The following is a 109881-nucleotide window of genomic DNA, read 5'->3' as shown; positions in this document are numbered from 1 at the left end:
GAACCCTCCGAACAGGATGTTCGGAGGGCGCGAGCACCTGGGGTGCCCTTCTCTTTGGTCACTTTCTCTTGGGCAAGCAAGAGAAAGTGACCCGGGCGCCGGCAGGCGCACGGAACCCCCGGCCTGAAAGGCCGGCCAAATCGCGACAAACCTGCAAGCGCACGGGACCCCGGCGCGTAGCGCCGGCCAGTTCGCGAGACACCCACAGACGCACGAAACCCCAACACAACACACCGGCCAGGTCGCGAGAGACCCACAGGCACACGAGCCTGGCGGTGCAACGCGCTTGGGCACCGAAGACGGGGGGATAAGAAGACAGTTGCTCCTACAGACGCTAGTGTTCCGCGCCGGCCTGGACGCGGAGATCCTCGCGCGTCGCCAGCGTCGTGCGCAGGGCGATGCGCAAGGCCTCGCTCGCCATCGCCACCGGCAGGCCGGGTGCGCCGGGGTGGCGTGCGGCCTGTTCCGGCGAATACGGGATGTGGACGAATCCGCCGCGCATCCCGTCATCCAGTGCCTGCATCAGGCCGTAGAAAACGTGGTTGCAGACGTAGGTGCCGGCGCTGTTCGACACCTCGGCCGGGATGCCGGCGTCGGTGAGCGCGGCGAGGATGGCCTTGATCGGCAGCGTGGCGAAATGCGCCGGCGGGCCGTGCGGATCGACCGGGCTGTCGATGGGCTGCCGGCCTTCGTTGTCGGGGATGCGGGCGTCGTCGAGGTTGATCGCCACCCGTTCCAGCGAGATGCGCGGCCGGCCGCCGGCCTGGCCGACGCAGATCGTCAGCGTCGGACGGTGCGCGCGCAGCGCCTCGCGCAACACCTCCAGCGAACGGCCGAAGACGACCGGCAGTCGTACAGCGACGACGCGGTGGCCGACGATGGACTCGCCGTCGAGCACGCGCACCGCCTCCCAGGACGGATTGACCGCCTCGCCGCCGAAGGGCTCGAAACCGGTGAGCAGCAGGGTGGGTTGGGGCATGGTGGGGCTCGTGGTGTCATCGTGTTTGTGTTTGTGCAGGAGTGGCTTCAGCCGCGACCCCAGGAGCGAGAAACGAGTGAAGAGGAGTGAGAAGTGAGAGAAAGCATCGGCTAGCCGAAGTCCCGCTCTTCTCTCATTCCTCACTCCTCTTCACTCGCTCCTCATCACTCGGTCGCGGCTGAAGCCCCTGCCACGGGACGAAAATCAGCCGGCATGGCGGAAGACGATGAAGTACATCAACACGATGTTGCACGCCAGCAGCGGGATGGCCGTGCCGATCTGGGCGCGGATGACGCCGTAGGGGTCTTTCAGTTCCAGCAGCGCCGCCGGCACCAGGTTGAAGTTGGCCGCCATCGGCGTCATCAGGGTGCCGCAATAGCCCGAGAGCATGCCGATCGCGGCCAGCGAGGCGGCGTCGGCGCCATGGCCGTTCACCAGCAGCGGCAGACCGATGCCGGCGGTCATCACCGGGAAGGCGGCGAAGGCGTTGCCCATGATCATGGTGAACACGGCCATGCCCAGCGCGTAGGCGACCACGAGCACCAGCCGGTTCTCCACCGGGATGCCGGCCTTGACCAGTTCGGCCACGGCCTCGCCGACGCCGGTGGCCGAGAACACGCTGCCCAGGGTCGCCAGCAGCAGCGGCAGCAGCGCCGCCCAGCCGATGGCGTCGACCAGCCGGCGCGACTGTTCCACGGCCGCGCCGGCGCTTTGCCGGGTCAGCCGGCAGGCGGCGAAGGTGGCGATCAGGCAGGCCACGCCCAGCGCGACCAGCGTGGTCTGTTCAGCGCCGAACAGGCGCTGTCCGGCGATTTCCGCATCCTTCAGCACCACCGCGCCGAGCAGGGTGACGCCCGGGATCAGCAGCGCCGGCCAGAACAGCCGGTTGCCCAGGCGCGCGGCCTCGGCGCGCTTCTCGTCTACCGTGCTCTGGTCGTAGCGGCCCATGCGGATGCCGCCGAAGCCGGCCAGCACCGCCAGCAGCACCACGATGCCGCCCATCACCGGCGCCGGCAGCCGCTCGCCGACCAGCAGCGCCAGCGCCAGCAGCCCCCAGAACAGGGCCGTGGTGTGGCGGCGCGGGTTGCCGCGGTCGCGCAGCCCGAGCCAGGCCAGCCAGCCGATGTAGCCGCCCGCCAGCCAATAGATCCACTGCAGGGTGATCACGGACGCACCTCCGGTGCCGCCTGCGCGACGATGGCGCGCGCCTCGCGCTCCAGCCGGCGCTCGAAGCGCAGCACGCGGGTGGTGTGGATGGCGAAGGCGCACAGCGCGGTGGGGATGCCCCACAGGGCGATATGCAGCGGTTCGAGCGCGATGCCGTTCTCGGCGAAGAAGCCCTGTATCAGCAGCACCGCGCCGAAGGCGATGAACACGTCCTCGCCGAAGAACAGGCCGACGTTGTCGGTGCCGGCGCACATCGCTCGCAGGCGCTGGCGCTGGTCGTCGTCCAGCGCGCCGATGCACGCTTCCGCCGCGCCCTCGGCCATCGGCGCCAGCAGCGGCCGCACAGTCTGCGGGTGGCCGCCGAGGCTGGTCAGGCCCAAGGTGGCGGCGAGCTGGCGCAGGCCGAGGTAGGCCACCAGCAGGCGGCCGGCGGTGGCGCCGCGCATGCGTGCGATCCACGCCTGTGCATGCTCCTTCAGGCCGTGGCGTTCGAGCAGGCCGATCACCGGCAGCGTCAGCAGGAACAGGGCGAGATAGCGCTGCTTGGTGAAGGCCTCGCCGAACAGGCCCAGCACGGCCAGCAGATCCTTGCCGGCGACCAGGCCGGTGACCAGGCCGGCGCTGACCACCACCAGCGCGGGATTGAGGCGCAGGGCGAAGCCGGCAACGACCCAGGCGACACCGATCAGCGGCCAGTAGGACATGGGGTTTCAGTCCGGTGTGGAGAAGGGCGGGGCGATAGCGATGCCCTCGGCCGCCAGTGCCGCGCGCAGCGCGCGGGCGAAGGCGGCGGCGTCGGGGCGGTCGCCGTGCAGGCAGAGGGTGTCGGCGCGGATCGGCACGCGCTCGCCGGTGCGGGCGACGACGATGCCTTCACGCAGCATGCCGCGCACCTGTGCCAGCGCCTCGTCGAGCGAGTCGATCACCGCGCCTGGCTGATCGCGTGGCGTGAGCGTGCCATCGGCCTCGTAGCGGCGCTCGGCGAAGACCTCGTGCGCCACCCGCAGGCCGACGCGTTCGCCGGCGGCGGTGAGGGCCGAGTGGGCCAGGCCGTACAGGATCAGCCCCGGGTCGAAGTCGCGCACGGCGGCAGCGATGGCCTCGGCGATGGCGGCATCGCGCGCGGCGAGGTTGTAGAGCGCGCCGTGCGGCTTGGCGTGATGCAGCCGGCCGCCGGCGGCGCGGACGAAGGCGGCGAGCGCGCCGAGCTGGTAGAGCGTGTCGGCGTGGACCTGTTCGGGCGTCGTCGCCAGTTCGCGCCGGCCGAAGCCCTCGCGATCCGGGAACGAGGGGTGGGCGCCGACGGCGACGCCGTGGCGCAGGCAGACCGCCACCGCCTCGCGCATCCGCAGCGGGTCGCCGGCGTGGAAACCGCAGGCCAGGCTGGCCGAACTGATGTGTGGCGCGATCGCTGCGTCGTCTCCGCAACCCTCGCCGAGGTCGCAGTTGAAGTCGATGCGCAGCGGGCGGCTCATGGGCGGCGGCTATTTCGAGCCCTTGAACAGCATGCTCAGGCCGACCGCGATCAGGATCGCCGGCCACCAGGTGGCGACCAGCCGGCCGAAGTCGAAGCGGGCGAAACCGAGGTTGTCGAGCAACAGTACGCTGCCGAGGACGATGAGGATGATCGCGGGGAGGCTGAATTTCATGCGGGTTGGCTCGTAGGGGAAGTGCCGGCGGTCAGGTGCGGGCGGCCAGCCGTTGTGCGACCGCCAGGGCGATTCTGGCCAGCCGCGCGCGCTGATCACAAGCCGCGCGCCAGGCGGAGTCGGCATCGGTCGGGCGCAGGTGCAGGGTGTCACCCGGGCGCAATTGCGCCAGCCGTGGCAGGTCGGCGCTGGCGACATGGCCGATGCGCGGGTAGCCGCCGACCGTCTGCGCCTCGCCGAGCAGGATGATCGGCTGGCCGTCCGGCGGCAGCTGGATGGTGCCGACGGCGACCGGTTCGGAGACCCGCTCGCGGCGGTCGGCCGATTGCAAGGGCGGGCCGTCCAGCCGCAGGCCCTGGCGGTTGCTGGCGGCGGAGACTTTCCAGCTCGTCGCGAACAGGGCATCGGCAGGCTCGGTGGCGTCGCGGCCAGGCAGCACATGCGCCAGGGCGTCGCGGTACAGGTCGATGTCGGGGGCCGCTGCGATCCACCACGGCGGGATGCGTGGCGTGTCGACCGCGGGCCCTGCTTCGCGTGCCAGTGGCAGCAGGTCGCCGGCGGCGAGCATGCGTCCGCGCATGCCGCCGAAGCCGCCACGCAGGTCGGTGGACGCGCTGCCGAGCAGGCGCGGCACGCCGAGGCCGCCGTGGATTGCCAGATAGGCGCGGCAACCGCGTCGGCAGGCGCCCAGTCGCAGCTCGCCGCCGGCCGGCAGATCGAGCGGGCGCCAGCCGGGCAGCTCGACATCGTCGTGGCGGGCGTCGATCTGCGCACCGGTCAGGGCGATGCGCAGCGGCCGGTCGAAGCGCAGGCGCGGACCGCTGAGTGTGATTTCCAGCAGCGGCGTGTCCGGCGCATTGCCGACCAGCAGGTTGGCGACGCGCGCGGAGTAGCCGTCGAGCGCGCCGGCGGTGCCGACGCCGTAGCGGCGCAAACCGGTGCGGCCGAGGTCCTGCACGCTGGTCAGCAGCCCGGGGGCCAGCACCTGCAGGCTCATCGGCGCTCCCGTGCGTGCGTGGCGAAGGCCGCGTCGTCGACGGCGACGAAGCGCACGCGGTCGCCGGGGGCGAGCAGGGCGGGCGGGTCGCGCAAGGGGTCGAACAGTACGAGCGGGGTGCGGCCGATGATGCGCCAGCCGCCCGGGCTCTCGCGCGGGTAGATGCCGGTCTGGGCGCCGCCGATGGCGACACTGCCGGCCGGCACGCGCTGCCGTGGCGTCGCCAGGCGCGGCAGCGCCAGCATGGGATCGAGGCCGAGCAGGTAGGGAAAACCGGGTGCGAAACCGAGCAGCGCGACGTGGTAGTCGCCGGCCGTGTGGCGGGCGACGACCTCGTCCGGTGACAGGCCGCTGTCGCGGGCCACAGCGTCCAGATCCGGGCCGTCCTCGCCGCCGTAGCGCACCGGAATCTCGATCGACCGTGCCGACGGCGTTGCCGCCGGGTCGTCCGTGTGGTCGGCGAGCGTCGCCAGCCGCGCGCGCAGCCAGCGCTCGGCGGCCGCCAGCGGCGGCTCGGCGGGGCCGAAGGCGGCGGTGTCCAGGTACAGCGCCAGCGTCGCGTAGGCCGGCACCAGGTCGAGTAGCCAGGGCGGGCGGATGACGTCGAGCGCCGCCGCCAGTACATGCACTCGGCGGTTGAGGTCCGGATCGATGCGCTCGCCCCAGCGCAGCAGCAGGGCGGCGTCGCCGAGCGGTTCGATGGCCGGCGTCGTCACACGCCGAGCGCCCGCTGCAGCCGCGAGACGCACTCGACCAGCGCCTCGGGCGTGTACGGGCGGGCGTTGACCCGGCCCCAGACCGGCGCCGGCCAGGCCGGGTCGTCGGTGTGCCGTGCGATCACGTGCACGTGCAGCTGCGGCACCAGATTGCCGAGCGCGGCGACGTTGAGCTTGTGCGGCCGGAACAGCGCCTGCAGCGCGCGCGAGCAGCGGCTGATCTCCTCCATCAGCGCGCCCTGTGCGGCGGCGTCGAGGTCGACCAGTTCGCGTGCGTCGGGCACGCGCGGCACCAGGATCAGCCAGGGGTAGTTGGCGTCGTCCATCAGCCGCAGTTCGGACAGCCCGAAGGTCGCGACCGGGTGGGTGTCGCCGGCCAGTTGCGGGTGCAGGCTCCAGTGGTTCATGGCCGTTGCCTCGTCATGGCTTGAGTGTGCGCTCGAAGAAGGCCAGGGTGCGCTCCAGTGCCAGCCGCGCGCTGGGCTCGTCGTAATCCTCGCGCGCCTCGCAGTTGAAGCCGTGGCCGGCAGGATAGACGTGGATCTCGGCCTGCGGCTGCAGTTCGCGGTGCAGCTGCACGTGCTCGGGCGGGATGATCGGGTCGCGCTCGCCGAAGTGGAACAGCATCGGCGCGTCGAGCTGCTCGTGCAGGAACGGCACCGTGCGTCCGCCGTAGTAGCTCACCGCCGGAAAGCCGTGGCGGGTGTTGGCCAGGAAGGCCACCGTGCCGCCCCAGCAGTAGCCGACCACGCCGACCTTGCCGAGATGCTGAAATTCGCGGGCGGCCTCGACCACGTCCTCCAGTACCCGCTCGAAGCCGATTTGCGCGACCAGCTCGCGGCCGCGCTCCACCCCCTCGGGCGTGTAGTCGAGCTCGACGCCGATCTCGACGTGGTCGAAGAATGCCGGCGCCACCGCCACGTAGCCGTGTGCGGCGAAACGGTCGACCACGTCGCGGATGTGACGGTTGACGCCGAATATCTCCTGCACGACCACCAGCACGCCTTTCGGCGGGATGGGCGGATCGGCGCGCCAGGCGCGGATGCCTCCGGCCGGCGCGTCCAGCGAGATCCAATGGCCCATGGCGACCCCTCCGCGGTGGAAGGCCCTATGGTAGCGCCGGCGCTATAATCCGCGCCCCCCGTTTCGCGGCGCCGTCATGTCCCGTTCCAACCCCAAGGTCGGCTTCGTCAGCCTCGGCTGCCCCAAGGCGCTGGTCGATTCCGAGCGCATCCTCACCCAGCTGCGGGTCGAGGGCTACGACATCGTGCCCAGCTACGACGACGCCGACGTGGTGGTGGTCAACACCTGTGGCTTCATCGATGCGGCGGTGGCCGAGTCGCTCGACGCCATCGGCGAGGCGCTGGCCGAGAACGGCAAGGTCATCGTCACCGGCTGCCTGGGCAAGCGCCCCGAGCAGATCCGCCAGGCGCACCCGGGCGTGCTCGCCATCACCGGCCCGCAGGACTACGGCAGCGTGATGCAGGCGGTGCACGAGGCGCTGCCGCCGAAGCACGATCCGTTCCTGGACCTGGTGCCGGACTACGGTTTGAAGCTGACGCCCAGGCACTACGCCTACCTGAAGATTTCCGAGGGCTGCAACCACCGCTGCAGCTTCTGCATCATTCCCTCGATGCGCGGCGACCTGGTGTCGCGCCCGGTGGACGAGGTGCTGCGCGAGGCCGAAAAGCTCGCCCGTGGCGGCGTCAGGGAACTGCTGGTGATCTCGCAGGACACCTCGGCCTACGGCGTGGATCTCAGGTATGCCGAGCGCGAATGGCGCGGCCGGCCGTACCAGACCCGCATGAAGGCGCTGTGCGAGGGGCTGGCCGAGCTCGGGGTCTGGGTCCGCCTGCACTACGTCTACCCGTACCCGCACGTCGACGAGATCATCCCGTTGATGGCCGAAGGCAAGCTGCTGCCGTACCTGGACATTCCCTTCCAGCACGCCAGCCCGCGCATCCTCAGGCTGATGAAGCGCCCCGGCGCGGTCGACAGGACGCTCGAGCGCATCGCACGCTGGCGCGCGATCTGCCCGGACATCACCCTGCGTTCGACCTTCATCGTCGGTTTCCCCGGCGAAACCGAGGAAGAGTTCGAGGAGCTGCTGGATTTCCTCGAAGAAGCCCAGCTCGACCGCGTCGGCGCCTTCGCCTACTCACCGGTCGAGGGCGCGGCGGCCAACGCGCTGCCCGACCCGGTGCCCGAAGAGCTCAAGCAGGAGCGGCTGGCGCGCTTCATGCAGCGCCAGGCCGAGATCAGCGCCGGCAAGCTCGAGGCCAAGGTCGGCACGGTGCAGACCGTGCTGGTCGACGCCATCGACGGCGAGCTGGCCATCGCCCGCTCGATGGCCGATGCGCCGGAGATCGACGGCACCGTGCAGATCCAGGACGGCGCCGTCGCCGGCCTCAAGCCCGGCCAGTTCGCCGAGGTGACGATCATGGGCAGCGACGAGCACGACCTGTTCGCGCTGGTCGATCCCGGTCAGGAAACGGACTGACGCCAGCCGGCCCCGTCGCGGAGGCCCTCGCTTCATCCGCGCCGTCGATTCCGGGTGTCGGGCGGCACCGCCGCTCCCTCGCCCGAACTGCATCGACCCGCCGGGTGCCGGGCCGGGTCCGGAGCTGGTTTAGACTCTGGCACGAAATCCCCAGCGGAGGAGTCGCCATGAGTAACGGGAACGGTTCGCGCAAACAGTGGTGGGTGAAGGTGCTGGTCGCCGTCGTGGTCGTGTTCGCCATCGGCTGGTGGACGGGGCGCGCAGGACCACAGACGCGCGTCGGCGAGCTGACCGCGGAACTTGCGGCCGTCCAGGCCCGTGCCGAAACCGCCGAAGCCGCGAACGCCCGCGCGCTGGCCCGGATCGGCCTGCTGCAGACCCAGGTGCAGCTGATGCAGGCCGCCATCGAGCTCGACCAGCGCAACTTCGGCATCGCCAACCGGCAGGTCATCGCGGCCCGCGAGGCGCTGGCCGGCGTCGACATCGACGTGCTCGGGCTGGATGCGGAGAAGGTGCATGCGCTCAAGGCCGCGCTGGGCGAGACCGACCTGACCGTGGCGACCGATCTGGCCGTGCAGCGGCAGGTGCTGGTCGGGCTGATCGCCAGGGTGCAGGCCCTGCTGCCGTCGGACTGAGCGTCCGGCTCAGTCCGTGTCCGGCGGTTCGTAGCTGATCGAAACCACCACGAACTGCGCGACACCGCCGGGCAGCTGCACCTCGAACTCGTCGTCGACGCGTTTTTTCAGTGCCGCGCGCGCGAGCGGCGAATCCACGCTGATCCAGCCGCGCGCGCCGTCGCTCTCGTCCGGGCCGACGATGCGGTAGCGCGCGAGCTCGCCGCTGGCAGCGTTCTCCAGCTCGAACCAGGCGCCGAAGAAGATCGCCGATGTGTCCGCCGGGCGGCCCTCGGCGACCTTGAGCTTCTCCAGCCGCTTGCTCAGGTAACGCACGCGGCGGTCGATCTCGCCGAGCTGCTTCTTGCGGTAGGTGTACTCGGCGTTTTCCGAACGGTCGCCCTCGGCGGCGGCGGCGGCGAGCGCCTTCACCACCTCGGGGCGGCGGACACGCCACAGTTCGTCGAGCTCGGCGCGCAGCCGCTCGAAGCCCTCGCGGGTGATGATCGGGGTGGATGCGGGGGCGGGGGGACGCCAGCGCGACATGCTCGAAATCCCGTGCGGCCGCCCCGCGCGCGGCGGGGCGGCCCTCGCTCATTTCGTTCAGCCGGCCTGCATGGCCTGGATGTACTCCAGCGGCGCGCCCGGGCCGATCGGCAGGTCCAGCGCCAGCCAGATCGAGAACAGCACCGTCCAGCCGATCAGGAACACGATGGAGTAGGGCAGCATCACCGCCACCAGCGTGCCGATGCCGGCCTTGGGCTCGTAGCGCTGGAAGAAGGCGATGATCAGCGCGAAGTAGCTCATCATCGGCGAGATGATGTTGGTCACGCTGTCGCCGATGCGGTAGCCGAGCTGGGTGATCTCGGGCGAGTAGCCCAGCAGCATGAACATCGGCACGAACACCGGCGCCATCAGCGCCCACTTGGCCGAGGCCGAGCCCATGAACAGGTTGGCGGTGGCGGTGAGCAGGATGAAGCCCATGAACAGCGGAATCGCCGGCATGTTCAGCGCCTTGAGGAAGGTCGCGCCCTCCACCGCGAAGATCAGCCCGAGCTGGGTCCAGTTGAAGAACGCCACGAACTGCGCGGCGAAGAACACCAGCACCAGGTAGCCGCCGAGCGTGGCCATGCTCTGGCTCATGCCCTTGATGACGTCCTCGTCGCTCTTCACCGTGCCGGCACCGATGCCGTAGGCGATGCCGGCCACCACGCCGTAGGCGAAGATGATCGCGACGATGCCCTGGAGGAAGGGCGAGTTGAGCAGGTCCCCGGTCTCGCGGTCACGCAGGAAGCCGTCGGCCGGCAGCGTGCCCCACAGGATCAGCGCGGTCAGCGCCAGCGAGGCGACCAGCGCATAGACCAGCCCGCGTTTCTCGGCCGCGCTCATCGGCTCGATCTTCTCGTCGCTGCTGCGGGTGGCGGCGTCCGGGAAACGCTTGGCAACGATGACCTCGGTGACGAACCAGCCCAGCGCGGTCACCACGAAGGTCGACACGAACATGAAGTAGTAGTTGGCCGCCGGGCTGACCGTGTAGTCGTGGTCGAGGATGCGCGCGGCCTCCTGCGACAGGCCGGCCAGCAGCGGGTCGATGGTGCCCAGCAGCAGGTTGGCGGAATAGCCGCCCGACACGCCGGCGAAGGCGGCGGCCATGCCCAGGATCGGGTGGCGGCCGGCGGCCTGGAAGATCAGGCCGGCCAGCGGCACCAGCAGCACGTAGCCGATCTCGCTGGCCATGTTCGACATCACCCCGGCGAACACCAGGATCGGCGTGAGCAGGAAGCGCGGCGCGGCCAGCACCAGTTGCCGCAGCGCCGCGCCGATCAGGCCCGAATGCTCGGCCACGCCGATGCCGATCAGCGACACCAGCACCGTGCCCAGCGGGGCGAAGCCGGTGAAGTTGGTGACCAGGCCGGTGAGGATGCGGTGCAGGCCGTCGATGCTCAGCAGGTTGACCGGACGGATCTCCGCGCCGGTGACCGGGTGGTGCACCATCAGGGTGAACTGCGAGGCGATCCAGGACAGCACGATCACGGTCAGCGCCAGGATCGCGAACAGCGTCGCCGGATGCGGCAGCGCGTTGCCACCCTTCTCGACGATGTTGAGGAAGCGGTCGATCGCGGTGCGCTTGGCGGGCGTGGCGGGCAGGTCGGACATCGGTTCAGGCTCTTGAATGCAGGGCACGCGGGCGGCCCGAGGCGGCCGAATATACCCGAGGGTGGCCGCAGCCGCTTCACGCCACCCATAATCTGCCCACTTCGCTGGCCCGAGGAGCGACTGTGTGATCGCTGCGCTGTGGATGATTCCGGCCGTCCTGTTGGCCTGGGGCGTGCTCACCTACAACCGCCTGGTCCGGTTGCGCAACCAGGTGCGCGCCGGCTGGAGCGACATCGACGTGCAGCTCAGTCGCCGGCACGACCTGGTGCCGTTGCTGGTCGAGGCCGTTCGCGGCTACGCGGGCCACGAGAGAGCGCTGCTGGAAAGCGTGACCACGCTGCGTGCGCAGGCCGTCGCCACCGACCGGCCGGCGCGGCTTGCCGAGCTCGAGGGCGCACTGGAGCAGGCGCTGGGCAGGCTGTTCGCGCTGCGCGAGGCCTACCCCGAGCTCAAGGCCAGCGACAACTTCCTCAGGCTCCAGGCAGACCTGGTCGAGGTCGAGGATCATCTGCAATACGCGCGCCGTTTCTACAACGGCGCGGTGCGCGCCTACAACGACGGCATCCAGCGCTTCCCCGACCTGCTGCTGGCGCGGCCGTTCGGCTTCACGGCGGCCGAGTTCTACCGTGCGGCGGACCAGGCGCGCGCCGCGCCGACGGTGGAGACGGCACGATGAGCCGCTGGCCGATCCTGCTCGCCTTGCTCTGCGCGCTGCCGGTCGCGGCGCAGGAGCGCATCCTGTCCTTCCACAGCGACATCCGCATCCAGCCCGACGGCGCGATGGAAGTGAGCGAAACGATCGTCGTCCGCGCGGAAGGGCGCAGCATCCGGCGCGGCATCTACCGCGACTTCCCGACCCGTTACCGTGACCGCTTCGGCAACCGCGTCGTGGTCGACTTCGAGCCGCTCGAAGTGCTGCGCGACGGCCAGCCCGAGCCGTGGTTCACCGAGCGGCTGGGCAACGGGGTACGGCTGAACACCGGCAGCGACGAGTTTCTGCCGGTGCCGGCCGACATCACCTACACCCTGCGCTACCGGACCACACGCCAGCTTGGTTTCTTCGCCGGGCACGACGAGCTGTACTGGAACGTCAACGGCAACGGCTGGGATTTGGCCATCGAACGGCTCTCCGCCGAAGTGCGCCTGCCGGTGGCGGTGCCGGCCGCGCAGCTCGATGCCGAGGCCTACACCGGCGTTGACCGAGCGCGCGGACGCGACTACGTGGTGGAAGTCGGGGACGGCGTGGCGCGCTGGCGGGCGACGCGGCCGCTGGGCGCGCGCGAGGGACTGACGCTGGTGCTGGCCTTTCCCAAGGGCGTCGTGTCCGCGCCTACCCGCAGCCAGCGCCTGTACTGGCTGCTGTACGACAACCGCGGCGTGCTGGTGGCGCTGGCGGGTTTCGTCCTGCTGCTGGCCTTCTACCTGTGGCGCTGGCATCACCACGGTCGCGATCCGGCGCCCGGGCCGGTGTTTCCGCAGTACGCGCCGCCGGAGGGCAAGACGCCGGGCGGGCTGCGCTTCCTGCGCCGGATGGCCTACGACGACCGCTGCTTCGCCGCCGACCTGGTCGACATGGCGGTGCGTGGCTATCTCCGCATCGAGCGCGACAAGGGGATGCTCACGGACCGCTGGAGGCTCACGCGCCTGCCGGGTGCGGACGCCGCCGTGCTCGGCGACAGCCAGCGCGCGATCGCCGCAAGGCTGTTCCGCAAGGGCGACACCGTGGAGCTGGCGAGCGGCAACGCCAGCGAGATCGGCAGCGCCCGCGGCGAACAGATCAAGGCGCTGATGCGGCACTACAAGCCGCATTACTTCGTCGGCAACGGCGGCACGCTGCTCACCGGTCTGCTGTTCTCGGTGGCGTATGGCATCGCGGCGCTGGCGATCGCGCGTGGCGACGGCATCGCGGCGATCGCCGTGCTGCTCGGCCTGTCGGTGGCGGCGCATGCGGTGTTCACCTGGCTGATGCGCGCGCCCACCGCCGAGGGGCGGCGCCTGCTGGATCGTGTCGAGGGCCTGCGTCTGTACCTTGGCGTGGCCGAGCGCGACGAACTCAAGGCACTGTCCGGTCCCGGCGAGCCGCCGCGGCTGGACGCGGCGCGTTACGAGGCCTTGCTGCCCTACGCGCTGGCGCTGGATGTCGAAGAGGCGTGGACGAGAAAGTTCACGCATGCCGTCGGTGCCGCCGCGGCGGCGACCGCCGCGGCCGGCATCGGCTGGTATCGTGGCCCCGGCGGTCTCGCCGATCTGGGCAGCCTCAGCCGCGATCTCGGTCGTGGCCTCAGTCGGCAGATTTCGTCCTCGGCCACACCGCCAGGCAGCAGCTCGGGCAGCGGTGGCGGCGGTTTTTCCGGCGGCGGCGGTGGAGGCGGCGGTGGTGGCGGGCGCTGACCGGAAACCGCGGCTCAGCGCCTGCGCGAGCCACCGGCCATGCCGCCCAGTACGCCGCGCAGGATCTGCCGGCCGAGCTGGTTGCCGACCGTGCGCATGGCCGACTTGGCGGTGGCCTCGATCGCGCCCTGGCGGCGGCCGGTGCCGAACAGGAAGTCCTTCAGCCAGCCGCCGCGCTGCGCCGTGTTGTCGGCTTCCGGCCTGGCCTTGGCCGCCTCGCGGGTCGCCGCCGCCTGCTCGGCGCGACGAGAGAGGATTTCATAGGCGGACTCGCGGTTGACCTCGTTGTCGTAGCGGCCACCGACCGGGCTGCGGGCACGCACCGCGGCGCGCTCCTCGGGCGTGATCGCGCCCATGCGGCAGCGCGGCGGCGCCATCATCACCTTTTCGACCGGCGTCGGGATGCCCTTGTCCTGCAACGTGGACACCAGCGCCTCGCCGACGCCCAGCGTGGTGATCGCCTCGGCCACCTTGAAGGCCGGGTTGGGCACGAAGGTCTCGGCGGCGACACGCACGGCTTTCTGGTCGCGCGGGGTGAAGGCGCGCAGCGCATGCTGGATGCGGTTGCCGAGCTGGGCCAGCACCTCCGATGGCAGGTCGTCGGGCTGCTGCGAGCAGAAGTACACGCCCACGCCCTTGGAGCGGATCAGCCGCACCACCTGCTCGATGCGCTGCCGCAACGCCGGCGGGCAGTCCTGGAACAGCAGGTGCGCTTCGTCGAAGACGAACACCAGTTTCGGCGCGTCCAGGTCGCCGACCTCCGGGAGCGTTTCGAACAGCTCCGACAGCAGCCAGAGCAGGAAGCCCGAATACAGCCGCGGGCTGAGGATCAGCTTGTCGGCGGCGAGTATGCTGATGACGCCGCGGCCGGACATGTCCTGACGCATCAGGTCGGCCAGCTCCAGCGCCGGTTCGCCGAAGAAACGCTTGCCGCCGGCCTGTTCCAGCCGCAGCAGCGCGCGCTGGATCGCCGCCACCGACTGCCCGGCGATCAGGCCGTAGCGCTGCGAGATGTCCTTGGCGTTCTCCTGGGCGAAGCCGAGCAGCGCGCGCAGGTCGTCCAGGTCGAGCAGCAGCAGGCCCTCGTCGTCAGCGAGCTTGAAGACGATGTCGAGCACGCCGGCCTGGGTGTCGTTGAGTTCGAGCATGCGCGCGAGCAGGGTCGGCCCGACCTGCGAGACGGTGGTGCGCAGCGGGTGGCCGAGTTCGCCGAACAGATCCCAGAAGATCACCGGGCTGGCCTCCGGGCGGAAGTCGCCCAGCCCGAGCTGCGCGGCGCGCTGTTGCAGGCGCTCGCCCGGCGTGCCCGGCATGGCCAGGCCGGCGATGTCGCCCTTCACGTCGGCGATGAAGACCGGCGTGCCGATCCGCGAGAACGCCTCGGCCAGCACCATCAGCGATACCGACTTGCCGGTGCCGGTGGCGCCGGCGACCAGGCCGTGGCGGTTGCCATAGCGCGATTGCAGGGTGACCGGGACGCCGTGGCCGAGGTCGGACTTGCCGAGGAACAGGTCGGTGTTCACGCGCGTCTCCCGGGGTGGTGACCGGATTCTAGAACGTGCCCGCGTCATGCCGTGACGCAGGCCGGTTGTGGCCCGCGGTGACGGTCGCTAGGCTGCCGCTTGCACGCCGTTTCCCAGCCATCCCCCATGTCCCGATACGTGTTGCTTTCCTTGGTCGTCCTAATCGCCGGCTGCGCCGCTTCCGGCGCCCCGCGCACCGCCACCGTGCCCCCGGGGCGGGCCGTGGATGCGCTCTACCAGCGGCTGGATGCCGCCGGCGAGCGCTATCGCAGCGGGCTCGAACAGGTGGCGGCGGGCGAGGTGGAGGCCGGCCGCGAGGCGATGCGCGCGGCAGCCAGCGACATGCAGGAGGCGGCGATCGCCTGCACCAACACCGCCGGCTGCGACAGTGCGCGCTTTTTCGCCGCCTACGATGCCCTGCTGGCCACGCGCGACGAGGCTGGCGACGAGGGGCTGACGGCGGGCGAGGGCGTGCTGCTGCAGGCGGCCGGCGATTCGCCGCTGCTGGCACACCTGCCCGAGGCCGGGCGATCGATCAACCTGCTCAACGGCCGCGAGCTGCGCGACATCATCGAACTCAATGGCCCGGTCAAGGCCGCGCTCACCGAGTGGCTGACCTGGATGCGCCCGCAACTGGTCACCGCCTGGGAAAACTATCAGTACATGCGCCACCTGATGTGGCCCGAGTACGAACAGGCCGGACTGCCCGAGGCGCTGCTGTTCGGCATCCTCGCCAAGGAGTCCGGCGGCCGCGTGCACGCGGTGTCGCGGGCCGGCGCCAGCGGCCCGTTGCAGTTCATGCCGGCGACCGGTCTGCGCTATGGGCTGGGGCGCGTGGACGGCTTCGACACCCGCTTCGATCCGCGGCTGTCGGCGCGCGCCAACGTGCTCTACCTCAACGACCGCTTTGCCGAGTTCAACCACAACCTCGAACTGGCGCTGGCCGCCTACAACGGCGGTGAGGGCCGCATGGGCCGGCTCTACCGGCAGACCGGCGGGCGCGGCTTCTGGGATGCCCGGGTGTATTCGCAGCTGCCGGCCGAGACGCGCGAATACGTGCCCATGGTGCTGGCGGCGGCCTGGCTGTTCCTGCATCCGGAGGACTACGGGCTGGAGTTTCCGGCGGTGGACCCCCGGCCGGCCACGGTGGCGCTGGCGCGCAGCATGTCGATCAACGAGCTGGCGATCTGCATCGGCAACGCGGGCAGCCGCGACGGCTGGTTCCGGGTGCTGCGCAACCTCAATCCACGCTTCCAGGCGAATGCGCCGATTCCGGCCGGCACCGAGCTGGCGATGCCGGCACGGATCGTGCCGGCTTACCAGGTGCATTGCGTGGACGGCGCGCGCGGCCGCTTGGCACAGGAGCTGGCGGCCGCGCGGATGCCGGGCGTCGCGGCGGCTCCGTCGGGCGGCGGGCGCACCTACGTGGTGAAGGCCGGCGACAGCCTGGCGGCGATCGCCCGCCGCCACCAGTGCCCCAGCCCGCAGGCGCTGGCCCGGGCCAACGGCATCAAGGCGCCGGCCTACCTGATCAAACCCGGACAGCGTTTGCGGCTGGAGGGGTGCCGCGCCTGACTCCGGGTCTCGGGGATCGCGCGGGCCGCGGCGTGCCCGGTCGCCGCGTCCGCTATTCCGCCGTTAATGCCGGCGGCACTACCGTGGACGCATCCCCTCCAGGGAGGCTGCCATGAGGCTTCTGCCGACATTCCGCGGGCTGCTGGTGCTGACCGCGCTGGCCTTCGCCGGCGAAGCCGCCGCGATGCGCTGCGGCACCCGGGTGATCACCACCGGCGACTACGACTTCCAGGTGCGCGAGCGCTGCGGCGAGCCGTACTGGATCGCCAGCTACGGCGAGCTGCTGGTGAGCGGCGCCGGCGGGCCGGTCGAACGCCGCACCGAGCGGGTCCACGACGAGTGGTACTACAACTTCGGCCCGAACCGGCTGGTGCACCGGCTGACCTTTCGCGACGGCCGCCTGCTGCGCATCGATACGCTCGGTTACGGCCGCCACAGCATCGGTGGCGACTGCGGCGACATCGCGCTGATGCGCGGCGCGGTGCCGGGCGAGGTGGTGCTGCGCTGCGGCGCGCCCGAGTCGCGTACCGCGCGCTACCGCGACATCCTGATCCGCGACGGCCTCGGCAACGAGGTGATCCGCCCGGTGCGGCATGAGGAATGGGTGTACCGCTTCCCGGGCTCGCGCTTCGCGCGCCTGGCCATCTTCATCGACGGCCGCCTGGAGTGGGTCGAGCGGGTGCCGTTGTAGGTGCGGCAGATACAGTGCGAAGCAAGGAGTGAAGAGGAGTGGGAAACGAGGGAGGGCATCGCTTCGTGGAGGCCCTGCCCGCGCTGTCCGTTTTTCTTCGCCCGCTTCCCGCTTCCCGCTTTCCCGGTCACGGCCCGCGCCACGCCTGCGGAAACTTCCGGTGATGCCTGAGTGGCCGTTTCAACCCGTCAGCGCGTCCCAGCCCGGCCGCGGCAGGAAGCGCTCGCCGTGGCGGACCGAGAGCTGCTCCAGGCGCGCCTTGAGCTTGCCGGGGCCGGTGGCCCTGATGTGGGCGATCGGGCCGCCGCGGAAGGGCGCGAAGCCGGTGCCGAAGATGACGCCGGCATCGAGCAGGTCGGCATCGGCGACCACGCCTTCGTGCAGGCAGGCCACGGCTTCGTTGAGCAGCGGCAGGATCAGACGGTCGGTGAGGTCCTCGGGCGCCTCGTAGCCCTTCGGCAGCGGGGGCTTCACCGCCTTGCCGTTCTCCCACTTGTACAGACCCTCGCCGTCCTTGCGGCCACGCTTGCCGGATTCGAGCTTCGATTCCAGGCCGGGCGGAATCGGCAGCTTGAGGAAGTCGGCGAGGATCCGGCCCACGCTGGCGGCCACGTCCAGACCGACGGTGTCGGCCAGCTCGATCGGCCCCATCGGCATGCCGAACTTCAGCGCGGCCTGGTCGATGGCGGCGCCGGGGATGCCCTCGCTGTAGCAGGTGATCGCCTCCAGCAGGTAAGGCATCAGGATGCGGTTGACCAGGAAGCCGGGCGTGCCGGCAACCGGTACCGGCAGCTTGTCGATGGCGCGGCAGAAGGCGGCCAGGCGCCTCTCGGTGGCCGGATCCATGGCGTCGTGGCGGACGATCTCCACCAGCGGCATCATCGCCACCGGGTTGAAGTAGTGCAGGCCGGCAAAGCGGGCCGGGTGCCTGAGCTCCGCCCGCAGCTCGGCCAGCGGGATCGAACTGGTGTTGGACACCAGCAGCGCCTCGGGCCTGAGCGTCTCTTCCAGCCTGGCGTAGAGCGCGCGCTTGGCGTCGAGGTTCTCGAAGATCGCCTCGATGACCAGATCGGCCTCGGCCACGCCCGCGCCCTCCACGTCGGGCCTGAGCCGCGCGCGGGTCTGTTCGCGTTTGCTCTCGTCCTTGACTTTCTTCTCGAACAGCTTGTCGGCGCGCGCCAGCGCCGGCTGCACGTACTCCATCCCGCGGTCCTGCAGGGTGACCTCGAAGCCCTTGAGCGCGCACCAGGCGGCGATGTCGCCGCCCATCACGCCGGCGCCGACCACGTGCACGCGGGAGATGCCATGCTCCTTGCCGCCCAGGCCCTTGAGCCGCTCCTGCAGGAAGAACACCCGGATCAGGTTGCGCGCGGTCGGGGTCTGCGCCAGCTTCGCCACCGACCTGGCCTCGGCCTTCAGCCGCGCCTCGATCGGACCGCCGCTGCGCCGCCAGGTGTCGATCAGCGCATAGGGTGCGGGGTAGTGCTCCTTGCGCGCCTTGCGGGCGACCTGCCTGACCAGCATCGGCGCGAGGATCTGCCGCACCGGCCACAGGTTGGTGGCCCAGCCCATGAAGCGCTGCCGGAACGGCCGCGTCGTGCCGCGCCTGGCCAGCTCGATGGCGGCGTCGAGCAGCAGCGCCGGTTCGGTCACCCTGTCGACCAGACCGATCGCCTGCGCGGCCTTCGCCGACAGCGCCCGGCCGGTGAGCATCATGTCGAACGCGGCCGGTGCGCCGACCAGCTTCGGCAGACGCACGCTGCCGCCCCAGCCCGGGTAGATGCCGAGCTTGACTTCCGGCAGGCCGATGCGGGTGCTGTCGTGGTTGCTGGCGACGCGGTAGCGGCAGGCCAGCGACAGCTCGGTGCCGCCGCCCATGCAGTGGCCGTGGATGGCGGCGACGGTCGGGCAGGGCAGTTCGGCCAGCTTCTGGAACACCTGCTGGCCACGGCGGATCGCATCCAGCACCGTGCCCTTGCTGTCGAACTCCTGGAACTCCCGGATGTCGGCCCCGGGGATGAAGCCGGCCGCCTTGCCCGAGCGGATCACCACGCCCGCGGGCTTTTCGATGGCGATGCGCTCCACCAGCCGGTCCAGCTCGTCGAGCACCGCCTGCGAGAGGGCGTTGACGTGCTGGTCGGCGCGGTCGAGGGTGAGCACGACGATGCCGTCGGGGCGCAGCTCGGGCTGCCAGTGGGTGAAGCGAAGGCCGTCGAACATGGCGTTCCATCCGTTCAGGTATGGCGAAAGTCCGTATCATCCGGGCTGGACTTCCGGACGGTCAACGCCGTTGGCCGCCGGGATGAACTTTCCTCCGCCCGCGATGTCACTGATGACGGCCCGCGGGCCGAGTCGACAGGAGTGCCGGCCCGGATGGGCGAGAACGAATTGGACCAGGCGCTGGTCAGACGTGTACAGCAAGGCGACAAGGCGGCCTTCGACCTGCTGGTGCGCAAGTACCAGCACCGGATCGGCGCCCTCATCGCCCGCTACATTCCCGACTGGAGCGAGTGCCAGGACGTGGCGCAGGAGACCTTCCTGCGCGCTTACCGCGCGCTCGGGAACTTCCGCGGCGACGCGCAGTTCTACACGTGGCTCTACAAGATCGCCGTGAACACCGCCAAGAACCACCTCGTGGCCTCGAGCCGCCGGCCGCCGACCGACGACATCGATGCGGTGGATGCGGTGCAGTTCGCTTCCGGCGAACGGCTGCGCGACACCGATACGCCCGAGCACGAGCTGCTGCGCGAGGAGATCGAGCGCACCGTGACCGAGACGGTGGCGCAACTGCCCGAGGAGCTGCGCACGGCGATCACCTTGCGCGAAGTCGACGGGCTGAGCTACGAGGAAATCGCCGAGGCGATGGACTGCCCGATCGGTACCGTGCGCTCGCGGATCTTCCGCGCCCGCGAGGCCATCGACGCCAGGCTGCGTCCGCTGCTAGACGGCGCTTCCGCGCGCCGCCCCCAGGAACAGTAGAGGCCGGTCATGACCGACATCACCGACACCATCGAGAACGACCTTTCCGCGCTGCTCGACGGCGAGTTGCCGCCGGACCGGGCCCGTTTCCTGCTCCGGCGTCTCGAGCGTGATCCGGCGCTGCGCGCCACTTGGGAGCGCTGGCAACTGGCCTCGTCCTGCCTGCGTCGCAGCGAGCTGCGGCCTATGCCGGCCGGGTTCGCCGAGCGTGTGGCGGCGACGCTCGATGGCGAGCCGGTGCCGCATGGCCGGCGTCTGCCGAAGCTGCTGCGCTGGGTCGGCGGCGGCGCGATCGCCGCCTCGGTGGCGCTGGCGGCACTGCTCACGGTGTCGCCGCAGCCGGCGCCGACGCCGGCCGAACAGGTCGCCGCGGCGATGCCGGGGCGGCTGAATGCGGCCTCCGATCTGACCGAATACGATCTGCGGCCACGCTTCGCCGCACCGGCGCAGCCGGTGGCGATCAGCCAGCGCGGCCCGGTGCTCGCGACCGAGGCGGTCGTCTTCGAGCAGGGCCTGGACCCCGAATTGCAGGCCTATCTCATCCGCCACCAGTCCCTGCTGCGGCAGAGCGGGCTGGGCGAGCTGGCGCCCTACGTCGATGTGCTTGCGCACCCGCGCGGCCGCGCCGTGCTGCACCGTGCCGGCTGGACGCAGGAAGGGGGTGATCGCTGATGCGCTGGCGTGCCGGCCTGCTGTCCCTGTTCGCGCTGGCGACCCCGGCGCCGGCACAGGATGCCGGGCAGTGGCTGGAACGCATGGCGCAGGCGCTGACCGCCACCGACTATCAGGGCACGCTGGTCTACGTCGAGGGTGGGCACATCGAGACGCTGCGGGTGTTTCATTCCGCGCGCGAGGACCGCGAGCGCATCGTCGCGTTGACCGGTCAGCCGCGCGAGGTGGTCCGCGATGGTGCCACCGTCACCTGCATCGGCACCGCGCCGGCGCCGCTGGTGTTCGACAACGGCAGCCTGTCCGGCCTGCGCCCCGTCGCCGATGCCGCCCGTCAGGGGCGACTGAGTGACTATGCCGTGCGGCTGGGGCCGCGTGACGAACGCATCGCCGGGCGCGAGACCGTGGTGGTGGAGCTGCTGCCGCGCGATGGCTACCGCTATGGCTACCGGCTGTGGCTGGACACCGGCACCGGGCTGCCGCTCCGGGTGTCGCTGCATGGCGGCAACGGCGAGGCGCTGGAGCAGCTGGCTTTCACCGAGATCGAACTCGGCCGCGCGCCGGCCGCCGCCGACCTGCGGCCCAGCGCGGCCGGCCAGACCACGACCATCCGCGCGCCGCAGACGCGCAAGGACGCTGCCGGCGCCTGGCGCGTCGCCGATCCACCGCCCGGCTTCACCCTGCGCCGCCACCAGGTCAGCGCCGAGGGCGAGCACCTGGTGTTCAGCGATGGACTGGCCAGCGTTTCGGTCTATGTCGAGCCACTCGGCAGCGCCCCCGTCCGTGAAGTCTCCACCCGGGCCGGGGCCGTGCATGCGCGGGCGCGGCGGATGGAGGGGCATCGGGTTTTCGTGATCGGCAAGGTGCCGGCGGCGACGATCGAGCGCTTCGCCGACGGCGTGACCGGTTCGGCACCGTCACGGCTTTCCGCTCCCGGTGGCTGAACGCGAGGCCATCGTCGTCGCCTGTGCGGCCGGCGAGCTGCATCTGCAGCCGCTGGCCGGCCCCTGCAGCGGCTGCAGCACCGGCTGTGGCGGTCGTTGTGATCTGTTCCGTGCCGATCTGGCAGGCGAGCTTCGCCTGCCGGAGCCTCCCGGCCTGCGTCTGCGGCCGGGCGACCGGGTGCTGCTGAGCCTCGACGACGACGCGTTGCGCCGCGCCGCCTTCGCCGGCTACGGTCACGCGCTGGCCGGCCTGCTGCTGGGCGCTGTCGCCGGCCATGGCCTGGCCCTGGCGGGCGGCTGGCCGCACGACCCGCTCACGCTGGCCGGCATCGTCGCCGGAACCTGGGTCGCGCTTCGCCGCGCCATGCGTATGGTTCCCGTGCCGCGGCTGCGGCTTGTCTCCGCGGCCGCCGGCCCCACATCCGAGGAAAGGAGTTCCCGTTGAACATGCATTTCCCCCGCATCCCCATGCCTACGATCAAACGCGCGTTCCTCACGCTGTCCCTGTTTGCCGTGGTTGCCGTCGCCCAGGCGGCGAAGCTGCCCGACTTCACTGCGCTGGTCGAGCGCAGCAGCCCGGCGGTGGTCAACATCGAGGCCACCCGTACCGCCGAGGCCGCCCTGCGCCGCGGCCAGAACATTCCGGAGGAAGATATCCCCGAGCTGTTCCGCCGCTTCTTCGGCCAGCCCGGCATGCCGGTGCAGCCGCGCGACCGCACTTCGACCGGCTCGGGCTTCATCATCTCGGCCGATGGCGAGGTGCTCACCAACCATCACGTCGTCGACGGCGCCGACCAGGTGATCGTGCGCCTGCCCGACCGCCGCGAGTTCGAGGCCAAGGTGGTCGGCAGCGATCCGCTGTCCGACGTGGCCCTGCTCAAGATCCAGGCACGCGGCCTGCCGACCCTGCCGATCGGCGACTCCAGCAAGCTCAAGGCCGGTCAGTGGGTGGTCGCGATCGGCTCGCCGTTCGGCTACCTCGACAACACCGTCACCGCCGGCATCGTTTCCGCCACCGGCCGCCGCAGTCTGGACCAGAGCCAGCAGTATGTGCCGTTCATCCAGACCGACGTCGCCATCAACCGCGGCAACTCCGGCGGGCCGCTGCTCAACACCGATGGCGAGGTGGTCGGCATCAACTCGCAGATCTTCTCCAACACCGGCGGCTTCATGGGCGTGAGCTTCGCCATCCCGATCGACGTGGCGATGAACGCCGCCCGCCAGATCAGGGAAAGCGGGCGCGTGCGCCGTGGCCAGCTCGGCGTGCAGATCCAGGATGTCACCCGTGACTTTGCCCGCAGTCTCGGCCTGGAGCGCTCGGCCGGGGCGCTGGTTGCCGACGTGGTGCCCGGCAGCCCGGCGGACAAGGCCGGCATCCGCCGTCAGGACGTCATCCTGGAGTTCAACGGGCAGGAGATCCTGCGCTCCAGCGACCTGCCGCCGCTGGTCGGCGCCACCGCACCGGGTACCCGCGTCAAGCTGCGCCTGCTGCGCGATGGCAAGGAGCGGACGCTGGACGTGGTGCTCGGCGAGCTGAGCGCGCCCGAGTCCACCGCCGGTGCCGGCGGCCCGCCGGCCAGCGCCAGCGGCGGCCTACTCGGGCTGGTGGTGGAGGACCTGACCGCCGAGCAGCGACAGGAGCTCGGCCTGAAGGCCGACGAGGGCGTGCTGGTGTCGCAGGTCACCGGGCTGGCGGCGCGCCGCGCCGGCCTGCAACCGGGCGACGTGATCCTGATGGTCGGCCGCACCGCGGTCGGCAGTGCGGCGGCGTTCGCCAAGGCCACCGAGGGCGTGAAGGCCGGCGACGCGGTGATGCTGCTGGTGCGCCGCGACGGCCAGACCAGCTTCATCGCCGTGACCCCGCGCGGGGACGGCTGAGCGCATCGGCGCGGGGCCGCCACGGCGGCTCCGCGCCTACCCGCCGCGGCAAGCCGGGGTCAGGGCCGGGCTCGGTCCCGGTCCCGGCCGTGCGATAATGCCCCGTTTACCACGACCCTCCAGGCCGGCGGCCGCGCCCTTCGCAATGCAACACATCCGAAACTTTTCGATCATCGCTCACGTGGATCACGGCAAGTCCACGCTGGCCGACCGCATCATCCAGATCTGCGGCGGCCTGGCCGAGCGCGAAATGGAAGCCCAGGTGCTCGACTCCAATCCGATCGAGCGCGAGCGCGGCATCACCATCAAGGCGCAGTCGGTGTCGTTGCCGTACAAGGCACGCGACGGGCAGGTCTACCAGCTCAACTTCATCGACACCCCGGGCCATGTCGACTTCAGCTACGAGGTCAGCCGCTCGCTGGCCGCCTGCGAGGGCGCGCTGCTGGTGGTCGATGCCGCCCAGGGCGTGGAGGCGCAGTCGGTCGCCAACTGCTACACCGCGGTGGAGCAGGGGCTGGAAGTGGTCCCGGTGCTCAACAAGATCGACCTGCCCACCGCCGACATCGACCGCGTGAAGGACGAGATCGAGGCGGTGATCGGCATCGACGCCGCCGACGCGATTCCGATCAGCGCCAAGACCGGCCAGGGCGTCACCGACGTGCTGGAGGCCATCGTCGCCCGCATCCCGCCGCCCAAGCCGCGCGATACCGACCGGCTGCAGGCGCTGATCATCGACTCGTGGTTCGACAACTACCTGGGCGTGGTCTCGCTGGTGCGGGTGATGCAGGGCGAGATCAGGCCCGGCGACAAGATCCTGGTGATGTCCACCGGCCGTACCCACCAGGTCGACAAGGTCGGCGTGTTCACGCCCAAGCGGCTGGTGAAGGATGCGCTGCTGCCGGGTGAGGTGGGCTGGCTCACCGCCTCGATCAAGGACGTGCACGGCGCACCGGTGGGCGACACGCTCACGCTGGCTTCGGCGCCGGCCGACAAGCCGCTGCCCGGTTTCCAGCAGATGCAGCCGCGTGTCTTCGCCGGCCTGTTCCCGGTGGTGGCCGACGACTATCCGGCGCTGCGCGAGGCGCTGGAAAAGCTGCGCCTGAACGATGCCGCGCTGCAGTTCGAGCCGGAAAGCTCCGAGGCGATGGGCTTCGGCTTCCGCTGCGGCTTCCTCGGCATGCTGCACATGGAGATCGTGCAGGAGCGGCTGGAGCGCGAGTACGACCTCGACCTGGTCACCACCGCGCCGACCGTGGTCTACGAGGTGCTGCTGACCGACGGCACCACGATGCCGCTGGACAACCCGGCCAAGCTGCCGCCGGCGAACAGGATCGAGGAGATCCGCGAGCCGATCATCCGCGCCAACATCCTCACGCCGCCCGATTACGTGGGCAACGTGATCACCCTGTGCGAGGAGAAGCGCGGCAGCCAGATCGGCATCAACTACATGGGCAGCCAGGTTCAGATCAGCTACGAGCTGCCGATGGCCGAGGTGGTGCTGGATTTCTTCGACAAGCTCAAGTCGGTGTCGCGCGGCTACGCCTCGCTGGATTACCACTTCCTGCGCTTCCAGGCGGGTCCGTTCGTGCGTGTGGACATCCTGATCAACGGCGACAAGGTCGATGCGCTGTCGATCATCTGCCATCGCGCCAATGCCGACCGCCGCGGCCGCGAGATCGCCGAGAAGATGCGCGAACTGATCCCGCGGCAGATGTTCGACGTGGCCATCCAGGCGGCGATCGGCTCGCAGATCATCGCCCGCACCACGGTCAAGGCGCTGCGCAAGAACGTGCTGGCCAAATGCTATGGTGGCGACATCACCCGCAAGAAGAAGCTCCTCGAAAAGCAGAAGGAAGGCAAGAAGCGGATGAAGCAGGTCGGCCGCGTGGAAATCCCGCAGGAGGCCTTCCTGGCGGTATTGCAGGTGGACAAGTAGCCGGGAGTCGGGAGTGCGGTATCGGAGGCCGGCAGGCATATCGCCACGCATGCGCTGCCGTCGTCGGGCTCTCCGGCTTCCGATTTCCGATTTCCGATTCCCGGTCGCCGGTTTCCGGTTTTTTTTCCGTATTCCATACCCGGCTCCCAAGGAGCACTCGTGAGCGTAGATTTCGCCACCGTCCTGGTACTGCTGTCGGCCCTGACCGGCGGCATCTGGCTGTTCGACCGGTTGCTGTTCGCCAAGCGCCGTGCGGCGCGCATGGCCAGGGGCGAGGCCAGGGAGCCGGTCGTCGTCGAGTACGCCCGCTCGCTGTTCCCGGTCATCTTCATCGTGCTGCTGGTGCGGTCGTTCATCGCCGAGCCGTTCCGCATACCGTCCAGCTCGATGATGCCCACCCTGCTGATCGGCGACTTCATCCTGGTCAACAAGTTCGCCTACGGCCTGCGTCTGCCGGTGACCCACACCAAGATCGTGCCGCTGGGGCAGCCCGAGCGCGGCGACGTGGTGGTGTTCCGCTACCCGGTCAATCCGCGCCAGGACTACATCAAGCGGATCGTCGGCCTGCCGGGCGACCAGATCGCCTATCGCGACAAGACCATCTACATCAACGGCGAACCGGTCGCGACCGAGCCGGTCGGCCGCTACATCGGCGTCGGCAGCGGCCGCGACATGACCGGTGCGCTGCTCCAGCGCGAGCGGCTGGGCGGGCGCGAGCATCAGATCCTGCAGCGCGACAATACCCCGGCCTTCATCCGCGGCGACGGCAGCTGGCGCGTGCCCGAGGGGCATTATTTCGTCATGGGCGACAATCGGGATAATAGCGAGGACAGCCGGTTCTGGGGTTTCGTGCCGGAGGAGAACCTGGTCGGCAAGGCGTTCGTGGTGTGGATGAACTGGGACAGCCGCGCCGGCGGGATCGACTTCTCCCGCATCGGCACGGTCATCCGCTAAGCTCACGCCCAGGTGGCCCAGCCAAGGGGAGCGACATGAAGGGGAACATGCAAACCAAGCAGCGCGGCATCACCCTGATCGGCTTCATCATCGTGATGGCCGTGGTCGGCTTCTTCGCCTACCTGGCGATGCGGCTGGTGCCTGTGTACGTCGAGTACTACAACGTGGTCAGCGCCATGAAGGGCGTCGCCGCCGAGCCGGGCGTCGCCAACATGGAGCCAAACCGGGTGCGCGACCTGCTCGACCGCCGCTTCAACATCGGCTACGTCGAGAGCGTCAAGCGCGAACACATCAAGATCACCCGCGATTCCAGCGGCTATCGGCTCAACGTCAAGTACGAAGTGCGCGGCCCGTTGTTCTACAACCTGGACTTCGTCGCCAGCTTCGACCGGACCGTGGACCTGACGCGCGGTGGCGGCGGCTGACGTCTTCGGCCACCGGTTCGCCGACCCCGGACTGCTGCGGCAGGCGCTGACCCATCGCAGCGCCGGTCCGCAGCACAACGAACGGTTGGAGTTCCTCGGCGATTCGCTGGTCAACCTGATCGTGGCCGAGGCGCTGTACACGCGCTGGACGCGAGCCGACGAGGGCACCCTGACCCGTGCCCGTGCGCACCTGGTCTGCGAGGCCTCGCTGGCCGACATCGCCCGCAGCCTGCGCATCGGCGAGCGCCTTCACCTGGGGCCCGGCGAACTCAAGAGCGGCGGGCACCGGCGCGACTCGATCCTGGCCGATGCGCTGGAGGCGGTCGTCGGCGCCATTTATCTCGATGCCGGATTCGAGGCCTGCAAAGCCGTGGTGCTGCCCTGGTTCGAGCCGGCCATCGCCACGCTCCCGGTCGGCAAGGTCGGCAAGGATGCCAAGACCCGCCTGCAGGAATGGTTGCAGGGACGGCAGTATCCGCTGCCGGTCTACACGCTGATCGAGGCCATCGGTGAGGACCACGACAAGCTGTTCCGCGTCCGCTGCGAACTGAGCAGGCCCGAGTGCGCCTGCGAGGGCGAGGGCAGCTCGCGCCGCGCTGCCGAGCAGGCTGCCGCCGAGCGCGTGCTGGCGCTGCTCGAAGACAGCTGAGCCCACGCATTGCGTGGCCACTCGGCTAGAATCCGCACATGCCCGCTCCCTACCGCGCCGGCCATGTCGCCGTCATCGGCCGACCGAACGTCGGCAAGTCCACCCTGGTCAACGCCCTGGTCGGGGTCAAGGTCAGCATCGTCTCGCCCAAGGCGCAGACCACGCGCCACCGCCTGCTTGGCATCGCCACCTTCGAGCACGGCCAATTGCTCCTGGTCGACACCCCCGGCATCCACGCCAAACAGTCGCGGGCGATGAACCGCTACATGAACCGTGCCGCCCGCGGCGCGCTCACCGACGTGGATGCCGCCGTGCTGGTGATCGAGGCCGGCCGCTGGACGGACGAAGACGGTCTGGCCTACGCCGCCCTGCGCGACGCCGGCGTGCCCTGCGTGCTGGTGATCAACAAGGTCGACCGTCTCAAGGACAAGACCGCGCTGCTGCCGTTCATCGCCGAGCACACCCGCGAGCGCGAGTTCGCCGCCGTGCATCCGCTGTCCGCGCTCAAGGGCAAGGGCCTGCGCGAGCTGGCCGACACGCTGATCGGACTGATGCCCGAGTCGCCGCCGCTGTACGGCGAGGACGAGATCACCGACCGCAGCGAGCGCTTCCTCGCCGCCGAGCTGGTGCGCGAGCAGCTCATGCTGCGGCTGGGCGAGGAGGTGCCGTATTCGACCACGGTCGAGATCGAGTCCTTCGAGGAGGATGGCGAGCTGCTGCGCATCGCCGCGGTGATCTGGGTCGAGCGCGCCGGGCAGAAACCGATCGTGATCGGCGAGGGCGGTCGGCGCCTGAAGGCCATCGGCACCGGCGCCCGCGAAGGCATGCAGAAACTGTTCGGCCGCAAGGTCTTCCTCAAGCTCTGGTGCAAGGTGCGCGAGGGCTGGTCGGACGACGAGTCGGCGCTGCGGCAGTTCGGCTACGCCGAGTAGGCTTGAGGGCAGGGGGCCGAGGGCGGAGACGCCTTGCCGTCATCCCGGCTTTCGCCGGGATGACGATGCCTCGATGTTCTTTCCCGAGTCCCGAGTCCCGAGTCCCGAGAATGCGCATCGCCTCCCAACCCGCCTGGATCCTGCATGTCCGTCCCTGGCGCGAGACCAGTGCGCTGGTGGAGCTGTTCACCCGTGATCATGGCCGTGTCGGTGCGGTGGCGCGCGGCATCCGCGGCCCGCGCCGACAGCCGCTGCGGGCGGCATTGCAGCCGTTCAGCCTGGTCAGCACCGACCTCGATCTGCGCGGCGAGCTGGCGCGGCTGGACCGCGCCGAGGCGCTGATCGCGCCGCTCGGCTTGGCAGGCGATGCGTTGCTGGCCGGCTTCTACCTCAACGAGCTGGCGGTGCGGCTGCTGCCGCGCCACGATCCGTTGCCGGCGCTGTTCGATCGCTACGGGCGCACACTGGCCGCGCTGGGGGATGCGGGGCTGGCATGGACGTTGCGGCGCTTCGAGCGCGACCTGCTCGACGCCCTGGGCGTGCTGCCGCCGCTCGATCACGACAGCCTCGGCGAGCCGCTCGACCCGGCCGCACGTTACCGGCTCGACCCCGAGCACGGCGCGCTGCGCGATCGCCAGCTCGCCGCCGGCAGCGTCAGCGGAGCGGCACTGCTGGCGCTTGCCGCCGACCGCGAGCCGCCACCCGGGCAACTGCGCGAGCTGCGCGAGGCGATGCGCGGGCTGGTGTCCCACCACCTCGGCCCGCGCGGGCTGCGCTCCTGGGGTCTGCTCGCCGAAGTGGCGCAGATGGGGCGCGCGCCCTGAGCCGTGCCGGCGTCGGCGCTATGCTTGCCGGATCGCCGCCGCAGGAGCCTGCCATGAGCCAGACCTACCGCATCGAGCGCGACTCCATGGGGGAGCTGCGCGTGCCCGCCGACGCCCTCTGGGGTGCGCAGACGCAGCGCGCAGTGGAGAACTTTCCGATCTCCGGCCTGCGCATGCCGCGCGCATTCATCCGCGCGCTGGGCCTGATCAAGGCCGCCGCCGCGCAGGCCAACGGCGAGCTCGGCCTGTTGCCCAAGCCGCTCGCCAAGGCCATCGCCAAGGCTGCGCTGGAAGTGGCCGAGGGTCGCCACGATGCGCATTTCCCGGTCGATGTGTTCCAGACCGGCTCGGGCACCTCCTCGAACATGAACGCCAACGAGGTCATCGCCACCCTGGCCGCGCGCGCCGCCCGGCGCAAGGTGCATCCCAATGATCACGTCAACCTCGGGCAGAGCTCGAACGACGTGATCCCGAGCGCGATCCAGGTCGCCGCCATCCTCGCCACGCAGGAGCAGCTGCTGCCGGCGCTGCGGCATCTGCGCAAGACCATCGACCGCCGGGCCCGCCAGCTTGGCAAGGTCGTCAAGACCGGTCGCACCCATCTGATGGACGCGGTGCCGCTGACCTTCGGGCAGGAGCTGTCGGCCTGGTCGGCGCAGATCGGCTCGGCCATCGTGCGCATCGAGGACAGCCTGCAACGTCTGCGCCGGTTGCCGCTGGGCGGTACCGCGGTCGGCACCGGCATCAACACCGACCCCCGCTATGCCAGGCGCGCGGTGGCGGCACTGGGCAGGTTGTCCGGCCATCGGTTCGAGAACGCCGGCAACCTGTTCGAGGGCATCGCTGCGCAGGACGGCGCGGTGGAGCTGTCCGGCCAGCTCAACGTGCTCGCCGTGGCATTGATGAAGATCGCCAACGACCTGCGCTGGATGAATTCCGGCCCGTTGGCTGGCCTGGGCGAGATCGAGCTGCCGGCACTGCAGCCGGGCTCGTCGATCATGCCGGGCAAGGTCAACCCGGTGATCCCCGAGGCGGTGTGCATGGTCTGCGCGCAGGTGATGGGCCAGCACGCGACCATCAGCCTGGCCGGCGCCAGCGGCAACTTCCAGCTCAACGTGATGCTGCCGGTGATCGCCCACAACCTGTTGCAGTCGATCGGGCTGCTCGGCAACGCCGCGCGCCGGCTCGCCGATGCCGCCATCGCCGGCTTCCGGGTGCGGCACGACCGGCTGCGGGACGCGCTGGCGCGCAATCCGATCCTGGTGACCGCGCTCAATCCGGTCATCGGCTACGAAAAGGGCGCGGCCATCGCCAGGAAGGCCTACCTGGAGGGTCGACCGGTACTGGAGGTGGCGAAGGAGATGTCCGGACTGGACGAAAAGAAACTGCGCAGGCTGCTCGACCCGGCAGCCTTGACGCGCGGCGGTATCATCGGCTGAGGGCGCTTTCGCGGCTAATCGCGCGAGGCATCGCCTTGCGGGCGGGGGGCGAAACCCGGCCTGCAGTCCGGCACGACCGCATCCCCGGGGACCAGCCACCAGTCGCGCCGGTTGGAGCGGCCGATGAACTCGGCGCGCTGACGGTCCACGCAGTCGCCCAGTGCCTCGTCGAGCACGAACAGCCAGCGTCGTTGCGGTTGCTCACCCAGCCAGCGGGCGGCATCGTGCCACTGGTCTTCCCAGGGGCGCTCGAAACCGAAATCCCGCGCCGGCCGGTCGGCCTGCAGCAGGTGCTGCTCGCGCCAGGCCAGCAGACCGAGTTCGGCCTCGGGACCGATGCGTTCGCCGACCCGCTGCATCAGTGCGCGGGCCGAACTGCTGGCGTCCAGCGCCGGTGCCAGGCCGAGCCCGTAGACGACCCACAACAGCGCGGTGAACAGCACCAGCGCCGTGCCGGTGCGACGCAGCCGGCTCCAGCCGAGCAGGACCAGGCCGCCGACACCGAGCGCGAGCAGCCAGAGCAGCAGCATCCGCAGCGCTTCGGCGTCGAGCGCGCGTTCCTCCGCCAGCCGTTGCGCCCAGCGCGGATCGGCGAGCAGACCGCTTGCGCCCAGCGCCAGCGCCGTCAGCGACAACAGCAGCGCGTAGCCCGCCAGCGTCAGCCGCACGCCGCGCCGTCGCATCAAGCCCGGCAGCAGTGGCGCGGCAGCCACGCACAGCAGCGGCAGGGCGGGGAAGATGTAGACCTCACGCTTGCCCGGGCTGGCGCTGAAGAAGGCCAGCACCAGCACCGCCCAGCCGAGCAGCACCAGCAGGCGCGCATCGCGTCGGCGCAGCCGCCGCCACCAGGCCGGCAGCAGCCAAGGCAGCAGCAGCGCGCCGGGCAGCCAGAGCGTGAAGATCACCTGCAGGTAGTACCAGGGCGGCTGGATGTGGTGCCAGGCGTTGGCGTAACGCTCGCCGGTCTGGCGGAGCAGGATCTCGCGGGCATAGGCGTGCAGGGCCGGGTCGTCGCTGGTCAGTACCACGGTCAGCATCGGCGCCAGCCAGACGGCGGTGCCGAGCACGAAGGCCAGCGGCAGGCCCCACCAGCGCGCCCCGGACGGCCGCGAGCCCGCGCCGCCATGCCAACCGTCGCGCATGGTCCAGATGGCGGGGATCAGGGCCAGCAGCGGCAGGAAGCCCACGCCCTTGGTGACCGTGCCCAAGCCGGCGGCGAAGCCGCCCAGCCACAAGGCCGGCCAGTCCGGCCCGCGCAGCAGGTGGCGCAGCAGCCCCCACATCGACAGCGTGGTCAGGAACACCAGCACCATGTCGATCTGCGCGCGCTTGGCCTGCAGGCCGAACTGCAGCACCACCAGCAGGCCGAGTGCCGCCCATATCGCCGCCCGCCGTCCGTACAGGCGGCGGGTCAGGTCATGGGTCAGCCACAGCGTGCCCAGCGCGGCCAGCAGCGAGGGCAGCAGGAAAGCGACCCGCCAGTCGTGCACCAGCAGGTAGGCGGCCGCCTGCAGCCACATGAAGGTGGCCGGCTTGTGCGCGTACAGCTCGCTGCCGCGATGGGGGATCACCCATTGCCCGCTTTCCACCATGTGCCTGGCGGCCAGCACGAAGCGCGGCTCGTCGGGTGGCGAAGGGTCGCGCAGGCCAAGCCCCGCTCCGAGCACGAGCAGGGCGAGCAGCAGCAGGCCGGGCAGGCGGATCGGAAGCGGGTGGGACATGGGCGCGCGGGGTGAAAGGCCGGCGGACAGCTTGCCATGGCCGGTGTGGGAATCGTGTCGCATGGCTTACGACAGTGCTCCGACGCCGGCTGCGGCAAACTGGAGAAAATCGCAAGATCGTGCCGATCGCAACGGGAGCCTGCCGGCGTGCGCCTGCTGATCGTCGAGGACAATCGAAGCCTGGTCGCCAACCTGTTCGACTATTTCGAGGCGCGCGGCCATCAGCTCGACGCCGCCCCCGACGGCGTCACCGGGCTGCATCTGGCCGGCAGCCACGACTACGACGCCATCGTGCTGGACTGGATGCTGCCACGGATGGACGGCCGCACGCTGCTGCAGAAGCTGCGCCAGGAGCTGGGCCGCGACACGCCGGTGATCATGCTCACCGCGCGCGACGAGTTGCCGGACAAGATCGCCGGCTTCCGCGCCGGCGCCGACGACTACCTGACCAAACCGTTCGCGCTGCCCGAGCTGGAGGTCCGGCTGGAGGCACTGCTGGCACGGGCCCGTGGCCTGGGCCGCCAGCGCGTGCTGCGGGTGGCCGACCTGACACTGGACCTGGCGACGCTGGAGGTCACGCGCGGCAGCCGTCCGCTGCGCCTGTACCCGGCTTGCCGAAAACTGCTGGAGGCACTGATGCGCGCCTCACCGGCGGTGGTCGCGCGCGAGCGGCTCGAACAGGCGCTGTGGGGGGACAGCCCGCCCGACGGCGACCTGCTGCGCTCGCACATGTACGAGTTGCGCCGCGCGGTCGACGGGCCGTTCGACGTCAAGCTGATCCAGACCATCCCCAAGGCGGGCTACCGCATCGTCGAGCACGCCGAGGTCGCCGAATGAACCGGCGCACGCTGCGCGCCCGCATCGCCACCGGTCTGCTCGGTTACGCCTTGCTGATGGCAGCGGCGATCTTCCTGCACGGCTACATCGTCAACGAAGCGGTCGAGCGCACGGTCTGGCGATCGCTGCTGGAAACGGAGCTGGATTACTTCCAGACACGCCGGGCAGCCGATCCGCGCTTCGAGTGGCCACAGACCGAGACGCTGGCCCTGTACCGCCGTCCCCTCAGTGAAACCGCATCGGCGCATCTTCCGTTGGCGCTGGAACGCCTGCCGCCCGGCCTGCACGACGAAGTCGCGCTCGACGACCACGAAGTGGTCGTGCTGGTCCGCGACATCGGCGACGAGCGGGTGTATCTCACGCTGGACATCAGCGATCTCGAGCGCGAGGAGCGGCGTCTCCTGCTGCTGCTGGTCGGTGGCTCGCTGCTGGCCGCCGGTCTGCTCGCCGTGCTGGCCTGGGTCGTGGCCGGCCGGCAGTTGCGGCCGGTCACCCGGTTGGCCGCGGCGGTCGATGCGCTGCGGCCGGACCAGCGCGGTCAGCGGCTGGAGCTGACCGACGATGCGCCCGCCGAGATCGCCACGATCGCCGGCGCGATGAACCAGTACCTGGAGCGCCACGAGCGCTTCGTCCGCCGCGAGCGCGAATTCGTGGACAGCGTCAGCCATGAGCTGCGCACGCCGATCGCGGTGATCGCCGGCGCCGCCGAGCTGATCGCCGCCCGTCCCGACTTGCCGGCCGCCGCCGTGGCACCGCTGCGCCGCATCCGCCAGACCGCGCGCGGCGTCGAGCAGTTGATCGACATGCTGCTGGTGCTGGCCAAGGAACCCAAGCGGCTCTCCAGCGTCGATCAGCGATTCCGGCTGGAGGAGCTGCTGCCGGAGATCGTGCTCGACCACGAGCATCTCACCCGCGACAAGGCGTTGCGGCTGCAGGCCGGCCCCTTCGCGCCGACGTTGCTGTCGGCGCCGTTGCAGGTGGTGCAGGTGGCGGTCGGCAACCTGCTGCGCAACGCCATCGAGAACAGCGACCACGGCACCATCGAGTTGCGGGTGGAGCTGGCCGGGGTGGTGCGGATCCGCGACCCGGGGCAGGGCATGACGCCGGAGGAGGTCGGCCGCATCTACGCCGCGCTGGCGCGCCGCGGCGAATGGCGGGTCGGCGCCGGGATCGGGCTGGAGCTGATCCGGCGCATCTGCGAGCACCTGGGCTGGCGGCTGGACATCGAGACCGGGCCGGGCCGGGGCACGCTGGCCGTGCTCGACCTGCGCGCCTCGCTGGTTTCCGAAGGCGACGCGGGCGGCGTGGTTTAACCCGCACGCAACTTCGTTCCGACCGGCTTCCGACAGCCCGGAAACGATCCTTCCGGCACCCCTCCCGGCGGCACCGGCCGACCTTTCCTGCGCATGGCACATTCCTTCCGGCCCATCGAGTGCATCGCCCGGTCACGAAGGCCCGCGCCCTCCGGGCGGCAGGCGCTGCTCTGGCTGCTGGCGATGCTGTGTCTGCTCGGTTTCGCCTTCCAGGGCACGCGCCCGCTGTGGGAGTCGGACGAGGGCCGCTACACGGCGGTGGCGCTGCAGATGCTCGACAGCGGCGATTTTCTGGTGCCGCGCCTGAACGACCACCACGAGCATTACACCAAGCCGCCGCTGACTTACTGGATCATCGCCGCCAGCGTGGCGGCGTTCGGTCGAAATGCCTGGGCGGTGCGCCTTCCTTATGCCTTGGCCTTCGTGCTCACCGGCCTGCTGGTGTACGCACTGGGCCGGCACTTCGTGCCCGAGCGGCCGTGGCTGCCGGCGCTGCTGTGGGGCAGCTCGCTGCTGGCCGTGCTGGCGGCCAACGTGGTCAGCACCGACGGGTTCCTGGTGTTGTTCGAGACGCTGGCGGTGCTGGCCTGGCTGCGGTCGCGCGAGGCGGCGCGGCCGTTGCGCTGGCAGCTCCTGATGGGGCTGGCTTTCGGCTTGGCCTTCCTGACCAAGGGACCACCGGGCCTGCTGCCGCTGCTGCCGATGGCGGTCTGGACGCTGGCGGTGGAAGGCCGCCAGGGACTGCGGCACCTGTTCCCTCCCGCGGCTTTGCCGGTGTTCGCCGTGACCGGCCTGGGCTGGTTCGTCTGGATCGTCGTCCAGCGCCCCGTCCTGCTCGGTTACTTTCTCGGTTACGAGCTGTTCGACCGGGTGTTCACGCCGGTGCACGACCGCAACGCGCAGTGGTATGGCGCGGCCAAGGTGTATCTGCCGGTCCTGTTTCTGGCCGTGTTTCCATGGGGACTGGTCGATCTGGGCTGGCTGCGCACGTTGCGCATGGCCTGGCGGCCGTCGGCCTGGCGGCGCTGGCTGGCCGAGGATCGCGACCGTGCCTTCCTGCTGCTGTGGACGCTGCTGCCGCTGTGCGTGTTCTTCGTCGCCCGCTCGCGCCTGTTCCTCTACGTGCTGCCGCTGGCGGTGCCGATCAGCCTGCTGCTCGCGCGCCGCTTCGCGCCCTCGATCGCCCCGGCCCGCGAGCCGTTCTGGCGGATCGCCCTGCCGGTCTGGGTTTTGCTGGTGCTGCTGGTGAAGGCCGCGAGCACGCAGATCCCCAGCCACAAGGACGCCCGCGCCGAGGCCGAGCGCCTGCTCGCCGGGGTGCGTCCGCCGGACCGCATCCTGTTCGTCGGCATGCCGGCGCACTACGGCCTGCGCCTGTATGCCGGCGTCCCGGTCGAGCAGGTCGACCGCCGGCCCACGCCGGGCGCGGCGGGGTTCGATCCACGCGAGGAGCTGTGCCGCGATCTGCGCGCCCATCCCGATGCCCTGCTGGTGGTATCGTCCACGCCGGGAGCGCCGGACCCACAGCGTGCTTGCCCGGACATCGCGCTCGCCGAACATTCGCCCGGCATCTGGCAGCCGGTGCCGGCCGGTGCGGCGACCACTGGCATCGCGTTGCCTGCCGTCGGACACTGACCGGACGAGCGGAGTGCGCCCTTCCAGTCTTCCCTTACCCATGGACCCGACATGGAGCAATGTCCCGTTCTGAGCGTGGTGGTGCCGGTTCACAACGAACAGGCCAACATCGCCCCCCTGATCGATGAAATCCTCGCCGCCCTGCGCGGTCGGCTCGCCTTCGAGATCGTCTACGTCGACGATGCCAGCCATGACGGCACGCTCGCCGAGCTGCGCCGTCTGCAACGCCGGACACCCGAGCTTCGCGTATTGGCCCACCAGACGCAGAGCGGGCAGAGCACGGCCATCCGCAACGGCGTGAAGGCCGCGCGGGCGGCCTGGGTGGTGACACTCGATGGCGACGGCCAGAATGATCCCGCCGACATTCCCAGGCTGCTCGACGCGCGCGCGAATGCGCCCGCCGAGGTCAAACTCTTCGCCGGCTGGCGCGTGCAGCGACGCGACTCGCTGGGCAAACGGCTCGGCTCGCGCATCGCCAACGCCGTGCGTCGCCGGCTGCTGCGCGACGACACGCCGGATACCGGCTGCGGGATCAAGCTGTTCGAGCGCGAGGCCTTCATCGACCTGCCGTATTTCGACCACATGCACCGCTACCTGCCGGCGCTGATGCAGCGTGCCGGCTGGAAGACGGTGAGCGTTCCGGTCAACCACCGTCCACGCACCGCCGGACGCTCGAACTACACCAACCTGGGGCGGTTGTGGGTGGGGCTGGCCGATCTGCGCGGCGTGGGCTGGTTGATCCGGCGCTCCCGGCGCACCGTCGTGCGCGAGTACCCGGCTGCCGAGGAGGCATCGCCATGAAGGACGCCACCGTCTGGATCATGATCGGCTTCCTCGGCCAGGCGCTGTTCTCGGCCCGCTTCATCATCCAGTGGCTGGCCTCGGAGCGGGCGCGCCGCAGCATCGTGCCCAAGGCGTTCTGGTACTTCAGCCTGGCCGGCAGTGCGGTGCTGCTGTCCTATGCCATCCACCGCGCCGATCCGGTGTTCATCGTCGGCCAGGCCTCGGGCCTGTTCATCTACCTGCGCAATCTCTACCTGATCAAGGTCGAGCACCGGGCCTCGCTGGACAACGGGGAGTGACACGCCGCGAGCGCGTCGCCGGCCTCGTCGAGCGCGACCGGCGGCGACCACGGGGCGCCGAGCAGCACCCGCTCGAACAGGGCCTGCCAGGGCGCAAGGTCCAGCCCGTGCGCGGCGATCCAGTCGGGGTTGTAGCAGGTGTCGAGATAACGCTCACCGCCATCGCAGATCAGCGTGACCACCGGCCCGCGTTCGCCGCGTTCGCGCAGCTCCGTCATCAGCCGCAGTGCGCCGACGAAGTTGGTGCCGGTGGAGCCGCCGCAGCGGCGGCCGAGCAGACGCTCGATGGTGCGCAGCGCCGCCAGACTGGCGGCGTCGGGCACGCGGATCATGCGGTCGATCACCTCGGGCACGAAGGATGGCTCGACGATCGGCCGGCCGATGCCCTCGATGCGCGAGGCGGCGTCGATGCGCAGGTCGCGCCGGCCAGTGCGGAAGGCGTCGAAGAACACCGAATGTTCCGGATCGACCACACACAGCCGCGTGCATTCGTTGCGACAGGCGGCATAGCGGATGTAACGGCCGATGGTGGCGGCGGTGCCGCCGGTGCCGGCCGACACCACCAGCCAGCGCGGGCAGGGGTCGGGCTCGGCGCCGAGCTGGTGATACAGCGATTCGGCGATGTTGTTGTTGCCACGCCAGTCGGTGGCGCGCTCGGCGTAGGTGAACTGGTCCATGAAGTGGCCGCCGAGCGCCGCGGCCAGTCGCCGCGCCTCGCTGGCGACACCCGGACCCGGCACGGTGTGGCACTCGCCGCCGTAGAAGGCGATGCGCGCCATCTTCTCGCGCGAGGTGCTCTCCGGCATCACCGCGATGAAGCGCAGGCCGAGCAGGCGGGCGAAGTAGGCCTCGGACACCGCGGTGCTGCCGCTGGAGGCCTCGATGACCGGGCGGTCCTCGCGGATCCAGCCGTTGCACAGGCCGTAGAGGAACAGCGAACGGGCCAGCCGGTGCTTGAGGCTGCCGGTCGGGTGGACGCTCTCGTCCTTGAGGTAGAGCGGGATGCCTGGGAAGGCCGGCAGGTCGAGCCGGATCAGGTGGGTGTCGGCCGAGCGCCGGAAGTCGGCCTCGATGCGGGCGATGGCGTCATGGGTCCAGGCGCGCGACATGCGGGATGCGGGACATGGAAACGGGCCACCCAAGGGTGGCCCGTGACGGCGCGGAACGGCTTGACCTTGGTCAACCGGGAGCCATCCGGCCGCCGTTGCGTCTTCGCGGTCATCCCGGCTTGCGCCGGGACGGCCAGGGTTCGATGCTCTTTCCGGTTTCCGGATCTCACCGCTTGCGCGGCAACAGCGTCTGGCCGCCGATGCCGGCGAGCGAGACGTCGCCGCTGCCCTTGCTGCGCAGCCTGAAGTCCCCGTCCACGTCGCGGGCGGAGATGTCGCCCGAGCCGAGCGAGTCCACGCTCACGCTGCCGCGTACGCCGCGCAGCACCAGATCGCCGGAACCGATCGAGCCGACCTCGACGTTGCCCCCGACCTCGCGCAGGGCCACGTCGCCCGAGCCGATGCTGCCGACGCTGGCGTCGCCGCGGATGCGCTCGACGGTGACGTCGCCCGAGCCGACCGAGCGCAGCCGCAGGCTGCCGACGTCGCGGGCTTCCAGGTCGCCGGAGCCGACCCGCGCCTGCAGCTCGCCGGCGATACGGCGCACCTCGACGTCGCCCGAGCCGATGGTCGTGTCGAGCGCGGCCACGCCTTCGATCCAGGCGTCGCCCGAGCCGACCTGCAACTCGACCGTGAGACGCTCCGGCACCCGCACGTCCATGGTCAGGTACTCGTAATGCTTGCCGAACAGCACGAACACCTTGCGGTCCGGCTTGCGGTGCTCGGCGCGCAGCACGAGGCGGTCGCCCTGGCGCTCCTGCACGATCTGCAGGTCGTCGAGGTAGTCCTGCGCGGAGGCGCAGGCCCGGCCGCGCACCATGCCGTCGCCATCGCCGGCACCGGTCAGCCGGATCTCGTGACGGCCGAGTTCGACGATCAGGGTGGAGACGCCGGCCAGGTCCAGTTGCAGGTCGCGCGGAGCCTCGAAGCGGCAGTCGCGGGCCTGCGCGGCGGTCGCCGTCAGGAGCAGCAGCGGAAGGGCGTAGAGCGTGCGCATGTGTGCGTGTCCTCGTATCCGATGGAAGGGGACGCCGGGGCTCAGCCTTCGTCGCGCCAGCGGCGCAGGCGGATGGCGAGCAGGATCATGCCGGCGCCGATCGCCGCCCAGATCCACAGCGAAGGCTCGAGCATCAGCTGGTAGACGTTGCCCAGCGAGGTCAGTCGCATGAAATCCTCGGGGCCTCGGATGCTGATGTCCTCCAGTTTGCCGAGCGGCAGCCAGCTGCCCGGGATCACGCTCAGCAGCAGGCGGGCGACCACGTCGCGCCAGAACCAGCCGTCCGGCAGGGACAGCGTGCGCATCAGGTCGAACCAGCTCACCAGGATGCCGGCGCCGACCGGGATCGCGATCGCCCACAGGAACGGCTTGGAGCGCGCCCAGACCGAGCACAGCATCAGCCAGCCGACCGTGGGCAGCGCCCACACCGCGTGCAGCGGTACCAGCGCCAGCAGCATCGTCGCCACTTTGAGCGGACTGGCCGCGCCGAACAGCAGGCCGAACACGTTGGCGCCGTGGAAGGCGAGATAGACGCCGAGCAGAAGCAGCATGCCGATGCCGGTGGCGATGCCGGCGGCCACGCCGATCAGCGGAGCGACCAGCAGCGCGCTGACGACCTTCGACAGCACGGTGTCGCGGTCGGAGACCGGCAGCGACTTCCAGAACAGCACGCTGCGGTCGCGGCGCTCGTCGTACAGGCAGGCCAGGCAGTAGAAGAACACCACGATGCCGACCACGATGCCGATCTGCCCGGCGACGGTGAGCAGCGTGACGTCGATGCCGGCGCCGATACGGGCGCGGGCGGCCGGGTCGAGGTTCTGGGTGATTTCGCTCAGCCGCAGCGCGCCGATCTGGATGTTGATCTCGGACATGCCGGCCTGACCGACCAGCATCGCCATCAGCAGGAAGACGAGGAAGATGCCGCCGGCGATCACCGGCGCCCACAGGAAGCCGCCACGATGCTCCCAGTATTCGCGCTTGAGCAGGGTGGGGAAGGTGTTCATGCGTAGGCTCCCTTCATGGTGGCGACGAACAGGTCGGCGATGCCGGGGGTGCGCAGCTCGCCGAGGGCGGACAGCCGCGCGCGCTCGACGCCGTCGAACAGGAAGACCGACTTGCCGAACACCTGGCGCTCGTCGAGCGGTGCCAGCGCGCGGGCGGCCTCGGCCTTGTCGGGCGGCACCATCACCTCGGTGAAGCGTTCGCCGATTTCGTCCATCGTCGCCGACAGCGAGATCCTGCCGTCGCGGATGAACATCAGGTCGGTGAGGATGTGCTCGATCTCCTCGACCTGGTGGGTGGTGACGATGATCGTCTTGTCGTGGTCGAAGTAGTCCTCGAGCAGGTTCTGGTAGAACTGCTTGCGGTAGAGGATGTCCAGCCCCAGCGTGGGCTCGTCGAGCACCAGCAGCCGGGCGTCGATCGCCATCACCAGCGCCAGGTGCAACTGCACGATCATGCCCTTGGACAGCTCCTTTACCCTCAGGTGCGGCTTGACCTGGGTGTGGGAGAGGAAGGCCTCGCACTTGCTGCGGTCGAACTTCGGGTGCACGCCCTCGACGAACTCGATGGCCTGCCACACGCGCATCCAGCGCGGCAGCACGGCGACATCGGCGATGAAGCAGACCTCGCGCATCAGCGCGTCGCGCTGCGTGCGCGGGTCGTAACCGAGCACCTTGAGCTCGCCCTCGAAGGGGATCAGCCCGAGGATCGCCTTGAGCGCGGTGGTCTTGCCGGCGCCGTTGGGGCCGATCAGGCCGAGGATGCGGCCGGGCGCGATGTCGAAATCGACGCGGTCCAGCGCGATCTTGTTCCGGTAGCGCTTGCTCAGGCCGCGGGCGGAGACGACGGCGCTCATCACGCCTTCTCCCCGGCCCGTTCGGCCGCTTGCACCAGCTCGTCCATGCGCAGGCCGAGGCGCCGGATGCGCTCGACCACCATCGGCCATTCCTCGTGCAGGAAGCGTTCGCGCTCGCTGGAGAGCAGTTTCTCGCGTGCGCCGTCGTTGACGTACATGCCCAGTCCCCTTCGTTTCTCGACCAGTGATTCGTCCACCAGCTCCTGATAGGCGCGGGAGACGGTGATCGGGTTCAGCTGGAAATCGGCCGCGACCTGCCGCACCGAGGGCAGGGCATCGCCGGGCTTGAGCACCCCGTCGAGGATCATCGCGACCACGCGCTCCTTCAGTTGCAGGTAGATCGGCGTGGTGTCGTTCCAGGTGACGGTCATGGATCAGGTCTCCTGGCGCGGTTGCCGGCCGCCGAACGAGAAATAGGGCATGGTCAGCTGCAGGCGCAGGCTCTGACGGCCGCGCAGTTCGACCTGCCCGAGCCGCTCGCGGGCAAGCTCCACGGTTTCCAGTACGCTGTCGGAAGGTTCGGTGCCACCGGAGGCGGCGCCGACCACCGGCCGGCCGCCGGTCAGGACGGCAACGACCGCGAAGGCGGCGATGGCGACCAGGGCGGCCAGGATGCTTGTGGGGCGGGTGTGCATGGCTTTCTCCCTCGGGGATACGCCGATCGCTGTCTGTGCGAGCCGGTGTTGTATGTAAGTATAACACCTAAACGGCTTCGGTCAACACCCTCTGCACGTCCAGGCAGGCAAACTGAAGTCATGGCCCGCTTCGCGGATCCCGCATCCCTTCGACCCAGCAGGACACGAAAATGCGCAGCTCATTGAAAAAAATGGTTTTTTCCATGGTGGTCGGGCTGTTGGCCGCCTCCCCGGCGCTCGCTGGCGGGACGCTGCTCGACCTCGAATACCGGCCGCTGGCCGGCCAGGAGCGGGTGAACCTGGCCGAACGCTTCGCCGGCCAGGTGCTGCTGGTGGTCAACACCGCCAGCAAGTGTGGCTTCACGCCGCAGTACGAGGGCCTGGAAGCCCTGCACCAGAAGTACCGCGATCGCGGCTTCTCGGTCGTGGGATTCCCCTCCAACGACTTCATGGGCCAGGAGCCGGGAACCGAAGAGGAAATCCGGGAGTTCTGCACGCTCACCTATGGCGTGAAGTTCCCGATGTTCGAGAAGGTGCATGTCAAAGGCCGCGAGGCCACGGCCCTGTACCGGCGGCTGGCGGCCGAAACCGGTCAGGCGCCGGCCTGGAATTTCCACAAGTACCTGATCGACCGCGAGGGCCGGGTGGTGGGCAGCTTCGGCAGCCGCACCGCGCCCGACGACGCCGGGCTGGTCGGCGAGATCGAGCGCCTGCTGGCGGCGCCGGCCCCCGGGTCCTGAGGCCCGGGGATTCTCCCGGCTCTGTGCGGGCCGCCGGTCGGTGGCCGGTGGCCGATCGCGGGTCGGGCACGCCATGCCCGTCCGCGGGTTTTCGAGTCGTAACCGACCGGCGCCTGAACCCGGCGTGGGCGGCGCGGGACCGGTGCCGCGCGGCGGCGTCCAATCCGTCTGCGTTTGCTCCGGTCGATGCGGACCGCGACAATACATCACGCCCGCGCCGGGCGGATACCGGCGCCCATCCCCAGGAGAATTCCCCACATGAAGTCGTTTCTGCGTCACAGCGCGACGGCGCTGGCCGTGACCGCCGCCCTCGCTGCCGGTACCGCGTTCGCCAAGGACAAGCTGGAAACCGAAAAAGACAAGGTCAGCTACATGGTCGGCATGGATGTCGCCCGCTCGCTGACGCCGATCCGGGACGAGCTGGATCCGGCCGTGCTGGCGCAGGCGATCCAGACCGTGCTCGCCGGCGGCAAGCCGCTGATGACCGATGAGGAAGGCGAGGCCGTGCGCGCCGCCTTCATGCAGAAGCTGCAGCAGAAGCAGGCCGCCGAGCAGCAGGCGCTGGCGGAGAAGAACCTGCGCGAAGGCGAGGCTTTCCTTGCCGCCAACAAGGACAAGCCGGGCGTACAGACCACCGCTTCGGGGCTGCAGTATCAGGTGATCCGCCAAGGCAACGGTCCCAGGCCGACTGCCACCGACACCGTGCGGGTGCACTACGCCGGCACGCTGCTGGACGGCACCAAGTTCGACAGCTCGTACGATCGCGGCCAGCCGGCGCAGTTCGCGCTCAACCAGGTCATCCCGGGCTGGACCGAGGGCGTGCAGTTGATGCCGGTCGGTGCCAAATACAAGTTCTGGATTCCCGGCAACCTGGCCTACGGCGATCGCGGCACGCCGGGCCCGATCGGCCCCAACCAGACGCTGGTGTTCGAGGTCGAGCTGCTGGAAGTGGTCAAGTAATCCGGATGATCCGGACGTGACGCGTTCGATGACGGCCGGCGGGCGACCCGCCGGCCGTTCGTTTTTGTGCGCCCGGCACGGGCGCACTCTTGGAGGTGCAAGTCCTCCCGTGAGCTGGCCACAGTGAGCGAAGCGAAGCGCAACTGCGGAAGGGCGACCGACCGTGGGAGGCAGGCGCGGATCGCCGACGAGCACGCCGGCCCCTGCCCAGCGCCGGTCCCGTGGGCGCTTGAAAGCGCCGGCCGCGCACACCATCTCCGCCGCATCCGCCCATCGACCAGGGATCGAGCGATGACTGCGACCGAAACCCATCATTTCCAGGCCGAGGTGCAGCAGGTGCTGCAGCTCGTCATCCATTCGATGTACTCGAACAAGGACATCTTCCTGCGCGAGCTGGTGTCCAATGCCTCCGACGCCTGCGACAAGCTGCGCTTCGAGGCGCTGCAGGATCCGGGGCTGTACGGCGACGAGCCCGGCCTGAAGATCGAGATCCATGCCGACAAGGCGGCCCGCACCCTGAGCGTGCGCGATACCGGCATCGGCATGAGCAAGCAGGAACTGATCGAGAACCTGGGCACGGTGGCGCGCTCGGGCACGCGCAGGTTTCTGGAGGCCATCGCCGAAGGGCGGAAGGCCGATCTGAGCCTGATCGGCCAGTTCGGTGTCGGCTTCTATTCGGCCTTCATCGTCGCCGACCGGGTGACGGTGACCTCGCGCAAGGCCGGTGCGTCCGAGGCGTTCGTGTGGGAATCGACCGGCGACGGCCAGTTCACCGTCTCCGAAGGCCCGGAAGACGCGCCGCGGGGCACCACCGTCACGCTGCATCTGCGCGAGGGCGAGGACGGCTACCTCGACGAGTGGAAGCTTCGCTCGCTGATCCGGACCTACTCGGACCACATCGGATTCCCGATCCGCATGCGCAAGCCGGACAGCGACGAAATGGAGACGGTCAACCAGGCTTCGGCGCTGTGGATGCGGCCGAAGAACGAGCTGACCGACAGCGACTATCAGAGCTTCTACAAGCACGTGGCGCATGATTTCGGCGAGGCGCTGGCGTGGGCGCATCATCGCGTCGAGGGCAATCAGAACTTCACCTGTCTGCTGTACGTGCCGGCGCGGGCGCCGTTCGACTTCCAGTTCTCCCGCGACGAACGCAAGGGGCTCAAGCTCTACATCAAGCGCGTCTTCATCATGGACGCCAGCGCGCAGATGCTGCCGGCTTATTTGCGCTTCGTGCGCGGCGTGGTCGATTCCGACGATCTGCCGCTCAATGTCAGCCGCGAGATCCTGCAGGAAAGCCGCCAGGTCGAGCGCATCAAGGGCGCGCTGACCCGTCGCGTGCTCGACCTGCTCGACAGGCTGGCCAGGGACGAGCCGGAGAAGTACGCCGGCTTCTGGCGCGAGTTCGGCGCCACGCTGAAGGAGGGCGTGGCCGAGGACGCCGGCAACCGCGAGCGTGTGCTCAAGCTGCTGCGCTTTGCCTCCACCCGCAGCGAAAGCCCCGGGCAGCTGGTGTCGCTGGACGAGTACATCGGCCGCATGGCGGCCGGGCAGGAGGACATCTACTACCTCACCGCCGATGGCTGGAATGCAGCCCGCAACAGCCCTCAGCTGGAGGCGCTCAAGGCGCGCGGCGTCGAGGTGCTGCTGATGCATGAGCGCATCGACGAATGGATTTCGGGTTACCTGCACGAGTACGCCGGCAAGCGCCTGCGCAATGTCGCCAAGGGCGAGCTCGACCTGGACGAGCTTGGCGAGTCCGCCGACCGGGCGGCGCGCGAGCAGGCGGCCAAGGAGGCCGAAGGGGTCGTGGCGCGGCTCAAGGGCATCCTCGGCGACGCGGTGAGGGACGTGCGCGTGTCCGCGCGCCTGACCACCTCGCCGTCCTGCGTCGTGCTCGACGAGCACGACATGGCCCTGCACATGCAGCGGCTGCTCAGGGCCGCCGGCCACGACATCCCGGCCGCCCGGCCGATCCTCGAGATCAACCCGTCACACGCGCTGGTGAAGCGGCTGGCCGGCGAGAGCGACGACGCCCGTGCCGCGGATCTGGGTTGGCTGCTGCTGGAGCAGGCGCAACTGGCCGAGGGCGGGGCGCTCGACGATCCGGCCGCCTTCATCGCCCGCACCAGCCGGCTGATCGCCGGCGAAGGCTGACGGCATCCCGAATGCGAGGCGGCGTCGGCCGACGCCGCCTCGTCGCCGCGAAAGCGCCGGATGGCACGCTTGCGCCGGTCGCCAAGTCATCCGGTTCCCGCTTTCGCGGGAATGACGACGGTGTGATGCTTGTTCCCGGTCCCGGCTCTCAGAACAACTCGATATCGCCGCTGTCGGTGCTCAATGCCTGGCCGCCGCTGCGTTCTTCGATGGTGGTGAAGCGGCGGGTGCGCTCCTCGCGCCAGGCGCGGGCGTCGAACTGCTGTTCGCCCAGGGTGCTGAGCAACCGGCTCAGGCTTTCGAAGTCGGTCTTCAGGTGCGACAGGATCTGGTCGGTGCGGTCCTGGAACTGCAGCTTCAGGATCAGTTGGTCGATCGCCTGCTTGCTCGACTCGGCGAACTGCCGCACGCGGGCGGCGGCGGCCTGCAGCTGCTCGCTGTCGTCGTGCAGTTGCTGGTGGGTTTGGCTGAGATCGGCATCGAGCGCGTCGAGCGCGTGCTGCACGCCGAACACGGTGCGTTCGGCGGTTTCGCACAATCGGCGCGCGGCGGGGAGCACGGCGTCGTCATGGGCGACCAGGCTGTCGAGAAAGTCGGCCAGCTCGGAGCCTTCGGGCGCCTGCGCGCGCAGCGCGCGGGCACGTTCGGTGAGCACGCACTGGCGTTTGGCGTCGGCCTTGCGGGCGGCGACCTCATGCGCCAGCGGTGCCAGCGCGGCGCGCAGGGCAAAGGCGCGGTCGCGCAGCGAGGCCTCGGCCTCGCGGGCCTGGCCGACGGCGTCGATCTGGGCCTCGTTGGCCCGGTTGGCCAGGTTGGCCAGCCCGAACACGGCCGGCAGCAGGCCCTCGACGTTCTCGCGGATCAGGCTGGCCAATGCGGTGATGAGCTGACTCCACTCCTGCAGGATGTCGTGCAGATCCTGCGGGGGGACGGGCGTGACGGGAGTCAGGCGCGGGGCGGCGTTCGACATGGCGGTCCGGCGGGTTGCGTTGTTCCGGTATCGGCACGTCGGGGCAGGACTTGAGACAATCCACGCCCAGCTCCACCAGTCCGTCTCGCCCGGGTTCCGCCGCCGATGAACGATTCCACGTCCGCCGCCGTCCGTCTGGATGTCTGGCTCTGGGCCGCGCGCTTCTTCAAGACCCGGAGCCTCGCCAAGCAGGCCGTCGAGGGTGGCAAGGTCGAGCTCAACGGCGTCGGCGGCAAGCCCGCCAAGCCGGTGCGGGTGGGTGACCGGCTGGTCGTCAATCGCGCCGGCGAGCGCTACGAGATCGAGGTGCTCGGCCTCAGCGAGCAGCGCGGCCCGGCGCCGCTGGCGCAACGGCTCTACAGCGAAAGCGAAGCCTCCCGCGCACGCCGCCAGGCCGAGCGCGAACAGCGCCGGCTGTCGGGCGCCGGGCTGGCCGCGCCGGCCACACGGCCGGACAAGAAGTCGCGCCGGCAAATCCGCGCGCTCAAGGATGGCGGCAAGGGCAAGCTGCCGCCGTGGTTCCCGCAGTGAAGCCGGCGCGGCTCACGCCTCGGCGCGGCGGTACACCGGCAGCTCGGGATTGCGCCGGAATTCGAAGATCAGCCGCGTCTCGATGTGGGCCACTTCGGGGCGTTCGGTGAAGGCGGTCAGGGCGAAGTCGCGCAGATGCTCCGCGTCGCGCACGCCGACATGCACCAGGAAGTCGTCGGCGCCGGCGAGATGGTAGAAGGCCAGCACTTCCGGCAGCCGCAGCAGATGGTCGTGGAAGCCGTCGACCAGCTCGCGCGAATGCCGCGCCAGCCGCACCGCCACCAGCGCCTGCAGGCCGATGCCGACCGCGGCCGGGGCGATTTCGGCGTGGTAGCCCTCGATGGCCCGCGCCTCGCGCAACCGCCGCACCCGTTCCAGCGCCGTGGACGGCGCGATGCCCACCCGTTCGGCCAGCGCCTTGTTCGGCATCCGGGCATTCTTCCGCAGCAGCCGCAGGAGGGCGAAGTCGATTCGGTCCAGGTCCACGGGAACCCTCGATCAGGAAATCTTGTTCGGCATGCAATCTATCATCCGCAGAAGCTTCTAGCATCGGCTGAGTTTCTGGAACGGAGTGCGAAATGCATCGCTTCGACACGCTTGCCGTCCATGCCGGCCGCGAGGACTTCCCGGACCTCGGCGTCCATGCGCCGCCGATCGACCTGTCGACCACCTATCCGGTTGCCGACCTTCAGGTCGGTACCGCCAGCTTCGACGCACTGGTCGCGGGCGAGGCCGCGGCCGCCAACCCGATCTACGCCCGCCTGCACAACCCCACGGTCGCGCGCGTCGAGCAGGCGCTGGCGCGACTGGAAGGGACCGAGGCCTGCGTGGCCTTCGGTTCGGGCATGGCGGCACTGACCGCGATGCTGCTGGCGGCGCGCACGCGCGGCGGTCACGTGTTGGTGGTGCGGCCGCTTTACGGCACCTCCGATCATCTGCTCGCCTGCGGACTGGCCGGTATCCGGGCCGAGTTCGTGCAGCCGGACGAGATCGCCGCGAAGATCCGCCCGGACACCGCGCTGGTGATCATCGAGACGCCGGCCAATCCGACCCTCGATCTGGTCGATGTCCGTGCCGTCGCGACGGCGGCCGGCGAGGTGCCGGTACTGGTCGATTCGACCTTCGCCACGCCGGTGCTGCAGCGGCCGTTCGAACTGGGCGCGACCTACGTGCTGCACAGCGCCACCAAGTTCCTTGGCGGCCACGGCGACGTGATCGCCGGCGTGATCTGCTGCAGCGAGGATCGCGCCCGGCCGCTGCGCCAGGTACGCGCCGCCACCGGCGCGCTGCTGCACCCGCTGGCCGCCTACCTGCTGCACCGCGGTCTGCCTACGCTGGGGCTGCGGGTGGAACGCGCCCAAGCCAATGCGCAGGTGCTGGCCGAGCGTCTGGCTGCGCATCCGGCGGTCGCCCGGGTCTTCTATCCGGGACTGGGCACGGTGAAGAACGCCCACCTCGCGCGCAGCCAGATGCAGGGCCCCGGCGCGCTGATCGCGTTCGAGCTGCGCGCCGGCTACGCCGCTGCCGCTGCGCTGATGCGTGCGGTGCGGTTGGTGACCCCGGCGGTCAGCCTCGGCTCGGTCGACAGCCTGATCCAGCATCCGTCCGGCCTGACCCACCGGGTGGTGGAGGAGGGTGCCAAGGCCGGCTGCGGCATCACGCCCGGGATGCTGCGCTTGAGCGTGGGCATCGAGCACGTCGAGGACCTGTGGGCGGATCTGGCCCAGGCGCTGACAGCGGCGGAGGCCGCCCTGGCGGTGGACAACGCCGCCTGAGCCGGAACCCGGGCCCGGGGGGATCGAGGCCCCGGGCCCGGACTGTGACGGCCCTCAGGCGCGCTTGCGGCGCAGGTCGAAGCGGTCCAGGTTCATCACCTTGTCCCAGGCCGCCACGAAGTCGCGCACGAACTTCTCCCCGGCATCGGCGCAGGCATACACCTCGGCCAGCGCCCGCAGCTCGGAATTGGAGCCGAACGCCAGGTCGACCCGGGTGCCGGTCCACTTCACCTGGCCGCTGCGGCGGTCGCGACCTTCGAAGACCTGTGCCGCCTCCGAGGTCGGCCTCCATTCCAGGTCGTTGTCCAGCAGGTGGACGAAGAAGTCGTTGCTCAGCGTGCCCACGCGCTCGCTGAACACGCCGTGGCGACTGCCGTCGGCATTGGTGCCGAGCACGCGCAGGCCGCCGACCAGCACGGTCATCTCGGGCGCGGTCAGGGTCAGCAGCTGGGCCTTGTCGATCAGCAGGTGCTCGGCCGGTACCGTCACGCCCGCCTTGCAGTAGTTGCGGAAGCCGTCGGCGAGCGGTTCGAGCGGGGCGAACGAGGCGGCATCGGTCTGCGCCTGCGAGGCGTCGGTGCGGCCGGGGGTGAACGGCACGGTGATGGCCACCCCCGCCCGTCGGGCCGCCTCCTCGACGCCGGCGCAGCCGGCCAGCACGATCAGGTCGGCGAGCGAGATCTTCTTGCCGCCCCCGGCTTGGGCGTCGAACTCGGCGCGGATGCCCTCCAGTGTCTGCAGCACCTTGGCCAGCCGGCCCGGCTGGTTGACTTCCCAGTCCTTCTGCGGCGCGAGCCGGATGCGGGCGCCGTTGGCACCGCCGCGCTTGTCCGAGCCGCGGAAGGTCGAGGCCGAGGCCCAGGCGGTGGAGACCAGATCGCTGATCGACAGGCCCGAGGCCAACACCCTTGCCTTGAGCGCAGCGATGTCCTTGGCATCGACCAGCGGATGATCGACGACGGGCACCGGGTCCTGCCAGATGAAGTCTTCCTCCGGCACCTCCGGACCCAGGTAGCGCGACTTCGGGCCCATGTCACGGTGGGTGAGCTTGAACCAGGCGCGGGCAAAGGCCTGGGCGAACTCGTCCGGATGCTCCAGGAAGCGGCGCGAGATCTTCTCGAAGGCCGGATCGAAGCGCAGCGTCAGGTCCGTGGTCAGCATCGTCGGCTTGTGCTTCCTGTTGGGGTCGAAGGCGTCGGGGATGATCTCCGGCGCGTCCTTGGCCACCCACTGGTAGGCGCCGGCCGGGCTCTTGGTCAGCTCCCACTCGTACTTGAACAGGTTCTCGAGGAAGTGGTTGCTCCACTGCGTCGGCGTCTGGCTCCAGGTGACTTCCGGGCCGCCGGTGATGGTGTCGGGGCCCTTGCCGCTGCCGTGCCGGCTGATCCAGCCCAGCCCCTGGGCCTCGATCGGCGCCGCCTCCGGGGCTGGTCCGACCAGCGCCGGATCACCGGCGCCATGTGCCTTGCCGAAGGTGTGGCCACCGGCGATCAGGGCCACGGTCTCCTCGTCGTCCATCGCCATCCGGCCGAAGGTGTCGCGGATGTCCTTGGCGGCCGCGACCGGGTCCGGGTTGCCGTTCGGGCCTTCCGGGTTGACGTAGATCAGGCCCATCTGGACCGCGGCCAGCGGGTTCTCCAGCTCGCGCTCGCCCGAGTAGCGCCTGTCCTCCAGCCAGGCGCCTTCGGCGCCCCAGTACACGTCGCGGTCCGGTTCCCAGGTGTCGGCGCGGCCGCCGCCGAAGCCCAGGGTCTTGAAGCCCATCGACTCCAGGGCCACGTTGCCGGCCAGGATCATCAGGTCGGCCCAGGAGATGCTTGCGCCGTATTTGCGCTTGATCGGCCACAGCAGTCGCCGCGCCTTGTCCAGGTTGGCGTTGTCCGGCCAGCTGTTGAGTGGGGCGAAGCGCTGCTGGCCGCGGCCTCCGCCGCCTCGGCCGTCGCCGATGCGGTAGGTGCCGGCGGCGTGCCAGGCCATGCGGATCATCAGGCCGCCATAGTGGCCGAAGTCGGCCGGCCACCAGTCCTGCGACTGCGTCATCAGCGCGCGCAGGTCCTGCTTCAATGCCTGGTAGTCCAGCCGCTCGAAGGCTTCGGCGTAGTCGAAGTCCGGCCCCATCGGGTCGGACCGGGACGAGTGCTGGTGCAGCAGATCGACCCGCAAACGGTTCGGCCACCAGTCCTCGATCGTCGGGCCGTGGCCGGCGGCATGCCGGAACGGGCATTTGCTCTCAGTAGACATGGCGATCCCTCCTGTGGGTGCGATGGATGATCGCGGTGCGTGCCGCGCCGCCAGTCCACCCTAGTCCGCAGCGGTCGCGAAGTGAAATCGAATGTGTCTACGATTTCGATATCTTCCGGCTATGGAATGCCGGCATGGCCGGTGGCTGCACAGCGCAAGCCTGATGGCGCGATCACCGGTCAGAGCAGGCTGCGCAGGCGGTACAGCGCCTCCAGCGCCTGCCGGGGGGTGAGTTGGTCCGGATCGATGGCGGCCAGCGCTTCCAGCGCCGGCGCCGGACCGGCGAACAGGCCCATCTGTTGCGGCGCGTCGAGCGCCTGCGGCGAGGTGTCCGGCACGCCCGCGCCGCGCTGTTCCAGTTCGGCGAGGTAGCGCCGCGCATCGCTCACCACCGCGCGCGGCAGCCCCGCCAGCGCCGCCACCTGCAGACCGAAGCTGCGATTGGCCGGGCCATCCTTCACCGCGTGCATGAACACCAGCCTGTCGCCGTGCTCGACCGCATCGAGATGGACATTGGCGATGCCGCTGCCGGGCTCGGCCAGCGCGGTCAGCTCGAAGTAGTGGGTGGCGAACAGCGTGTACGCGCGGTTGCCGCGCGCCAGTTGCAGCGCGCAGGCCTTGGCCAGCGCCAGGCCGTCATAGGTGGAGGTGCCGCGGCCGATCTCGTCCATCAGCACCAGCGAGTGTTCGCTGGCGTGGTGGAGGATGTAGGCGGTCTCGCTCATCTCGACCATGAAGGTGGACTGGCCGCGGGCGAGGTCGTCGCCGGCGCCGATGCGGGTGAGGATGCGGTCGATCGGGCCGATCCGTGCGCGCGTCGCCGGCACGAAGCTGCCGATATGCGCGAGCAGCACGATCAGCGCGTTCTGGCGCATGTACGTGCTCTTGCCACCCATGTTCGGGCCGGTGATGACCAGCATGCGGCGCTGTTCGTCGAGGACCAGGTCGTTGGGCTCGAACGGCTCGCTGCGCACCGCCTCGACCACCGGATGGCGGCCGCGTTCGATGTGGATGCCCGGTTCGTCGGACAAGGCCGGACGCGACCAGTCCAGTGCCTGCGCGCGCTCGGCGAAGCCGGCCAGCACGTCCAGCTCGGCCAGCGCGGCGGCACAGCGCTTGAGCGGCGGCAGCACGGCGTTGAGTGCATCGAGCAGCTGCTCCCACAGCAGCCGCTCGCGCGCCAGAGCGCGCTCGCGGGCGCTGAGCACCTTGTCCTCGAAGCCCTTGAGCTCCTCGGTGATGTAGCGCTCGGCGTTGCTCAGCGTCTGCCGGCGCGTGTAGTGTGCCGGGGCGCGCTCGGCCTGGGCCTTGCTGATCTCGATGTAGTAGCCGTGGACGCGGTTGTAGCCGACCTTGAGCGTGGCGATGCCGGTGGCCTCGCGCTCGCGGGCCTCCAGCTCGGTCAGGAACTGGTCGGCGTGCGTGCTCAGCCGGCGCAGTTCGTCCAGTTCGGCGTCATGACCGTCGGCGATCACGCCGCCGTCGCGCAGCAGCACCGGCGGCTGCGGCACGATCGCCGTGGCGAGCAGGGCGGTGGTGTCGGCGTGCTCGCCGAGCTCGCCGGCCAGCGCGTGCAGGCGCGGCGAATCCAGCGGTGTCAGCGTGGCGCGCAGCGCCGGCAGCATCGCCAACGCGTCGCGCAGGGTGGACAGATCGCGCGGCCGCGCCGAGCGCAAGGCGACGCGGCTGAGGATGCGCTCGACGTCGCCCAGCCCGCGAAAGGCTTCGCGCAGGGGTTCGAACGCGCGCGCATCGAGCAGCGTCTCCACTGCCTGGTGCCGCTCGCCGAGGATGCGGCGGTCGCGCAGCGGACGGTGCAGCCAGCGTCGCAGCAGACGGCCGCCCATCGGCGTGACGGTGCTGTCGAGCACCCCGACCAGCGTGTGCTCGCTGCGGCCGTCGATGCGGCTGTCGAGTTCCAGGTGGCGGCGGGTGGCCGCGTTCATCGCGATGGTGTCCTCGGCCGACTCGAGCGCGAGCGAGTTCAGGTGCGGCAGCCGCTGCTTCTGGGTTTCCTCCAGATAGCCGAGCAGCGCGCCAGCAGCGGCGATCGCCAGCGGCCGGTCCTCGACGCCGTAGGCGGTGAGGTCGTGGGTGCCGAAGAAACGGAGCAACTGGCGTCGGCCGCCATCGGCGTCGAAGTGCCACGGCCCGCGCCGGCGCAGGCCATTGCGCGAGGTCAGGAACGCCGGCCAGCCGTCCTCGTCGGGCAGCAGCAGTTCGGCCGGCTCCAGCCGCGCCAGTTCGGCGGCCAGCATGTCCTCGTCGGCGACTTCACTCACCAGGAAGCGCCCGCCGGACAGGTCCGCCCAGGCCAGCCCGTAGCCGGTCCTGCCGCGGGCCACCGCCATCAGCAGCGTGTCGCGGCGCTCCTCCAGCAGCGCCTCGTCGGTGACCGTGCCGGGCGTGACGATGCGCACCACCTTGCGTTCGACCAGTCCCTTGCTGGTGGCGGGGTCGCCGATCTGCTCGCAGATCGCCACCGACTCGCCCAATGCCACCAGCCGGGCCAGATAGCCCTCCACGGCATGCACCGGCACGCCGGCCATCGGGATCGGCTGGCCGGCGGAAACCCCGCGCTGGGTCAGGGTGATGTCGAGCAGCTTCGCCGCACGCCGTGCGTCGTCGTAGAACAGCTCGTAGAAGTCGCCCATGCGGAAGAACAGCAGGATGTCCGGATGCTCCGCCTTGGCGGCGAAGTACTGGCGCATGAGCGGGGTGTGCTGACTGACGTCGGCGGCGGACATCCGCGGGGCATCGGACAGGGGCAGGGCCGGGTATTCTAGCGGCATGGATGCCGCCACCGTTCCCGACGACACCACCCTGCATGCGCTGGCCGAGCGGGTCGGTCGCACGCTCAAGGCGCACCACCTGATGCTGGTCACCGCCGAGAGCTGCACCGGCGGCTGGATCGCCAAGACCATCACCGACATACCCGGCTGTTCGGACTGGTTCGACTGCGGGCTGGCCGCGTACAGCTACGAGGCCAAGCAGGCGCTGCTCGGCGTGCGGCCGGAGACGCTCATGGAGCACGGCGCGGTCAGCCGCGAGACGGTGCTGGAGATGGTGTCCGGGGCCTTGATCCATTCCGGCGCGAGCGTGGCGGTGGCGGTGACCGGGATCGCCGGCCCCGGTGGCGGCACCCCGGACAAGCCGGTCGGCACGGTCTGGATCGGCTGGAAGCGGCGCGGCGGCTATCCGGTCGCCGAACTGTTCCATTTCGATGGCGACCGCGAGGCGGTGCGCCGGCAGACCGTGGCTGCGGCGCTGCGGGGGCTGCTCGACACGGTCGCGTGAGGCGCGGCGGAAGCACCGCCCGGGACATGGCCGGACCTCACCACGAGAGGCGCCGGACTCGGCCGCTTCGCGGCTACGCCTTGGCTACGCTCGGTCCCACCTTGCGGGAATGACGATGCCTCGATGCTCTTTCCCGGCCCCCCATTGCATGGCTCGAATCGAGTTAGTAGTATTGCTACCAACAGCCCCGCCGGAGCCTGCCATGCGGATCACCGACACCCAGCGCGCCATGCTCGCCCTGATCGCCGAGCGCATCGAGGCCGAGGGCATGCCGCCCTCGCAGACCGAGCTGGCGCGGGCGATGGGTTTTTCCAGCGTGCGCGCCGCGCAGTACCACCTCGACGCCCTCGCCCAGGCCGGTGCCATCGAGCGTGTGCCCGGGCGGGCACGCGGCCTGCGCCTGACCGAGGCCGGGCTGGCCGAACTGGGCGTGGATGAATCGCCGGCATCGCACGGTAACGACGCCCCGGCCTCGGCGGTGGCCAGCGGCGAGGCCCTGCATCTGCCGGTACTCGGGCAGGTGGCGGCGGGCCAGCCGATCGGCGCCGACATCGGCCTGGAGCGGATGGTGCTGCTCGACCGCGCGCTGTTCATGCCGTCTCCGGACTACCTGCTGCAGGTCAAGGGCGATTCGATGCGCGACGAGGGCATCCTCGACGGCGACCTGATCGGCGTGCACCGCACCCGCGATGCCCGCTCCGGGCAGATCGTGGTCGCCCGCATCGACGACGAGATCACCGTCAAGCTGCTCAAGATCGGCAAGGACCGCATCCGTCTGCTGCCGCGCAATCCAGACCACGCCCCGATCGAGGTGCTGCCCGGCCAGGACTTCGCCATCGAGGGCCTGTACTGCGGTCTGGTGAGGCCCAGCCGGTGAGCCGTGAGGCGGCCCCACCGGGTGTTTTTCCGACCCGCCAGGCCGGCATCCGCCGATCCCGCGCGGCCGGCGCCGGCGTCAGTCTCGAACCCGCGTCGTGGCGTCTCAGCCGCTGCGACTTTCCGCCCGTAAACTGATCCCGTTCCCCCGCATTCCACCGAGGACACGACCATGGACGAGAACAAGAAGCGCGCGCTTGCCGCCGCCCTGAGCCAGATCGAGAAGCAGTTCGGCAAAGGCGCGGTGATGCGCATGGGCGACCGCACCGCCGAGGCCGCCGAGGTGATCAGCACCGGTTCGCTGATGCTGGATATCGCGCTCGGCATCGGTGGCCTGCCAAAAGGCCGCGTCGTCGAGATCTACGGTCCGGAGTCCTCGGGCAAGACCACGCTCACCCTGCAGGCCATCGCACAGTGCCAGAAGGCCGGTGGCACCGCCGCCTTCGTCGATGCCGAGCACGCACTCGATCCGGTCTACGCGCAGAAGCTCGGCGTCAACGTCGACGACCTGCTGGTTTCGCAGCCGGACACCGGCGAGCAGGCGCTGGAAATCGCCGACATGCTGGTGCGCTCGGGTGCGGTGGACATGGTGGTGGTGGACTCGGTCGCCGCGCTCACGCCCAAGGCCGAGATCGAGGGCGAGATGGGTGACCAGCTTCCCGGCCTGCAGGCGCGCCTGATGAGCCAGGCGCTGCGCAAGCTCACCGGCAACATCAAGCGCTCCAACTGTCTGGTGATCTTCATCAACCAGCTGCGCATGAAGATCGGCGTGATGATGCCGGGCCAGAGCCCGGAGACCACCACCGGCGGCAACGCGCTCAAGTTCTACGCCTCGGTGCGTCTGGACATCCGCCGTATCGGCAGCGTCAAGAAGGGTGACGAGATCATCGGCAACCAGACCAAGATCAAGGTCGTCAAGAACAAGCTGGCACCGCCGTTCAAGCAGATCGTCACCGAGATCCTCTACGGCGAGGGCATCAGCCGCGAAGGCGAGCTGATCGAGATGGGCGTCAATGCCAAGCTGGTGGAAAAGTCCGGCGCCTGGTACGGCTACAACGGCGAGCGCATCGGCCAAGGCAAGGAGAACGCCCGCCAGTGGCTGAAGGACAATCCTGCCGCCGCCGCCGAGCTGGAAGCCAAGCTGCGCGAGATCTTCGTGCCGGACCTGGTGATCGGCGAGGAAGCCGCCGAGGAAGTCGAGGCCTGAGTTGGACCGGGACGACGGTCAGCGCAGCCGTCGCGGCCGACGGCCGCCCCCGAGCGCCTATCAGCGGGCCGCCGGCCTGCTGGTACGGCGTGAGCACTCCCGCCGTGAACTCAAGCGCAAACTGACCGCCCGCGGCGTCGAGGCCGACGAGGCCGAGGCCGCGGTCGAGCGGCTGGCCGGGCAGGGCTGGCAGGACGACGGCCGCTTCGCCGAAAGCCTGGCCCGCAGCCGCGCCGCCGCCGGCCATGGGCCGCTGCGGATCCGCGCCGAGCTGGGCACGCATGGCCTGACGGGAGAGCAGATCGAGGCTGCCCTGGCCGCCTGCGAGGCCGACTGGGCCGAGAACGCCCGCCAGGCCATCGCCCGCCGTTACAGCGCGGCCGAACTGGCCGACCCGGCCAAGCGCCGCAAGGCCGCCGAGTTCCTGTTCCGTCGCGGCTTCGACCACGACAGCGTCCGCGCCGCCATCCGCTTCGATGCCGACACCGATCTGTAGTCGTGCACATGACGGGAGCCGTATCGCCATGTGGCAGCGGCCATGGCCGCGATCCAATGCGCCGCGGCCTGCCCATCGCCGCCATGGCGGCTCCCAGCGCCGAGCAGGAGCTTCTGCGACCGTGCAGTAGCCATAGCCCGGGTGCGGGCGCGCAGCGCCGGAATCCGGGGCGGGTTCGCGGTGTTCGTCCCGGGCTCCGCTTCGCTCCATCCGGGCCACTGGCCGTGTGAGCGGCCATGTGTCCGGGTATGGGAGCGGCCATGACCGCGCCCCCAGCGCGCCGCGCCCTGCTCATCGCCGCCCCGTGGCAGGGCCCATGGCAGCGCCGGCTCCGCGTCCCTGCTACCCTTAACGGCTTTCGCGGTTCGTGGTTGCCTGCCCGGGTTTCCGGCCTCATCTTGAGGGCGGCGGCGGCACCGGCCGCCCCGTATTCCAGACCCAGCCGACCCGCATGAAGACCACCAACGAAATCCGCCGGGATTTCCTCGAGTTTTTCCGTGCCAAGGGCCACGAAGTGGTGCCCTCCAGCCCGCTCGTGCCGGGCAACGACCCGACGCTGCTGTTCACCAACGCCGGCATGGTGCAGTTCAAGGACGTGTTCCTCGGCGCCGAGAAGCGCAGCTACAAGCGCGCCGTGTCCTCGCAGCGCTGCGTGCGCGCCGGCGGCAAGCACAACGACCTAGACCAGGTCGGTTACACCGCGCGTCATCACACCTTCTTCGAGATGCTGGGCAACTTCAGCTTCGGCGATTACTTCAAGCGCGACGCGATCGCCTATGCCTGGGAGCTGCTCACCGGCGTCTGGGGCCTGCCGGCCGAACGCCTGCTGGTCACCGTCTACCACACCGACGACGAGGCCTACGGCATCTGGAAGGACGTGATCGGCGTGCCGGCCGAGCGCATCGTCCGCATCGGCGACAACAAGGGCGCACCCTACGCCTCCGACAATTTCTGGCAGATGGCCGACACCGGCCCCTGCGGTCCGTGCAGCGAGATCTTCTACGACCACGGCGCGCACATCCCGGGCGGCCCGCCGGGCTCGCCGGACGAGGACGGCGACCGCTTCATCGAGATCTGGAACCTGGTGTTCATGCAGTTCGACCGCCAGCCGGACGGCACGTTGGTGCCACTGCCGGCACCGTGCGTCGATACCGGCATGGGCCTGGAGCGCATCGCCGCCGTGCTGCAGCACGTGCATTCCAATTACGAGATCGACCTGTTCCAGGCGTTGATCCGCGCCGCCGCCGAACTCGCCGGCACGCAGGATCTGGACAACAAGTCGCTGCGCGTGATCGCCGACCACATCCGCGCCTGCAGCTTCCTGATCGTCGATGGCGTGCTGCCCAGCAACGAGGGACGCGGCTACGTGCTGCGCCGGATCATTCGACGCGCCGTGCGCCACGTCTGGAAGCTGGGTGCGTTGTCTGCCGATGGCGCCTTCTGGAAGATGGTCGCGCCGCTGGTCGCGCAGATGGGCGAGGCCTATCCCGAGTTGCGCGCGAAGCAGGCGATGGTGGAGCAGGCGCTGCGCGCCGAGGAGGCCGCGTTCGCGCAGACGCTCGATGCCGGCATGCAGCGGCTGGAAGGCTACTTGCAGAAAGGGCAGGGCAGTCTCGACGGCGAGGCGCTGTTCCAGCTCCACGACACCTATGGCTGCCCGCCCGACCTGATCGTCGACATCCTGCGCGAGAAACACGCCGCGCTGGCCGACGGCGCGATGGCGCAGTACGAGGCGTTGATGGAACAGCAGCGCGAGCGTGCCCGCGCCGCCAGCAAGTTCGCCGGCGCCAATGCGTTGCCGGCCGAGTGGGTGGTCCGGCTGGCGCCGACCGAGTTCCTCGGTTACCAGGCGCTGAGCGCGGACGACTGCCGCGTGGTCGCGCTGGTGAAGGACGGCAGGCCGGTCGAGCAGCTCGATGCCGGCGAGGAGGGCGTGGTGATCCTGCACCACACGCCGTTCTACGCCGAGTCCGGCGGTCAGGTCGGCGACACCGGCGTGCTCGAAGCACAGGGCGTGCGCTTCGAGGTCGCCGACACGCAGAAATTCTCGGCGGTATTCCACGGCCATGTCGGCCGCGTCGTCAGCGGCACGATCCGCCTCGGTGATTCGCTGGCCGCGCATGTGGACGGCGACCGCCGCGCCGCCATCGTGCTCAACCACTCGGCCACCCACCTGCTGCACGCCGCGCTGCGCCGGGTGCTCGGCGAGCACGTGCAGCAGAAGGGCTCGCTGGTGGCGCCCGACCGGCTGCGCTTCGACTTCTCGCATTTCCAGGCGGTGTCTCCGGCGCAGCTGGCCGAGATCGAGGCGCTGGTCAATGCGCAGATCCGCCGCAACAGCGAGGCCGAAGTGCACCACATGGGCATGCAGGAGGCGCTGGACTTCGGCGCCATGGCCCTGTTCGGCGAGAAATACGGCGAGCGTGTGCGCGTGCTGCGCATGGGCGAGTTCTCCACCGAGCTGTGCGGCGGCACCCACGTGTCGCGTACCGGCGACATCGGCCTGTTCAAGATCGTCTCCGAAAGCGGCGTCGCCGCCGGCGTGCGCCGCATCGAGGCGGTGACCGGGCAGGGCGCGCTCGACTACATCGCCGAGCAGGAGCGCCGGCTGGACCAGGTGGCGGCCCTGCTGGGCGGCAGCGGCGCCGATGTGGTCGACAAGCTGCGCCAGCTGTTCGAGCGGCAGAAGAAACTCGAGCGCGAGCTGGAGTCGCTCAAGGCCAGGGCGGCTGCCGGCACGACCGCGGACCTCGCCGCCACCGCCGCCGATATCGACGGCGTGAAGGTGGTGGCCGCGCGCCTGGAAGGTCTGGATCCCAAGGCGCTGCGCGAGGCGGTCGACCAGCTCAAGCACAAGCTCGGCGACACGGTGGTCCTGCTGGCGGCCGCCAGCGGAGGCAAGGCCGCGCTGGTGGCGGGCGTGAACGGCGCCGCACTGGGCAAGGTCAAGGCCGGCGAACTCCTGTCCCATGTCGCCGGTCAGATCGGGGGCAAGGGCGGCGGCCGTCCCGACATGGCCCAGGGTGGTGGCGAGGACGGTCCGGCGCTGGTCAAGGCGCTGGAAGGCGTCCGCGACTGGGTGGCCCGGCGGCTGCAGTGATTCGCGACGATTGCGCAGGCGGTGATCGCTTCGTTACCATGCGGTCGCCGCCCGCCGGGCGGGGATGAAGGAGCGCCGCGGGCTGTGCCGCTGTCGCGGTCGGTCGCGGACCCGGCGCACGGAAGTACCGGGCAAGGAGACCACGCAATGCTTATTCTCACCCGCCGGGTAGGCGAAACCCTCATGATCGGCGACTCGGTCACCGTCACGGTGCTCGGCGTCAAGGGCAACCAGGTGCGTATCGGCATCACCGCGCCGAAGGACGTCGCCGTTCATCGCGAAGAGATCTATCAGCGCATCCACCGCGACGAGGAGTCGCAAGGCGGCCAAGGCGGGTCCGGTTTGCCGCCGAAAGGCTGAACCGGTATCCTTTGCGCCCGTCGCGTCGCGGGCGCGACCAGACGATTTCCCGGAGAGATGCCCGAGAGGCCGAAGGGGCTCCCCTGCTAAGGGAGTATAGGGTCAAAAGCTCTATCGAGGGTTCGAATCCCTCTCTCTCCGCCAGACACGACGAAGGCCCCTGATGGGGCCTTCGTCGTGTCTGGCGGAGCTGCGGCGCGCGGCGCGCGATGTCCTCGCGCAGGTCTCCATATTCCCCAGTGCTCCGCCGCGGACTGCCCACCGCGGCTCAGGTGTGCTTGTTTGCGGTATCCGGTATCCGGTTGCAGGCACGATCCGTCGCTTCCGTCGGAGCGGCGGAAGACGCAGTCGGCAGTCGACGCAGCATCTGCGCTGCGGTGCGGGCATGGCATTCCGTTCGCAGCTCGCGTCGCGCTCCTGCGGCGGGCGTCGTGCCGGCTGAGGCGGTCGCCGTGACGGATACGGATGCACTGCGCGCAGCCGCGGAAAATCTCCCATGGGGCGTTGACGGGTTCGGATTCATGCCCCATAATTTCGCTCCTTCGCGCCCGTAGCTCAGCTGGATAGAGCACCAGGCTACGAACTTGGTGGTCGGGAGTTCGAATCTCTCCGGGCGCGCCATTAAGCGAAAAAGGGCCCGCCGGCAACGGCGGGCCCTTTTCCGTTCCCGGTCTGGCATGAGGTCCGGTCGTCCTGCGGGCCACCACTGGCCGCTTCGGGCCGCGTCCAGAGCCGCAACAAGCCCCTCCGGAGAGAAGCTTGTTGCGGCAGTGCCGGCGATGCCGCCGAGGCTTACCAGATCACCACGCGCGCATCGCCCTCGCGCACCATCGGGTCACCGCTTTCGCAGCCGAAGGCTTCGGCGAAGGCCGGCATGTTCGACGGCGCGCCGATGGCGCGGAAGTTCGCCGGGGCGTGCGAGTCGGTGTTCAACCGCACCTTCAGCTCGGCCTCGGTGAAGTTGCGCCGCCACACGGTGGCCCAGTTCATGAAGAAGCGCTGGCTCTGGGTGAAGCCTTCGATCATCGGGTCGACGAAGCCTTCGCCCTGGGCGCGCCGCATCGCGTCGTAGGCGACGGTGAGGCCGCCGAGGTCGGCGATGTTCTCGCCCAGCGTCAGCCGGCCGTTGACGAACAGACCGGGCAGGGCCTCGTAGCCGTTGAACTGCTCGACCAGGATCGCGGTGCGGGACTCGAAGGCGGCGCGGTCCTCGTCGGTCCACCAGTTCTCGAAGTTGCCGGCGGCGTCGAATTTGCTGCCCTGGTCGTCGTAGCCGTGGATCATTTCGTGGCCGATCACCGCGCCGATGCCGCCGTAGTTGAGGGCGTCGTCGGCCTCGGGGTCGAAGAACGGCGGCTGCAGGATCGCGGCCGGGAAGACGATCTCGTTGCGGGTGGAGTTGTAGTAGGCGTTGACCGTCTGCGGCGACATGAACCACTCCTTGCGGTCCACCGGCTTGCCGATCTTGTCGAGCATGTAGCGGTAATTGAAGGCGGCGGCGGCCAGGGCGTTGCCGGCGTAGCTGTCGGCCGACACCTGCAGGCCGCTCCAGTCGCGCCACTGCTCCGGGTAACCGATCTTGGGCGTGAAGGTGCTCCACTTCTCCAGCGCCTTGGCCTTCGTCTCCTCGCCCATCCATTCCAGGTTCTCGAGCCGGTGCCTGAGCGCCTCGCTCAGGTTGCCGACCAGCTTTTCCATCTTCGCCTTGGATTCGGGCGGGAAGGCGACCTGCACGTAGAGCTGGCCGAGCGCCTCGCCCATCGCGCCGTTGAGGCTGTTCAGCACGCGCTTCCAGCGCTCCTGCATCTGCTGCTGGCCGCGCAGGGTCCGGCCGTAGAAGGCGAAGTTCTGCGCCTCCAGCGCGGCGGTGAGATAGGGTGCGGCGGCGTCGATGGTCCTGAAGCGCAGGTAGGCCTGCCAGTCGGCCGCCGGGGTGTCGGCCAGCATGGCGTTGATCTCCTGGAAGAAACCGGGCATGGCCAGCGAGAACATCTCCGGCTGTGCCACACCGATGGCGTCGAAGAAGGCGGTCCAGGAGAAGTTCGGGGTCAGCGCGTCGGCTTCGGCGAGCGAAACCGGGTTGTAGCGCTTGGCCGGATCGCGCAGTTCCACCCGTGGCAGCGAGGCCTGCGCCAGGCGGGTTTCGAAGGCCAGCACCTGTCGTGCCTGGGCGGCGGCGGACTCGGGATCGACGCCGGCCAGTTCCAGCGTCTTCGCCACATGCTCCACGAAAGCCGCGCGGATGCGTTGATAGTCCTCGCGGTCCTCCAGGTAGTAGGCGCGCTCGGGCAGCGACAGCCCGCCCTGGCCGGCATAGGCGATCACCATCTCGGAGTTCTTGAAGTCGGCGTTGGCGCCGAAGCCGAACAACATGCCGCGGCCCTGTGCATAGGCCTGGCGCAGGAAGGCGGCGATGTCCTCGCCCGAGGCCAGCGCATCGATCTGCGCCAGGATCGGCGCGATCGGCGCCACCCCGGCCGCCTCGATCGCCGCCTCGTCCATGCCGGCGGCGAAGAAGTCGCCGACCTTGCGCTCGACCGTGCCGGCCGGGGCATCGCCGGTCATCGCCGCCTTGGCGATCGCGTGCTGGATCTGCAGCGAGCGCTCGCCCAGCAGTTCGAAGCTGCCCCAGGTGGTGCGGTCGGCCGGCACCGGATTGGCGGCCAGCCACTTGCCGTTGACATGGGCGTTGAAGTCGCGGCAGGCCGGCACCGACGGATCCAGGTCGGCTGCCTGCAGCCGGTTCACCGGCGCGGTGATGGCCGACAGGTCGATCCCGGGCGTGGCGCCCGGGGCGGCGGCCTGTTCGCCGGACGAGCAGCCGGCGAGGGCGACGAGGATGGCGACGGAAAGGGCGGCACGCACGCGATGCTTCATTGCAGGTTCTCCTCGGCGCCGGGCGCCGCAGCAAGAGTGATGGAAGGCCCCACACCCTAGGTGCTGTCCGGGGTGGGGATATGTGTCGAAAGTCATGGGGTGCCGGCATGGCCGGGCCGGGCGCGGCCCGAAAAAACGGACGGCCCGGGGGGCGCCCGGGCCGTCGTGTCGCGGGGTCGCGGGGGGCTTACCAGATCACCACGCGCGCATCGCCCTCGCGCACCATCGGGTCGCCGCTTTCACAGCCGAAGGCCGCGGCGAAGGCCGGCATGTTCGACGGCGCGCCGATGGCGCGGAACGGCGCCGGGGCGTGCGGGTCGGTGGTCAGGCGGACCTTGAGTTCCTCGTCCTTGAAGTTGCGGCGCCAGACGGTGGCCCAGTTCATGAAGAAGCGCTGGTCCTGGGTGAAGCCTTCGACCATCGGGTCGTTGAAGCGCTCGCCCTGGGCTCGGCGCATCGCGTCGTAGGCGACCGACAGGCCGCCGAGGTCGGCGATGTTCTCGCCCAGCGTGAGCCGGCCGTTGACGTGGATGCCGTCGATCGACTCGTAGCCGTCGAACTGCTCGATCAGCCGGGCGGTGCGTTCCTCAAAGCCCTGGCGGTCCTTGTCGGTCCACCAGTTGGCGAAGTTGCCCTTGGCGTCGAAGCGGCTACCCTGGTCGTCGTAGCCGTGGATCATCTCGTGGCCGATCACCGCGCCGATGCCGCCGTAGTTGAGGGCGTCGTCGGCCTCGGGGTCGAAGAACGGCGGCTGCAGGATCGCGGCGGGGAAGACGATCTCGTTGCGCAGTGGGTGGTAGTAGGCGTTGACGGTCTGTGGGCTCATCTGCCACTCGCTCGGGTCGACCGGCTGGCCGATCTTGGCGAGCTGGTACTTCCAGTTGAAGGCGTTGGCCGCCATCAGGTTGGTGACGTAGGCCGCGCGCGAGGTTTCAAGACCGGACCAGTCGCGCCAGGTGTCCGGGTAGCCGATCTTGGGCGTGAAACCGGCCCATTTCTCCAGCGCCTTGGCGCGGGTCTCCTCGCCCATCCACTCGAGGTTTTCCAGTCGCGCCTTCAGCGCCTGGCTGAGGTTGTCGACCAACTTCTCCATCTTCGCCTTCGACTCCGGCGGGAAGGCCACCTCGACGTAGAGCTGGCCCAGCGCCTCGCCGGCCTGGGCGTTGATGGCGTTGAGCACGCGTTTCCAGCGCGGCTGCATCTGCTGCTGGCCGCGCAGGGTCTTGCCGTAGAAGTTGAAGTTTTCTTCGGCGAAGGCGTCGGAGAGGAACGGCGCGGCGTTGTCGACGGTGTGGAAGCGCAGGTAGGCCTGCCACACCTCGACCGGCGTGTCGGCGAGCATGGCGCTGACTTCCTTGTGGAAGTCGGGCGTGGCCAGCGAGAACATCGCCGGTGCGGCGATGCCCTGCGCCTGGAAGAACGCCGACCACGGGAAATTCGGGGTCAACGCGTCGGCGTCGGCGAGGCTGACCGGGTTGTAGTAGAGCGAGACGTCGCGGGAGAGCTCCTCGCTCGATTTCGATACCCGGGCCAGTCGGGTCTCGAAAGCCATCACCTGCTGCGCTTGCGCTGCGGCCGCGTCGGCCTCGATGCCGGACAGTTCCAGCACCCTGGCGATATGGGCGAGGTAGGCCTCGCGCGCCTTGATGTAGTCGGCGCGGTCTTCCAGGTAGTAGCCGCGATCGGGCAGGCCCAGGCCGCCCTGGCTGGCGTAGGCGATGGTCATGGTCGGGTTCCTGAAGTCCGACTCCGGGCCGAAGCCGAACAGGAAGCCCTGACCCTGGGCGAAGCCGTCGCGGATGTGGGCGGCGACTTGCTCCGGCGTGGACAGCGCGGCGATGGCGTCGAGCATCGGCTGGATCGGCGCGATGCCGGCAGCGTTGATCGCGGCCTCGTCCATGCCGGTGGCCCACAGGTCGCCGATCATCCGCTCGATGCCGCCTTCGCCGGTGGCGGCGGCGTGCTCGACCAGGGCGCGCTGGATCTCCAGCGAGCGTTCGGCCAGCAACTCGAAGCTGCCCCAGGTGCTGCGGTCGGCCGGCACCGGATTGGCGGCCAGCCACTTGCCGTTGACGTGCGTGTTGAGGTCCTGACAGGCCGGCACGGACGGATCCAGGTCGCTCGCCTTGAGCACGCTGACCGGCGTCTTGAGCGCGGACAGGTCGATGGCCGGTCGGGCAGGCGTCGTAGCCTGCTGGTTGTCGGCGGCGGGGGAGCAGCCGGCCAGGGCGAGGGCGACGGCCAGGGCGAGGGGGCTGAGCGAGCGGATGTTCACGGAGTGATTCCTGTGCCGATGGGTGGGGGCTGTCCGCGCAGTCACGCGGTAACCAGCGATGATGGACCGGTCGGCGGCTGCCGGTAAGTGGCGCAAGTCACGCCAACCAGCCCCGTTCGCGGGGCCGGTCGCGCGCGAATCTTGCCCGGGCTCGCGCGGAGCGGCCGCGATCGCGTTCAGACGGTTTCGTGGGCGCGTCGACGCGCCGTCTCGTCGAGCAATGCGTCGGCCGCGATCACGCAGCGGTCGCGCCCCTGCTGTTTGGCGAGATACATGGCGGCATCGGCCGGGCCAGACAGTCCGCCCACGGCTCGTCGGCCAGCAGGTTGGCACCGCCCATCGATACCGTCACCGGCCCAGCTGCGCAGCGCAGGCTGTCCCGCACGCAGCGCAGCAGCTTCTGTGACGTGGCGCGCAGGCCTTCATTGTCGGTGCCCGGCAACAGCAGCACGAACTCCTCGCCGCCGTAGCGGAACAGCCGGTCGCGTTTGCGCAGCACCGATTGCATCAGCCCGGCGAAGTCCCGCAGCACCTGGTCGCCGGCGTCGTGACCCAGGCGGTCGTTGACGCGCTTGAAGTGGTCCAGGTCGAGCACGAGCAGCGCCGCCGGCCGGGCCTGTGTACGGCGGCGGCGTTGTGCCTCGGCCAGTTCGATCTCCATCAGGCGCCGGTTGGGCAGGCCGGTGAGCGGGTCGTGGGTGGCGAGGGCCTCCAGTTGCCGGCGCTGGCTCTCGGCCCGGTGGGCGAAGATGAAGGCGAACAGGCTCACGAGCGCCGATGTGGTCAGGAACGACCAGCGCTCACCGGCATTGGCGAACAGCTCCCGGTGCAGCAGCAGGGCCGCGATCAGCGTCACGTTGGCGGCGAAAGCCAGCCGCTGGCTGGTCAGCAGGAAGGTGCTGAGCAGCACGGTATAGACCCACATCACGCCGACGTCGTCGAGCAGCTGGGCGATCAGCGCGCCGCCGGCGGTGATGATCACGGCGATCGCGGTGCCGGCCAGGCGGGTGCGGCCGGTCCGCCAGACGAAGATCATCGCGGCGATGATCGTGACGACCAGGGCCGTGTCGATGGCTCCGACAAGCCAGCGCCCCTGCGCAAAGCGGTAGATGCCGAATGGCGTGATGCCGACGATCGCGATCAGTCCGAACAGCGTGATGATCGCCAGATGGAAGTCGCCCCGCAGTCGTTCCAGCATCGATCCGCCCCTGATGGCTCCGCCCTTGGCGCCATGCCGTTCGTTGGCAAGGCCGCGCACGACCGACCTGCCGGCGTGTTGGCGGCATGGTCCGTTGCTGTCCCGCGGCGGGCAATGGGGGGAATCACCCAGGTCGCGGCGCAAGCGGCCATGTGCCGAGTGTGGCGTAGTTGCACGCAGTGCGACAACGGGCCGGGCCGTACAGGGTGAGCGCGCTGACGGCCAGGCTCAGGGGCGGCAGGGCGACCGGCGCGCGCGCCAACGGCTTGCCCGGGGCGCGGGCCAGGGTCACGTGCGGCCGGAAGCGCTGGGTTTCGGCGGGAAAGCCGAGTGCGCGCGCCCCGGCCTCCAGGTCAGCGGCCAGCGCGGCCAGCGCCGGCTCGTCGGCGAAGGCGGCGACGAGCACCCGCGGTGCCGCCGGTGGCCAGTACTCGATACGCTGCAGGGCGGTTCGCATTGCCGCGTGATGCGGGGCGGTGCGCGCGGCGAGCCGTTCGATCTCCCGGCGCTGGGCGTCGGTGGCCTCGCCGAAGAAGCGCAGGGTCAGATGCAGGTCGGCATCGGCCGTCCAGCGCAGTATGGGTGCGGCCGGCAGCGCCGCGCGCAGCGCCTCGCGCAGGGCGACCAGCGCGGCGCGGTCGACAGCGTCGGGGGCGACGGCGAGGAACAGGCGCGGCATGGCGTCACGCTGCACCGGCGCGGTCGCCGTCGCAAGCGGGGCTTGCGCACCGGCCGCGCTCTGCTAACGTGGACGCCGCAAGGATCAGGATTCCCATGCTCGCGAAGCCCCGTCTCCTGACCTGCGGCAGTGCAGCCGGTTGCCGTCTGGTCCCGTTCGTCCCCTCGCGCGTTCTCGTGCGCACGCCGACGCGTGCGTCGCGGGCTTTCTCCTGTTTCCCTGCGTTCCCTTCCCGCCGCGCTCGCGGCGAGGTCCCCGACGCTTCTGGAGAGAGACATGCGCGTGTTGGCCTGCGACGGCATCCATGAGGATGGCCTGACCCTGTTCCGCTCGGCCGGTTGGACGGTCGAGGTATCCGAACCCATCAAGGATCCGGCCGCGCTTGCCAAGGCGTTGGACGGCGTCGACGCGCTGCTGGTGCGCTCGGCGACGAAGGTGCCGGCCGAGGCGCTGGCCGGCGCCGCGCAACTGAAAGTGATCGGCCGTGCCGGCGCCGGCGTCGACACCATCGATGTCGACGCCGCCACCGCGCGCGGCATCGCGGTGATGAACGCGCCGGACGGCAACACGCTGGCCGCCGCCGAACACGCCTTGAGCCTGCTGTTCGCGCTGGCCCGCCACATCCCGCGCGCCGATGCCGGCATGAAGGCCGGGCAGTGGCCGAAGAACGGCCTGACCGGCTTCGAGCTGGAAGGCAAGCGGCTGGGCATCATCGGCCTGGGACGGATCGGCTCCACCGTGGCGCGCAAGGCGCGCGGCATCGGCATGGAGGTCGCCGCCCACGATCCGTTCCTGCCTGCGGCCGCTGCCGGCAAGGGCAGCGTGCCGCTGCTGGATCTCGACGCGCTGCTCGGCTGGGCCGACATCGTCACCCTGCATGTCCCGCGCACGAAGGAGACGACCAATCTCCTCGACGCCGCACGGCTGCGTACGATGAAGCGCGGCGCCTATCTCATCAACGCCGCCCGTGGCGGGCTGGTCGATGAGCAGGCCCTGCTGGAGGTGCTGGACGAAGGCCATCTGGCGGGCGCCGCGCTCGACACCTTCGCCACCGAGCCGCTGCCGGCCGACTCGCCGCTGCGCGGTCACCCCAAGCTGCTGCTCACACCGCATCTGGGCGCCTCCACCGGCGAGGCGCAGCAGGCGGTGAGCACGATCCTGGCGCGGCAGATTCTGGACTTCATCCAGACCGGTGCGGTCGCCGGCTGCGTCAACCTGCCACCGCTGACGCCCGAGGCCGCGCGCGAGATCGGCCCGTGGATGCCACTGATGAGCGCACTCGGGAAACTCGCCGTGCGGCTGGTGCCGGCGCCCACCCGCCTGCATCTGACCTATGCCGGCCGCACCGAAGGGCTCGATCCGCGCCCGCTCACCCGCCTGCTGGTGGCCGCGCTGCTCGGCTCGGCCTCCGGCCGCGTCACCCCGGTCAATGCCCTGCAGGAAGCCGCGCTGCGCGGGCTGGAGGTGGCCGAAACCGTCGGCGGCGACGGCGACGGTTTCGACCGTCTGCTGAAGCTGCGGGTGGAGGGGGGCGAGGGCGTGCGCGAGATCGAGGCCACCTTGCATCGCGGCCCGCGCGTGGTGCGCCTGGACGGCGTGGAGCTCGACTTCGACCCGCGCGCCCATTTGCTGCTGATGCGCAACGAGGATCGCCCCGGTGTGATCGGCCTGGTCGGCTCCCACCTCGGCGCCGCCGGCATCAACATCATCAACTTCTCGCTCGGCGCTACCGGCGACGGCCAGGCGGTCGCCGCCATCACCGTCGACCACGAGGTTCCCGCCGCACAACTGGTCGCCCTGCGCGCCATCCCCGGTATCGTCGAGATGGAGCCGGTCTGATGCGCATCCTGCTCGCACGTCATGGTGAAACCGCCTGGAATGCGGAGGGACGGTACCAGGGACAGCGGGACATTCCGCTGTCGCCGGTGGGCGAGGCCCAGGCGCGGGCCTTGGGCGAACGGCTGGCCGAGGTGCCGATCGCACGGGCGGTGGCTTCACCGCTGAGCCGCGCGCGGCGCACGGCGGAGATCGCGCTGGGCGCACGCGCCGGCCTGCTGGTGCTGGATGCCGGATTCGCCGAGATCGCTCACGGCGACTGGGAGGGCAAGCTGGCCAGTGAGATCCGCGCCGTCGATCCCGAGCGCCTGCGCGCCTGGCGGGAGGATCCCGAGTCGGTGCGGATGCCCGGCGGCGAATCGCTGGCCGAGGTGATGGTGCGCTGCTGGGCGGCCTTCGAGCGGGCCTGCGAGGGCCTGGCGGAGAAGGATGTGCTGCTGGTGGTCGCACACGACGCAGTCAACCGCCTGATCCTCGCCCGCGTGCTCGGCCTGCCGATCGCGCGGCTGTGGTCGTTCCGGCAGGCGCCGACCACGCTCAACCTGCTCGAAGGGCCGCAGGCGGCCGCGCTCGAGGTCGTGCGCCTCAATGATTGTGCGCATCACACGGCATTCTTCGGCGAGGCGGTACACCGGGCGCTGTAGCGATGATCCCGGTCAAACCCGCCCCGATCCGGTCGCGTTACCCTGCCGGCGTGGCTGCCGCGGAGGGTGGCGAATCGAGGTGCTGTCGATGCGAGTGACATTCCACGGGGCCGCCGGCGAGGTGACCGGCTCCTGCCATCTGGTCGAGGCCAACGGCCATCGGATCCTGCTCGATTGCGGGCTGGTGCAGGGGCGCGAGGAGGACGAGGGGCGCAACGCCGAGCCGTTCCCGTTCCGCGTCGAGGACATCGACGCGGTCGTGCTCAGCCACGCCCACATCGACCATGCCGGCCGTCTGCCGCTGCTGGTCAAGCGCGGCTACCGCGGCCCGATCTGGACCCATCCGGCCACCGCCGACCTGCTCCGCATCATGCTGGCCGATTCGGCGGCGCTGGCCGAGGCCGACGCCAACTACGCCAACCGCCACCGCGCGCCCGGCCAGCCCGAGGCCAGGCCGCTGTATACCCAGCGCGACGTCATCGACACGCTCAAGCAGGTGCGCGTGCTGGAGTACGACGTGGTGCGCGAGATCGCCGCCGGCGTGCGCGTGCGCTTGAGCGATGCCGGTCACATCCTCGGCTCGGCCATCGTCGAGCTGTGGGGCAATGGCAGCGAGGCGATGAAGGCGCGCAAGCTGGTGTTCTCCGGCGATCTCGGCCTGCGCGGCATCCCGATCCTGCGCAATCCGACACTGATCCCCGACGCCGACCTGGTGATGATGGAGTCCACCTATGGCGACCGCCCGCACCGCGACCGCGGCGCCACCGTGCAGGAGCTGGGCGAGATCTTCGCCCGCGCGCGGGAAGAGGGCGGCAACGTGCTGATTCCCGCCTTCGCGGTCGGGCGCACGCAGGAGATCCTGTACTGGTTCGCCAAGCACTACGACGACTGGCAGCTCGGGCGCTGGCGGATCTTCCTCGACAGCCCGATGGCGGTGAAGGTGCTGGATGTCTACAACCGCCACACCCGGCTGTTCGATGCCGACGCCAGCCGGGTGTGGGTGAGCCACCCGCATCCGTTCCGGCTGCCCAACCTGCGCCTGACCGCCGAGGTCGCGCAATCGCAGGAGATCAATGCCATCAAGGGCGGCGCGATCATCATCGCCGGCTCGGGCATGTGCACCGGCGGCCGCATCCGCCACCACCTGCGGCAGAACCTCGGCCGCCGCAATGCCCACGTGGTTTTCGTCGGTTACCAGGCCGCCGGCACGCTCGGGCGGCGGCTGGTGGACGGCGCCACGCAGGTGCGGCTGTTCGGCGAGGACATCCGCGTCAACGCGCAGGTGCACACCGTGGGCGGCTTGTCGGCGCACGCCGACCAGCCGGAGCTGCTGCACTGGTACGGCGGCTTCCGCGAGCGTCCGCCGGTGGTGCTGGTGCATGGCGAGGACCGCGCCCGCGAGCCGCTGGCGCGGAAGCTGCGCGAGACGTGCGGCTGCGAGGTGAGCCTGGCGCAACCCGGCGCCAGCGTCGAGGTGTAGAGGCGGTCTGTCGCGATAGCGACCGGCGGGTCCGTGTGGGCGCAGGCGCGGTTTTCCGCCAGGCCGGCCCGGGCATGCACCAGGCGACGTGCGGGAGAGGTCAGGACGAGGCCTTACCGTCGCTTCGGCTCGCTTCCCGTCTGCCGGTTCCGACGGAAAGGCGCCAGGCCGCCTGCAGGCGGCCTGGCGCGGTGCGGCAGATCGTGGTCAGCCGCGCTGCGTTTCGATCCAGCGCTCGATCTTGGCCTCCAGCACGTTCAGCGGCACCGAGCCGTCCTTGAGCACCTCGCGGTGGAAGGCGCGCACGTCGAAGCGCTCGCCGAGCGCAGCTTCGGCGCGATCGCGCAGCTCGCGGATCTTGAGCTGGCCGATCTTGTAGGCCAGCGCCTGGCCCGGGATCGCCATGAAGCGCTCGGCCTCGGAGACGGCACGGGTCGGCTGCACCGGCGAGTTGGCGTACATGTAGTCGAGCACGTCCTGGCGGCTCCAGCCCTTGGCGTGCAGGCCGGTGTCCACCACCAGGCGGATCGAGCGCCACAGCTCGTATTCCAGCGCGCCGAAGTACATCAGCGGGTCGCGGTAGACGCCCAGCTCCTTGCCCAGCGACTCCGCGTACAGGCCCCAGCCTTCGGAGAAGGCGGTCTCGCCCCCGAAGCGGCGGAACGCGGGCAGGTCGGTGAGTTCGCGCTGCAGGGCGATCTGGAAATGGTGGCCGGGCGTGGCTTCGTGCAGATACAGCGCCTCCAGCGAATAGCGCGGGCGGGCCGGGATGTCGTAGGTGTTGACGTAGAAGATGCCTGGGCGGCGGCCGTCCTGCGACGGCGCCTGGTAGGACGCGGCCGAGGCCGAAGGCGCGCGGAAGGCTTCGACCGGGCGGATCTCGAAGTCGGCCCGGGGCATCAGGTCGAACAGGGCCGGCAGCAGCGGATCGACGGTGGCGCGGAAGGCGCGGTACTGGTTCAGCAGGTCGTCCTCGTCGGCGAAGCGCGACTCCGGCAGCGACTGCACGTGGGCGAACAGGGCCGCGAGGTCGCGCTCGACGCCGAGCTGCCCGGCGACGTCCAGCATCTCGGTATGGATGCGGGCGACCTCGTCCAGGCCGATCTGGTGGATCTGTTCCGGAGTCAGCGTGGTGGTGGTGCTCTGTGCCACCCGCCAGGCGTACCAGGCCTCGCCATCGGGCAGGGCGGACAGGCCGACGCTGTCGCGGCAGGCCGGCAGGTATTCGTTGGCGACGTAGTCGCGCAGCCGCCGGTAGGCCGGCATCAGGGTGTCGGCGATGAGTGTGCGATAGGCCTCGGTCAGGCGCGCCCGGTCCGCAGCGGAGAAGTCGGCCGGCAGCTTGGCGATCGGCTGCCAGAACAGGGTCTGGGTCGGGTCGTCGTGGATCAGCGCGTCGAGCTGCGGGATCACCTTCTCGATCAGCACGCGCGGCTGCACGATGCCGCGATGCACGCCCTCGCGCAGGTTGGCGATCATCTGGTCGAACAGGGCGGGGATGTTGCCGGCGCGGGCCAGCCAGTGGTCGTAGTCCTGCACGGTGACGAACGGCTGCGCACTGCTGCCGGAGCCGAGCATGGCGTACTGGCCGGCCAGGTTGTAGAACTGGTTGAGCGGCGCCAGGTGCTGCGGGAAGCGGTAGCCCGCCAGCTCGCCCTCGAGGTTGTGCACGAAGATCTCGTAGCTCAGCCGCGCCTGCCCGTCCAGGCCGTCGCCGCCTATGGCCCTGGCGCGTTCCAGCCAGCGCTGGGCGAGGGCGCGGTTTTCCTCGATGTAGTCCGGGGCGAGGAAGTTCGGCAGGCGGTCGTTGTAGCGGTGGTCGCCGATGAAGGTGGCCTGGACCGGGTTGCGTTGCAGACGCTCCTCCCAGTATTCGGCGTAGAGCTGTTCGAGCTGGGCGGCACGGGCCTCGGCCTGCGCCGCACCGACGGCGGCGGTTTCGACGCCGCGATTGTCGTTGCCGCTGGGGCCGCAGCCGGCGAGCGCGGCACCGAGCGCCAGGGCGAGGACGGAACGGGTCAGCAGCGAACGGGAGGCGGGGGCGTGCGGCATCGAATCACTCCGGGGGCGAGGAAATTCCCAGCCTCGCCGTTGCCATACGGGGCGGCCATATGCCTTTAGTCACGGCACCCGGGAAAGAGCATCAAACCCTGGTCATTCCCGCGCAAGCGGGACCGGGCGCAGCGATGGCGCAGCCGCGAAGCGGCCGAGTCCAGTGTCTCTCGATTCAATACCTTGAAAAGTCGCTGGATGCCCGCCTTCGCGGGCAAGACGGCTCGAGCGTTGCCATTGCCGGCGCGCGCAGAGCCGTCGATTGGGCTTTTGACGAATCCCGAATTCAGCGCTGTGGCTTGAGGTCGGCCGCCTCGGTCGGCGGCTCGCCCTTCTCGGCCGGCGGCGTGAACGGGATATGGTCCGGACTGACCGCGCCGCCGGAGATGATGAAGGCCATGGCCTGGTCGATCGTCCAGTCGGTGGGGGTCACTTTTTCCACCGGCACGATCTCCAGGTAGCCGGAGGTCGGGTTGGGGGTGGTCGGCACGTACACCGCGGCCAGCTCGCGCTGCGATCCCTGCTCGCGGATCACCCGGGTGACGAAGCCGATCACCTTCATGTCCTGGTGCGGGAAGTCGATCAGCACCACGCGCTGGGTGCCCTCGGGCTTCTTCTGCAGCATGCTCAGCAGCTTCTTGGTGCCGCCGTAGATGGTCTGCACCAGCGGAATGCGGCTGATGAAGCTGTCGAAAGTCGCCAGCAGCTGGCGGCCCACCACGCGGTTGGCCAGCCAGCCCAGGCCGTAGAGGAAGGCGATGGTCAGCAGCACCGCCAGCACGAAGCGCAGCCATTCGTGGTCGAGCGCGACGCCGAAGAACGGCAGCAGCCGGCTGAACACGGCGAAGAAGGCATCGACGATCGGCGCGCCCAGCCTCGAGAGCTGGCGCAGCACGAACTCGAACACGATCCAGGTCAGCCACACCGGGAACACGGTCAGCAGGCCGGTGATGAGATAGCGCTGCAGGTGGGGGATGCGGGGCATGGTTGGCGATTCTATGGCGTAAGTGGGGGGCTGGCCGTCGGCAGTTCGTCCGGGCCCAGCTCGCGCACCAGGCGGAAGCCGACATCGTCGTAGCCGCGGCCGCCGGCGACAGCACGCGGAGCGGTGGCCTGCTCGCGCCCGGCCGGATCGCGCCAGGAGGCGCCGGCCGCCAGCCGCTCGCTGCAGTCGCCGGCGCAGTCTGCCAGCCATTCGGCGACGTTGCCGTGCAGGCCGCGCAGACCGTAACGACCGGCGTCGAGCGCGTCTGCCGGGCGGGTACCCTCGCAGCCGCGCCCCTGGCGTTCGCAGTCGCCATCGCCGGCCGCGGGGCCGGCGAAGCGCCGCCACTCGGCGGCGGTGGGCAGACGCAGACGCAGCCCGCTGCGTTCGGCCAGCCATCGCGCGTAGGCCTCGGCATCCTCCGGACTGACGCAGACGACCGGGTGGGTGTCGTCCTGGGCGAAGCCGGGGGCCGACCAGTCGCGGCTCTGGAACAGGCGCAGCAGCGCGAAACGGCCCTGGCAGCGGGCCGGCCCGCGGCCGCTGGCGCGGGCGAACTCGGCATACTCGCCGCGGGTGATTTCGCGCGCCATCACGGCCAGTGCCGGTTGCGTGTCGCTGGCCGGGGCGAAGAACACCCAGGGCAGGGCATGGTCGTCGAGCACATCGCCGGGGCGCGGCAGGCGTGTGCCCCGTTCGAGCCATGGACGCAGGTCGGGATGGTCCGGGTCGAGCGCCTGCGCCAGCTCGACCAGGCGCTGGCCGCGCCTGCCGTCGTGGGCCGCCACCGAGGCGGCGAGTGCGTCGATCAGACTGTCGCGCACCTGTTGCTTGAAGCCGCGCCAGGCGTCCTCGGTGGTCAGGCCGGCGCGCACCGCGAAATCGCGGGCCAGCCCGTGCAGGCGGCGGGCCTCGGCGGTGTCGCCCTCGCGGATGTAGCGGGCGACCTGCTCGCCGAGCCGGGTCAGCGTGGCGCGCAGACCGGCCTGCACTTCGGGGTCGAGCGGCTCGCGCGCGAACGCGGTCAGGAAGGTCTCGATCGCGTTGCCGCCCGGCGGGCGGCTGAGCGAGTTGCGCGCGAGCTGGCGGTGGCCGGCGGCGAGCAGGTCGGCCAGCTCGCCATGGGTCGGCGTGTCGATGAGGGTCGCCTGGTCGACCGGACGCTGCGGCGCGCTGTCGACCGCCGCGGCCGCAGAAGTGTCGAGCCCGGTGGGTGAGGGCGCACGCAGCAGCCACAGGCTGCCGAGGGCCAGCGCCAGGGTGATCGCCGCCGGCACGAACCAGCGCCGTGGGCGGTGGCTTGCCGGAATGTCCTGCGGGTGCGGGGCGTCGGTCATCGCGAGGGTTCGGGGGCTGCGCCGGGTGACGACGGCGCGCATGCAGCATACGTCACCGTGACATCCCGGCGACAGGCGTCGCCGTCGCCGGTGATGCGGTCAGTCCGTGCCCGGGCGGCGGCGCTTGCGGCGCACATACAGTTGCTTGCGCACGCGGGCCACGACCTCGCCGGCGCTGTCCGTCACCTCGGTCTCGAACCAGCGCAGCACCTTGCCGCCGTCGGCCGCGGCCGCGCGCAGCTCGTCGAGCGTTGCCGGCGGCAGGCGGAACTCGGCGCGCACGGTATCGCGGCCGGGTTTGACGAAGGTGATCTCGCCGGCCGCGTCCCACACCACATGGTCGCGGCCGAGCGCATTGATCGCCAGCAGCATCCAGAACGGATCGGTCATCGCGAACAGGCTGCCGCCGAAGTGGGTGCCGACGTAGTTGCGGTTGTACCAGCGCATGTGCAGGGCGACGCGGGCGTAGGAAAAGTCCTCCGCCAGTGCTTCGACCCGGATGCCGGAGAACAGGAACGGCGGCCACCAGTTCATCAGCCACCGCAGGCGCCGGGCCTTGCTCATCGCGCGGGCCGAGGATCAGAACAGCACCGAGGCCATCTTGCGGCGGTAGGCGCCGACCAGGTCCTCGTCCTCGATGACCGCGAAGGCCTCGATCAGCGCCTTGCGCGGCAGGCCGTCGGCATAGTCGCGGTCGGTCCTGAGCATGTGCAGGAAGTGATCGAGGCCGGCCCGGGCGTCGCCGTCGACGATCAGATGCGTGCCGAGCAGGTAGCGGGCTTCCAGGTCGTCGGGGTCGGCCTCGATGCGGCGCTGCAACTCGGCCTGTGTGGGTGCGTCCTTCAGGCGTTGGGCGAAACCCAGCCGCGCGCGCGCCGCCCTGGCGCGGTCGTCGGTGGCGAGATTGGCCGGCAGGGCGTCGAGCAGTGCGGCGGCCTCGTCGGTCTCGCCGGCCCGCAGCAGGGCGAGCGCGAGGTCGAGCCGCAGTTCGGCCTTGTCCGGCTCGGCGGCGAGAGCCTCGCGCAGCGCGGCGATTTCCGCCTGCGGATCGCGCGGCGCCTGGGCGGCGGGTGACTCCGGTTCGGCGGTTCCGGCCGGGACGATGCCGTGATGCTTGAGGAACTCGCGCAGCTGGCCTTCCGGCAGCGCGCCGGGAAAGCCGTCGACCAGTTGGCCGTCCTTGATCAGCATCACGGTCGGCACCGAGCGGATCTGGAAGTACCCTGCCAGCGCCTGCTCGGCATCGACATCGACCTTGGCCAGCACGAAGGCGCCGTTGTACTCGGCGGCCAGCTTCTCCAGCACCGGCTTGAGCTGCTTGCACGGCCCGCACCAGGCCGCCCAGAACTCGACCAGCACCGGCGTCTGCAGGGAGCGCTCGAGCACCTCGGTCTGGAAGCCGGCGGTGGTGGCGTCGAAGGCGAAGGCGGAGTCGGTCATCGTGGCTTTCCGTCGTGGGACTTGGCTCGATCAGATGGTGGCGCGACGGCGCGAATGCAAGCCCGTGCGACCGCGATGCGGTCGTGCCGGCGGCGCGTACCGCGTCAGGGCTGCCGGTACACCACGCCGTCCTTCATCACGAAATCCACCTTGCGCACCAGCGTGATGTCCTCCAGCGGATTGCCGGGCACGGCCACGATGTCGGCCAGTTTGCCCGGCTCCAGCGTGCCCTGCTCGTCCTCGGTGCCGAGCACCTGGGCGGCGTGGATCGTCGCCGTCCTCAGCGCCTCGGCCGGCGCCATGCCGGCCTCGACCATGAAGACGAACTCATCGGCGTTGTCGCCGTGGTAGCTCACGCCGGCGTCGGTGCCGAAGGCGATCTTCACGCCGGCCCGGTGCGCCCTGGCGAAGGTGTCCTGGATCTGCGCGCCGATGCGGGCGGCCTTGGGGCGCACGATCTCGGGGTAGTAGCCGTCGATCTTCGCCTTTTCGGCCACGAAGCGGCCGGCGCTGATGGTCGGCACGTACCAGGTGCCGTGCTGCTTCATCAGCCGGAAGATCTCCTCGTCCATGTAGGTGCCGTGCTCGATCGTGGTCACGCCGGCGAGAATGGCGCGCCGCATGCCCTCCTTGCCGTGGGCATGGGCGGCGACGTGGTAGCCGTAGTCCTTCGCGGTCTCCACCACCGCGCGCACCTCGGCCTCGGTGAACTGGGGGCCGTCGCCCGATCTGGCGTAGCTCAGCACGCCGCCGGTGGCGGTGATCTTGATCAGGTCCGAGCCGTCCTTGTAGCGCTGGCGCACCGCCTGGCGGGCCTGCTCGGCGCCGTTGGCCACGCCCTCGGTCGGCCCCGGCGCGCCGAGCGCCGCCGACAGTTCGCGGTTGTAGCCGTTGGTGGGGTCGGCGTGGCCGCCGGTGGTGGCGATCGACTTGCCGGCGGCGTGGATCCGCGGCCCCTTGATCTGCCCCTGCGCGATCGCGTCGCGCAGGGCCAGGGCGATGGTGCCACCGAGGTCGCGCACGGTGGTGAAGCCGGCCAGCAGCGTCCTCTCGGCGTAGCCGACGGCGCGGAAGGCGAAGTGCTCCGGATTCAGGCGGAAGCCCTCGGCGTAGCGCGCCGGGCTCGACTCCTGGGTGATGTGCACGTGCAGGTCGGTCCAGCCCGGCATGCAGGTATGGCCGGAGAGATCGACGATTCGTGCGCCCTCGACTCCGGTCCGGCCGGGCTGGACCGAGCGGATGCGGTCGCCCTCGATCACCACCGTGCGGTCGGCGACCAGACGGCCGTTGCGGGCGTCGAACAGTTGGCCGCAGTGGACGGCGGTGAGTTCGGCCGCGCCGGCGGCGGGCAAGACGGCGAGCAGGGACAGGGCAAGGACGGGGCGGGTCGGTGGCATGGTCGCGGCTCCTCGGTGGAGCGCCGACTATAGCGCGCGCCCGCGGGCGGCGACCGGACCGAAGGATCGAAGGATCATGGGCGTGGCCACCGTGGGAGGCGGCGGCCTCCCGCCATCACGATACAGCCCAAGCCCATCCGATCCCCTCGGGACGATCTGGCTGCGGGCCGGGGGATGCAGGGGCATGCTGCACAGCCGCGAAGCGGGCGACATCCGGATCCCCGGCAGTCCGCCAGCCCGATTGCCGGGGAATTGCTGGGGATTTGTGCACTGCGGTAGGCTGGCCGCCTTGATTTCTCCGCCCTCCGCCATGCAGCCCAACCACGCATCCGTCCCGGCCGAGCCGGGCGCCTACGATCCGCGCGCCGTCGAGGCCGCCGCCCAGTCCTTCTGGTCCCGCACCCGCGCCTTCGAGGTCGTCGAGGACCCGTCGAAGCCGAAGTTCTACTGCCTGTCGATGCTGCCGTACCCGTCGGGCGCGCTGCACATGGGCCACGTGCGCAACTACACCATCGGCGACGTGATCAGCCGCTACCAGCGCATGCTGGGCAAGAACGTGCTGCAGCCGATGGGCTGGGACGCCTTCGGCCTGCCGGCCGAGAACGCCGCGATCAAGAACCGCACCGCGCCGGCGAAGTGGACCTACGCCAACATCGAGCACATGCGCAGCCAGCTCAAGTCGCTCGGCTACGCCATCGACTGGTCGCGCGAGTTCGCCACCTGCCGGCCGGACTACTACGTGCACGAGCAGCGCATGTTCGTGCGTCTGTTCGAGAAGGGACTGGTGTACCGCAAGAACGCGGTCGTCAACTGGGATCCGGTGGACCAGACCGTGCTGGCCAACGAGCAGGTGGTCGATGGTCGCGGCTGGCGCTCGGGCGCCCTGGTCGAAAAGCGCGAGATCCCGCAGTGGTTCCTCAGGATCACCGCTTACGCCCAGGAGCTGCTGGACGAGCTCGACCGGCTGGATGGCTGGCCGGAGGCGGTCAAGACCATGCAGCGCAACTGGATCGGGCGCAGCGAGGGTCTGGAGATCGACTTCGCGGTCGAGGGTTCGGATGAGACCCTGCGCGTGTTCACCACGCGGCCCGACACCCTCATGGGCGTGACCTACATGGCGGTTGCCGCCGAGCATCCGCTCGCCACGCGTGCGGCTGAAGGCAAGCCAGAACTGGCTGCCTTCATCGCCGAGTGCCGCAAGGGTGGCGTGTCGGAGGCCGAGCTGGAAACGCAGGAGAAGCGCGGCATGCCGACCGGCCTGCACGCGATCCATCCGGTATCCGGCGAGCGCGTGCCGATCTGGGTCGCCAACTTCGTGCTGATGGGCTACGGCACCGGCGCGGTGATGGCGGTGCCCGGCCACGACGCGCGCGACTTCGAGTTCGCCCACAAGTACGGCCTGCCGATCAAACAGGTGATCGCGGTCGAAGGCGAGACCTACGACGACACCCGGTGGCAGGACTGGTACGCCGACAAGACCGACCCGCGGATGCGCGTGGTCAACTCCGGTGTGATCGACGGTCTGGATTACCGCGGCGCCTTCGACAAGATCGCCGAAGTGCTGGGTGACAAGGCCGAGCGTCGGGTCAACTTCCGTCTGCGCGACTGGGGCGTGAGCCGCCAGCGCTACTGGGGCTGCCCGATTCCGATGATCCACTGTCCTGGCTGTGGCGACGTGCCGGTGCCCGAGGACCAGCTGCCGGTGGTGCTGCCCGAGGACGTGGCCTTCTCCGGCGTGGTCAGTCCGATCAAGGCCGACCCCGAGTGGCGCAAGACCACCTGCCCGAAGTGCGGCGGCGCCGCCGAGCGCGAGACCGACACCTTCGACACCTTCATGGAGTCGAGCTGGTACTACGCCCGCTACACCTGCCCGGGCGCGGCCGACATCGTCGACGAGCGCGCCAATTACTGGCTGCCGGTGGACCAGTACATCGGTGGCATCGAGCACGCCATCCTGCACCTGCTGTACTTCCGCTTCTTCCACAAGCTGCTGCGCGACGCCGGCTTCGTCACCAGCGACGAACCGGCCAGCCGCCTGCTCTGCCAGGGCATGGTGGTCGCCGAGACCTTCTACCGCAGTCAGGCCGACGGCTCGAAGATCTGGTTCAACCCCGCCGACGTGGACATCGTCCGCGACGAGCGCGGACGCATCACCGGCGCCACCTTGCGTGCCGATGGCCGGCCGGTGGAGATCGGCGGCGTCGAGAAGATGTCCAAGTCGAAGAACAACGGCGTCGATCCACAGGCGATGGTGGACAAATACGGCGCCGACACCGTGCGCCTGTTCTCGATGTTCGCCGCTCCGCCCGAGCAGAGCCTGGAGTGGAACGAAGCCGGCGTGGAGGGCATGGCGCGCTTCCTGCGCCGGCTGTGGACGCAGGTGCACAAGCACGTCGCCGGCGGTCCCGCTCCGGCGCTGGACAAGGCCGCGCTCGATCCCGCGCAGAAGGCCATGCGCCGCCAGGTGCACGAGACCATCGCCAAGGTCGGTGACGACATCGGCCGCCGCTACACCTTCAACACCGCCATCGCCGCCGTGATGGAGCTGATGAACGCGCTGGCGAAGTTCGACGACGCCAGCGCCCAGGGCCGCGCCGTGCTGCAGGAGGCCTGGGAGGCCGTGGTGCGCCTGCTCAACCCGATCACCCCGCACGCCAGCCATGCCCTGTGGCAGGCGCTCGGCCACCCCGAGACGCTGATCGAGGACCTGAGCTGGCCGGTGGCCGATCCCGACGCGCTGGTGCGTGACACGGTCACCCTGGCGGTGCAGGTCAACGGCAAACTGCGCGGCCAGATCGAAGTGCCGGTGAGCGCCGATCACGCCGCCATCCAGGCCCAGGCCCTCGCCGAGCCCGGCGTGGCCAGGTTCATGGAAGGGCTGAGCGTGCGCAAGGTGATCGTCGTCCCCGGCAAGATCGTCAACATCGTCGCCGGGTGAGCCCGACAGGCAGCGCTCCCTCGGGAGCGGAAAGCAAAGCCCCTCTCCCCGGGAGTGATCGAAGCGGCGCTGTCGAGCCCTCCCCTTCAAGGGGAGGGTTGGGTGGGGATGGCGTGCAGGCTCCCGCACGGTGTCGCGAACACCACTCCCACCCCAGTCCTCCCCCTGATGGGGAGGGAGCAGAAGCCGCGCATCGGGGAGGCAGACGCGCGACGCAGCGGCCCGACGCAGTCGCGGCGGCTTCCCCGACGCCGACGCCCCTGCGATCATGCCCCCATCCCACCGGTTCCCGACCATGCGCCACCACCTCGCCCTTGCAGCCATCGCCCTCCTGCTGACCGCTTGCGGCTTCCAGCCGCGGCGCGCGCTCACCCTGCCGCCCGAGCTGGGCGCCGTGCAGGTCGAGTCCGGCGACCGCTACAGCCGCCTGGCCGACGGTCTGGCACGCGCGCTCGAACGCGCCGGCGCCAACGCCGACAAGGCCGCCGACAGGCAGCGGCGCGCCCGTCTGCGCATCGTGTCCGAGCGCTGGAACGAGGGCCCGCTGTCCACCGACGCCACCGCCCGCATCCGCGAGTACGTCACCCGCTACAGCGTCCAGTTCGAGCTGATCGATGCCGCCGGCGTCACCCGCGTGCCGCGCGAGACGGTCGAACTCAGCCGCGAATACGCCTTCGACGCCACCCGCAGCTTCGGCACTCCCGCCGAGCAGGAAGTCATCCGCGAGGAGCTGCAGCGCGACATGGTGGCCGCCATCCTGCGCCGCATCGACGCCAGCCTGCGCGCGGACGACTGAGCCGATGGAGCTGCGCCCCGACCGCTTCGAGGCCCAGCTCGCCCGCGAGCCGCTGCGCCCGGTGTACCTGATCGCCGGCGGCGAGCCGTTGCTGGTGCAGGAGTGCGCCGACGCCGTTCGCGCCAAGGCCCGCGAAGAGGGCTACGGCGAGCGCGAAGTCTTCGACGCCGAAGGCGGCTTCGACTGGAACACGCTCACCCAAGGGCTGGGTTCGCTCAGCCTGTTCGCCACCCGCCGCCTGTTCGACCTGCGCCTGCCCGGCGGCAAGCCCGGCAAGGAAGGCAGCGAAGTGCTGCGCGAGTACTGCGCCCACCCGCCGCCCGACACCGTCCTGCTGATCACCTGCCAGGACTGGAGCCGCCAGCACGCCGGCAAGTGGAGCGAGGCCATCGCCGCCACCGGCCACTTCGTCCCGGTCTGGCCGCTCAAGCCGCACGAACTGCCCGAGTGGCTGCTGCGCCGGCTGCGCCAGCGTGGCCTGCAGGCCACGCCCGAAGCCATCGACGTGCTGGTCGAGCGCGTCGAGGGCAACCTGCTCGCCGCCGCGCAGGAAATCGACAAGCTCGCCCTGCTGCACCCCGGCGCCAATCTCGACGCCGAAGCCATGGCCCGCGCCGTCGCCGACTCCGCCCGCTTCGACGTCTTCCGCCTGATGGACGCCACCCTCGCCGGCGAGCCCGCCCGTGTCGTGCGCATGCTCCGCATCCTGCGCGCCGAGGGTGAGCAAGTGCCTGCCCTGATGGGCTGGGTGGCCGGCGAACTGCAACGCATCGCCGGCTTCGCCGCCGTGCAGGACGCCGGCGGCAACGTCGCCGCCGCCATGAAGGACGCCCGCCTCTGGGACAGCCGCCAGGCCGCCTACCGCCGCGCCATGCAACGCCACGCCGCCGCCCGCTGGGAACACTTCGTCGCCGAATGCGGCCGCATCGACCGCATGGCCAAGGGCCGCGAAAAGGGCGACCCGTGGCTCGCGCTCGAACGGCTGCTGGTGGCGGTGGCCGAGCCGAAGGCGCGGGGATTGGTGGCATGAGTGTCGGGTCCCGGACGCTTCCGGTTTGCTGCGCAGCCAGTACTCCGGATGATCCGGAGCAGGCTCAGCGCTTGTTGCGGTACATCGCCGCGTCGGCGCGGGCGAGCAGGGCTTCGTAGCTTTCGGGGGCGTCGGTGAGTTCGGCGATGCCGAAGCTGGCGCGGGCGGGGGCGCGGCTGTCCTCGAGGTCGGCTTCGATGCGCTGGATGCGCGCCTGGGCGTCGGCGGTGGTGCTGCGGGGCAGGAACAGGGCGAATTCGTCGCCGCTGAGGCGGCCGAGCACGTCGCCGGTCTTGAGGTGACGCTGGCAGGTGCGGGCCAGGGCCTGCAGGGCGGCATCGCCGGCGGCGTGGCCGTGGCGGTCGTTGATCTTCTTCAGGCCGTCGAGGTCCACCATCGCCAGCACGGCGGGCTCGCCGCGATGGCGGGCGGCGGCCATGCCGGCGCGCACTTTCTCCTCGAAGAAGGCGCGCGAGTGGGCGCCGGTGAGCACGTCGTGAGTCAGCAGGTGGCGCAGGCGGGCGTTGTCCTCGTACAGCGAGGGCACGGCGAGGCCCAGGTGGCTGGTGGCGGCCAGGCCGATCAGCACGAACTGCAACGTCAGCGCCTGCGCGTCGAGGTGCAGGACGGCGGTGGCGGCCACCAGCAGCAGACCGAACAGGGCGATGCCGGCAAGCGCGCACAGCTCGCCCTCGGTGTGGACGATCCACAACTGGATGATGATGGCGACGAACAGCAGGAACGGCAGCGTTTCCTGCTCTGGAAACAGCGCCGCACCGGCCAGCACCAGTGCACTGGTGCCGAGCAGCACGGCGAGCTTGAGCGCGGCGCGCGAGGACATGCCGGGGCCGCGCCGGCCGCGGGCGAAGGACTGGATACCTTCCGGGACGGTGATGCCGGCGCGGCCGGCGAGCTTCACCAGGACGACGGCGCACAGCGAGCCGAGCGTGAGCAGGCCGGTGTAGTCGCCGATCCACCACGGCGCGAGCAGGCCCGGGAATTCGTCCGGGTGGATCATGCCGGTGCGGGTCAGGCCCCAGGCGCCGAGCAGGGCCGCCAGCCCCGAGGCGACGGCGCCGCCGATCAGCATCACGCTGACCTTGCGCAGGGTGGTGCGCGGCGAGGCCTCCCAGGCCAGCCGCCGCAACAGCAGGGCCACGCTGCCGTAGGCGCCGGTGTGGGTGAGGGCGAACACCAGCCCGGACAGGGCGATTTCGTTGCCGCTCAGGCCCTGCGCGTACAGGCGGTCGGTGATCAGCGCCGACAGCAGGCAGGCCAGCCACAGCACGGGCAGCGCCCGCGCGCCCAGCACCAGCAGCGCCGAGAAGGTCACCGCGGCCGGCGGAAACCACAGGCTGGCGTGCGGCGCGTACTCCAGCAGGGTCGAAGCGGCGAACGCCCCCAGCCAGACCGCGAGCAGCGCCGCATGTACGCCTGCCGTGGCCATGGCGGACGAGCGAGAACGCAAGAAATCCCCCTGCACGATGTACCGGATCGGCCTTGCCAATATAGCGGCAAGCGTCGGGCAAACCCGTACCTGGCGCACGGCTTGCCCCCGAACTCCGTGGCCCTGCGATGCCGTAAGCTCGCCGCTTCAGGCCACTGCCTTGCGTCCGCGATGCTCACTTTGCTCTACGGCGGCACGTTCGATCCGGTACATCTGGGCCACCTCGCGGTGGCGCGGGCGGCGCGCGATGCGCTGCGGGCGCGGGTGCGGCTGGTGCCGGCGGCCGATCCGCCGCATCGGGCGCCACCTGGCGCGAACGCGGCGCAGCGGGCGGCGATGCTGGACCTGGCCATCGCCGGCGAGCCGGGCCTGTGCGTGGATCGGCGCGAGCTGGGCCGGGCCGGGCCGTCCTACACCTTCGACACGCTGGCCGAGCTGCGGCGCGAGCTGGGAGCGACGGCGCCGCTGGCCTGGCTGGTCGGCGCCGATGCCTTCCGCGGATTGCCGGGCTGGCATCGCTGGCGCGAGTTGTTCGACCTGGCGCACTGGGTGGTGGCGGTGCGGCCGGGGCACGACCTGGCGGCCTTGGACGAGCCGCTGGCCTCGGCCTGCGCCGGGCGCTGGGTGCGCGAGCCCGACGCACTGACGGCGGCCCCGGCGGGGCGGATTTTCGTGCTGGAGATGCCGCTGCGGCCGGAGTCGGCCAGCGAGCTGCGCCGGCGCATCGCGGCCCGGGAGGACTGGGCGGAGATGCTGCCGGCGGCGGTGGCCGGGTACATCCGCACCGAAGGGCTGTACGGGGCGGTTCCCCGGCGCCCGCGCGGGCGTTGATATACTGGCGCTGCGGCTGCGTGCCGCGTCGATACAGGTAACCGTCACTTGTCCTCGCAAGCCCAGGTCATCAAGACCCGCCTCCCCGATCCCCCGCCGCCGCCCCAGGTCCTGCTCCGGCACGTGCACGACGCGCTCGCCGAGATCAAGGCCAAGGACGTCACCGAAATCGACGTCAAGGGCAAGACCAGCGTCACCGACTTCATGGTGATCGCCTCGGGCACCTCCACCCGCCACGTCAAGTCGATCGCCGATGAAGTGATCAAGTTCGCCAAGAGGGCGGGCGTGCAGCCGCTCGGCGTCGAGGGCGAGCGCGAGGCCGAGTGGGTGCTGGTGGACCTGGGCGACGTGGTCGTCCACGTCATGCTGCCGCGGGTGCGTGACTTCTACGCCCTGGAGCGCCTGTGGACGGTCGGCGACCAGCCGCCGGAAGCCGGATCGCTTCCGGCCTGAGGGTTCGCCTGCGGTCGCGGCGCGCGCCGCGAACCGATGCGCGGCGGGGTCCCGGTCGCGGCTTGCGCGGCGGCGGCAGTGGCTGCTGCGCGGCCACGAGCCTGGTGGGCTTCGGCTGCGCTGTCCATCCCCGATGAAGGCCCGCCTGATCGCCGTCGGCGAACGCGCCCCCGACTGGGTGGCGGCGGGGTATGCCGATTACGTGAAGCGGCTGTCGCACTGGTTGCCGCTGGAGCTGGTGGAAGTGGCGCCCGGCCTGCGCGGCAAGGGCCGCGACCCGCAGCGGGCGATGGCCGAGGAAGGCCGGCGGGTGCTGGCCGCGGTGCCCAAGGGCGGGTGGATCGTCGCGCTCGACGGGCGCGGCCGGGCCTGGTCGTCCGAGCAGCTCGCCGGGCGCCTGGCGCACTGGCGGCAGCAGGGTCGCGACCTGGCCTTTCTCGTCGGCGGCCCGGAGGGTCATGCGCCCGAGGTGCTGGCGGCGGCCGACGAGCGCTGGTCGCTGGGGCCGCTGACCCTGCCGCACATGCTGGTGCGGCTGGTGCTGGCCGAGCAGCTCTACCGCGCGGCGAGCCTGCTCGCCAACCACCCCTATCACCGCGCCTGAGGCGGATTTTCGCGGCCTGAAAACGCTGCGCCCCGCACGGGGCGGGGCGTAGCGGGAAGGCGGCGATGCCTGCGTGCTCCGCCTTACATGTCGACACAAACCGTGTAGGTCTGGCCTTCGTTGTAGGTGCCGGCCGCGCTAGTCGGGGGGGCATTGTCGGCGCCTGCCGTGGCGCGGAGCGTGCCGTTGTTGGGGCGGCCGTCATCCAGGGCCGTGTCCAGCGCCACCGCGGCCTTGCCCGGTACATTCCCGAGGCAGACCTGCAGGCGTGCGGACGGGCGCCCCTGATTGTTTGCGTTCACAATGTTGATCAGGCCGCCCCAAGGGTTTCGGGGGAGGGCAGCAGTGCCGGTCGTGGCTGGATTGCCGGACAGAAAGCCGGCGGCGCGCAGATGCCGGAAGAAGCCAATCTGCTCAGGCTCTGTCATCTGGTCCAGAGCATTCACGGTGCCAGTATCGATCCGGCCGTCACCGTTTCCAGCGGTCATGCCGGTCCAACTGGGGCCGCGGCCGGCCACGGCGCCCGGGTCATCGCCCGGCAATTGCCTGTAGCGGTCGATGTAGCCGGTATAGGCGGCGCGGATGGCGTTGATGTCGTTGGCGGCGCTCTTGATGCGGCTGTTCTCGATCAGCTCCTGGCCCTTCAGGATGCCGCCGAGCAGCAGGCCGATGATGACCAGCACGACGGCGATTTCGACCAGGGTGAAACCGGACTGCGTTTTCATGGGTTGCATCGGGTTACCTCGGGTTGCGCGGGTTGCGGGGGTATGACGCTGCTGCAGCCTACCGATGCCGGGGCGGGGCGGGGAGTCGAAAAAATTTACGGGGCCGGCAGGGTGAGCACGAAGTCGATGCCGGTCTCACGGCAGTGGGCGATGAGATCGCCCCCCAGTCCGCGCGCGGCCAGCCGGGCCTGGTGCAGGCCCAGGCCGGTGCCGTCGGGGCGGCTGCTGGCCAGCGGCTCGAAGAGGCGGGCGGGGGGCAGCGCCGGGGCGGTGTCCTGGCGGAACACGGCGCGCACGCAGCCGGCGTCGCGGACGAGATGCAGGCTCACGGGTGTGCCGCCGTTGCCGGCGAAGTTCGAGAACAGGTTGTCGAGGATCCGCTCCAGCGGCGGTCGTGGCAGCCGCAGCCGGTCCGGCCCGCCCGTCACCTCCAGGGACACGCCGTGGAAGCCGGCGTAGATCCGGGCCTCCTCGGCCAGCGACAGTTCGACCGCGGGCGGATCGACCGGCGCACGCCGGGCCAGGGTCGCCACCAGCCGCTCGGCCTGCCGCCGCACCATCGGCGCATGGCCGCGGAACTGCGCGGCCAGCTCCGGCAGCTCGCGCTCGTCCGCGTGCTCGAACTAGCTGCCGCAGCGACGGACGGGCGAGCGTCTCGGCCAGCTCCGGCTGGCCGAACAGGACGATGTTGAGCAGCTTGTGCCGGCTGGTCTCGAGATTGGAGAGCAGGCGGATCTCCTCCAGCGACTCGGGCGGCATGGCGTGCGCCTCGTCGACCAGCAGCACCACCCGGCGGCCGTCGCCGTAGCGCGCGATCAGCTCACGGTTGAGCGCGTCGAGCTTGGTCGGGGCGCTGGCGGCTCCGGGCGACACCCCCAGGTCGTGGGCGATGGCGTCGAGGATCTCGTCGCGGGAGAAGGAGGGATTGGCCAGGTAGATGGCATCGATCTGCGGCGGCAGGCGCTCCAGCAACATCCGGCAGAGCATGGTCTTGCCGCTGCCGACCTCGCCGATGACCGTGACGATGCCTTCTTCGGACTGCAGCGCGTAGCGCAGCGCCTCCAGCAGGGAGCCGCGGCCGGATCCGGCGAAAAAGAAATGCGGATTGGGGGTGATGGAGAAAGGCGTCTCCGACAGGCCGAAGTGGTCGATGTACAGGGATGTCATCGTGTCCTTGGGTCCGGAGGCGTTCGCCGCAGGTATTGCCGGTGTGTCCAAGAATATCCGAATAGCCGTCGTTATCGAGAACTTCGTCACAGGCGGGATCCGCCAGCCGGACGGGTTATCCTGTGCGGATGATCCATCTGGCTTCGCAATCGCCCCGCCGCCGCGAGCTGCTCGCCCTGCTGGGCGTGGAATTCGGCCTGCTCGACGTCGAAGTGCCCGAGCAGCGCGCCCCCGGCGAGCCGCCCGAGGACTATGTCAGCCGGGTGGCGCGGGAAAAGGCCGGCGCCGGCCTGCTCAAGGTGGTCGGCGCGCCCGGCGCACTGGTGCTCGGCGCCGACACCGAAGTGGTGCTCGACGACGAGGTGTTCGGCAAGCCGGCCGACGCCGACGACGCGGCGCGGATGCTGCGCCGCCTGGCCGGACGCACGCACCGGGTGATCTCGGCGGTGTGGCTGCTCAGCGCCGGTTGCGAGGGCCACGCGGTCAACGTGTCCGAGGTGCGCTTCGCCGAGCTGGGGGAGGACGAGATCGCCGCCTATGTCGCCAGCGGCGAGTGCTTCGGCAAGGCCGGCGCCTATGCCATCCAGGGCCGGGCCGGCGGCTTCGTGGCGCACCTGTCGGGCAGTTACTCCGGCGTGATGGGGCTGCCGCTGTACGAAACCCGGGTGCTGCTGCGACGCTTCGGCGTGGCGGTGTAGGGCCGGCTCAGGGGCTGGGCCCCGGCGGTTTCGTCATCCCGGCTTTCGCCGGGATGACGATTCTGAAACGCTGCTCCCGATTTCCGCTCACCGCTCACCGGTCTGCCCATGTCCGAAGAAATCCTGATCAACGTCACCCCGCGCGAGACCCGTGTCGCCGTCGTCGAGAACGGCATGCTGCAGGAGGTGCTCATCGAGCGCAGCTCGCGGCGCGGCTACGTCGGCAACATCTACAAGGGCCGGGTGCAGCGGGTGATGCCGGGCATGCAGGCGGCCTTCGTCGAGATCGGGCTGGAGCGGGCGGCCTTCCTGCACGCCTCGGACATCCTGCGGCCGCCGCCGGCCGCGGTGGCCAGCGAGGGCGAGGCCGAGCCGCCGCCGGCGCCGGTGCCGACCCCGCCGATCTCCGAGCTGGTGCACGAAGGGCAGGAGATCGTGGTGCAGGTGGTCAAGGACCCGATCGGCTCCAAGGGCGCGCGCCTGACCACCCAGCTCAGCATTCCCTCGCGGTATCTCGTGTTGCTGCCGCACTCGAAGGTCGTGGGCGTATCGGCCCGCATCGAGGACGAGGCCGAGCGCGCCCGGCTCAAGGCGCTGCTGGCGCAGTGTGCGGGCGCCTCGACGATGGGCTACATCGTGCGCACCAATGCCGAAGGACAGGGCGCGGAGGCGCTGGCCGAGGATGTCGACTACCTGGGGCGCGTCTGGGAGCTGGTGCGCGCCAATTCGGCGCGCACGCCGGTCGGCGGCTGCATCTACGAGGATCTGTCGCTGCCGCTGCGCGCCCTGCGCGACCTGATGCACGACGGGGTCGAGAAGGTCCGGGTCGATTCGCGCGAAACCTTCGACAAGATCCTGCTGTTCGCCCGCCAGTTCATGCCCGAGTTGGCCGAGCGGGTGGAACATTACCCGGGCGAGCGGCCGATCTTCGACCTCTACGGCATCGAGGACGAAATCCAGCGCGGCCTGCAGAAGGAAGTGCCGCTGAAGTCCGGCGGCCACCTCATCATCGACCAGACCGAGGCGATGACCACCATCGACGTGAACACCGGCTCCTTCCTCGGCCAGCGCAATCTGGAGGAGACGGTGTTCCGCACCAACCTGGAGGCGGCGCAGGCGGTGGCGCGGCAACTGCGGCTGCGCAACCTGGGCGGGATCATCATCATCGACTTCATCGACATGACCGACGAGGACCACCGCCGCCAGGTGCTGCGCACGCTGGAGAAGGCGCTGGCCCATGACCATGCCAAGACCACGGTGTACGACTTCTCGCCGCTGGGCCTGGTGGAGATGACCCGCAAGCGCACCACCGAAAGCCTGGCACGGCAGCTGTGCGAGCCCTGCCACGAATGCGGCGGCCGCGGCATGCTCAAGACCGCCGAGACGCTGACCTACGAGATCTTCCGCGAGATCACCCGCGCGGTGCGCCAGTTCGACGCCCAGCGGCTGCTGGTGCTGGCCGCCCCCAAGGTGGTCAACAAGATCCTGGAGGAGGAGTCGGCCGCCGTGGCCGAGCTGGAAGAATTCCTCGGCAAGTCCATCCGCTTCCAGGCCGATGAGCAGTATTCGCAGGAGCAGTATGACGTCGTGTTGCTTTGAGCCGGGACCGGGGGGCCGGGGCCGGGGACCCGGGAAAAGCGTCGGTAGCGGCACACCATCGCGTGCGCTGACGGAGGCGCGCGTGCGCGCCCGATCCGCGTACTGCCCGGCACTCCGCCGCCACCCGGTGCTCTCCCCGGGGCCGATGGCACCGGCATGAGCCCCCTCCGCCGCCACCTCCGGCACCTGCGCCGCTGGCTGGCCTACGGGCTGGCGGTGCTTTTGATCGTGGCCGCGGTGCTGGTGGGCGTGGCCAACCAGCTGCTGCCACTGCTGGAGCGGCACCCGGAACGGGTCGCGGGCTGGCTGAGCGAACGGGTCGGGCAGCCGGTGCGTTTCGAGCGGCTGCATGCCGGCTGGACGCGGCGTGGCCCCCTGCTCGGACTGGAGCGGCTGGAGATCGGCGCCGGCGCCGAGGCGCTGCGGATCGAGCGTGCCGAACTGCTGGTGGCGATCTACTCCGGCCTGGTGCCTGGCCTGCCGCTGACCGAGCTGCGTCTGCATGGGCTGGCGCTGGATCTGGAACGCGACGACGAAGGCCGTTGGCGCGCCCGCGGCCTGACCGGCGAGACGCGCCCGGACGGCGACCCGCTGGGCACGCTCGAAGGCTTCGGCGAAATCCAGGTGCGTGCGGCCCGGCTGCGGGTCAGCGCGCCCTCACTCGGTATCGGGCACACCGTGCCGCGCATCGATCTGCGGCTGCGCAGCAGCGGTGGCCGTCTGCGCGCCGGCCTGCTCGGCTGGGCCGGTCAGGCGCCGCCGCTGCAGGCGGTGTTCGAGCTGGACCGGGCGCGCGGCGACGGTCGTCTGTTCATCGGCGGCAACGACCTGCAACTGGCCGAATGGGCGCCGTTGCTCGGCTGGGGCGGTGTGGAACTGCGCGACGGCCGCGGCCGGCTCGGTTTCTGGCTGGATCTGCGTGGCCAGCGCGTGGTCGCGGTACAGGCCGAGGCCGAGCTGGAGCAGGTCGCGCTGCGCGGCCGCACGCCGATTCCGCTGGCGGGCGAGGATGCCGGCGTGATCGAGCCGCGTGCCGGCTTCGACCGGGTGGACGTGGCCTTGCGCTGGCAGGCCGGCGAGGACGGATGGCGACTGCATGCCCCGCGCCTGCGCCTGGATCACGGCGGCGAGGCGATGACGCTGGACGGCTTGTACGCCGCCGGTGGCGACGGTTTCGGGCTGGCCGCCGAGGGCATCGAGGCCAACCCGCTGCTGGCGCTGGCGGCGCTGAGCGACAAGCTGTCGCCCGAGCAGCGGCGTTGGCTGTATTTCGCCGCCCCGCGTGGGCGGATCGAGGCGCTGCGTTTCGCCCGCGCCGGCGGTCGCTTCCGCGGCGAGGTGCGATTGCGCGGCTTCGGCTGGTTGCCCACCGGGCAGCAGCCGGCCTTGCAGGGGCTTGGCGGCGAGCTGCATTTCGACCAGGACGGCGCCGAATTCGCACTGGACGAGGGCCTGGTGCGCTTCGACTGGCCGCTGGGTTTCGTGGCGCCGCTGGAGGTGAACCTGGAAGGAACGCTCGCGCTGTGGCGCGAAGACGGCGACTGGCGGGTCGGCAGCGACCGGCTGCGGATCGTGGGTGAGGACTATGCCGCCACCGCGCGCGGCGAGCTGCGCTTCGGCGGCGAGGGGCGCCGGCCGCGCCTGGACCTGGCGGCGACGGTGGATGCCGGCCCGGCCACCGCCTCCAAGCGGTTCTGGGTGCTGCACGAGATGCCGGAGGCCGCGGTGGAATGGCTGAACGCCGCCATCGAGGGCGGACGCGTCGCCCACGGCGAGGTGGTGCTGAGCGGTGACCTCGACGACTGGCCGTTCCGCGGCAACCAGGGCCGCTTCGAGGCGGTCGCGCACATCGAGGACATCGCCCTGCGCTTCCGGCCCGACTGGCCGCACGCGCAGAAACTCGGCGGCATCGCCCGCTTCACCGGCACCGGGTTTTCGCTGCAGGGCCACGGCGAACTGGCCGGCGTGGCCATCGGCCGCGTGGACGGCGGCATCGACGACTACCGCGCGCCGTTGCTGCACCTGCGGGTCGAAGGCGAGGGCAGCGGCGCGCAACTGCTCGGCGTGCTCCGTCAGAGCCCGTTGCGCGCGCGCTACGGCGAGCACATCGAGGCCTTGCAGATCGGCGGCCGCGGCAAGGTCGCGCTCGAGCTGGCGATCCCGCTCCGGGCCGGGCTCGGCGAAACGCGCCTGCGCGGCACCGTCGACCTGGCCGATGCGCGTCTGGCCGACCCGCGCTGGAATCTGGATTTCAGCCGCGCCAGCGGCCGGGTGCGCTTCAGCGAGGACGGCTTCGCCGCCGAGGAGCTGTCGGTGCGCCTGGACGAGGAGGTCGGCAGCCTGAGTCTGGCGGTCGGCGGTTTCACCTCCACGCCGGAACTGGCCGCCGAGGCCAGCCTGCGCGGCCGTTTTCCGGTCAGCGCGCTGACCATGCGCTACCCGGCGCTGGACTGGCTGGCGCCGGCCATGCCGGGCCGTGCCGACTGGACCGTGAGCTTGCGCATTCCCGCCGCGCCCGACGACGGCGAGGCGCCGCCGCCACGGCTGCGGGTACGCTCCAACCTGATCGGCATCGCGCTGGAATTTCCCGCGCCGCTGCGCAAAGGCGTGGACGACGCCCTGGTGCTGACCGTGGACACGCCGCTGCCGGTCGAGGCCGGCGAGCTGCGGGTGAGCCTGGGGCAGCTGATGCACCTGCGTGGCCGGATGCGCGAGAGTGGCGCGCTCGACGGCGTGCTGGCCTTCGGTCATGCCGCCGAGCCGCCAGGCGAGGAGCCGGGGCTGCTGATCACCGGTCAGGTGCCGGTGATGGACATCGCCGGCTGGGCCGCGCTGGCCAGCGAAGGCGAGGGCGCCATGCGCATCCGCGCCATCGACGTCTCGGCCGGCGAGCTGGACCTGCTCGATCGCGCCTTCGTCGACACCCGTCTGCGCATGGAGCGCGACAGCGAGCGCATGCGTCTGCGGGTCGACGGCCCCGAGCTGGACGGCTGGCTGGAGATACCCTCGGACCTGGACCGGGGCATCGTCGGCGAGTTCGCCCGTCTGCACTGGCCGAGCGGCCGGCCGGCACGCGGAGCCACCTACGATGGCGATCCGGCCGGCGTGCCGCCGCTGCGCTTGAGCGTCGAGGATCTGCGCTTCGGCGAGGCGCAGCTGGGGCGCGCGCGGCTGGAAACCTATCCCACCCCGGAGGGGCTGCACGTACAGCGATTCGAGGCCGAGGCCCCGACCCAGCGCATCACCGCCGGCGGTCACTGGGGCCGGATCGGCGGTCAGAGCTATTCGCGCTTCTCGGTCGACTTCCGGGCCGACAGCCTCGGCCAGATGCTCTCGGCGCTGGGCTTCGCCGGCATGGTCGAGGGCGGTCGCACCCAGGCGCGGCTGATCGCCGGCTGGCCCGGCTCGCCGGCGGCATTCGGCCTGGAGATCGTCGAGGGCAGCCTGGAGATCGACGTCGGCCAGGGCCGCATCCTCGAAGTCGAGCCCGGTGCCGGCCGCCTGCTCGGCCTGGTGTCGCTGGCCGAGCTGCCGCGCCGGCTGATCCTGGACTTCAGCGATTTCTTCGGCCAGGGGTTGAGCTTCAACCGCATCCGCGGCAGCTTCGTGCTGGGCGGCGGCGACGCCGTCACCGACGACCTGCTGGTCGACGGGCCGGCCGCCGAGATCCGCGTGCGCGGTCGCGCCGGCCTCAAGGCGCAGGACTACGACCAGACCATCGAGGTGCTGCCCAAGACCGGCGGCGTGCTGCCGGTGGTGGGCGCGCTGACCGGCGGCCCGGCCGGCGCGGCCATCGGCGCGGTGGCACAGGCCATCCTCAACCGCCCGTTCAAGGAGATCTCGCGTACCGTCTACCATGTCACCGGCGCCTGGAAGTCGCCGCAGGTGGAGGTGATCGAGCGCGGACCGCCCAAGCAGCCCGTAACTGAAGAAGACGGCGCCGGCCCGGAGTGAAATCCCGCGCCTTCGCCCCAATCTTCACCACCGCCTGACGTATGCTGGTCGCGCAATGCCGCCCCGGCGAGGTTGGAACAAGCACTGTCATCGTCATCCCCGCGAAAGCGGGGATCCAGCGACTTGAAGCCCTGGAAGGCAAAGGCACTGGACTCGGCCGCTTCGCGGCTGCGCCATCGCTGCGCCCGGTCCCGCCTGCGCGGGAATGACGAGCAGCAACGGGCTTGTTCATGGGTTTCCCTGGCGCGCATCCGCGATCATGACGATGATTGGCCACGAGGCCGCCGGCCCGCGCAACGCCCGGTCCACACGCCGATTCCCGATTCCCCATTTCCGATTCCCGAGCACATGACCGACAGTCTCCTCATCGCCGAAACCCGCCTGCTGTGCCCCGCCGGGCTGGCGGTGTCCGACCTCGACCGCGCCTTCGGCACGCTGCTGGGGCCGGGCGTGGATTTCGGCGACCTGTACTTCCAGCATTCGCGCCGCGAGAGCTGGGTGGTCGAGGACGGCATCGTCAAGGACGGTGCGCATTCGATCGAACAGGGCGTGGGCGTGCGCGCGATCAGCGGCGAGAAGACCGGCTTCGCCTATTCCGACGAGATCGCCCCGGCCGCGTTGCTGGAGGCCGCCGGCGCGGCGCGCGCCATCGCCCGGCAGGGCCGGAGCGGCACGCACCGCCATCTGGCGCGCGGCGGCGCACACGGCCTGTACGAGCCACTCGACCCGGTCGAGGGCATGGAGAGCGCCGACAAGATCCAGGCCTTGCGCGAGGTGGACCGTCTCCTGCGCACTGCCGACCCGCGGGTGAAGCAGGTCATCGTGAGCCTGGCCGGCGGCGTCGACACCGTGCTGGTGGCGCGCAGCGACGGCGTGCTCGCCGCCGACGTACGGCCGCTGGTGCGTTTCAACGTGCAAGTGATCGTCGAGCAGGGTGGCCGCCGCGAGCAGGGCTATGCCGGTGGCGGCGGGCGCTACGGGTACGCCGAGCTGTTCGCCGGCGGCAAGCCGCAGGCCTGGGCGCGCGAGGCGCTGCGCCAGGCGCTGGTGAACCTCGAAGCCGACGAGGCGCCGGCCGGCGTCATGCCGGTGGTGCTCGGCCCCGGTTGGCCAGGCGTGCTGCTGCACGAAGCGGTCGGCCACGGGCTGGAGGGCGACTTCGCCCGCAAGGGCACCAGCACCTATGCCGGCCGCGTCGGCCAGCGTGTCGCCGCGGCGGGCGTGACCATCGTCGACGACGGCACCCTGGCCGGGCGGCGCGGCTCGCTCAACGTCGATGACGAGGGCACCCCGACCCGGTGTACTGTGCTGATCGAGGATGGCGTGCTGCGCGGCTACATGCAGGACACGCTCAACGCCCGCCTGATGAAGGTCGCGCCGACCGGCAACGGCCGCCGCGAGAGCTTCGCCCACCTGCCGATGCCGCGCATGACCAACACCTACATGCTGCCCGGCGCGCACGACCCGGCCGAGATCATTGCCTCGGTGGACAAGGGCCTGTACGCGGTCAACTTCGGCGGCGGCCAGGTGGACATCACCAGCGGCAAGTTCGTGTTCTCCGCCTCCGAGGCCTACCTGATCGAGAACGGCAAGGTCACCCGGCCGGTCAAGGGCGCCACCCTGATCGGCAACGGCCCCGAGGCGATGACGCGCGTTTCGATGGTGGGCAACGACCTCAGGCTCGACGAGGGCGTGGGCGTGTGCGGCAAGGAAGGCCAGAGCGTGCCCGTCGGCGTGGGGCAGCCGACATTGCGCGTGGACGCGCTGACGGTGGGCGGTACGCGGGCTGGTAACCGGTAACCGGTAGCTGGTAGCCGGTGGGCGGTGGCCGGTAACCGAAAGCGACGGCTCGCCCGATCTGGAACCGGGGCGCATCTGGAACGATGCTTTTCCGGTTTCCGGCTACCGGCTACCGGTTTCCTGCTCCTCAAGCAACTCCCGCAACTCCCGGAACAGCTCGCGGAAGGCGTGCGGCGGCTTGTTGCGCAACCGCTCCTCGCGGGCGTTGCGGGCGAGCTGGCGCAGGTGCTGGCGGTCGGCCTGCGGGTGCTGCGCCAGCAACTCGGCCAGCGCCTGGTCGCCGTCGGCCACCAGCCGGTCGCGCCAGGCCTCGACGCGGTGCAGCGCGGCGGTCTCGCGGCGCATCTGCGCCTTGTCGTGCTCCAGCGCCTTGCGGATCGCGTCCAGCGTTTCCTCGTCCTCGCGGCGCATGATCTTGGCCAGATGCTGCAGCTCGCGCTTGCGCGCGATGTGCGAGGTGATGCGCCGGGTGTGGCGGATCTCGGCGAGCAGGTGCTCGGGAATCGGCAGCCGCAGCAGCTCGGCCTCGCTCAGCGCGACCAGCTTTTCGCCCAGCTCGAACACCGCCATCGCCTCGCGGCGCTGCTGTGCCCGGCTCGGGCTGAAGTATTCGCCGGTTTCCTCGTCGCGACCGCGCATGGTGGGGTTCCTGTAGAGGCTAGAATGCTGGGGGCTGTGGGCGCTTACCGTCATCGCCGCGAAAGCGGGGGCGGCGTCTTCCGGCACCGGCCCCAGTCGCCGAAGGCACTGGATTCCCGCGTTCGCGGGAATGACGATCCCGAAACGCTTTCCCGGGGCCCGGGTTCCGGGCTCCCTGTCCCGAGAAGGATACGCAAGTGGCGGAACCGACCGCAAAAGAGCAGCTCGACCCGCAGGCCCAGCTCGACCGTCTGGCCGGGCTCGCGCAGGATGTGCTCGCCCGCTGTCGTGCCCGTGGCGCCAGCCAGGCCGACGTGGTGCTCGATCTCGACCGCGGGCTGGCCGTCAACGTGCGCCTGGGCGAGGTGGAAACCGTCGAGTACACCCGCGATCGCGGCCTGTCGCTGACCGTCTACTTCGGTCAGCGCAAGGGCTCGGCCAGTACCGCCGACCTGGCGCCGGCCAGCTTGGAGGCTACCGTCGAGCAGGCCTGCGCCATCGCCAAACTCACCGAGGAAGATCCCGCCGCCGGCCTCGCCGAGGCCGAACTGATGGCCACCGAGTTCCCCGATTTCGATCAATGGCATCCGTGGGGGCTGGACGCCGAGCATGCGATCGCGCTGGCGGTGGCCTGCGAGCAGGCCGGCCGCGAGGCCGACCCGCGCATCGACAACTCCGAGGGCGCGGCGGTCAACACCAACGAGAGCCTGTCGGTGTACGCCAACACTCACGGCTTCGTCGGCCGCGAGCGCAGCACCAGCCACAGCCTGAGCTGCTCACTGATCGCCGGCAAGGGCAGCGCCATGCAGCGCGACTACTGGTACACCAGCGCCTTGGCCGCCGAAGATCTGGAGCCGGCTGCCGCAGTCGGCCGTCGTGCCGCCGAGCGCGCCGTGGCGCGGCTGTCGCCACGGCAGGTCAAGACCGGCGAGTACCCGGTGCTGTACGCGCCGGAAGTGGCGCGCAGCCTGATCGGCCATCTGCTCGGTGCGGTCTCGGGCGGCGCGCTGTATCGGCGCGCCAGCTTCCTGCTCGACCAGGCCGGGCAGCGGATCTTCCCGGCCTGGATGAACATCGTCGAGAAGCCGCACCTGCGCCGTGGTTTCCGTTCGGCGGCGTTCGACGGCGAGGGCGTGGCCACGCGCGAGCAGGATCTGGTGCGCGACGGCGTGCTGGTGCGCTATGTGCTCGGCAGCTACTCGGCGCGCAAACTGGGGCTGAAGACCACCGGCAATGCCGGCGGCATCCACAACCTGGTCGTGGAAACCGGCGAATACGGCTTCGACGAACTGGTGCAGCGCATGGGCCGCGGCCTGGTCGTCACCGAGCTGATGGGGCAGGGCGTCAACACCGTCACCGGCGACTACTCGCGCGGCGCGGCCGGCTTCTGGGTGGAGAACGGCGAGATCGTCCACCCGGTGGACGAGCTGACCATCGCCGGCAATCTCAGGGACATGTTCCAGCGCATCGAGGCGGTTGGCCGCGACGTGGACCGGCGCTCGCACATCCTCACCGGCTCGATCCTGGTCGGCCGCATGACGGTGGCCGGCGCGGCCTGAGCGGCCTGCCTTGACAGTGCCTTCGCGCCGGGGCGAGAGTGCGGGCGGCGCGGGCCGCGAGGGCCGGCGCAACACCACTCGCGACACCACTGAAGATGGGGAGAGGACAGTGACCGATTTCAACGAGATGACTTCGCCGCCGCCGGCGCCGGGCGGCGAGCCCAGCGCCGACGAGAAGACCTGGGGCATGCTGGCCCACCTGTCGGCGCTGATCGGCGGTTTGCTGACCTCGTGGGTCGGCGGCCTGGGCGTGTTCGTGGGCCCGCTGATCGTCTGGCTGATCAAGAAGGACACCATGCCCTTCGTCGACGACCAGGCCAAGGAAGCGCTCAACTTCAACATCACCCTGGCCATCATCGGCATCGTGCTGCTGATCTTCACCGTCGGCACCTTCGGCATCGGCGCGCTGATCACCGTCCCGCTGTACGTGGTGGTCGCGCTGGCCTGGCTGGTGCTGACCATCCTCGGAGCGGTCAAAGCCAACAACGGCGAGGCCTACCGCTATCCGTTCGCGATCCGGCTGATCAAGTGAGCCGGCCCGTCGGTCGCATGACGTCAGGCCCGGCATCGCCGGGCCTTTCGCGTTCCGGGCATTTATCCGCAGGGTGTCAGCGGTCGCGGTGGATCGCCAGCTCGCCCAGCGCCGCCAGCGCGGCGGCGCGCTCGCCCAGCGGCGCCAGCGTGTCGCGCATGGCGTCGCCGAGCCTGTGCAGCCGCCGTCGCGACTCGTCCATGCCCAGCAGCGCCGGGTAGGTGGACTTGGCCTGTGCCGCGTCCTTGCCGGCGGTCTTGCCGAGCTGCTCGGCACTGCCCTCGATGTCGAGCAGGTCGTCGCGGATCTGGAAGGCCAGGCCGAGGTCGGCGGCGAAGCGGTCGAGCCGCGCCAGCAACGCGGCGTCGGCGCCACCGACCAGCGCGCCCAGCCGCACGGCGGCGCGGATCAGCGCGCCGGTCTTGAGCGCGTGCATGCGCTGCAGCTCGTCCAGTGGCTGCGTCCGCCCGGTGGCGGCCAGATCCAGCGCCTGCCCGCTGCACATGCCGGCCGCGCCGGCGGCCAGTGTGCGCAGCAGTTCGACGCGCACCGCGTCGGCCACCGGCGTGTCGGCGACGACCGAGAAAGCCAGCGTTTGCAGCGCATCGCCGGCGAGGATCGCGGTGGCCTCGTCATAGGCGACGTGCACGGTCGGCTTGCCGCGGCGCAGGGCGTCGTCGTCCATCGCCGGCAGGTCGTCGTGGACCAGCGAATAGGCGTGGATCAGTTCGACCGCGGCGGCGGGGAAATCGAGCGCAGCCTCGTCGGCGTCCAGTGCGGCGCCGGCGGCGTAGACCAGCAGTGGCCGCAGGCGCTTGCCGCCGCCAAGCGTGGCATGGCGCATCGCCGCGTGCAGCCGCTGCGGCGGTGCGGTGTCGGCGGGCAGCGCGCGTTCCAGGGCGGCCTCGGCGCGGGCCGCCCAGGCGCCGAAGCGCGCCTCAGAACGCATCGGGTTCGAAGGGCTGCGCGGAGTCGGGATCGGCCGGATCGCCGAGCAGCTTCACCCGCAGCTCGGCCTGCTCCAGCGCGCCGCGGCACTGGCGGTAGAGAGCGACGCCGCGCTCGTAGGCCGCGAGCGATTCGTCGAGGCTGAGATCGCCTTTTTCCATCTTCTGCACGAGCTGTTCGAGCTCGTCCAGCGACTTCTCGAAATCGGCGACCGGTGTGGCGGGTTGCGGGGTGGAGGCCATGCGCGAAGTGTGCCGGGGCAGCGTGTTCATGGTCAATCGTGGCTTGCGGCAAGGAACTGGCAGCCGCCAAGCCACTGGCAACCAGCACGGCTACGATCGCCCCCGGACTCCGGATCGAACCGCTGCTGAAAGCAGGGGAACGTCGGCCGCACGCCTACTTGCGCGATAGGCCGATTGTGCCCAGGAACTCGGTGAATAGTGCTCGCAAAGAGCCACGATAGAGCCAGATGACGCCGCATATGCCATAGAGGCCAAGCGATGCAGCGAAGTTTGCAGGTCGCATCAGTTCGAGTGCGACGGGGTCTCTGAAGTGCCAGTAGATCGCATAGCTGCCATCGACAGAGAACCAGGTGGCGAAGAGTGCTGCAGGAAGGTGATTCCAGCGGCGCTCTAATAGAACGCGGAGGCTCCATGGTGCGGTCAGGTAAGCAAGCACAGCCATGATGAGGCTGATCGGGATGTCCCAGTCAGGGGCTGGCGTATAGATCGAGCCCGCGATCAGCAGCGCAATGCCCACGCCGAGCGTGAAGAGCTTCCAAGGGCGCAGGTACTCGGCTCGGTCGTAGAAGAAGATCACTGTCGCAGCGCTTCTGTTCGGCCCAACGCCGGAGTTAAGCGGCGTGTGTGCCGCGCCCAGCATGCTACACGTTTCACCAGTATGCTGGGTGCGGCACACACGACCGCTTGAACGATTACCACCGTGCGGGGTCAGGTCCAGCAATGAAGCACGCCTGAATTCCTGAGCTCCACGCACCATCGGCACAGACGTTCTTTCACGATCCCGAAAAGTACAGCGCCAGTGGCGCGGTGCGCGCCGTCTGCGACAGCAGCACCACCGATCCCGGCGCGATGTGTTCCAGCGGCAGTAGGGCTACCTGCCTGCGTACCCTGGCGACCGGCGCCCGCGGCCAGGTGATCCACGAGCGCAGAGGTGGCCTGGGCGCGCTCGACGTCCGGCGGGAGTACGACCCGGCCACGGGCCGGCTACTGTAGCTCTGCAGCGGCAGCCGCTGCGGCCTCCAGGAAGAGAGCTGCACCTGGGACGCCGCCGGCAACCTGCTCAGCCTCGACAAGGCCGGGCAGTACAAGGGGGTCTTCAGCTACGACCCGCTGCACCCGGCAGTGGGTAGTTACCGTTTACTTACAACTGGACCTGGCCAGGGGCGACACCATGGCCTATTTGCCCCAGCGCCACTGAAGGAAAACGCCGCCCTGCCAGTCGGTGTATTCCGGGCTTTTCTGGCCACCGGCGTGCAGGCCAGCCTGCCAGTGGGGGGTGATTTCCCAGGTGGCTTGTATCCGACCGTGATAGGCAATGCCGTTGTCGCGCGAGGCGGCATACTTGCCGGGCTCTTCGCCGCGAAGCGGGTTGCCATCGGCGGCGGCCTGGCGATTCCAGGCCCAGCCGAGGCCGGCACGTGCCTCGATGTCGACCCGTTCGCCGATCCGCTGGTTGTAGTCGGCGAGCAGGCCAGGCTTGAGGTGAAAGCTGGGGCTGAAATAGCCGCCATGGCCGGGCTCGAAAAAACCGAGATTGTGACGAAACCGTGCGCTGTACAGCTCTGGCCCGAGCCGCAGTCCGTTGACGCTGGCCACCGGATGCAGGGCATGGGCATAGAGTTCGACCTTGCGGTTGTCCGCGACCTGCTCGCCGCTGAGTGTCGAGAATGTCAGGCTGCCGATGACTTCCCACTCACCGGGGTTGAGGCGACCATCGAGCTGGACGCCGGTTTCCAGCACGCGTCCCCAACTGGCACCGGTGGTGGGGTCCCGTTGACCGGCGAGCGCCAGCAGGGATTCCTCATTGCCGCCTCGGAACAGTCGCAGGCCACCGCCGTGATCGGCCTGCTGGTACTCCAGGCCGACCTCGCCGATCAGCGCGGGACCGACGGCACCGCCGGAGAGTGTCCGGCCCAGGCCCAGCCGCGTTTGCAGGCCGCTTTCCAGCCGGTGCCGCCACAGACCGTAAACCCGCTGCCCGGTGGCCCGCTCGACATGGTTGTCGGCGCGCTGGTGTTCGATTTCGAGATGCAGGTCGTTGGCAGCATCCTGCCAGTTCGCCTCAAGCATCAGGCCTCGCTGGGAGAGTTTGCCTTCACCGGGGGTGCCGCGCTTCTTGCGAATTTCAGGGCCAAGACGCAGCGACATGCCGGGAGGCGTGCCACCGGCAAGCGTGCTGACCGCCTCGAGCCGGGCTTGGCTGTCCACGCTGAAATGGTGGTGGCCGGCCGCGATGCGGTTCCGGACGTTCTCGTCGATCAACTGATCCAGTGGGCCCTCGGTTTCCTCGACGATGGTCAACAGCCGGGCATGATCGTTCAGCGAGTGCAGGCTGAAAACCAGGCCCTGAGCGCGACTTTCGCTGGGTGCCTGGCGGTAGGCAGCCTCGAAGCGTGCGGCGGCCTGTTCGGCCTGTCCGCGTTCGTAAAGCTGCCAGCCGAGCTGCTCGAGTCCGGCGGGCGGCAGGATCTCTTCGTTCGCGAGCAGCAGGGCATGGGCGGTGCCGTGATCGCCCGTTTGCCTTGCCCGTTCGGCCCGGATCATCGCCAGTTCGGCCAGCCGGGCATCCCGGTCCGGCGAGGGCGTAATGCGGGCGATGACTGCCGAGGCGTCCTCGTAGCGTTCGAAGTGGTGCAGGACGTCAGCCAAGGACTGGAGGATCTCGTCGTCGCCGGTCAGTTCGGCCGCCTTGGTCATGGCCTCGATGGCCAGTGTTTCCCGGTTGCTGTGCATGGCCGCGTAGCCAAGCAGAACCATCATGCCCACATCGGCCTGGTCTTGAATGCGCGGCCACAGTCCGATCAGGATCTCGGCGCTTTGCGCATAATCCTGGGCATCGAAGGCCGTGATGGCGGCGGCCACGGCTTGGTCATAGGCTGCCTGGGCGGCTTTCTCGCTGTCCTGCTCCGCACCGGCTGTCTTGCGCTTGCGGCCTATTTCCGATTTGGAGGCATCGATGGCGGGTAGTGGTCGTGGGGCCGTACCACGCTGTTCGCCTGGCGGGGTGGGGGGCGTCAGGATTCGCACCCGCTCGTCCAGTGGCCGCACCTCCACGCGCTCGTCCAGTGGCCGTACCTCCACCGGCTCGTCCAGTGGTCGCACTTCGATGCCGCTATCCATGCGGGGCAGGATTTCCGGCGCGGTCTGCTCGCTACTCATGCCGAGCAGCAGCAGGGGGGGGAGAACGACCGCCGGCTTCATCGCGGATCGCCTCCCCGCGCGAGCGCGACACGTGCCAGCAGCGAGAGGGAGCTTCCGTAGTAGTCATCAGCGCTGATTTCGATGGCAGTGTCAGCCTGTTGGCCGTCACAGGCCAGCACGAGCTGCCGAATGGCCCGCTGTGTGAGAGTGAGTGAGTGGGCGGCCCGGTCGCCATTGTGAAGATCGACCCAGGCCGGGGCCGCGTCGTCCGGCCAGGCGCGCAAGAAAGCATGCAGGATCTGCCGGTCGCGCTGGCCGTCCCAGCAAAGGTAGAGCGGTACCCGCGGGGCCTCGTAACCGAAACGTCGGCGTTCTGCTTCTTCTGGCAGGGACAGTCGCCCATCCGGATGCAGGCGTACCCAGTCTGGCGGCACCCCCGCCGGGCCGTAGCGGGTCAGCGCCAGAAGGCGTTGCCCGCTGGCGGCCAGCGCAGACCAGGCCGGGTCCGGATCGACACGATCCAGCGCCGTGAAGGCGGGGAATACCCAGTAGGAGGGGTTCAGCAGGATGTGATCCTCATGCTCGAAGCCGGACTGGCCGGGAATCAGCAGCGGGCCGATGTCGCTGTCGCGCAGCATGTTCTCGCGCAGCTGGCGGGCGATGGCGGCGGCGGCCTCGCGCCAGGCATCCCGCTTCCAGCGTGCACCGCCCTCGGCCAGTGCCCAGGCGATCAGCAGGTCGCCATCGCTGGCATTGTTCCAGTCCGACACGCCGGGTGTTTGTCCGGGCTCCCACTTCCAGCCGAACAGATGGTCCTCGCGCTGGAGATGCTCGCGGGTCCAGTTCCAGATACGTTCGAAGGTGTCGAGGTCGTCGGCGGCCAGCGCCAGCAGCATCCCGTAGCCCTGCCCTTCCGAATGGCTGATGCCGTCTTTGCCGGTGTCGATGATCCGGCCTTCCGGGCTCAGAAACGCGCTCTGGTAGGCCTGCCATTCGGTGCCAGGGAAGGGGGCGGGCATGAGTGGTGCCGATGCGCCCGACGGCGTGACGGGGGCACTGGTTGGCGCCGGGTCTTTCCCACAGCCGCCATGCAGTGGAAGCAGCAACGCCAGCACGAGCCATTGCCAGGCGGCCAGCCGGGCGTACGTGCGCGCCGTTGGTCTTGCATGGGGCGGCAAGGGTGTCATGGGGTCTCAGCCCCGCTCTTGAATTGTCGCGCGCGACGACGCAGCAGCCACCAGGTCAGCAAGACAAGCGCCAGGATGAAGGTCATTGTCGCCAGCACGGTCCACCAGGGGTGCATGGACATGTAGTGACTCATGCGGCCAGTGGCCGGTGAGTCGCCAATGAAGAAGTACACGACCGGCTCGGCACTGGACATGGCTTCGCCATCGGCGCTCCACATGAAGGCACCGCCACGCATGGACGACCAGACGCGGTGTTCGGTCAGTCGAACCATGCCGCGCTCCAGTTGCTGACGGTCGGCGGCGGTAAGGACGGTGACCGGCCGGCCGTGCTCGTCCCGGAACTGGACCAGCGCAGTGCTCTGACCCAGCCCGTCATCCAGTGTGACGCTGGCAATGGCTGGCTTGCTGGTTTCCATGTGATGCGTCAGGGGCGTCAGCGGCTGTCTCAGCCAGCGTTTGAATCCGCCCGAGAGAGTGCGATCGTGGTAGCTGCCGACCTGGATGGTTTGCCATCGCAGCATTGGCATGAAGGCGGCCATCTTTTGGCCGATTCCGGTCGGCAGACTGGTGGTGTCGCCAATCACGATCAGGCTGTCCAGCCCGTCGAGGCTGTCGTCGTCAGCAAGCAGGTGCAGTGCGGTCAGCGGTGCCTTGTTGACTTGTCGCAGCTTGGCAATCAGGGTCAGCGCGCTGCCCAGGGTCTGCGGTTGATCGTCCGCGATCAGCACGCCGACGCCGTTGCCATCGCTGTAGCGGGTGTAGGGCAGGCCGGTCTGCGAGAACAGCCCCAGATCCGGCAGGCGCATGTAATCTGCGATCGGTGGCAGCTCGATGCGCGAGTCCTCGAAGATCGTGACTTGCAGATTGTCGGTGAAGATGGGCGTGCAGGCGCCGCCGATATCCACGCCGATCACGGTGGGTTCGAAACGCAGTTCATTCACACCGGCGCGCAGCGCCACAGTCGGGATGCGCAGTCGTGCACGGTGAACCTGCTCGCCCACGACGTTTTGCAGCGGCAAGGCTTCGATGAACTGGCCGTTGAGCACGACATTCAGGGCGGACTTGCGATCGAAGCCGGCCCCGTAGGCATAGTGCAGCTGCAGGTCGATGAAGGGGCGCGAGGGGTCCAGAATTTCGCGGATCGACCAGAACTCCAGCCGCGCCGCGCCGGGGTACATGCCGCGAAGCGTTGTGCTTCGAAAGCCGAGTTGGTCGAAGCGGATCCAGCCTGTCTCGCTCTGCGCCGGTCGGCTACGCTGGTAACCGCTGTCCAGCCGCAATGCGGTCACGTTCACGCTCTGCCGCTCCGGCAGGGCCAGGCCGGGCAGGTTGAGCACGGTGGCCGCCTTGCGGACATCGGCGGGGGTGGCGCCGCTGACCAGCAGAATGAACCGCGTCGGATCCTGGTCGCTAGGGTAGAGGCCGATATGGCTGCCCTGGATCTCCTCGATCAGGGAGTCGGAAAGATAGGGTGCCAGTTGCTCACGGGTTCCCAACAGCACGGCATCCCAGGCACCTTCTGGCAGCTCCACGCCCGGGAGTCGCCGCTTGCTCTTCTGATCCTTCTCGAACTCCTCTGGCAGTTCATTGACGCGCACCGAAACCGGCGTGAAATCGAAGGTGGCCGCCACGAACTGGCTGATCTGGGCCGCCGCCTGCCGCAGATCCCCGTCCTCGCCGAGAACCGCCGGGGGCGTGAGAATTTCAAGGCGGTAGTCGTCGATCCAGAGCCGGTTGTCGAAGATGTCGCCAAGCCTGGCCAGGGATGGTTCGATGGCCTTGCGGGTGGCGGTCAGGTACAGACTGGAGTCGATGGCGTCGATCTGGGAGTACAGCTCCGGCGCGCTCGGGTCCTCGCACTCATTGGTGTAATGCTGCGCGGCGCGGAAGCCCAGGTCGTGGTAGCCGGGTTCCAGATGCCTGAAGTCCAGCCTGATGCGGGCCGCGTTGTCGGGTTGACGGGGTTTGACCGGAAGCTGGGCGACCACGCGTTCGTTGAGTGTCACCGCGAGCTGAGAGCGGGGCGTCAGCGAAGTCGAATTGGTGTAGACCATCTCCAGCCGCGCGTCCTGAACCGCAAGCCGGGCCGGCAGCGGCACCTTGAGTACACGGCGGGCATCGGCACCGTTCAGTTCGATCGGTGCGTGGCTGCGATTGTTCAACCAGCCAAGCGGAATACGGTATTGGCTGCTTGCCGGATCAGCGTCGACATGCAGGGGTGTCATGGGCTGGGCCTTGACGGCGGTGAGCCCGAGCAGGCAGAGCAGGGCGATCAGGCACGGCTGTTGAAGGCGTGGTTTCATACGGCTGGTTTCTTTGAAATAAGAGGCGCGAAAAGTCGATGGGCGCGGACGCGAAGGTGCCGGACAAAAATCCGCGTCAGGAATCGGAAATTCTCGGTGGCGTGCTTGAAGGCGGTTCGCATCAGGAACGCGAAGCCCTCGGCCAGGCCGATACGCTGCTGACGCTGGCGCTGGTTGGTCTCGTGCAGGTCGCTGTCCCCGTAGACAAGGGCCACGATGGCGCGTTTGTCGGCGAGGGTCTCGGGCTGGAACAGCACACCCAGCTCCCACTTGCCATCGGTGGTGTCGTGCCTTCGCACCAGACGCGAGGGAATGGTGACTGTGATGCCACCCCAGGCCGGCACTGCCACGTTCAGGGTGACGGCCTCGGTCAGGGGCAAGCCCTTGTGAGCCCGCAAGCGTGCGCCGGTGTGACTGATGTCGACCACATGCACCGGCAATTGCTCCTCGCCCACACGCAGTGTGGCGGGAATGTCCACCCACTGGGTGGGAATGCGGTAGGCCGAGCGCTTTTGTGATTTCTCAAGCATGATGCCGATGGCAGCCAGTGCGTAGATCAGGTTGACTGCCGCAAGCGCCATGGTCAGCAGGATGATGCCCAGATCCTCCGGCACCACATGCAGCCGGATGACTCCCGCGATCAGCAGCACGACGTTGAAGATCAGCATCACGTAAAACGGCATCGCCAGCCGCGAGATGAAGTCCTCCTCCAGGCGCTCGCCCTTGGGTGTGACCGCGAAGGAGGGTGCCCGGGGTGATTTCAGGACATTGACGATCGCCGGCAGGGCATGCACTGACTGGATGGTTTCATACAGCTCCGAGATGAACGGCCAGCGCGTGTGGCCATAGAGGATATTGCTGAGCACGATTGCGCCGATCACATGCGGCAGCGCGTAGGCCAGCAGGTCAGCCGGCAAGAAGGCATCGACGATCTTCAGGGAGAACAGCAGGTAAAGCGCAGGCGCCAGGAAGAAAATGATGCGCGCGAAGGGAAAGAACCAGAAGAACACCGAGGAGGTGTAGGCCAGCCGCTGGGTGATGCGCATCTTTGGCTGCGTCCAGGGGTTCTTCATCAGGAAGATCTGCACCATTCCCTGCGCCCAGCGGGTGCGTTGCACGATGAAGCCGCTGAAGGTTTCCGGTTGCAGGCCTGCGATCATCGGCTTGCCGTAGTAGACGCTGTTGTAACCGCGTCCATGCAGCGTCATGGCGGTTTCGGCGTCCTCGGTGATGGTGTCGCCGGCTATGCCACCAATTTCATCCAGGCAGGACCGGCGCAGCAGTGCCGCCGAGCCGCAGAAGAAGGAGGCGTTCCAGAAATCCAGGCCGTGCTGGATCACGTTGTAGAACATCTCGTTCTCGCTGGGCATTAGCTCATAGGTGCGCAGGTTGCGTTCCAGCGGGTCCGGGTTGATGAAATAGTGCGGGGTCTGGACCAGGAACAGCTTGGGGTCGCGCAAGAAAAAGCCGACCGTGTTGCGCAGAATGTCGACCGTGGGGATATGGTCGGCATCGAGCACCAGCACCAGGTCGCCGCTGCAATGGTCCTTGAGCGCGGCGTTGATATTGCCGGCCTTCGCGTGTTCGTTCTTTTCGCGGGTGACATAGATGGCGCCGACCCGTTCGCACAGTGCCTTGAGTTCAAGATGGCGCTGCCAGGCCTGTTTGGACAGTTTGGGGTTTTCCCTTCGTTGTACAGTGCCGCCATCGTCGCAGAGGTAGACCTTCAGGCGTTCACGGGGATAGTCCACCTGGGTGGCGGCCAGCAGCGTGAGCTCAAGCAGGGCGGGGTCTTCGTTGTAGCTCGGAATGATGATGTCGACCGTTGGCAGCTTCGCCGGATCCGTCGGCAGTGGCGGCGGTGTCCGGTGGATCGGCCAGACATTGACGAACGCGCCCAGCAGGTAGATGGCCAGTGCGTAAAGCTCCGCGCCTAGCAGCAGCAGCGCGCCGACAAAGCTGAAGATGTCGTGATAGCTGATGGTGTAGTTGATGCGCCAGGAGAAGTAGCGAAAGCTGATGAAGGCCGCCAGCGCGATGGCCAGCAGCAGAAAGAAGCGGGCAAGTGCCGTTGGCGCCTGTTCGACCCGCTTCATGTTCCACATGATCAGCAGCAGCACGCCGAGAAAGGAAGTGACCAGGATGGTCTGGGCATTGCTGGTGATGGGCTGGTAGGCCAGCCAGACAAAGCCGAATATCAGCAGAACCCAGACAGCCATCTCGGGCCTGTGCAGGATGTCACGCAGAATCTCGCGACAGGGCGATGGCGTCACGACCGGAGTTTCTTGGTGCTGGTTTTGCTGAAGAGTGGCGACGCGCATGATCAGGAGGGGGAGGCTTCCCGCTCCTGGTGGCCGTTCGGCGTGGTGTTGCCGCTGGTTTCCGCGTGCTGGTGGCTTTCCATGCGTGCACGCACCTGCTTGAGTTCGCGGGAGAGCAGCAGGTTGCAGCCGGCCAAGTACAGGATAACAGTGATGACCAGGCCGGAGAGTGGGCCAAGCAGCAGGGTAGTCGGCCCTGCGAAATTCATCCAAGTGCCGGCAACGTCGTCAGCCACTCGCGCAACGGCGCACCGTGACCGACCTGGCGCCGCCGCCGGGCGC

General features: G+C 69.8%; 94 protein-coding genes, 2 tRNA genes and 2 pseudogenes. 51 read left to right on the top strand and 47 right to left on the bottom strand.

The features are described from left to right. Nucleotides 1–334: 334 nt before the first annotated feature. The 9 genes from pcp to HNQ58_RS08425 all read right to left on the bottom strand — a co-directional run bounded on the left by pcp (nt 335) and on the right by HNQ58_RS08425 (nt 6591). Nucleotides 335–979 carry a pyroglutamyl-peptidase I gene (pcp, locus tag HNQ58_RS08465; protein WP_183948468.1) on the bottom strand — a complete coding sequence of 215 codons (645 nt, stop codon included), beginning with the start codon at nt 977–979 and terminating at the stop codon, nt 335–337. A gap of 204 nt (nt 980–1183) precedes the next feature. After that, a complete protein-coding gene (locus HNQ58_RS08460; RefSeq protein WP_183948467.1) occupies nt 1184–2146 on the bottom strand; it encodes a 5-oxoproline transporter, DUF979 family subunit in 963 nt (320 codons plus the stop codon). Further along, nucleotides 2143–2850, bottom strand: coding sequence for a DUF969 domain-containing protein (locus HNQ58_RS08455; RefSeq protein ID WP_183948466.1), 708 nt, complete (start codon nt 2848–2850; stop codon nt 2143–2145). The genes HNQ58_RS08460 and HNQ58_RS08455 overlap by 4 nt, the downstream gene beginning before the upstream one ends. 6 nt (nt 2851–2856) lie before the next feature. After that, nucleotides 2857–3621 (bottom strand): 5-oxoprolinase subunit PxpA, encoded by a 765-nt coding sequence (locus HNQ58_RS08450; RefSeq protein WP_183948465.1) that lies wholly within the window; start codon nt 3619–3621, stop codon nt 2857–2859. 9 nt (nt 3622–3630) lie between these two features. Next, nucleotides 3631–3795 (bottom strand): LiaI-LiaF-like domain-containing protein, encoded by a 165-nt coding sequence (locus tag HNQ58_RS08445; protein WP_183948464.1) that lies wholly within the window; start codon nt 3793–3795, stop codon nt 3631–3633. Nucleotides 3796–3826: 31 nt separating this feature from the next. Then, a complete protein-coding gene (locus tag HNQ58_RS08440; RefSeq protein WP_183948463.1) occupies nt 3827–4792 on the bottom strand; it encodes a 5-oxoprolinase subunit C family protein in 966 nt (321 codons plus the stop codon). After that, on the bottom strand, nt 4789–5508 hold the full coding sequence (gene pxpB / locus HNQ58_RS08435; RefSeq protein WP_183948462.1) for a 5-oxoprolinase subunit PxpB: 720 nt from the start codon (nt 5506–5508) through the stop codon (nt 4789–4791). Before pxpB ends, HNQ58_RS08440 begins: the two co-directional genes overlap by 4 nt. Then, entirely contained in the window at nt 5505–5915 is a 411-nt protein-coding gene (locus HNQ58_RS08430) for an HIT domain-containing protein (RefSeq protein WP_183948461.1), read from the bottom strand. The genes pxpB and HNQ58_RS08430 overlap by 4 nt, the downstream gene beginning before the upstream one ends. Before the next feature lie 13 nt (nt 5916–5928). Continuing rightward, nucleotides 5929–6591 (bottom strand): dienelactone hydrolase family protein, encoded by a 663-nt coding sequence (locus HNQ58_RS08425; RefSeq protein WP_183948460.1) that lies wholly within the window; start codon nt 6589–6591, stop codon nt 5929–5931. Between the two features lie 76 nt (nt 6592–6667). On the opposite strand from HNQ58_RS08425, the gene rimO reads away from it, so the two are divergent. Next, nucleotides 6668–8008, top strand: a complete 1341-nt coding sequence (gene rimO, locus HNQ58_RS08420; RefSeq protein WP_183948459.1) for a 30S ribosomal protein S12 methylthiotransferase RimO — start codon at nt 6668–6670, stop codon at nt 8006–8008. Nucleotides 8009–8175: 167 nt separating this feature from the next. Next, nucleotides 8176–8643, top strand: a complete 468-nt coding sequence (locus tag HNQ58_RS08415; protein WP_183948458.1) for a hypothetical protein — start codon at nt 8176–8178, stop codon at nt 8641–8643. Between the two features lie 9 nt (nt 8644–8652). Here the strand turns inward: HNQ58_RS08415 and greB are convergent, their stop codons facing one another. After that, on the bottom strand, nt 8653–9168 hold the full coding sequence (gene greB, locus HNQ58_RS08410) for a transcription elongation factor GreB (RefSeq protein ID WP_183948457.1): 516 nt from the start codon (nt 9166–9168) through the stop codon (nt 8653–8655). Nucleotides 9169–9225: 57 nt separating this feature from the next. Then, the gene (locus HNQ58_RS08405) at nt 9226–10779 is read right to left on the bottom strand and encodes an AbgT family transporter (protein WP_246417217.1); all 1554 of its coding nucleotides are present in this window, start codon (nt 10777–10779) and stop codon (nt 9226–9228) included. 124 nt (nt 10780–10903) lie between these two features. Between HNQ58_RS08405 and HNQ58_RS08400 the strand changes: the two genes are divergently transcribed. Together HNQ58_RS08400 and HNQ58_RS08395 are read left to right on the top strand one after the other, a co-directional pair. After that, entirely contained in the window at nt 10904–11455 is a 552-nt protein-coding gene (locus tag HNQ58_RS08400; protein WP_221301222.1) for a LemA family protein, read from the top strand. Next, complete coding sequence (locus HNQ58_RS08395; protein ID WP_183948456.1) at nt 11452–13170, top strand: DUF2207 domain-containing protein; 1719 nt, start codon at nt 11452–11454, stop codon at nt 13168–13170. The genes HNQ58_RS08400 and HNQ58_RS08395 overlap by 4 nt, the downstream gene beginning before the upstream one ends. 14 nt (nt 13171–13184) lie before the next feature. On the opposite strand, the gene HNQ58_RS08390 is transcribed toward HNQ58_RS08395, so the two are convergent. Further along, nucleotides 13185–14693: a helicase HerA-like domain-containing protein gene (locus HNQ58_RS08390; RefSeq protein ID WP_425504164.1), complete on the bottom strand. Its 1509-nt coding sequence runs from the start codon at nt 14691–14693 to the stop codon at nt 13185–13187. Nucleotides 14694–14915: 222 nt separating this feature from the next. On the opposite strand from HNQ58_RS08390, the gene HNQ58_RS08385 reads away from it, so the two are divergent. Both HNQ58_RS08385 and HNQ58_RS08380 read left to right on the top strand, forming a co-directional pair. Then, nucleotides 14916–16268: a transglycosylase SLT domain-containing protein gene (locus HNQ58_RS08385; RefSeq protein ID WP_343057242.1), complete on the top strand. Its 1353-nt coding sequence runs from the start codon at nt 14916–14918 to the stop codon at nt 16266–16268. 112 nt (nt 16269–16380) lie between these two features. Continuing rightward, nucleotides 16381–16959, top strand: coding sequence for a DUF2845 domain-containing protein (locus HNQ58_RS08380; RefSeq protein ID WP_183948453.1), 579 nt, complete (start codon nt 16381–16383; stop codon nt 16957–16959). Nucleotides 16960–17139: 180 nt separating this feature from the next. On the opposite strand, the gene HNQ58_RS08375 is transcribed toward HNQ58_RS08380, so the two are convergent. Continuing rightward, on the bottom strand, nt 17140–19179 hold the full coding sequence (locus tag HNQ58_RS08375) for a 3-hydroxyacyl-CoA dehydrogenase NAD-binding domain-containing protein (RefSeq protein WP_183948452.1): 2040 nt from the start codon (nt 19177–19179) through the stop codon (nt 17140–17142). Nucleotides 19180–19332: 153 nt separating this feature from the next. On the opposite strand from HNQ58_RS08375, the gene rpoE reads away from it, so the two are divergent. From rpoE to HNQ58_RS08315, 12 genes are all read left to right on the top strand, one after another. Continuing rightward, nucleotides 19333–19938, top strand: a complete 606-nt coding sequence (gene rpoE / locus HNQ58_RS08370) for an RNA polymerase sigma factor RpoE (RefSeq protein ID WP_183948451.1) — start codon at nt 19333–19335, stop codon at nt 19936–19938. A gap of 9 nt (nt 19939–19947) precedes the next feature. Continuing rightward, nucleotides 19948–20610, top strand: a complete 663-nt coding sequence (locus HNQ58_RS08365; protein WP_183948450.1) for a sigma-E factor negative regulatory protein — start codon at nt 19948–19950, stop codon at nt 20608–20610. Further along, the gene (locus HNQ58_RS08360) at nt 20610–21551 is read left to right on the top strand and encodes a MucB/RseB C-terminal domain-containing protein (RefSeq protein WP_183948449.1); all 942 of its coding nucleotides are present in this window, start codon (nt 20610–20612) and stop codon (nt 21549–21551) included. Before HNQ58_RS08365 ends, HNQ58_RS08360 begins: the two co-directional genes overlap by 1 nt. Then, nucleotides 21544–21996, top strand: coding sequence for a SoxR reducing system RseC family protein (locus HNQ58_RS08355; protein ID WP_183948448.1), 453 nt, complete (start codon nt 21544–21546; stop codon nt 21994–21996). The genes HNQ58_RS08360 and HNQ58_RS08355 overlap by 8 nt, the downstream gene beginning before the upstream one ends. 23 nt (nt 21997–22019) lie before the next feature. Then, nucleotides 22020–23429: a DegQ family serine endoprotease gene (locus tag HNQ58_RS08350; protein ID WP_221301221.1), complete on the top strand. Its 1410-nt coding sequence runs from the start codon at nt 22020–22022 to the stop codon at nt 23427–23429. Nucleotides 23430–23574: 145 nt separating this feature from the next. After that, a complete protein-coding gene (gene lepA / locus HNQ58_RS08345) occupies nt 23575–25365 on the top strand; it encodes a translation elongation factor 4 (protein ID WP_183948446.1) in 1791 nt (596 codons plus the stop codon). Between the two features lie 159 nt (nt 25366–25524). Then, nucleotides 25525–26319, top strand: coding sequence for a signal peptidase I (gene lepB / locus HNQ58_RS08340; RefSeq protein ID WP_183948445.1), 795 nt, complete (start codon nt 25525–25527; stop codon nt 26317–26319). 47 nt (nt 26320–26366) lie between these two features. Then, complete coding sequence (locus HNQ58_RS08335) at nt 26367–26744, top strand: DUF4845 domain-containing protein (RefSeq protein ID WP_183948444.1); 378 nt, start codon at nt 26367–26369, stop codon at nt 26742–26744. Continuing rightward, nucleotides 26731–27393, top strand: coding sequence for a ribonuclease III (gene rnc, locus HNQ58_RS08330; protein ID WP_183948443.1), 663 nt, complete (start codon nt 26731–26733; stop codon nt 27391–27393). Before HNQ58_RS08335 ends, rnc begins: the two co-directional genes overlap by 14 nt. Before the next feature lie 38 nt (nt 27394–27431). Then, the gene (gene era / locus HNQ58_RS08325) at nt 27432–28325 is read left to right on the top strand and encodes a GTPase Era (protein WP_183948442.1); all 894 of its coding nucleotides are present in this window, start codon (nt 27432–27434) and stop codon (nt 28323–28325) included. A 110-nt stretch (nt 28326–28435) separates the two neighbouring features. After that, nucleotides 28436–29149 carry a DNA repair protein RecO gene (gene recO / locus HNQ58_RS08320; RefSeq protein WP_183948441.1) on the top strand — a complete coding sequence of 238 codons (714 nt, stop codon included), beginning with the start codon at nt 28436–28438 and terminating at the stop codon, nt 29147–29149. Between the two features lie 53 nt (nt 29150–29202). Then, a complete protein-coding gene (locus tag HNQ58_RS08315; protein WP_183948440.1) occupies nt 29203–30588 on the top strand; it encodes a class II fumarate hydratase in 1386 nt (461 codons plus the stop codon). Nucleotides 30589–30602: 14 nt separating this feature from the next. On the opposite strand, the gene HNQ58_RS08310 is transcribed toward HNQ58_RS08315, so the two are convergent. After that, complete coding sequence (locus HNQ58_RS08310; protein WP_183948439.1) at nt 30603–32309, bottom strand: ArnT family glycosyltransferase; 1707 nt, start codon at nt 32307–32309, stop codon at nt 30603–30605. Nucleotides 32310–32456: 147 nt separating this feature from the next. On the opposite strand from HNQ58_RS08310, the gene HNQ58_RS08305 reads away from it, so the two are divergent. The 5 genes from HNQ58_RS08305 (at nt 32457) to HNQ58_RS08285 (ending at nt 37176) form a co-directional block, all read left to right on the top strand. Next, nucleotides 32457–33146, top strand: a complete 690-nt coding sequence (locus HNQ58_RS08305) for a response regulator (RefSeq protein WP_183948438.1) — start codon at nt 32457–32459, stop codon at nt 33144–33146. Beyond that, complete coding sequence (locus HNQ58_RS08300; protein ID WP_183948437.1) at nt 33143–34459, top strand: sensor histidine kinase; 1317 nt, start codon at nt 33143–33145, stop codon at nt 34457–34459. Before HNQ58_RS08305 ends, HNQ58_RS08300 begins: the two co-directional genes overlap by 4 nt. 93 nt (nt 34460–34552) lie before the next feature. Then, nucleotides 34553–36094 (top strand): ArnT family glycosyltransferase, encoded by a 1542-nt coding sequence (locus HNQ58_RS08295; RefSeq protein ID WP_183948436.1) that lies wholly within the window; start codon nt 34553–34555, stop codon nt 36092–36094. 51 nt (nt 36095–36145) lie between these two features. Continuing rightward, on the top strand, nt 36146–36895 hold the full coding sequence (locus tag HNQ58_RS08290) for a glycosyltransferase family 2 protein (RefSeq protein ID WP_183948435.1): 750 nt from the start codon (nt 36146–36148) through the stop codon (nt 36893–36895). Next, a complete protein-coding gene (locus HNQ58_RS08285; RefSeq protein ID WP_183948434.1) occupies nt 36892–37176 on the top strand; it encodes a lipid-A-disaccharide synthase N-terminal domain-containing protein in 285 nt (94 codons plus the stop codon). Before HNQ58_RS08290 ends, HNQ58_RS08285 begins: the two co-directional genes overlap by 4 nt. Here the strand turns inward: HNQ58_RS08285 and HNQ58_RS08280 are convergent. From HNQ58_RS08280 to HNQ58_RS08255, 6 genes are all read right to left on the bottom strand, one after another. Next, nucleotides 37128–38285 (bottom strand): pyridoxal-phosphate dependent enzyme, encoded by a 1158-nt coding sequence (locus HNQ58_RS08280; RefSeq protein ID WP_183948433.1) that lies wholly within the window; start codon nt 38283–38285, stop codon nt 37128–37130. The genes HNQ58_RS08285 and HNQ58_RS08280 overlap by 49 nt on opposite strands. Nucleotides 38286–38451: 166 nt before the next feature. Then, entirely contained in the window at nt 38452–39282 is an 831-nt protein-coding gene (locus HNQ58_RS08275) for a DUF4097 family beta strand repeat-containing protein (RefSeq protein WP_183948432.1), read from the bottom strand. Nucleotides 39283–39323: 41 nt separating this feature from the next. Then, nucleotides 39324–40286, bottom strand: a complete 963-nt coding sequence (locus HNQ58_RS08270) for a hypothetical protein (protein ID WP_183948431.1) — start codon at nt 40284–40286, stop codon at nt 39324–39326. Next, nucleotides 40283–41140, bottom strand: coding sequence for an ABC transporter ATP-binding protein (locus tag HNQ58_RS08265; RefSeq protein WP_183948430.1), 858 nt, complete (start codon nt 41138–41140; stop codon nt 40283–40285). Before HNQ58_RS08265 ends, HNQ58_RS08270 begins: the two co-directional genes overlap by 4 nt. After that, a complete protein-coding gene (locus HNQ58_RS08260) occupies nt 41140–41511 on the bottom strand; it encodes a GntR family transcriptional regulator (RefSeq protein ID WP_183948429.1) in 372 nt (123 codons plus the stop codon). The genes HNQ58_RS08265 and HNQ58_RS08260 overlap by 1 nt, the downstream gene beginning before the upstream one ends. Nucleotides 41512–41514: 3 nt before the next feature. Continuing rightward, on the bottom strand, nt 41515–41775 hold the full coding sequence (locus HNQ58_RS08255; protein WP_183948428.1) for a hypothetical protein: 261 nt from the start codon (nt 41773–41775) through the stop codon (nt 41515–41517). A gap of 170 nt (nt 41776–41945) precedes the next feature. On the opposite strand from HNQ58_RS08255, the gene HNQ58_RS08250 reads away from it, so the two are divergent. From HNQ58_RS08250 to htpG, 3 genes are all read left to right on the top strand, one after another. Next, complete coding sequence (locus tag HNQ58_RS08250) at nt 41946–42515, top strand: glutathione peroxidase (protein ID WP_409617992.1); 570 nt, start codon at nt 41946–41948, stop codon at nt 42513–42515. Nucleotides 42516–42773: 258 nt separating this feature from the next. Then, complete coding sequence (bamJ, locus tag HNQ58_RS08245; protein ID WP_183948427.1) at nt 42774–43475, top strand: BamJ family beta-barrel-assembly machinery protein; 702 nt, start codon at nt 42774–42776, stop codon at nt 43473–43475. 291 nt (nt 43476–43766) lie between these two features. Further along, complete coding sequence (gene htpG, locus HNQ58_RS08240; protein ID WP_183948426.1) at nt 43767–45632, top strand: molecular chaperone HtpG; 1866 nt, start codon at nt 43767–43769, stop codon at nt 45630–45632. Between the two features lie 148 nt (nt 45633–45780). On the opposite strand, the gene HNQ58_RS08235 is transcribed toward htpG, so the two are convergent. Next, a complete protein-coding gene (locus HNQ58_RS08235; RefSeq protein ID WP_183948425.1) occupies nt 45781–46602 on the bottom strand; it encodes a hypothetical protein in 822 nt (273 codons plus the stop codon). Nucleotides 46603–46707: 105 nt separating this feature from the next. Between HNQ58_RS08235 and HNQ58_RS08230 the strand changes: the two genes are divergently transcribed. After that, on the top strand, nt 46708–47133 hold the full coding sequence (locus HNQ58_RS08230; protein WP_183948424.1) for an RNA-binding S4 domain-containing protein: 426 nt from the start codon (nt 46708–46710) through the stop codon (nt 47131–47133). A 12-nt stretch (nt 47134–47145) separates the two neighbouring features. On the opposite strand, the gene HNQ58_RS08225 is transcribed toward HNQ58_RS08230, so the two are convergent. Continuing rightward, nucleotides 47146–47619 (bottom strand): AsnC family transcriptional regulator, encoded by a 474-nt coding sequence (locus HNQ58_RS08225; protein ID WP_183948423.1) that lies wholly within the window; start codon nt 47617–47619, stop codon nt 47146–47148. 92 nt (nt 47620–47711) lie between these two features. Here HNQ58_RS08225 and HNQ58_RS08220 point away from each other — a divergent pair, with 92 nt between their 5' ends. Further along, on the top strand, nt 47712–48908 hold the full coding sequence (locus HNQ58_RS08220; RefSeq protein ID WP_183948422.1) for a trans-sulfuration enzyme family protein: 1197 nt from the start codon (nt 47712–47714) through the stop codon (nt 48906–48908). Between the two features lie 54 nt (nt 48909–48962). Here the strand turns inward: HNQ58_RS08220 and katG are convergent, their stop codons facing one another. After that, nucleotides 48963–51149, bottom strand: coding sequence for a catalase/peroxidase HPI (gene katG, locus HNQ58_RS08215; protein ID WP_183948421.1), 2187 nt, complete (start codon nt 51147–51149; stop codon nt 48963–48965). Nucleotides 51150–51328: 179 nt separating this feature from the next. Beyond that, the gene (mutS, locus tag HNQ58_RS08210; protein WP_246417209.1) at nt 51329–53896 is read right to left on the bottom strand and encodes a DNA mismatch repair protein MutS; all 2568 of its coding nucleotides are present in this window, start codon (nt 53894–53896) and stop codon (nt 51329–51331) included. A gap of 43 nt (nt 53897–53939) precedes the next feature. On the opposite strand from mutS, the gene HNQ58_RS08205 reads away from it, so the two are divergent. The 8 genes from HNQ58_RS08205 (at nt 53940) to HNQ58_RS08170 (ending at nt 61106) form a co-directional block, all read left to right on the top strand. After that, nucleotides 53940–54446, top strand: a complete 507-nt coding sequence (locus HNQ58_RS08205) for a CinA family protein (RefSeq protein ID WP_183948420.1) — start codon at nt 53940–53942, stop codon at nt 54444–54446. 202 nt (nt 54447–54648) lie between these two features. Continuing rightward, a complete protein-coding gene (gene lexA / locus HNQ58_RS08200; RefSeq protein ID WP_183948419.1) occupies nt 54649–55323 on the top strand; it encodes a transcriptional repressor LexA in 675 nt (224 codons plus the stop codon). 171 nt (nt 55324–55494) lie between these two features. Next, nucleotides 55495–56529 (top strand): recombinase RecA, encoded by a 1035-nt coding sequence (recA, locus tag HNQ58_RS08195; RefSeq protein ID WP_183948418.1) that lies wholly within the window; start codon nt 55495–55497, stop codon nt 56527–56529. 1 nt (nt 56530) lies between these two features. Then, nucleotides 56531–57025 carry a regulatory protein RecX gene (locus tag HNQ58_RS08190; RefSeq protein WP_183948417.1) on the top strand — a complete coding sequence of 165 codons (495 nt, stop codon included), beginning with the start codon at nt 56531–56533 and terminating at the stop codon, nt 57023–57025. A 451-nt stretch (nt 57026–57476) separates the two neighbouring features. Beyond that, nucleotides 57477–60125, top strand: a complete 2649-nt coding sequence (gene alaS, locus HNQ58_RS08185) for an alanine--tRNA ligase (RefSeq protein ID WP_183948416.1) — start codon at nt 57477–57479, stop codon at nt 60123–60125. Between the two features lie 147 nt (nt 60126–60272). Further along, complete coding sequence (csrA, locus tag HNQ58_RS08180) at nt 60273–60485, top strand: carbon storage regulator CsrA (RefSeq protein ID WP_183948415.1); 213 nt, start codon at nt 60273–60275, stop codon at nt 60483–60485. 51 nt (nt 60486–60536) lie between these two features. Next, nucleotides 60537–60629: transfer RNA gene (locus tag HNQ58_RS08175), tRNA-Ser, on the top strand. Nucleotides 60630–61029: 400 nt separating this feature from the next. After that, nucleotides 61030–61106, top strand: a tRNA-Arg gene (locus tag HNQ58_RS08170). A 171-nt stretch (nt 61107–61277) separates the two neighbouring features. Here HNQ58_RS08170 and HNQ58_RS08165 read toward each other — a convergent pair. The 4 genes from HNQ58_RS08165 to thpR all read right to left on the bottom strand — a co-directional run bounded on the left by HNQ58_RS08165 (nt 61278) and on the right by thpR (nt 67529). Further along, nucleotides 61278–63362 (bottom strand): M13 family metallopeptidase, encoded by a 2085-nt coding sequence (locus HNQ58_RS08165; RefSeq protein ID WP_183948414.1) that lies wholly within the window; start codon nt 63360–63362, stop codon nt 61278–61280. Between the two features lie 187 nt (nt 63363–63549). Continuing rightward, nucleotides 63550–65637, bottom strand: a complete 2088-nt coding sequence (locus tag HNQ58_RS08160; protein WP_183948413.1) for a M13-type metalloendopeptidase — start codon at nt 65635–65637, stop codon at nt 63550–63552. Between the two features lie 235 nt (nt 65638–65872). Then, nucleotides 65873–66835 (bottom strand): GGDEF domain-containing protein, encoded by a 963-nt coding sequence (locus HNQ58_RS08155; RefSeq protein WP_221301219.1) that lies wholly within the window; start codon nt 66833–66835, stop codon nt 65873–65875. A 124-nt stretch (nt 66836–66959) separates the two neighbouring features. After that, nucleotides 66960–67529, bottom strand: a complete 570-nt coding sequence (gene thpR / locus HNQ58_RS08150) for an RNA 2',3'-cyclic phosphodiesterase (RefSeq protein ID WP_183948411.1) — start codon at nt 67527–67529, stop codon at nt 66960–66962. Between the two features lie 261 nt (nt 67530–67790). Here thpR and serA point away from each other — a divergent pair, with 261 nt between their 5' ends. From serA to HNQ58_RS08135, 3 genes are all read left to right on the top strand, one after another. Beyond that, nucleotides 67791–69353, top strand: a complete 1563-nt coding sequence (gene serA / locus HNQ58_RS08145) for a phosphoglycerate dehydrogenase (protein WP_183948410.1) — start codon at nt 67791–67793, stop codon at nt 69351–69353. Then, nucleotides 69353–69994: a histidine phosphatase family protein gene (locus HNQ58_RS08140; protein WP_183948409.1), complete on the top strand. Its 642-nt coding sequence runs from the start codon at nt 69353–69355 to the stop codon at nt 69992–69994. Before serA ends, HNQ58_RS08140 begins: the two co-directional genes overlap by 1 nt. Nucleotides 69995–70082: 88 nt before the next feature. Next, nucleotides 70083–71474 (top strand): MBL fold metallo-hydrolase RNA specificity domain-containing protein, encoded by a 1392-nt coding sequence (locus tag HNQ58_RS08135; RefSeq protein WP_183948408.1) that lies wholly within the window; start codon nt 70083–70085, stop codon nt 71472–71474. Between the two features lie 207 nt (nt 71475–71681). On the opposite strand, the gene HNQ58_RS08130 is transcribed toward HNQ58_RS08135, so the two are convergent. From HNQ58_RS08130 to HNQ58_RS08105, 6 genes are all read right to left on the bottom strand, one after another. After that, on the bottom strand, nt 71682–73526 hold the full coding sequence (locus HNQ58_RS08130; RefSeq protein ID WP_221301218.1) for a DUF885 domain-containing protein: 1845 nt from the start codon (nt 73524–73526) through the stop codon (nt 71682–71684). Between the two features lie 286 nt (nt 73527–73812). Next, complete coding sequence (locus HNQ58_RS08125; RefSeq protein WP_183948407.1) at nt 73813–74511, bottom strand: DUF502 domain-containing protein; 699 nt, start codon at nt 74509–74511, stop codon at nt 73813–73815. A gap of 11 nt (nt 74512–74522) precedes the next feature. After that, nucleotides 74523–75848: a formylglycine-generating enzyme family protein gene (locus HNQ58_RS08120; RefSeq protein WP_183948406.1), complete on the bottom strand. Its 1326-nt coding sequence runs from the start codon at nt 75846–75848 to the stop codon at nt 74523–74525. Between the two features lie 99 nt (nt 75849–75947). Next, complete coding sequence (locus tag HNQ58_RS08115; RefSeq protein ID WP_183948405.1) at nt 75948–76412, bottom strand: DUF4442 domain-containing protein; 465 nt, start codon at nt 76410–76412, stop codon at nt 75948–75950. A gap of 15 nt (nt 76413–76427) precedes the next feature. Then, entirely contained in the window at nt 76428–77288 is an 861-nt protein-coding gene (gene trxA, locus HNQ58_RS08110) for a thioredoxin (protein ID WP_183948404.1), read from the bottom strand. A 104-nt stretch (nt 77289–77392) separates the two neighbouring features. Further along, complete coding sequence (locus HNQ58_RS08105; RefSeq protein WP_183948403.1) at nt 77393–78685, bottom strand: metal-dependent hydrolase family protein; 1293 nt, start codon at nt 78683–78685, stop codon at nt 77393–77395. A gap of 310 nt (nt 78686–78995) precedes the next feature. On the opposite strand from HNQ58_RS08105, the gene leuS reads away from it, so the two are divergent. The 3 genes from leuS to holA all read left to right on the top strand — a co-directional run bounded on the left by leuS (nt 78996) and on the right by holA (nt 83449). After that, the gene (gene leuS, locus HNQ58_RS08100; protein ID WP_183948402.1) at nt 78996–81623 is read left to right on the top strand and encodes a leucine--tRNA ligase; all 2628 of its coding nucleotides are present in this window, start codon (nt 78996–78998) and stop codon (nt 81621–81623) included. Between the two features lie 295 nt (nt 81624–81918). After that, nucleotides 81919–82419 (top strand): LPS-assembly lipoprotein LptE, encoded by a 501-nt coding sequence (locus tag HNQ58_RS08095; RefSeq protein ID WP_183948401.1) that lies wholly within the window; start codon nt 81919–81921, stop codon nt 82417–82419. Between the two features lie 4 nt (nt 82420–82423). After that, the gene (gene holA, locus HNQ58_RS08090; RefSeq protein WP_183948400.1) at nt 82424–83449 is read left to right on the top strand and encodes a DNA polymerase III subunit delta; all 1026 of its coding nucleotides are present in this window, start codon (nt 82424–82426) and stop codon (nt 83447–83449) included. 64 nt (nt 83450–83513) lie between these two features. Here the strand turns inward: holA and HNQ58_RS08085 are convergent, their stop codons facing one another. After that, the gene (locus HNQ58_RS08085; RefSeq protein ID WP_183948399.1) at nt 83514–84896 is read right to left on the bottom strand and encodes a sensor domain-containing diguanylate cyclase; all 1383 of its coding nucleotides are present in this window, start codon (nt 84894–84896) and stop codon (nt 83514–83516) included. 168 nt (nt 84897–85064) lie between these two features. Between HNQ58_RS08085 and nadD the strand changes: the two are divergent. From nadD to rlmH, 3 genes and pseudogenes are all read left to right on the top strand, one after another. Further along, nucleotides 85065–85727 (top strand): annotated as a pseudogene (gene nadD / locus HNQ58_RS08080) (nicotinate-nucleotide adenylyltransferase); the annotation flags it as partial. A 48-nt stretch (nt 85728–85775) separates the two neighbouring features. Then, the gene (gene rsfS, locus HNQ58_RS08075; protein WP_183948397.1) at nt 85776–86180 is read left to right on the top strand and encodes a ribosome silencing factor; all 405 of its coding nucleotides are present in this window, start codon (nt 85776–85778) and stop codon (nt 86178–86180) included. A 133-nt stretch (nt 86181–86313) separates the two neighbouring features. Further along, on the top strand, nt 86314–86784 hold the full coding sequence (gene rlmH, locus HNQ58_RS08070) for a 23S rRNA (pseudouridine(1915)-N(3))-methyltransferase RlmH (RefSeq protein ID WP_183948396.1): 471 nt from the start codon (nt 86314–86316) through the stop codon (nt 86782–86784). A gap of 83 nt (nt 86785–86867) precedes the next feature. On the opposite strand, the gene HNQ58_RS08065 is transcribed toward rlmH, so the two are convergent. From HNQ58_RS08065 to HNQ58_RS13665, 3 genes and pseudogenes are all read right to left on the bottom strand, one after another. Then, nucleotides 86868–87509 carry a prepilin-type N-terminal cleavage/methylation domain-containing protein gene (locus tag HNQ58_RS08065; RefSeq protein WP_183948395.1) on the bottom strand — a complete coding sequence of 214 codons (642 nt, stop codon included), beginning with the start codon at nt 87507–87509 and terminating at the stop codon, nt 86868–86870. Between the two features lie 95 nt (nt 87510–87604). Then, nucleotides 87605–88069: a histidine kinase gene (locus HNQ58_RS13415; protein ID WP_246417189.1), complete on the bottom strand. Its 465-nt coding sequence runs from the start codon at nt 88067–88069 to the stop codon at nt 87605–87607. 100 nt (nt 88070–88169) lie between these two features. Continuing rightward, nucleotides 88170–88676 (bottom strand): annotated as a pseudogene (locus HNQ58_RS13665) (ExeA family protein); the annotation flags it as partial. 128 nt (nt 88677–88804) lie between these two features. Between HNQ58_RS13665 and HNQ58_RS08055 the strand changes: the two are divergent. The 4 genes from HNQ58_RS08055 (at nt 88805) to tldD (ending at nt 96727) form a co-directional block, all read left to right on the top strand. Next, a complete protein-coding gene (locus tag HNQ58_RS08055; protein WP_221301216.1) occupies nt 88805–89374 on the top strand; it encodes a Maf family protein in 570 nt (189 codons plus the stop codon). Between the two features lie 108 nt (nt 89375–89482). Further along, on the top strand, nt 89483–90973 hold the full coding sequence (gene rng / locus HNQ58_RS08050; RefSeq protein WP_183948393.1) for a ribonuclease G: 1491 nt from the start codon (nt 89483–89485) through the stop codon (nt 90971–90973). 156 nt (nt 90974–91129) lie between these two features. Continuing rightward, on the top strand, nt 91130–94927 hold the full coding sequence (locus HNQ58_RS08045) for a YhdP family protein (RefSeq protein ID WP_183948392.1): 3798 nt from the start codon (nt 91130–91132) through the stop codon (nt 94925–94927). Between the two features lie 348 nt (nt 94928–95275). Next, on the top strand, nt 95276–96727 hold the full coding sequence (gene tldD, locus HNQ58_RS08040) for a metalloprotease TldD (protein WP_183948391.1): 1452 nt from the start codon (nt 95276–95278) through the stop codon (nt 96725–96727). 102 nt (nt 96728–96829) lie between these two features. On the opposite strand, the gene yjgA is transcribed toward tldD, so the two are convergent. Next, on the bottom strand, nt 96830–97366 hold the full coding sequence (gene yjgA / locus HNQ58_RS08035; protein ID WP_183948390.1) for a ribosome biogenesis factor YjgA: 537 nt from the start codon (nt 97364–97366) through the stop codon (nt 96830–96832). A 197-nt stretch (nt 97367–97563) separates the two neighbouring features. On the opposite strand from yjgA, the gene pmbA reads away from it, so the two are divergent. Both pmbA and HNQ58_RS08025 read left to right on the top strand, forming a co-directional pair. Next, on the top strand, nt 97564–98925 hold the full coding sequence (gene pmbA, locus HNQ58_RS08030) for a metalloprotease PmbA (RefSeq protein WP_183948389.1): 1362 nt from the start codon (nt 97564–97566) through the stop codon (nt 98923–98925). A gap of 127 nt (nt 98926–99052) precedes the next feature. Beyond that, complete coding sequence (locus HNQ58_RS08025) at nt 99053–99457, top strand: DUF4870 domain-containing protein (RefSeq protein ID WP_281379587.1); 405 nt, start codon at nt 99053–99055, stop codon at nt 99455–99457. A gap of 76 nt (nt 99458–99533) precedes the next feature. On the opposite strand, the gene HNQ58_RS08020 is transcribed toward HNQ58_RS08025, so the two are convergent. The 8 genes from HNQ58_RS08020 to HNQ58_RS07985 all read right to left on the bottom strand — a co-directional run bounded on the left by HNQ58_RS08020 (nt 99534) and on the right by HNQ58_RS07985 (nt 109808). Continuing rightward, nucleotides 99534–100406, bottom strand: a complete 873-nt coding sequence (locus tag HNQ58_RS08020) for a polyprenyl synthetase family protein (protein WP_183948388.1) — start codon at nt 100404–100406, stop codon at nt 99534–99536. Further along, nucleotides 100396–100647: an exodeoxyribonuclease VII small subunit gene (locus HNQ58_RS08015; RefSeq protein ID WP_183948470.1), complete on the bottom strand. Its 252-nt coding sequence runs from the start codon at nt 100645–100647 to the stop codon at nt 100396–100398. Before HNQ58_RS08015 ends, HNQ58_RS08020 begins: the two co-directional genes overlap by 11 nt. Nucleotides 100648–100801: 154 nt before the next feature. Continuing rightward, the gene (locus tag HNQ58_RS08010; RefSeq protein ID WP_221301215.1) at nt 100802–101224 is read right to left on the bottom strand and encodes a hypothetical protein; all 423 of its coding nucleotides are present in this window, start codon (nt 101222–101224) and stop codon (nt 100802–100804) included. A 599-nt stretch (nt 101225–101823) separates the two neighbouring features. Continuing rightward, nucleotides 101824–103848, bottom strand: coding sequence for a cellulose synthase subunit BcsC-related outer membrane protein (locus tag HNQ58_RS08005; protein ID WP_183948387.1), 2025 nt, complete (start codon nt 103846–103848; stop codon nt 101824–101826). Then, nucleotides 103845–104975 (bottom strand): family 8 glycosyl hydrolase, encoded by a 1131-nt coding sequence (locus HNQ58_RS08000; protein ID WP_183948386.1) that lies wholly within the window; start codon nt 104973–104975, stop codon nt 103845–103847. Before HNQ58_RS08000 ends, HNQ58_RS08005 begins: the two co-directional genes overlap by 4 nt. Further along, nucleotides 104972–107278: a cellulose biosynthesis cyclic di-GMP-binding regulatory protein BcsB gene (locus tag HNQ58_RS07995; RefSeq protein WP_183948385.1), complete on the bottom strand. Its 2307-nt coding sequence runs from the start codon at nt 107276–107278 to the stop codon at nt 104972–104974. Before HNQ58_RS07995 ends, HNQ58_RS08000 begins: the two co-directional genes overlap by 4 nt. Next, nucleotides 107275–109599 (bottom strand): UDP-forming cellulose synthase catalytic subunit, encoded by a 2325-nt coding sequence (gene bcsA / locus HNQ58_RS07990; protein WP_183948384.1) that lies wholly within the window; start codon nt 109597–109599, stop codon nt 107275–107277. Before bcsA ends, HNQ58_RS07995 begins: the two co-directional genes overlap by 4 nt. A 2-nt stretch (nt 109600–109601) precedes the next feature. Beyond that, nucleotides 109602–109808, bottom strand: a complete 207-nt coding sequence (locus HNQ58_RS07985) for a hypothetical protein (RefSeq protein WP_183948383.1) — start codon at nt 109806–109808, stop codon at nt 109602–109604. Between the last annotated feature and the right edge of the window lie 73 nt (nt 109809–109881).

The sequence above is a fragment of the Rehaibacterium terrae genome (assembly GCF_014202935.1).
Classification (GTDB): Bacteria; Pseudomonadota; Gammaproteobacteria; order Xanthomonadales; family Xanthomonadaceae; genus Rehaibacterium; species Rehaibacterium terrae.
Note: the sequence above shows the minus strand (reverse complement) of the source record. Positions and strands in the feature narration are given on the sequence as shown.

Coding starts and splice junctions, on each gene's coding strand:
- pcp (WP_183948468.1), bottom strand. CDS start 979: ATGCCCCAACCCACCCTGCTGCTCACCGGTTTCGAGCCCTTCGGCGGC.
- HNQ58_RS08455 (WP_183948466.1), bottom strand. CDS start 2,850: ATGTCCTACTGGCCGCTGATCGGTGTCGCCTGGGTCGTTGCCGGCTTC.
- HNQ58_RS08450 (WP_183948465.1), bottom strand. CDS start 3,621: ATGAGCCGCCCGCTGCGCATCGACTTCAACTGCGACCTCGGCGAGGGT.
- HNQ58_RS08445 (WP_183948464.1), bottom strand. CDS start 3,795: ATGAAATTCAGCCTCCCCGCGATCATCCTCATCGTCCTCGGCAGCGTA.
- HNQ58_RS08440 (WP_183948463.1), bottom strand. CDS start 4,792: ATGAGCCTGCAGGTGCTGGCCCCCGGGCTGCTGACCAGCGTGCAGGAC.
- HNQ58_RS08430 (WP_183948461.1), bottom strand. CDS start 5,915: ATGAACCACTGGAGCCTGCACCCGCAACTGGCCGGCGACACCCACCCG.
- HNQ58_RS08425 (WP_183948460.1), bottom strand. CDS start 6,591: ATGGGCCATTGGATCTCGCTGGACGCGCCGGCCGGAGGCATCCGCGCC.
- rimO (WP_183948459.1), top strand. CDS start 6,668: ATGTCCCGTTCCAACCCCAAGGTCGGCTTCGTCAGCCTCGGCTGCCCC.
- HNQ58_RS08415 (WP_183948458.1), top strand. CDS start 8,176: ATGAGTAACGGGAACGGTTCGCGCAAACAGTGGTGGGTGAAGGTGCTG.
- greB (WP_183948457.1), bottom strand. CDS start 9,168: ATGTCGCGCTGGCGTCCCCCCGCCCCCGCATCCACCCCGATCATCACC.
- HNQ58_RS08405 (WP_246417217.1), bottom strand. CDS start 10,779: ATGTCCGACCTGCCCGCCACGCCCGCCAAGCGCACCGCGATCGACCGC.
- HNQ58_RS08395 (WP_183948456.1), top strand. CDS start 11,452: ATGAGCCGCTGGCCGATCCTGCTCGCCTTGCTCTGCGCGCTGCCGGTC.
- HNQ58_RS08380 (WP_183948453.1), top strand. CDS start 16,381: ATGAGGCTTCTGCCGACATTCCGCGGGCTGCTGGTGCTGACCGCGCTG.
- HNQ58_RS08375 (WP_183948452.1), bottom strand. CDS start 19,179: ATGTTCGACGGCCTTCGCTTCACCCACTGGCAGCCCGAGCTGCGCCCC.
- rpoE (WP_183948451.1), top strand. CDS start 19,333: ATGGGCGAGAACGAATTGGACCAGGCGCTGGTCAGACGTGTACAGCAA.
- HNQ58_RS08365 (WP_183948450.1), top strand. CDS start 19,948: ATGACCGACATCACCGACACCATCGAGAACGACCTTTCCGCGCTGCTC.
- HNQ58_RS08360 (WP_183948449.1), top strand. CDS start 20,610: ATGCGCTGGCGTGCCGGCCTGCTGTCCCTGTTCGCGCTGGCGACCCCG.
- HNQ58_RS08350 (WP_221301221.1), top strand. CDS start 22,020: ATGCCTACGATCAAACGCGCGTTCCTCACGCTGTCCCTGTTTGCCGTG.
- lepA (WP_183948446.1), top strand. CDS start 23,575: ATGCAACACATCCGAAACTTTTCGATCATCGCTCACGTGGATCACGGC.
- HNQ58_RS08335 (WP_183948444.1), top strand. CDS start 26,367: ATGCAAACCAAGCAGCGCGGCATCACCCTGATCGGCTTCATCATCGTG.
- era (WP_183948442.1), top strand. CDS start 27,432: ATGCCCGCTCCCTACCGCGCCGGCCATGTCGCCGTCATCGGCCGACCG.
- recO (WP_183948441.1), top strand. CDS start 28,436: ATGCGCATCGCCTCCCAACCCGCCTGGATCCTGCATGTCCGTCCCTGG.
- HNQ58_RS08315 (WP_183948440.1), top strand. CDS start 29,203: ATGAGCCAGACCTACCGCATCGAGCGCGACTCCATGGGGGAGCTGCGC.
- HNQ58_RS08310 (WP_183948439.1), bottom strand. CDS start 32,309: ATGTCCCACCCGCTTCCGATCCGCCTGCCCGGCCTGCTGCTGCTCGCC.
- HNQ58_RS08300 (WP_183948437.1), top strand. CDS start 33,143: ATGAACCGGCGCACGCTGCGCGCCCGCATCGCCACCGGTCTGCTCGGT.
- HNQ58_RS08295 (WP_183948436.1), top strand. CDS start 34,553: ATGGCACATTCCTTCCGGCCCATCGAGTGCATCGCCCGGTCACGAAGG.
- HNQ58_RS08290 (WP_183948435.1), top strand. CDS start 36,146: ATGGAGCAATGTCCCGTTCTGAGCGTGGTGGTGCCGGTTCACAACGAA.
- HNQ58_RS08285 (WP_183948434.1), top strand. CDS start 36,892: ATGAAGGACGCCACCGTCTGGATCATGATCGGCTTCCTCGGCCAGGCG.
- HNQ58_RS08280 (WP_183948433.1), bottom strand. CDS start 38,285: ATGTCGCGCGCCTGGACCCATGACGCCATCGCCCGCATCGAGGCCGAC.
- HNQ58_RS08275 (WP_183948432.1), bottom strand. CDS start 39,282: ATGCGCACGCTCTACGCCCTTCCGCTGCTGCTCCTGACGGCGACCGCC.
- HNQ58_RS08270 (WP_183948431.1), bottom strand. CDS start 40,286: ATGAACACCTTCCCCACCCTGCTCAAGCGCGAATACTGGGAGCATCGT.
- HNQ58_RS08265 (WP_183948430.1), bottom strand. CDS start 41,140: ATGAGCGCCGTCGTCTCCGCCCGCGGCCTGAGCAAGCGCTACCGGAAC.
- HNQ58_RS08260 (WP_183948429.1), bottom strand. CDS start 41,511: ATGACCGTCACCTGGAACGACACCACGCCGATCTACCTGCAACTGAAG.
- HNQ58_RS08255 (WP_183948428.1), bottom strand. CDS start 41,775: ATGCACACCCGCCCCACAAGCATCCTGGCCGCCCTGGTCGCCATCGCC.
- HNQ58_RS08250 (WP_409617992.1), top strand. CDS start 41,946: ATGCGCAGCTCATTGAAAAAAATGGTTTTTTCCATGGTGGTCGGGCTG.
- bamJ (WP_183948427.1), top strand. CDS start 42,774: ATGAAGTCGTTTCTGCGTCACAGCGCGACGGCGCTGGCCGTGACCGCC.
- htpG (WP_183948426.1), top strand. CDS start 43,767: ATGACTGCGACCGAAACCCATCATTTCCAGGCCGAGGTGCAGCAGGTG.
- HNQ58_RS08235 (WP_183948425.1), bottom strand. CDS start 46,602: ATGTCGAACGCCGCCCCGCGCCTGACTCCCGTCACGCCCGTCCCCCCG.
- HNQ58_RS08230 (WP_183948424.1), top strand. CDS start 46,708: ATGAACGATTCCACGTCCGCCGCCGTCCGTCTGGATGTCTGGCTCTGG.
- HNQ58_RS08220 (WP_183948422.1), top strand. CDS start 47,712: ATGCATCGCTTCGACACGCTTGCCGTCCATGCCGGCCGCGAGGACTTC.
- katG (WP_183948421.1), bottom strand. CDS start 51,149: ATGTCTACTGAGAGCAAATGCCCGTTCCGGCATGCCGCCGGCCACGGC.
- mutS (WP_246417209.1), bottom strand. CDS start 53,896: ATGTCCGCCGCCGACGTCAGTCAGCACACCCCGCTCATGCGCCAGTAC.
- HNQ58_RS08205 (WP_183948420.1), top strand. CDS start 53,940: ATGGATGCCGCCACCGTTCCCGACGACACCACCCTGCATGCGCTGGCC.
- lexA (WP_183948419.1), top strand. CDS start 54,649: ATGCGGATCACCGACACCCAGCGCGCCATGCTCGCCCTGATCGCCGAG.
- recA (WP_183948418.1), top strand. CDS start 55,495: ATGGACGAGAACAAGAAGCGCGCGCTTGCCGCCGCCCTGAGCCAGATC.
- alaS (WP_183948416.1), top strand. CDS start 57,477: ATGAAGACCACCAACGAAATCCGCCGGGATTTCCTCGAGTTTTTCCGT.
- csrA (WP_183948415.1), top strand. CDS start 60,273: ATGCTTATTCTCACCCGCCGGGTAGGCGAAACCCTCATGATCGGCGAC.
- HNQ58_RS08165 (WP_183948414.1), bottom strand. CDS start 63,362: ATGAAGCATCGCGTGCGTGCCGCCCTTTCCGTCGCCATCCTCGTCGCC.
- HNQ58_RS08155 (WP_221301219.1), bottom strand. CDS start 66,835: ATGCTGGAACGACTGCGGGGCGACTTCCATCTGGCGATCATCACGCTG.
- serA (WP_183948410.1), top strand. CDS start 67,791: ATGCGCGTGTTGGCCTGCGACGGCATCCATGAGGATGGCCTGACCCTG.
- HNQ58_RS08140 (WP_183948409.1), top strand. CDS start 69,353: ATGCGCATCCTGCTCGCACGTCATGGTGAAACCGCCTGGAATGCGGAG.
- HNQ58_RS08135 (WP_183948408.1), top strand. CDS start 70,083: ATGCGAGTGACATTCCACGGGGCCGCCGGCGAGGTGACCGGCTCCTGC.
- HNQ58_RS08130 (WP_221301218.1), bottom strand. CDS start 73,526: ATGCCGCACGCCCCCGCCTCCCGTTCGCTGCTGACCCGTTCCGTCCTC.
- HNQ58_RS08125 (WP_183948407.1), bottom strand. CDS start 74,511: ATGCCCCGCATCCCCCACCTGCAGCGCTATCTCATCACCGGCCTGCTG.
- HNQ58_RS08120 (WP_183948406.1), bottom strand. CDS start 75,848: ATGACCGACGCCCCGCACCCGCAGGACATTCCGGCAAGCCACCGCCCA.
- HNQ58_RS08115 (WP_183948405.1), bottom strand. CDS start 76,412: ATGAGCAAGGCCCGGCGCCTGCGGTGGCTGATGAACTGGTGGCCGCCG.
- trxA (WP_183948404.1), bottom strand. CDS start 77,288: ATGACCGACTCCGCCTTCGCCTTCGACGCCACCACCGCCGGCTTCCAG.
- HNQ58_RS08105 (WP_183948403.1), bottom strand. CDS start 78,685: ATGCCACCGACCCGCCCCGTCCTTGCCCTGTCCCTGCTCGCCGTCTTG.
- leuS (WP_183948402.1), top strand. CDS start 78,996: ATGCAGCCCAACCACGCATCCGTCCCGGCCGAGCCGGGCGCCTACGAT.
- HNQ58_RS08095 (WP_183948401.1), top strand. CDS start 81,919: ATGCGCCACCACCTCGCCCTTGCAGCCATCGCCCTCCTGCTGACCGCT.
- holA (WP_183948400.1), top strand. CDS start 82,424: ATGGAGCTGCGCCCCGACCGCTTCGAGGCCCAGCTCGCCCGCGAGCCG.
- HNQ58_RS08085 (WP_183948399.1), bottom strand. CDS start 84,896: ATGGCCACGGCAGGCGTACATGCGGCGCTGCTCGCGGTCTGGCTGGGG.
- rlmH (WP_183948396.1), top strand. CDS start 86,314: ATGAAGGCCCGCCTGATCGCCGTCGGCGAACGCGCCCCCGACTGGGTG.
- HNQ58_RS08065 (WP_183948395.1), bottom strand. CDS start 87,509: ATGAAAACGCAGTCCGGTTTCACCCTGGTCGAAATCGCCGTCGTGCTG.
- HNQ58_RS13415 (WP_246417189.1), bottom strand. CDS start 88,069: ATGGTGCGGCGGCAGGCCGAGCGGCTGGTGGCGACCCTGGCCCGGCGT.
- HNQ58_RS08055 (WP_221301216.1), top strand. CDS start 88,805: ATGATCCATCTGGCTTCGCAATCGCCCCGCCGCCGCGAGCTGCTCGCC.
- rng (WP_183948393.1), top strand. CDS start 89,483: ATGTCCGAAGAAATCCTGATCAACGTCACCCCGCGCGAGACCCGTGTC.
- HNQ58_RS08045 (WP_183948392.1), top strand. CDS start 91,130: ATGAGCCCCCTCCGCCGCCACCTCCGGCACCTGCGCCGCTGGCTGGCC.
- tldD (WP_183948391.1), top strand. CDS start 95,276: ATGACCGACAGTCTCCTCATCGCCGAAACCCGCCTGCTGTGCCCCGCC.
- yjgA (WP_183948390.1), bottom strand. CDS start 97,366: ATGCGCGGTCGCGACGAGGAAACCGGCGAATACTTCAGCCCGAGCCGG.
- HNQ58_RS08025 (WP_281379587.1), top strand. CDS start 99,053: ATGACTTCGCCGCCGCCGGCGCCGGGCGGCGAGCCCAGCGCCGACGAG.
- HNQ58_RS08020 (WP_183948388.1), bottom strand. CDS start 100,406: ATGCGTTCTGAGGCGCGCTTCGGCGCCTGGGCGGCCCGCGCCGAGGCC.
- HNQ58_RS08015 (WP_183948470.1), bottom strand. CDS start 100,647: ATGGCCTCCACCCCGCAACCCGCCACACCGGTCGCCGATTTCGAGAAG.
- HNQ58_RS08005 (WP_183948387.1), bottom strand. CDS start 103,848: ATGAAGCCGGCGGTCGTTCTCCCCCCCCTGCTGCTGCTCGGCATGAGT.
- HNQ58_RS08000 (WP_183948386.1), bottom strand. CDS start 104,975: ATGACACCCTTGCCGCCCCATGCAAGACCAACGGCGCGCACGTACGCC.
- HNQ58_RS07995 (WP_183948385.1), bottom strand. CDS start 107,278: ATGAAACCACGCCTTCAACAGCCGTGCCTGATCGCCCTGCTCTGCCTG.
- bcsA (WP_183948384.1), bottom strand. CDS start 109,599: ATGCGCGTCGCCACTCTTCAGCAAAACCAGCACCAAGAAACTCCGGTC.
- HNQ58_RS07985 (WP_183948383.1), bottom strand. CDS start 109,808: ATGAATTTCGCAGGGCCGACTACCCTGCTGCTTGGCCCACTCTCCGGC.